Below are 109,501 nucleotides of genomic sequence, written 5' to 3' on the forward strand. Positions count from 1 at the left end.
GCTGGCCCGGGTACCGGCCGCCCGGGAGCGGATCGAGTCGCTGACCGAGCGGGAGCGGGAGGTGCTGGCGCTGGTCGGCGCCGGGCTCTCCAACGCCGAGATCGGGCAGCGGCTCTTCCTGGTCGAGGGGACGGTGAAAAGCTATCTGAGCAGCATTTTCATCCGGCTGGGCGTACGCAACCGGGTGCAGGCGGCGATCATCGCGTACGAGGCGGGCCTGACGGCCTGAGCGCTGGTGCGATCGGATTCCGGACCGGCGGGCTGCACGACGTAGGCTGGGGTCCGTCCGGGCAGCCGTCGGTGCTGGAGGTCCCCTGTCATGCAGCAGGTCGAGGCGGATCCGTCGAGGCCGGAGGCGGTCCGGCCGCCCGGCACCGCCCGGTGGTATCCCCAGGTGCTCACCCTGGCCGTGGTGATCGTGCTGGTCGACCAGCTCACGAAGTTCTGGGCCGTCTCCGCGCTCACCGGCCGGGAGCCCTTCCCGCTCCTCGGCGACCTGCTCAGCCTGCGGCTGCTCTACAACCCGGGCGCGGCCTTCTCGATCGGCACCGGAGTCACCTGGATCTTCACCATCGTCGCCGCGGTCGCCGTCGCCGCGATCACCCGGGCCGCCTGGAAGGTGCGTAACCGGGCCTGGGCGGTCGCGCTCGGCCTGCTCCTGGGCGGCGCCGCGACCCATCTGCTGGACCGGCTCTTCCGGGCGCCCGGCTTCGCCCGGGGACACGTCGTCGACTTCATCGACTACGCCGGCTTCTTTGTCGGGAACGTCGCCGACATCTGCCTGGTGGTGGGCGGTGCGCTGATCGTCCTGCTCTACCTGCGCGGCGTCGAGATCGACGGCCGGCGCGACCGGCCCTGACGCGACCGGCCCTGATCCGGCCGGCCCTGACGCGACCGGCCCTGATCCGGCCGGCCGGCGCGACCGGCCCTGATCCGACCGGCACCGACGAGTCAGCGGCGGGTCACGACCAGCGCGTCCGGCATCCGGAACGAGAGGTTGTCCGGGCACCAGGGCGCCCGCGTGACGGTCACGCCGGCCAGCAGCGGCGCCGTCTCCGCGACCACCACCGCCGCCTCCAGCCGGGAGAGCTGCGCACCGACGCAGCGGTGCGCCCCGGCCCCGAACGCCAGGTGCCGGCGGGAGCCGCGCTGACCCGGGACGAACGCCTCCGGCGCGGTGACCACCGCCGGGTCGCGCCCGGCGCGGGCAAGCCAGAGCACCAGGCTGGTCCCCTCCGGTACGGCGGTGCCGGCCAGCTCGGTGTCCCGGGCGGCCACCCGGCGCCAGGTGACGATCGGCGGCTCCAGCCGCAGACCCTCCTCGACCACGTCCTCGACCTCCAGCGTGCCGGTGTGCAGCCCGGCGAGCACCTCGGGGCTGCCGCTGAGCCGGTGCATCAGCAGGGTGAGGAACTGTGAGGTGGTCTCCTGGCCGGCGACCAGCAGGAAGAAGAGCGCCCCGACCACGACATCCGGGGAATGGCCGGCGGCACGCAGCTCACCGGCCAGCCCGGTCCCGGTGGCGGCGAATTCCCGCAGTACGGCGTGGAACCGCCCGACCACCTCGGCCAGTACGCGCTGCCGGTCGGCGTCGACGGGCGCCCAGAAGAGTTCCAGGGCGGCCCGGGTGAACTCCTTGACGACCTCGGCCGGCGCCTCCGGCAGGTCGACGAGCCGGGCCAGCACCACCAGCGGCAGATCGGCGGCGAGGTCGGCGTACAGGTCGACGGGGTGGCCGGCGCCGAGCGCGGCGTCGAGCCGGCCGACCCGCTCCCGCACGACGGCGGTCAGCCAGGGCCGGAGTGCGGCGACCCGGTGCGGGTGCAGCGCCTCGGCCACGATCCCCCGGATCGCCGGGTGGCTCGGTCCGCCGTTGTTGGCCAGCGTGGCCGGGAGCCGGAAGCCGTGCCGGGCCAGCACCCGCAGCGCGGCGACCGGGATCGGTGTCATCGCGTCCAGGGCGTTGTCCGGGCGGAACGTGTCGGGATCGGCGAGCACCTGGCGGACCAGCGCGTGCCTGGTCACCAGCAGGTGCTCGACGCCGACGTGGTCCGGCAGCCGGACCACGTCCGGCCAGGACCGTTCCACCGGCCCTTGCCAACTACGGAACAGCACCCGACCACGCTAACCAGTGCGGTCCCGCCCGGCGGTGCCGCCGGCACCGGGCGTGACCTTCAGCTCCCAGACCCGGCTGTGCTTCACCGGAACACTTTCCAGGGCGACCGTGACGGGTATGTCGTAGCCGGCCAGCGGTTCGAACCGGTCCCGGGGCAGGTACGCCCGCTCCGGATCGCCGACCAGTACCCGGGCGCCGGCCCGGGACGCCCGGATCAGGAACCGGAGCATCCGGTGCGCCATCGCCTGGCTGTAGAAGACGTCGCCGGCCAGCACGACCTCTGCGCCGCCCGCGTCGCCGTCCAGGACATCGCCGACCTCGGCGGTCACGGCGACCCCGTTGGCCGCGGCGTTCACCTCGACGGCGGCGGTGGCCACCAGGTCGACGTCGACGGCCCGGACCCGGGCGGCGCCGGCCCGGGCGGCGGCGATCGCCACCAGCCCGGAGCCGGCGGCGAGATCCAGCACCCGCCGGCCGGCGACCGTCTCCGGATGGTCGAGCAGGTAGCGGGCCAGCGCCTGGCCGCCGGCCCAGGCGAAGGCCCAGAACGGTGGCGGCTGCTCGCTGCGGAACTCGCCCTCGGTCAGCTCCCAGAGGCCGATGGGCTCGGCCGCCTGGTGCAGCCGGATCTCGGGCACCGCCGCGACCGGGGCCAGTTGGGCGTACGTGCGGACGAACTCCGCCGGGCTCTCGGGCACAGTCGCCGATTGTGCCGGTACCGGCCACGACCGCGCGTGCCGGCCCTGGCCGGATCGCCCAGTCCGCTTCGTCCACGGGTCCGACCCTCCGCCGTTCCACGGTCCCCGCGCCCGGGCGTGTCGCGGGGAGCGGGTAACCGGTTCAGTACTCGGCGTCAAAAGGACTCCTTTCATTGCTGAATGGTGCTGATACGCCAGTCTTTCGTCCGCCGGCGGCGGCCCATAGCGTCGACCGGGTAGGCAGTGACCGACGTGGACGACGACGGTGGTGATGACGGTGTGGCGGCTCGCGACCCGGCTGGGGGCCACGCTCGCGTGCGCGACGGCGGGCTGGGCGGCGCTGCCGGCCGCCCCGGCGGAGGCGGCGCCCGGCTTCGACACCGCGATAACCCAACTGCCCGGACGGTTCGTCGCCGGTCGGGGCGCCGAGACCGTCACCGCGGTCGTCTCGACCAGCCTGGACGGTGGATGCCGCAAGGTGCGCTGGTCACTGGTGCTGCGCACCGAGGGTCTGCGGCTCGACCAGATCGGGGTCGACCGGGTCGAGCGGACCGGCACGTTCCCGACGGAGGTGCGGGGCGAGGGCGGCGGTGCCCGGCTCACGGACCGGGAGCTGGACCCGGGGACGCTGTGCCGGAACCGTACGGTCACCGCCCAGTACCGGCTGGCCGTCGACGAGGCGGCAACGGGCGGGCGGGTCGTGCTCACGGTCGAGGCGTTCGACGCCGAGGGCCGGCTGCTGGACCGGCAGGGCGCCACCCGGGAGGTGGTCGGCGGGCGCGACGCGGCGGCACCGCAGGGGCGTGCGCCCGCACCGACCACACCGGAGCGGACCGGGTCCCCCTCCGGCGGGGCGACGGCGAGCCCGACCGAGCCGGTCGAGGCGGAGCCGACCGAGCCGGTGGACGAGGATTCTCCGGCCCTGGCGGAGGGACCGGACGGGGCTGCCGGCGGCCCGGGGGACGGTGGCTCAGGCGGGGGCGTGGCCACCGCCAACGCCGATGGGGGCGGCATCGGGTTGACCGAGCTCGGCTTCGCCGCCGGTGCACTGATGCTCTTCCTCGGCGCCGGCCTGCTGCTCCGGTTGCGGCTCCGGAGCCCGCTTCCCGAGTCGGAACTCGCGCCGGCACGGCGCCGGCGGCGAGCCGCACACTACGAGTGGTGATCCGGACGCCGAGGACAGAGATTCCGTTCGGATAACGGTTCCGCCGGGTGCCGGCCAGTTTTCCCGCGTTACCGCAGGTGGAGCCCGTCCCGCCGGGGTGTCGTCTCTTGACAAGCGGCCCGCGTCACACCTAGCGTCCCGTTCTGTTGGATCGTTTCATTGCAGTATCGCAGTACCGCACGACCTGCCACCGTCAATTACCGCCCCTGCGACCTGGCCTACGTCGACCAAGAACTTGCTCCTGCCTGCCCAGGCAGCTCTGTGCCGTTTCAGGCAAGCGTTTTCCTGGCCGACGTCCCGGCACCGCCGGCCGCCGGGCGCCCCTGGGAAGGAGATCTTCCATGGTGCACATCCGACGCGTACGCCGCGCCGCGAGGGCCGCCACCCTCGCCGTGGCGGCGCTGCTCGTCCTACCGCTGGCCGCCTGTGGCGACGGTGACGACGCCTCGGACGGCCCGGTCACGCTCGACTTCACCTGGTGGGGCAACGAGGACCGGGCCAAGGTGACCGAGCAGGCCATCGACCTGTTCGAGGCGAAGTACCCGGACATCACCGTGAACACGTCGTTCGGCGCCTTCGACGCGTACTTCCAGAAGCTCTCCACCCAGATCGCCGGTGGGGACGCGCCGGACGTGGTGCAGATGGACCGGGCCTACCTGCGGGAGTACGCCGACCGCAACGCGTTGCGCGACCTCACCGAGTACATCGAGGACGACACGCTGAAGGTCGGGGACATCACCCCGACGCTGCTGCCGGCCGGCAAGGTCGGCGAGGAGACGTACGCCATCCCGATCGCGCAGAACACCCAGGGCGTCTTCTACGACCCGGCGCTGTGGGAGAAGGCCGGCGTCGCCGCTCCGACCCCGGAATGGACCTGGGCGGACATGCAGGCCGCCGGGCAGAAGCTGAGCCAGGACAGCGGCGGCAAGGCGGCCGGCTTCGGCGACTTCGGCTTCGCCATCGACTGGTTCGACATCTGGCTGCGGCAGCGGGACAAGGCGATCTACACCGACGATGGCAAGCTCGGCTTCACCGAGGCGGAGTTGACCGAGTTCTGGACGATGACCGGTCAGATGCGGGCGGTCGGCGCCCTGGCCCCGGCGGCGCTGACCACCCAGCTCGACGGCTCGATCACGAACTCCTCACTGATCAAGAAGGGTGTGACCGGCGAGGTCAACTACGACTCCAGCTTCACCGGCATGGTCAGCGCATACGGTGCGCCGCTGGCGATCGCGCCGATGCCGAGCGACACCCCGAAGCGGGGGATGATCGCGGCGATGTCGATGGCCTACAGCGTCGCGCAGCGCAGCGAGCACCCGAAAGAGGCGGCGATGCTCGTCGACTTCCTCGTCAACGACGTGGAGGCGGGCAAGGTGCTGGCGGTCTCCCGGGGCATGCCGGCGAACGCCAAGGTGCGGGACGCGATCGCGCCGAGCCTCTCCCCGAACGACAAGCTGGTCTACGAGTTCGAGCAGTCGGTCGTCGACAAGCTGCTGCCGACCCCGCCGCCGCAGCCCAAGGGGGGTGGCGCGGTCAAGGCCGAGTTCCAGCGGATCTACGACGAGGTGATCTTCGGGCGGATCCCGGCCGCCGACGGCGCCAAGCGGGTGATCGACGAGGCCAAGAACCAACTGGGCTGAGCGACGCTTACCAGCGCACGCAGGTGCCCCCGTCGTGATCGGACGGGGGCACCTGCGTGTACTGGGCCCAAGCACACCTTCCGACGGCCCCTGGGCCGCGAACCGCGCGCTGCCCCACCACCCCCCGCCCGTCACCTGTACGTCAGAGGCGTTATCCGGACCGGATAACGCCTCTGACGTACAGGTGACCGAGCCGGCGGCGGAGCAAGCAGCGCGGCCGGGGTGGCGGGTGGCGGGGGCCCAGCAGCCGAGCGGCGCTGCCCGGACCGGCCTTCTGGCCCGGACAGCGCCGCCGTGGTTACAGGTGCGCCGTGGTGCGGGGATGCGCCTCAGAGCACGCCGTCGGTGAGCAGGTTGGTCGCGCCGCCCAGGTCGGCGCCGCCGACCAGGCCGGTCACGCTGCCCAGGGTCCCGTCGACGGTGCCGGTGACCCCGCCGACCGTGCCGCTCAGATCGCTGGTGTCGGCCAGGTCGGTCACACCGCTGACGGTGCCGGTGACGCCGTCCAGGCCGATGCTGCCGAGCGTCCCGTCGACGGTGCCGGTGACCCCGCCGACCGTGCCGGTCACGCCGGCCACGGTGCCGTCGAGGTCCGCCACCCCACCCAGGTCCGCGACGTTGCCCAGGTCGGTGATGCTGCCCAGGTCGGCGACGTTGCCGAGGTCGGTGATGTTGCCGAGGTCGGCGACGTTGCCGAGGTCGGTGATGTTGCCGAGGTCGGTGATGTTGCCGAGGCCGACCACGTTGCCGAGGTCGCCCGCACCGACCAGGCTGGTGGTGCCGGCGACCGTGGAGGTAACCGTGGTGGCGGCGAAGTCGGCGGTGCCGAGCACGCCATCGACGGTGTCGACGCCGCCGGCCGCACCGAGCACGGTCGAGTCGAGGCTGTCGGCGACGTCGTGCACGCCGGACAGGTCCACCTTCAGGCCGCTGTCCAGGCCCAGCACCGGCAGACCGGAGCTGACGCCCACCTCCAGACCGTTGGGGTCGACGCTGACCGCACCGAGGCCGGCCACGTTGACGTCGGCGCTGGTGCTGTAGACCCCGGCGGTGAACTGGTTGGCCACGGTCTGCACCTGGCCGACGACGCTGGTCGGGCTGAGGCTGAGGGAGCCGAGGCCGAGGCTCTCCACCGCGCTGAGGTCGGTGATGCCCTGCAGCGGTACGGAGTCGACGACCAGCGGGATAACCTCCGCGACGTCGCCCGGAACCACGTCGCAGAGTCCGACGCCGGCCAGGGTGCCGGTCGGGTCGAGCTCGTACGCGGCGCGCAGGTCAACGTCCGTGATCAGGTTGACCACGAAGTCGTGCAGGGTCGGGGTCGAATCCACATCGGGAGTCGCCTCGGGGGCCGGGGCCGGGGCCGGAGCCGGAGCGGGGGCCGGAGCAGCCGGGGCGGGGGTCTCCACGGTCGGTGCCGATTCCACGTGAACGATCTCCTCAAAGGGGGTTGGGCGGAATGATCTGGGCATGTCGCCCCAGACCTGGCAACGACCGTACGGCGTCGTCCACGTACCGGACATCGGGGACGGTCCCGGGTTCTCGCCCTAACCGGTCGGGTCGGCCGTCCCGCCTCGGGTTAGGGGAATAGGGGATGGGGCGCGGCCGGCGCCCGACCGGAGGCTGGCACCTGACCCCGACCACACACCCGGACGGCTCCGGCACGGACCCCGACTGCCTGGCCGGGCCCCTTGTGTCGGCCCAGGCCACCCCGGCCGTCCCGGCACAGCGCCGGAGGCGGTCGTCCCCGGACCCCGGCCGCTTCCGGTTGTCCCCCCGGGACCCTCGGGGATCTGCCGAGGGCCGCCGGGGCAGTGGCGCGGCCCCCCTCACCGGGGTCGGGCCGGCGTCGCGGAGCCCCTCCGCGGAAGGGCTCCGCCCGGTGCGGATCCGCCGCTATTCGTTGCCGTGCCAGGCCTTCCACAGGCCGCGCCCGAGGTAGCCGGCGATCATCCAGCCGCCGATCGCGCCCAGCGGGCTGGCGTCCACCTCGCCGATCACGATCCCGATCGACACGACCAGGGCCAGCGCACCCATGCCGAGAGTGATCAGACCCAGCACACCGATCCGCACATGCCGCCGGGTCGGCCGCCGTGACCGCCGGCTGGCCCCGGCCCGGCCCGGCGGTGCCGGCCGGGGAATCTCGTCCGGCTCCCGGGCCGGCAGCGACACCCGGGAGCCTGCCGGCACCCGAGAATCGACCCGGACGTCGTCGGCGCCGCGGTACAGCGTCGGTTCGACGCGTACCGAGATCCCGTCGTCGCCGATCAGCAGCCGGCCCCCGTCCGGCCAGTCCAGCATCACTGCACAGCGGTCGAACCGGACGGTGGCCGCGGGACCGCCGCCCGACACGAGGCTCACGCCCTCCGCCCCGATCACCAGCTGTTCGGTCGGGTCACCCAGCCCTCGATAGGCCGTGCCGGAAACCACCTCGTCGGAGGCGATCGGCGCGGCCACGAAGCCGGCCCAGTCGGCGGTGCGCCCGGCCGGAATCATCAGCAGCGCGGAGTCCAGGGCCGCACGGGCGACACCGTGCACCTGCTCCACGGTCACCGCCTTCAGCTTCCACACGAGGGCGTCGCTGGAGTCGACCGGATATCCGGTGAGGAGGTTGAACGCGGCGACCGGCAGCCGCGCGGCGTCGGCCTCGGCGGTGCCGAGCGCCTCGGTCGCCTTGCTCACCACCGCCGAGACCTCGGCGTCGTCGATCCGGCCCACCCGCAGCTCCGCCAGGACGTCGACGAAGCCGCCGAGCACCGCGTCCTGCTTCTCGGGCAGTGCGTCGGCGAGTGCGGTGAGCACGGCGAACCCGTCGCCGCGCGGCTCGTAGTCGGCCGCCGCCGTGTAGGAGAGGCCGCCCTCCTGCCGCAACGCCCGGAACAGCTTCCGCTCCAGCACCCCGGTGAGCACGGTGGCGGCGGTCTGCCGGGGCACCACGGCCTGGAAACCGGTGGCCTGCGAGCCGCCGCGGAAGAAGGCGGGCGTCCGGGGCAGGGCCGACGAGGCGGTCGGGGCCGGGTGCCGGCGCCCGGCCGGGAGGTCGAGGGCCAGGCCGGGCGGCAGATCCTCGCCAGCCAGCCAGAGTACGGCGTTCTCCCGGGTGAAGTACCGGGCAGACCACTCGTGCAGGTCCTCCAGCCGCACCGCCTCGATGCCCCATTCGGGATAGCTGACCAGGCCGTAGTCCCGGGCACCGTGCCGCCACAGCGGCATCGCGGCGACGGCCGGGTTGCTGCGGCCGCTCCACTCCGTACGCAGGATCGCCTTCTCCGTCTCCAGCCGCGTGCCGGCGGGCTGCCGCAGGGCGGCGCAGACGCCGCCGAGGAACGTGACGATGTCGGCGGCCGAGCCCTGCATGTGGAAGTGCGTGACACTGGTGCCCGTGGTGCCGTTGTAGTGGTAGTCGGCCACCCCGAGCGGGTGCAGCACCAGGTGTTCCAGCAGGTGTGTGACGCCCCGCCGGGCCAGCGTCTCGTCGGCCTGCCCCACCCGGAACATCAGGCCGGCGTGCATCGGGCCGGTGGTCGGCGCGACCAACGCCGGCACGCCGTCCACGTCGAGCTCTCGGATCACCGCACACCTGCCTTCTGGTACGCCTGACGGCGGGCCTTCTCGAACGCGGCGACCGGATCGCCAAGCATGTCCCACGGCTCCGCGCTGACCAGGTGCCCCAGGCCGCTGAGGAGCCGGGCCGCCGTCCGGTGATCGTCGATCATCCAGAACACCATCGCGAAGGTGTTCTGCACCAGCACCCAACCGGGCGTACGGCGGAACGCGGGATGCAGCACCGAACGCTGCGCGGCCTCCCGCAGCTCGGTGTGGACGCCCCCGTCGGTCCAGTACCGCCGCCGCTCCGCACCGTCCAGCTCGGCCATATGCTCCAGGTGGGCCTCGACGACCAGCACTCCGTTGTGCGCTCCCTCGGGGGCGGCGCGCATGGCGCCCCGGGCGAAGTCGTGGACCGCCTCGAAGGATCCACCCCACTTCGGGCAGAGCTGCTGGAGGAGCTGGCGCTGCCCGGGCACGTGATGCGGGTCGCTTGCGGCGAGCCGGTCGTAGCGGCGGCGGGCCTCGGAGTGGCCGAGCTCCAGGCCGCGTACGGTGATCAGGCGAAGTGTCCACAGTGTCGGGTTGTCCGGGTGGCGGGCCGTCGCGTCGATGAGCAGCCGTTCGGCGCGCCGGAGCATCTCGTGGAACTGGTCGAACTGGGCCCGGCTGACGTACTGGGCGCGTTTGCTGGTGCGGATCTCCCATGCCTGGCGGATGAGCAGGTCACCGAGGAGCGCCGCGGTCAGCGGCTCGTCCGGCTCGGCCTCGGCCAGGCCCTCCAGGAAGTGCCGGTCGGAGTAGCCGTCGACGGCCAGCCGGAGCAGGGTGGTCCGGGAGCCGGGCTCCACGGCCATGAGCCCGTCGCGTACGGTCGGCCAGTCGCGGGCCCCCAGTGCCGCGCGGAGCGTGCCCAGCTCCGGATAGGCGGCGGCGGGATCGACGGTGAGGGCGGGGGGCGACGCGGTTTGCATGGCGGGCATCGTAGCGAGGCGGTGCCCGGCTGGCTGACCCCTTTTCCGCCGGTCGTTGGCCTGTCGATCTCCTCGTCCGGCGACGTGCCCGCGACCTCCGCGCACCCACCCGGCGCCGGGACCGTGTGCCGGTGGCTGTCCCGAGCGGCAGGGCCGGAGGGGCGGCTATCCCGGACGCTCCGGCGCGGGAGCGGAGCGGCGGCGGGCCCGGTCCAGCCGCGCGGCCAGGACGCCGATCTCGTCGACGAGTGCGGCGGGCTCGAGCACGGTGAACTCCGGGCCGAGCAGGGCGAGGTGCAGCGCGAGAAAGCCGAGCGAGTCGGCTCCGGTGCGCAGCAGGCAGCTCCGCCCGTCCACCGCCTCCACCAGCCCGGCCGTCGGCGGCACCCGTTCGGTGACCACCTCGGCCGGCGCCTGCACCAGCACGCTGGCGCGGTACCGGTACTGGGCCGCGCCGACGGAGTCCGAGACAAAGGTCGCCGGGTTTGGTGGGTCACGGGGCGCGAACCGGAGGCCGGTCGAACGGGGCCCGCTGATCCGGTCCACCCGGAACGTACGCCAGTCGTCCCGGTCGGTGTCCCGGGCCACCAGATACCAGCGGCGCCCGGTCTGCACCAACCGGTACGGCTCCACCTGGCGCGGCCGTACCGTGCCGTCCCGGCTCCGGTGGTCGAAGGTGAGCCGGTGCAGGCTCTGGCACGCCTCGGCGATCACGGTCAGCACCTCGGCGTCGACGGTGGGGGCACCGCCGGCCAGCGGCACGGTGCTCAGCCGCAGCGCGGCGGCCCGGCGGCGTAGCCGGGCCGGCAGGATCCGCTCCACCGTGGCCAGCGCGCGCAGCGAGGTCTCCGCGATGCCGGCCACGCTCTGGCTGGCCGCGGTGCGCAGGCTCAGCACCACCGCCACGGCCTCGTCGTCGTCGAGCAGCAGCGGCGGCAGCGTCGACCCCGCACCGAGCCGGTAGCCGCCCGCGACGCCTGGGGTGGCGTGGACCGGGTAGCCGAGGTCGCGCAGCCGGGAGACGTCCCGACGCAGGGTACGCACGGTGACGCCCAGCCGCCCCGCCAGTTCCGGGCCGGTCCACTCCGGCCGGGTCTGCAGGATGGCCAGCAGCCGCAGCAGCCGCGCCGACGTGTCGAGCACTGCCCAAGTCTGCCAGCAAACCAGGAACGATCCTGTCCTCGATTGCGGATAGCCTGCCGGGTGTCGATATCGACTGCAGAGGAAGCGGAGGTGACCGGCGGTGGCGTACGACTTCCAGGTGACCCAGGACAGTGCCGACCCGCACACGCTGGCCGACTGGTGGGCCGAGACGCTCGGCTGGGAGGTCGAGCCCTCCGACGAGGCGTTCATCCGGCGCATGGTCGACGAGGGGTACGCCACCGAGGCGGAGACCACGACCCACCGCGGCGTGCTCGTCTGGCGGGCGGGGGCGGCGATCCGGCATCCCGAGGGCCCGCAGCGCGCGCCACGGGTGCTGTTCCAGCATGTGCCGGAGGGCAGACGTGGCGCACCAGGCACCGAAGAGTCCGTCTCCGAACGGCGGCACAACCGGATGCACCTCGACGTCCGTATCGGCGATGACGACCGCGCCGAGGTGGTCGCCAGATTGGTCAGCCGGGGAGCCAGCAGGCTGTGGGACGGTCAGCAGGGCCCGTACACCTGGGTCACGATGGCCGACCCGGAAGGCAACGAGTTCTGCGTCACCTGAGGGTCGCCGACAATTCCTCGCCCCCGATGGCGGTCGGTCGGGTCCGCGCCTGCCGGGCGCCCAGAAGGGGCGTGACCGGGCCGGACCATCGGAAGGATGGTTAGGGGGACCTAAGTCCCTGTCCACGCGCGAGCAGCGCAACAAGTATGGGGCCATGACTCCACTCGCAGCACGGCTCGGGGGCCGCTGTGTCGTCTCCGCCGAGCCGTCGAGGGGCGCCGCGGCGGCGCCCCTCGTGAGCCTGTCCGACCTTCGTACGGGCGAGACCGCGCGTATCGCCGGGTACGGGGCCGACCTGCCCGCCAGCCACAGCCGGCGGCTGTACGACCTCGGATTCGCTCCGGGCGCCGAGGTGTGCGTGGTGCGCCGCGCTCCGGCCCTGGATCCGCGGATCTACCGGGTGGCCGGAGGCGAGATCTCACTGCGCGACACGCTGGCCCGGCACATCCGGGTGGAAAGGTCATGAGCCGGCATGGCAGTGGCTCGATCGCCACCTCTCGGGACACGCGCCGGTTCGCGATCGTGGGCGGCCCCAACTCCGGCAAGACCACGCTGTTCAACGCGCTCACCGGTCTGCGGGCCAAGACCGGCAACTACCCCGGCGTCACCGTCGCCCGGTACGTGGGTCATGCCACGGCAGGTGACGCGCGGGTTCTCATCGAGGATCTTCCGGGGACCTACAGCCTCGACGCGCTCAGCCCCGACGAGGTCATCGTCACCGAGGTCGTCGACACCCATGAGGAGTACGCGGGCACGCCGACCCCGGACGGGCTGGTCGTGCTCCTGGACGCGACGGCCCTCCAGCGCTCGCTCGGCCTGCTCGCACATGTGCTGCAGACCGGGCTGCCCACGCTCGTCGTCCTCACCTTCGGCGACGACCTGGCACGCCGCGGGGGCGGCGTCGACACAGCGGCGCTGAGCGCGGCGATCGGGGTCCGGGTCATCCCGATCGTGTCCGGTCACCGGGTGGGCGTGGCGGCTCTCTGCGAGGCGCTCGCGGAGGTCGAGGACTGGCCTGCGCCACCGGTGCTTCCGCCGGTCGAGCCGGCTGAGACGACCGGATGGATCCGGTCGGTGCTGACCCGTGCCGGCTACCGGGCCCCCCGGCTCGACGCGCGTACCCGGCGGATCGACGCGGTGCTCCTGCACCCCGTCATCGGCACGGCCGTCTTCTTCGCGACCATGTTCCTGTTCTTCCAGACCATCTTCACCGTCGCCGCACCACTTCAGGGCTACATCGAGACCTTCTTCGGCTGGTTGGGTGGCCTGGCCAGTGAGCGCATCGCCAACCCGTGGCTGGCGAGCCTCGTCTCCGACGCGCTGTTCGGCGGTGTGGGCGGCGTGCTGGTCTTCCTGCCGCAGATCGCGCTGCTGTTCATCCTGATCGCGCTGCTCGAGGGCGTGGGCTACATGTCGCGGGCCGCCTTCCTGATGGACCGGGTCATGGGCAGCGTGGGGCTGGAAGGACGCGCGTTCGTGGCGCTGCTGTCGTCGGTCGCGTGTGCCATCCCCGGCATCATGGCCACTCGTACGCTGCCGTCGGCGCGGGACCGGATAGCGACCATGATGGTGGCGCCGTTGATGACGTGTGCCGCGAGGCTGCCGGTCTATGTCCTGCTCGTCGGGATGCTTGTGCCTGCGGAGTCCAGGGTCGGTCCCTTCGGCGCGCAGGGATCACTGATGTTCGGCCTGTACCTGCTCGGCGCGGTCGCGGCGATGACCGCCGGCTGGGTGTTCGCCAAGCTCGGCGGTCGCGGGTCGGGCGTGATCCCCTTCTACATGGAGATGCCCTCGTACCGCCTGCCCCGGCTGAAGACGGTCGCTGCCGCGGTACGGGAGGCGTGCTTCGCCTTCGTGCGGAAGGTGGGCACGATCATCCTGGTCACCACCGTCGTGCTGTGGGCGCTGCTCAACCTGCCGATCCGTGGCGACGCCGATCTCGCCGCCGCGGGCGTCGACCCCACCAACGACACGGCGGTCAGCGCCCACGTCGTCGAGAACTCCTACGCCGCCGACCTGGGGCGTGCCCTCAACCCGGTCTTCGAACCGCTCGGCTTCGACTGGCGCATCAACGTCGGGGTGCTCTCCTCGCTGGCCGCCCGGGAGGTCTTCGTCGCGACCGTGGGCCAGGTCGCGGCGGCCGAGGATCCTGAGGATCCCGCAGCGGCGCTCGAGGCGATGACCGTTTCTGACGGTCCTCGCGAGGGTGAGCCGCTGTTCACCCCGGCGGCGATCCTGTCCCTGCTGGTGTTCTTCGTGTTCGCACTGCAGTGCATGTCGACGGTCGGGGCGCTGCGGCGTGAGACGGGCACATGGAGATGGCCGGCGGTCGCGTTCGGCTACATGTTCGTTCTGGCCTGGGTGGCGTCGTTCATCGCACACACCGTCGTCAGCGCCGTCATCTAGGGACCAACCATGATCGCTGAACTGGTCCTGCACCCCGAGCCGGTGGCCGGCTCGCCCATGACGATGCGGTGGTTGCTGCCCGAGGTACGCCTGCCCGTGGGTCGTCTCCTGCATGTCCCGGCGGCACTCGGCGAGCTCGTCGCCGGCGGCACGGTCCGCACCGCCTGGTGCGAACCGCACGCACTGCGCATCGAACTCGCTCGAGGGCTGTCCTGGCGCGAGCACGGGGCTCAGGTGCGTACGGCGATCCGCGAATCTCTCACCCGACTCGACCAATGGCGGACTGACGATGACCGCGCCCCACTGCTACGGACCATCGTCGACGAGGTACTGGCGGGCACGGTCGGAGCGTACATCCGTTCGCACGGCGGCCTCGTCGACGTCGTCGGTGTCACGGCCGACACCGTGACGGTCGCCCTCGGGGGAGCCTGCGGTCACTGTCCGGCCTCGGTACAGACCCTCCACCAGCGTTTCGAGACCGCCGTACGGCAGCGGTACCCGGACCTGCGCCGGGTCATCGTGACGACGGCCGCCGACGGGCGCCGTCCGGCGGCTCTGCTCCGGCCGCGTCGCCGCGCCGGCTGACCGGCGCGGCGGGACTGCGCAGAACCAGGTCAGCGCTGGCTGCCGAGGTGAGCCGTCGACAGGAGTGCCAGTTCGCGTGCCAACTCGGCCTCGGTGGTGACGCGGGAGGCGAACGGTAGACGGACATCGTCGTGCCCGTCGTGGGCTTCGGCACGCAACGTCAGCCCGTCGGCGTCGATCGCGACCGGTACGACCCGGGCCGGCGCCGTCGTCAGGCGCCACCGTGCCGGCAGCAACCGCCGGTCGGCGGATGCGCCGTCCGCCACGAGCCGGTGCAGATGGGATGCCTCCGTGGCGGCGACCGGGTCAGGCTGGGCGGCCCGGTACGTCGTCACGGCCACATCGCCGCGGCGGGAATGCCGTCGGATGTGCACACCGAGCGGCTCGACGGCCCACATCGCGACCGGAGGAAGGTCGAGCAGTCGCAGGTTGGTGCCGGCGTCGTAGCCGTCGAGGCGCGCCGGGTCGAACGGACGCGCCGTTCCCGTGATGGTCGCCCGTGCCCGCACGCGGCACCGCACCGGGACGGGCACCACCGATGTCAGCTCGAGCCGTACCCCGCCCGGCGCCCCTCGCGCGGCGACGAGCCGGCCGCCGAGCGGCGTCATGGCGTCAACGGCCAGCACCACCGTGCCGTCGGGCAGGACGGCGTGCGCGTCCAGGAGGTCAACGGCCAGATCGCTGGTACACAGCCGCAACGAACACGACGAAGCCAGGATCGAACGCACCGCAACCGCGTCGCAGGTGGGCAACCCGTCGGACAGTCGGCCGAGGTCCGCCGGCATCGCGGTCTCCTTCTGTCGCATCCGGTAATGCATACCAGGGTAGCCTTACCTTAGCCTGCGGAGAAGGGGCCCGGACGGGCCGGTCGGGCGGGGTCGGGACCCGGTCAGGCGGGCCGGTAGGTCAGGCAGTCGCTTGCCGTGGCGCCGGCACCGACCTGCACGGACTCCGCCGTGCAGGCAAGGTTGGTGTTGTACACGCACTCCGTGCGGGCGCACGCGCCGACGGTGCCGGTGACATCCGCGATGCCGCCGCGCACCGATGACTCGACGAAGGTCGCGCAGGAAGCGGCGTCCCCGGCCGATGCCACGGTCACGGCCGGTGCGTGGCACCCACCGTCGTTGAAGCTGCACGCCGTAGCCGCACATTCACGGACCGCTGGCATCTGCAGAAGAGTCCTCATGACGTCCTCCGTTTCTCTTTGCGCCCGGAGCGAATTTGATCCGAGCGCCAACAACAGTAGCAGAATGCCAGGTCGAAATGGCACTTCGCAGGATCCCAATCGCGATCCCTGTGGCCTGTCGACGTGACCATAAGTGCAGCTAGAGGGGCATGTCCCTCCCGACCGATCCGGATCTGAACCAGCGCGCAACCAATTCTTAGGCGAGGGTAAGCTAAGTGGCGATAATCGGCTATTCGGTGGGTTGTAAAGCTGAGCAGAAAGGTAGGCTAACCTATTTCCAAGGCACCTGTTTCGGCGTGAGACCGGTGGTTACGGGCAGGCGCGGACGCTGATGGTTGGACCTCGGCCCGTTCGGACAGGTTGCCGGTTCCTGTCCCGCAGGCGCTGCGCCGGTAGGCCCGCTCGGCGTCGGTCAGGTGCTGGTGGGCGGCGCAGCCGTCACGCACGAGGGTGGTCGGCCCGGCGACGGTCAGGAGGTGGACGGCGTGACAACGCGGTCGAGCGCGCTGCGCAGCCGTGGGGCGAGGGTACGGGCGTAGGTGGCGGTGAGGTGCCGGTCGTCCCGGTAGACGAGCACCCCGCCGATGACCGGCGCGCAGCGCCGGGCGGGGCAGACGGCGGCGGTCAGGTCGACCGCCCCGACCCTGGGCAGGTCGTCCAGGGCCTCGATCTGGGTCGCCCGGGCGCTGGCGACGAGCGCGTCCTCGCGGTCGGTGGCGCACCGGGTGAGCCGCTTCGGGTTCGCCGCCACACATCTGGCCGCGGCGGACTCGAGGACCGGGGTGTCCAGCAGCACCACCGTCGGGACGGTGGCGGAAAGCGCCGACCAGGTCCGGCGCATGCCGTCGACCAGGGCCCGGTGTGCCGCCTCCCCGCTCAAAGCCCGGCCATCGGCCGTCGGTCGGTACAGCGAACCGGTGGTCAGCAGCAGCCCGGGCCGCTCGGCTCCGGTCAGCTCGGCGCGGACGTTGCGGTACCACTCGGCGCAGGCGTCCTGCTGCGCCTCGTCTCCGACCAGCACCGGCACGTCCAGGAAGGGGCACTTCGGCCGCAGGTACGTGATCAGCCGCCAGCCTTTCGCCTCCGCGACCGCCTGGAGCGCGGGCACCCAGCTCGCGGCGTGGGTGTCGCCGGCCAGCGCGACCGTGAACGGGGCGGACCGGTCGCCGTACACACAGGCCCGGGCCTCGCTGCCGGTGGCGGCGGAGAAACACCTGTGCCGGTAGACGTCGGGCAGGTCGGTGTCGGCGTCGGCCGGCTCCGGGGTGATCGAATCGACCCGGTCGACCGGCACGCCGGCCCGGCTGCTCCGGGGGGAGTCGCCGAGCGCGGCGGCGCCCGGCGCCGTTGCCGACGGTGTCGCGGTGGCCGCGACCGGTGCCAGCGCGGTGGGCGGCGGGGCCGGCCGGTCGGGTGGCCAGGCGGTGAGCTGGAACAGCAGCCCGCCGAGTACTCCTGCGGCGGGCAGCAGGGTGCCGACCCGGAGCACCTGCCAGGGTGACCAGCCGTCGAGTACGCCGCCGCGCAGCGGCCGCTCGACGTACCGGTGGGTGAGGACGGCGAGGAGTACCGCGCCGCCGAGCACGCCGATCTCGGCCGCGGTGTGCAGGTCGCCGAAGCGTGCCCGGGCGGCGACCAGCAACGGCCAGTGCCACAGGTAGAGCGGATAGCTGACCGCGCCCGCCGCCCGGAGCGGCCGCGCCCCGAGCATCCGGTGGACCAGGCCCGGCCCCGCCGTGCCCGCCGTGCCGGCCAGGTGCGCCGCGCTCGCCGTGCCTGCTGTGCCCGCTGTCCTCGCCGTGCCTGCTGTGCCCGCTGTCCTCGCCGTGCCCGCCGTGTTTCTGGAGTGGGCGGGCCGGCCGGCGGCGCCACCGGCGATGATCGCGGCGGTGCCGAGCACGGGCAGCAGGGCGAGGTATCCGGGATACGCCGGCCCGGGACGCAGGGTCAGGACGGCCGTCACCAGGGCGGCGAGGCCGGCCCAGCCGAGCGGGAGGCCGAGGCGCCGGGGGAGGCCGGCCAGTCGCGCCCCGATCACGGCGAGCGCGGCACCGAGGGCCGGCTCCCAGACCCGGGTGGTGGTGGCCAGAAAGGCCCGCGCGGGGTCGGCGCCGGTATGTGCCACGCACCAGGCGAACGAGCCCACCACGAGCACTCCGGCGGCGATCAGCAGCGGGCTGGCGAGCAGCCGGCCACGGCGGAGCACCCAGGTCGCGACGCCGGTCAGCAGCACCGCCCAGACCAGGACGAACTGCGCGGCGACCCCGACCACCCAGAGGTGGGCCACCAGACCGGCCGTGCCGTCCGCGGTGACCGCCTGCCCACCCTGCCCGGCGAGACGCCAGTTCAGTACGTGTGCGGCGCCGGCAAGCACGTCCCAGCCGGTCGCGGACCACCGGTCACGCGGCAGGCAGACCAGCGCGAGCAGCAGCGACGCGGCGAGCACCAGCGTGCCGGCCGGCAGCGCACGGCGGGCCCGGCGGGCGAGGAACCCGGCCAGGCCGAGCTGTCCGGTGCGGCGCCACTGGCCGAGCAGGGCAGCGGTGACCAGGAAACCGGAGAGTACGAGGAAGATGTCGACGCCGACGAAGCCGCCCGGGACGACGCCGGGACCGGCGGTGCCGAGCAGTAGTGACCCGATCGCCAGGCCCCGGAGCCCGGTGAGGTCCGCCCGATGGCCGGGCGGAGCGGCGAGTTTCCCTCGGGATCGTGGCCGCGTCTCCGTCGCCATCTGTCAACCTCCGGGCGCGATCGTGTCCTGGTGTCCAGTAAGTCCCTTCCTAACAGATGAATGATGCAATGGGCGGATTTTGCCGGTCCCGAGGATGGCTCACCCGCCCGCCCGGTCAGCCGTCGGCCAGGCCGGCCCGCTCCGCCGCCGCCCGCCACCCGGCCTGACCGCCGGCGGCCGGCCGGTAGGTCCGGGTCGATCCGGTACGCCGCAGCAGCGCCCGGAGCTCGGCCAGCCCGCCGGAGACCACGCCGAGCGCCCGGGCCTGCACCAGGGCGTTGCCCAGCGCGGTCGCCTCGACCGGCCCGGCCACCACCGGCAGTCCACAGGCATCAGCGGTGAGCTGGCAGAGCAGCTCGTTGCGGGCGCCGCCACCGACCACGTGCACCACGTCCACCTCCCGGCCGCTGAGCCGCTGCGCCTGGCGTACCGCGACCCGGTGCGCCAGGGCGAGGCTGTCCAGGATGCACCGGGTCATCGCCGCCGGGCCCTCCGGGACCGGCTGTCCCCGCTCGGCGCAGGCCCGGGCGAGCCGGGCCGGCATGTCGCCGGGTGGCAGGAAGTCCGGGTCGTCCGGATCGACCACGGCGGCCAGCGCCGGCTGCCGGGCGGCGGCGGCGAGCAGCTCGGTCAGGTCGCCGGCCTCCCCCCGCGACCGCCAGACCCGGAGCGACTCCTGGAGCAGCCAGAGCCCCATCACGTTGCGCAGGTACCGGACCGTGCCGTCCACCCCGGCCTCGTTGGTGAAGTTGGCCGCCCGGCTCTGCTCGGAGAGGACCGGCGCCGGCAGCTCGACGCCGACCAGCGACCAGGTGCCGCAGGAGATGTAGGCGAACCGGTCGCCGTCGGCCGGCACCGCCGCGACCGCCGAGGCGGTGTCGTGCGAGCCGACGGCGGTCACCGGCACCGCCCGGTCGACGCCGACCGCCTCCCGGACCTCGGGGCGCAGCTCGCCGGCCGGGTCGCCGGGCCGGCGCAGCGGCCCGAAGAGCCGGTCCGGCAGGCCGGCGCGGGTGATCAGGTCGGTCGACCATTCCCGGGTACGCACGTCGAGCAGCTGGGTCGTCGAGGCGTTCGTCACCTCGCTGCCCGCGACCCCGGTCAGCCAGTAGCCGAGCAGGTCCGGGATGAGCAGCATCGTCCGCGCCCGGTCCAGCGCCGGGGTGTCGAGTTCGGCGGTGAGCTGGAAGAGCGTGTTGAACGGCAGCAGTTGCAGCCCGGTCGTCCGGTAGAGGTAGTCGGCGCCGAGCGCCGCGACGACCCGCTCCGACACCCCGTCGGTGCGCCGGTCCCGGTAGTGCACCGGGTTGCCGACCAGCGCCCCGGTCGAGTCGAGCAGCCCGTAGTCCACCGCCCACGAGTCGATGCCGACGCTGGCCAGGTCGGGCCGGCGGGCCGCCGCCGCCCGCAGCCCGGCCAGGGTCTCGGCGTGCAGCCGGAGCACGTCCCAGTGCAGCGTGTCGCGGAGCCGGACCGGCCCGTTGTCGAACCGGTGCACCTCGGTCAGGGTCACCCCGGCCCGGCCGACCTCGGCCAGCATCACCCGACCGCTGGCCGCGCCGAGATCCACCGCCGCGACGGCGGTCGAGCCGGTGGAGTGGTCCGGACCGGCCGCCCCGGTCATCGAACAGCCCCGGTCATCGAAGGAACGCGGCGGCCACGCCGGAGTCGACCGGCACGTGCAGCCCGGTGGTGTGCGACAGCTCGCCACCGGTCAGCGCGAAGACCGCGTTCGCGACGTGCTCCGGCAGCACCTCCCGCTTCAGCAGCGTACGGCGGGCGTAGTAGGCGCCCAGCTCCTCCTCGGGCACCCCGTAGACGGCGGCGCGCTGCGCGCCCCAGCCGCTGGCGAAGATCCCGGAGCCGCGCACCACGCCGTCCGGGTTGACGCCGTTGACCCGGATGCCGTGCTCGCCGAGTTCGGCGGCGAGCAGGCGTACCTGGTGTGCCTGGTCGGCCTTTGCCGCGCTGTACGCGATGTTGTTCGGACCGGCGAAGACCGAGTTCTTGCTGGAGATGTAGACGAGGTCCCCGCCGAGGCCCTGGTCGAGCATGAGCCGGGCGGCGGCCCGGGAGACCAGGAAGGAGCCCTTGGCCATCACGTCGTGCTGGAGGTCCCAGTCCGCCTCGGTCGTCTCCAGCAGCGACTTCGAGACGGAGAGCCCGGCGTTGTTCACCACCAGGTCGACCCCGCCGAAGGCGAGCGCCGCCTCGGCGAAGGCCGCCTCGATCCCGGCCGCCTCGGTGACGTCCACCGACACCGCGACCGCCCGGTCGGCGGTGCCGATCCCGTCGGCGACCGACGCGGCACCCTGGAGGTTGCGGTCGGCCACCACCACGCAGGCGCCCTCGGCGGCGAGCCGCCGGGCGATCGCCGCGCCGATCCCGGAGCCGCCGCCGGTGACCAGGGCGACCCGGCCGGCCAGCGCCTTCGGCTTCGGCATCCGGCGCAGCTTCGCCTCCTCGAGCTGCCAGTACTCGATCCGGAACTTCTCCGCCTCGTCGATCGGGGCGTACGTCGAGACCGCCTCGGCGCCGCGCATCACGTTTATCGCGTTGAGGTAGTACTCGGCGGCCACCCGGGCGGTCTGCCTGTCCCGGCCGAAGCTGAACATGCCGATCCCCGGCACCAGCACGATCGCCGGGTCGGCGCCCCGGATCGGCGGCGACTCCGGCCCGGCGTAGCGCTCGTAGTAGGCCCGGTAGTCCTTCCGGTACGCCTCGTGCAGCTCCCGCAGCCGGGCCAGCACGTCGGGCAGCGGTGCGTCCGGCGGCAGGTCGAGCACGAGCGGCCGGACCTTGGTCCGCAGGAAGTGGTCGGGGCAGGAGGTGCCGAGCGCGGCCAGCCTCGGGTGCTCGGTGCGGGAGAGGAAGTCCAGCACCGCCGGGTCGTCGGTGAAGTGTCCGACCTGGAGCTGTCCGGCCTGCCGGCTGTCGGTGCTGGCCAGCCCGCGCAGCGTCGGGGCGAGCGCGGCGGCCCGGGCCCGCCGCTGTTCCGCCGGCAGCGGCGCGTACCCCTCGATCGGCGCGCCGAACGGCTCCGGCCGGCCGTGCTCGGCCAGGAACCGGGTGGCGGTTTCGATGATCTCCAGTGACCGGGCCTCGCACTCCTCACTGGTGGCGCCCCAGGCGGTGATGCCGTGCCCGCCGAGGATCACGCCGATCGCCCGCGGGTTGTCCCGGGCCAGCGCGGCGATGTCCAGGCCGAGCTGGAAGCCGGGGCGGCGCCACGGCACCCAGAGCACCCGGTCGCCGAAGCAGCGCCGGGTCAGCTCCGGGCCGTCGGCGGCGGTGGCCAGCGCGATCCCGGCGTCCGGGTGCAGGTGGTCGACGTGCGCGGCGTCGACCAGCCCGTGCATGGCGGTGTCGATCGACGGCGCCGCCCCGCCCCGGCCGTGCAGGCAGTAGTCGAAGGCGGCGACCATCTCGTCCTCGCGTTCGACCCCGGGGTAGACGCCGACCAGGGCACGCAGCCGGTCCAGCCGGAGCACGGCCAGCCCCGCCTCGGTGAGGGTGCCGATGTCCCCGCCGGAACCCTTGACCCAGAGCAGGTCGACCGGGCCGCCGGTGACCGGGTCGGTGCCGGTCGCCTTCGCCGAGGTGTTGCCGCCGCCGTAGTTGGTGTTGCGCCGGTCCGCCCCGAGCCGGTGTCCCCGGCCGAGCAGCGCGGCGACCTCCGGGTTGGTGGGCTGGTCGCTCATCCTCATGCTCCCCATCCGGCCTGCTGCCCGCCGACCCGCTCGGCGACGATCCGCTCGGCGTAACCGGAGCGGGCGTACGCGGCCATCGGGTCGGGGTCGAGGCCCATTTCCGTACGGACCTGCGCCAGCAGTGGCCGTACGTCGGTGTTGTAGGCGTCCATCAGCACCCCGTTGGCGCCGAGCACGTCCCCGGCGGCCTGCGCGGCGGCCAGCGCCCCGGCGTCGACAAGCAGCGCCTTCGCGGTCGCCTCCTGCACGTTCATCACCGAGCGGATCTGGGCCGGGATCTTCGGCTCGATGTTGTGGCACTGGTCGAGCATGAAGTTGACCCCGGACTCCTCCCGCAGCGCGTCGGCCCGGACGATCTCGTGCATGATCCGGAAGAGCTGGAACGGGTCGGCGGCGCCGACCATCAGGTCGTCGTCGGCGTAGAAGCGGGAGTTGAAGTCGAAGGCGCCGAGCTTGCCCTCGCGGAGCAGGAAGGCGACGATGAACTCGATGTTGGTGCCCGGGGCGTGGTGGCCGGTGTCGATCACCACCCGGGCCCGCTCGCCCAGCTTGAGGCAGTGCGCGTAGGCGGTGCCCCAGTCCGGCACGTCGGTCAGATAGAAGGCCGGCTCGAAGAGCTTGTATTCCAGCAGCATCCGCTGCTCCGGCCCGAGCCGGTCGTAGGTGGCGGCGAGCGCCTCGGCGAGCCGGTCCTGCCGGGCCCGGATGTCGTCCTGACCGGGATAGTTGGTGCCGTCGGAGAACCAGAGTTTCAGGTCGCGCGAGCCGGTGGCGTCCATGATGTCGACGCACTCCAGCAGGTGCCCCAGGGCTTTGCGCCGGATCCGTGGGTCGGGGTTGGTGACGCTGCCCAGCCGGTAGTCGTCGTCCTGGAAGACGTTGGTGTTGATGGTCCCGATCCGCACCCCGCGCTCGGCCGCGTACGACGCCAGCTTGCCGAAGTCGTCGACCCGGTCCCAGGGGATGTGCAGCGAGACCACCGGCGCCACCCCGGTGTACGCGTGCACCTGCGCCGCGTCGGCGATCTTCTCCTCCGGGGTACGCGGCACCCCCGGCTGGGCGAACACCTTGAACCGGGTGCCCGAGTTCCCGTACGCCCAGGAGGGCACCTCGATCCGTTGTGCGCGCAGCGCGGCCCGGACGTCGGTCTCGGTCATGTCAGGCCTCCGTGGTGTCGAGCGAGCTGGTGTCGAGCGCGGCAAGCTGCGCGTCCAGGTTGAAGATCTCGTCGAGGACGACGAAGCCCTCGTCGGGGCGGCGGCCGGAAAGGCCCACGAAGAAGGGGGCCATCTCCGCCTGCCACCGGGCGTTGACCTCGGTGGCCTCCATCGCGGCGAGCGACGCGGCCAGGTCGGCGGTGCGGAAGTGCCCGACCAGCAGCCCGTCGTCGTGCAGGAAGAGGGAGTAGTCGTGCCAGCCGGCCGCCTCCAGCGCCCGGAGCATCTCCGGCCAGACGGCCGCGTGTCGTTCGCGGTATTCGGCCAGCCGGTCGGGCCGGACCCGGAGGACGAAGCAGACGCGCCGCATCGGCGGCCTCCCAATCAATGAACCGTTTCAACAAACCGCACTCAACATACGAGCGACGTCACTGCACTGTCAAGAAACCGGACCGGCCGGCGGTCCGGCAGCGTTCCGCCGGGCGGACGGACCGCCGACGGTCAGGCCGGCGTGCGGGCGTACCGGCTGGACTCCCGGACGACCAGCTCCGGTTCGAAGATCACCTGCTGGTGCCGGTGGTTCTCCGGGTCGTTCGCCTCGTCCAGCATCAGCCGCGCCGCCGTCTGGCCGAGCCGCTGGCGCGGCTGGCGTACCGAGGAGAGCGGCACGGCCGCCGCGGCGGCGAAGTCGATGTCGTCGTAGCCGACCAGCGCGATGTCCGCCGGCACCCGGACCTGCTGGCGGGTGAGTTCCTGGAGGACGCCGAGCGCCAGCAGGTCGTTGGCGCAGAAGACCGCGGTGGCCCGGGTGGACCGGGGCTGGCCGAGGATCCGGGACGCCGCGTCCCGGCCGGCCGCCACGGTCGGGCTCGGCGTCTCGAACCGGCGCAGGTGCTCCTCGGCGAGCCCCGCCTCGCGCAGCGCGTGCCGCGCGCCGTCGTACCGGTCCCGCACCTGCTCCAACTGCCACGGGCCGCCGACGAAGGCGATCCGGCGGTGCCCCGCCTCCACCAGGTGTCGCATCGCCAGCTCGCCGCCGAGCCGGTCGTCGACCGCGACCGAGCAGACGTCGGGCCGGGTGGAGCGCCGGTCCAGCAGCACGACCAGCACGCCGCGTTCCCGGAGCCGGACCAGCCGCTCGTTGGCGTCGTCGACCGGCGTGATCAGCACCCCCTGCACCCGCTGTTCCTCCAGCAGGTCCAGATATCGGCTCTCCTTGGCGGAGTCGCCGTCGCTGTTGCAGAAGATCACCGCCATCCCGGCCGCGCCGGTGGCGTCCTCGACCCCCTTGGCGACGTCGGTGAAGAAGGGGTTGGCCACGTCCAGCACCACCAGGCCGAGGGTGCGGCCCCGGCCCCGGCGCAACTGCCGGGCGGCGTCGTTGGGCACGAAACCGAGCTCGTTGATCGCGGCCAGCACCCGGTTGCGGGTCGACGCCGCCACGATGTCGGGCCGGTTGAGCACGTTGGAGACCGTGCCGACCGACACACCCGCCTGGCTGGCCACGTCACGGATGCTCACCGCTGGTCCGGGCACCACCGCCTCCTTCCCGCGGCCCTGACGTCGGGCCTGAAACGTGTCAAGATTAGCCGGCGGTCCGGCGTGGGGTGCGGGTGACAGCGCTCCGGCCGCGGGACCGGTCGACTGCCTGCGACGTGACAGTAACGCTCCCGCGCGCCCGTCCGGCGGACGGCACGCGAGGCGGGCGCGGAAGCGGGGCAGCGCGACAGGCCCCGGACGGAGGGTGGCGGAGCATGGCGGAGGAGCCGACCGGGGTACGGCTGCGGGTGCGCGGCAGGACCGTCGCGGAGTACGTCCTGGACGATCCCGAGGTCGACCCGCGCTGGGGGCGCCGGCCGTACCTGCATCCGGTGCGTACCCTGGCCGGGCTCGTGGTGACCGACACGCTGCCCGAGGACCACCGCTGGCACCTGGGCGTCTCGGTCGCCATGCAGGACGTCTCCGGCACCAACCTCTGGGGCGGCCGCACCTACGTCCGGGGCACCGGCTACACCTGGCGCGACGACCACGGGCAGATCGTCCACGACGGCTGGCTGCCGGAGCCGACAGCCGCTCCCGGCGGCGGGTTCGCCGAGCGGCTCCGCTGGCGGGATCCGGCCGGCCGGACGCTGTTGACCGAGGAGCGCCGGGTCGTCGCCGCCGAGCTGCCCGGCCGCACCGACGCGTGGCTGCTCGACGTCGGCTACGCCCTCACCGCCCCGGCCGACCGGGACATCCGGCTCGGCAGCCCGGCCACCAACGGCCGGCCGGACGGCGCCGGCTACGGCGGCTTCTTCTGGCGGGTCGCACCCGGACGGCACCGGGCCTGCACCGCCACCGCCGAGGGGGAGGAGCGGGCCAACGGCAGCACCGAGCCGTGGCTGGCGCTGGTCGGCGAGACCGGCGACCGGTCGTACACCCTGGTCTTCGCCGGCCTGGCCGACGGTGACCACTGGTTCGTGCGGACCGGGATCTACCCCGGGGTCTGCGTCGCGCTCGCCTTCGCGCGGACGCTGCCGATCCCGGCCGGTACGGCGGTGCGCCGCCGGCACCGGATCGTGGTCGCCGACGGCGAGCTGACCCGCGCCGAGATCGCACGGCTGGGGGCGGTCCCGGCGACCTGAACGGCACCCAGCACCGCCGATCACGACCGGTCAGCCCTTCAGGCCGGAGGTGGCGATCCCCTCCACCAGATAGCGCTGGAAGGCGAGGAAGAAGAGCATCACCGGAACGATGCTCAGCACCGACATCGCGAACATCGGCCCGTACGCCGACTCGCTGGTCTGGTCGATGAAGAGCCGCAGCGCCAGCGGCAGCGTGTAGGACTCGGGGTCGTTGAGGTAGACGAGCTGGCTGAAGAAGTCGTTCCAGGTCCAGATGAAGGTGAAGATCGCGGTGGTGACCAGGGCCGGCTTCAGCAGCGGCAGGATCACGTACCGGAAGGTGAGCACCGGGCCGCAGCCGTCGATCTCCGCCGCGTCGTCCAGCTCGCGCGGCAGCCCCCGGATGAACTGCACCATCAGGAAGACGAAGAACGCGTCGGTGGCGAGCAGCTTGGGCAGGATCAGCGGCACGAAGCCGCCGACCAGGTCCAGCTTCTGGAAGATCGTGTACTGCGGGATCAGCACCACGTGGTACGGCAACATGATCGTCAGCAGGGTGAACGCGAAGAGCGGCCCCCGCAGCCGGAAGCGCAACCGGGCGAAGGCGTACGCGGCCAGCGCGCAGGAGACCAGGTTGCCGATCACCGCGCCGACCGCCACGATCACCGAGTTGGCGAAGAAGCGCCAGACGCCGATCCCGGCGATCCCGTCCACCGCGGCCGCGTAGTTCTCCGGTGCCAGTCGGCTCGGCAGCAGGCTCAGGCTCGACAGGATCTCGTCGGTCGGCTTGACCGAGGTGGCGAGGAGCCACACCACCGGATACAGCAGCAGGGCCAGCACGCCGATGATCAGTGCGTGCCAGCCGGCCGTACGCAGCCGGGCCGCGACCGTACCCGGCCGCCGGGCCGCCGGTGTGCGGGTCGACAGGCCGTCGGAGAGCGTGCTCACCGGTCCTCCCCGGAGTAGAACACCCAGCGGCGCGAGGTGCCGAAGAACAGTGCCGTGATGATCGCGATGACGAGCAGCAGCAGCCAGGCCATTGCCGAGGCGTAGCCCATCCGGAACTGCGAGAAGCCGCGTTCGTAGAGGTAGAGCGTGTAGAAGAGGGTCGAATTGCTCGGCCCGCCCCGGCCACCGCTGACGATGAAGGCCGGGGTGAACGCCTGGAACGCGTGGATCGTCTCCAGCACCAGGTTGAAGAGGATGATCGGGGAGAGCATCGGCAGCGTCACCGAGCGGAAGGTCCGCCAGGTGCCGGAACCGTCGACCGCGGCGGCGTCGTAGAGCTCGGTCGGGATCTGCTTGAGGCCGGCCAGGAAGATGACCATCGGCGCGCCGAACTGCCAGACGGCCAGGATGATCAGCACGTAGAGCGCGTAGTCCGGCTCGTTGATCCAGCCGCCGGTGTCCCAGCCGAAGCTGCCGGTGACCGAGTCGACCACGCCGGCGTCGGTGAACATCGCCCGCCACACCAGCGCGATCGCCACACCCGTGCCGAGCAGCGAGGGGGCGTAGAAGGCCGACCGGTAGAAGCCCTGCCCGCGCCGCTTGCGGTTGAGCAGCAGTGCCACCGCCAGGGCGGCGGCCAGCTTGAGTGGTACGGAGATCAGCACGTACATCGCGGTGACCTTGGCCGAGGCGAGGAACCGCGCGTCGTCGGCGAAGAGCCGCTGGTAGTTCTCCAGGCCCACCCACCCGGGGGTGGTGAAGAGGTCGTAGTCGGTGAACGACAGGTAGAGCGAGGCGAGCATCGGACCGACGGTGAGCAGCAGCGCACCGAGCACCCACGGGGAGAGGAAGAGGTACGCGATCCCGGGGTGATGGCGCCGGTGTCGGGCCCGGGCTCCGGCGGCGGTGCCGTCGGGTGCGGCGGGCCGGGGCGGCGGCCTGCGCAGGGTCCCAGTTGTCATGGTCGACTATCCCATCGGCTCCTGGCGACACACCCTGGCAGGGTGCGTACGCGCCCCGGCGGTGAGGCGGTGATGAAACCATTCAACAAGCCGCCCGAAGGTACCGCCGGCTCGCCGGGCCTGTCAATGGAGGCGACAGCGCCCCGCATCGGGTCGCGACCCTGGTCGGGGTTCCGCAATATTCATGAATCGATTCACTTCTCCGGATGCCGTTCTCGCTTCTCCGAATGTCGGTCTCACCTCTCCGGATGCCAGTCCGGATCCCGGCCGAAGGCGGCGACCAGCCGGTCCTGGTCGCTCGCGTCGGGCGGCACCGGCACGCCGGGGTCGGTCAGTCCGCTGTCCCGGTACATCGGCACCCGCTCGCCGAACCACCGGGCGCACTCCCGGACGCCCTCCGGGTCGAGCCGGGGCTCGACGCCGATGGCGACCGCCAGATCCCAGCCGTGCACCAGGTGCTCGGCCAGCAACTGGTGCAGGTACTCCCGGCCCGGCGTCGGCCCGGCCGACAGCGCCACGTCGCGGTCGAGGGCGGCCGGTTCGGCCGGCGCCCGACCGGCCCGCTCGGCCGCGTCCCGGGCGGCGGCGGCAGGATCGACGCCGAGCAGGTCACCGGCGAAGCGGTCGCCGACCTCGTCCAGGGACGCCCCGGCGAAGAGCGGTTCCGACCAGCGCTCCTCCCCGACGACGTGGTTGACCAGGGTCCGGACATCCCAGTCGGCGCAGGGCGTCGGCGCGGTCCACTGGTCGGAGTCGACCCGGCCGACCTGGTCGGCGAAGTCGGCCACCGTACGCCGGTAGATCGTCAACAGGTCCATGGCCCGATTCTGCCCGGAACCGGCGCCGCCCGCCGGAAAGTGCGGTCAGTCCAACTGGTCGGGAAGCAGCCCGAGCTCGCGGGCGACCGAGAGCCGCACCCACTCGGTGAGCTGGCGGCGCGGGATCACCCGGTCGTGCACCGCGAGCTGCACGGCCAGCCCGTCGATCAGCGCGTTGATCCGCCAGGCGGCCCCGGCCGGGTCGTCGCAGGTGAAGACGGCGTCCGCCACCCCGGCCGCGATCACCTCGCCGAGCCCCTCCCGCCGACGCAGGTCCAGCCGTCGCGACACCTTCTCCAACTCCGGGGTGCGCAGCGACTCCGACCATCCGTCGATCCACATCGCCCAGGACCGGGAGCGGCCCGGCGGGGTGTAGAGGCGGAGCAGCTTCTTGAGCTTGGCCAGCGGGGTGGCGGCAGAGCGGAGCACCGCGTCGAGCCGGGCCAGATCCTGCTCGGCGGCGTACGCGAACGCCTGGGCGACCAGCCGCTCCTTGGTGGCGAAGTGGTAGAAGACCAGCGCCTGGCTCACCCCGGCGGCCTGGGCCACGTCGGCCGTGCGCGTGTTGGCCAGTCCCCGCGCCGCGATCACGTCGCAGGCGGTGCGCAACAGCGCATCCAGGCGCACCTCTGCCGCACGTCTCGTCACGCGGCTACGTTAGCCCATTCCGGCGGGGACAATAAGCCATCAACACGTCGGATAAGTTACTAGCGGGTCAGACTGTCCACTAGCGCATCAGAAGCCGCGCGTCAGCGGGCTGGTCATCGCCGAGCTCGGCGGCGGGATCGGACCGTCCGGCGCAACCGGCCGCCCGGCCCGCCGCACCGACCACCCGCCCGCCGGGGCAACCGCCAGACAGACAAAGATCCGCGCCGATCGGTGACCCGAGTAATGTCCGCTCATGCCAGACGGTGTGGCGGACACCCCGCCGCGCGGCGCCGGGACCGGCCGACGGTGCCCGACTGGCTGCTGGCCGGGCTCGCCCTCCTGGTCTGCGCCCATCCGGTGCTGCCGCTGGCGATCGGCGAAGCCGGCGGCGGATACGACGCCTTCCTCGACCGGCAGGGGCTGCCCGCCCCGGTCGACGTGTCGATGGGCGCGCTGCTGCTGGTGCTGCCGATCGAGACCTGCTGCTGCCGGTGGTCTGCCTGCTCTTCCTCGGCTACGGCTACTACGGCGGGCTGCTGCCGCAGAGCTGGGCCGTGGCGCACGCCGGGCTCGACTTCGGACAGATCGTCGACGCGCTCTACAACTCCGGCAGCGGCTTCTACGGCACCCCGTTGGACGTCGCCGCCACCTACATCGTGCTCTTCACGATCTACGGGGCGGTACTCGACCTCTCCGGCGCCGGACGCCTCTTCGTCGACCTCTCGGTGGCGGCCTTCCGGCAGTCCCGCAGCGCCGCCGGCCGCACCGCCGTCGCCTCCGGGATCCTGCTCGGCACCGTCTCCGGCACCGCCACCGCCACCACGGTCAGCATCGGCGCGGTCACCTGGCCCATCCTGCGCCGGGCCGGCTACCCGGCCGAACACGCGGGCGGCTCGCCGCCGCCGGCGTCGGGGCGATCTTCCCCCGCCCACCCTGGGGGCGGCCGCCTTCATCATCGCCGAATACCTCGAGGTCTCCTACCTCACCGTGCTCGGCTGGGCGGTGATCCCGACCCTGCTCTACTACCTCGGCATCCTGCTCGCCGTCGAGATCGACGCCCGCCGGTTCGGGGTACGCCCGGTCGAGGTGGCCAGCAGCTCAGTCTGGCGGCTGCTCGACCACTTCTCCTCGCTGGTCGTCATCGTCGTGCTGCTCGCGCTCGGGATGAGCGCCACCCGGGCGGTCGTCTACGCCACCGGGCTGGCGGTGCTGCTCAGCTTCCTTGACCGGCGGGCCTGGCTCACCCCGCGGCGGCTCTTCACCGCCCTCTCCGCCGGGGTGCGCGGGGTGCTCCCGGTCGCCGCCGTCTGCGGTGCGGCCGGCATCATCACCGCCGCCACCACCACCAAGACCGGCCTCGGCGCGCAGTTCGCCTCGCTGCTGGTCCGGGGGCGCCGGGGCGATCACCGACAACCCGACCGTGGTGCTGGCGCTGACCGTGCTCCTCGCCGCGGTGGCGCTCGCGCTGCTCGGACTCGCCGTACCGGTCACCGCGTCGTTCATCATCGGCTGGGTGATCATCGGTCCGGCGCTGCTGGCGCTCGGCGTACCGGCCCCGGCGGCGGCGATGTTCGTCCTCTACTACTCGGTGCTCTCCGAGGTCACCCCGCCGACGGCACTGGCGGCGGTCGGCGCGGCGGCGATAACCGGCGGGCGGACCGTGCCGACCATGTGGCAGGCGCTCAAGTACGCCCTGCCGGCCTTCCTCGTCCCGGTCGCCTTCGTGCTCACCGGGCCGGGGGAGTACCTGCTCGGCCAGGGCTCCCCGGTGGAGGTGCTCTGGCGGGCCTGGTCGGCTGCCTCGGCGTCGCGGCGCTCGCCGTGGCGACCGGTGGCTGGGTGCTGGGCGTCGGACCGGCCGGGGGAGTCGAGCGGGTGCTCAGCGCCCTCGCCGGCCTGTTGCTGCTCTACCTGCACCCGGTGTCGATCGGGATCGGCGGCGGGCTGCTCACGATCGCCGTGCAGACGGCGCTGGTCCGCCGCCGCCGTACGCCCGGGGCAAGGCTCGGCCGCCGCCACCTTGGCCGACGGTGGCCCGGCCGACGGTGGCCCGGCGCCGGACCGGGGACGTCGAGTGGACGCCGCACTAGGAGAGGATGCGAGATGAAAGCCAAGACCGTGGACGGGATCAAGGAAGGCTCGATCGACGCGCTCTTCTGGTCGGGCGGACTGCCCACCCCGGGCATCACCGACCTGCTCACCACCACCCGGGACAAGCAGCTTCCTGGACGTCACACCGTTGCTCGCCGAGATGAAGAAAATCAACCAGGTGTACGAGGACGGCGTGATCCCGGCGGCGACGTACGGCACCCCGGCCGACGTCAGGACCATCGTGGTGCCGAATGTCCTCTGGGATCTGGACGCCAACCTGGTCTGTGTGCTGACCGGGGTACTCTCCGACCGGAAGGCGCAGTTGGAGCAGGTCAACGCGGCGGCCAGGGAGATCAGCCTGGACACCGCCCGGAAGACCGCACCGGTGCCGCTGCACCGCGGTGCCGCACAGGGCCCTCGACGACCTGGGCGCTGCCAAGTAACTTACCGACCTCCACCGCAGCGGCCGTCCCATCTGACAACAAAGATCCCAGGTTCCTAGGATGATTTACCCGTGGTGGTGTAGCTGGCGCATAGGGTGAAAGGTGGTCTCTTCTGGCCTGGCCGGCGGGAGCCGGAAGGCCACCCGGTCTGGCGTGGCGGCGCCGATCGGCCCCCCGAGTTGGCATCTGTTCGCGGCCTCGGCTAAAGTTCTCATCCGTCACCAGGGAACACCGGATGACAAGCGGACGTAGCGCAGTTGGTAGCGCATCACCTTGCCAAGGTGAGGGTCGCGGGTTCGAGTCCCGTCGTCCGCTCGGAGATGCCGCCACATGTCGGGGGCAACCTCGGTGGAGTGGCCGAGAGGCGAGGCAACGGCCTGCAAAGCCGTGTACACGGGTTCAAATCCCGTCTCCACCTCGGCGACAAGCGAGGGCGATTGGCGCAGTGGGAGCGCGCTTCCTTGACACGGAAGAGGTCACTGGTTCAAACCCAGTATCGCCCACCATCAATAAGTGCAGATGAAAGGCCCGCTATCGGATCTTGATAGCGGGCCTTTGTTGATCTCATGAGTTGCTGGTGAGTCATGACCTTGAAGATGACCCCCGATCGGGGGGCATCTGACCGGCCCGGCCGCAGTGGACGATCAGTTACAGAGGGGACGCTAAGCGTGGAACTTCCACGCGGACCCGGGGTCGGCCGGCCGCCCAGATCATCGACCGAAGATCCGAAGCGTGCCCCTAGCTGGCCTCCTACCGTGGCGTTACGGCGTGGTTACGCAGGAGTAGCCGCGCATTGCCAGACAAGGAGCAATGGTGCTGCACACCCCCTTTGCCGAACATCACGAGGCAGCGAGGCGCATCGACCAGCCACAGCATGTCGATCGGCACACGTACACGGCCACCGTCCCAACCATCGCCGCGTGCGGCGCGGCCGCGTTGGCGTTGATCTTCTTCGACCTCTTCGTCTCCGTGCAGTTCCCGCCCGAATTGCGAGGGCTGGCCCTGGTCGTCATCCTGACGTCAGCGGTCGTCAATGCCACCATGTGGATCGATCACCGCAACGAAGCGCGACACCAGGAGCTGCTGGCGACCCGCCGCCCCGGGGACTGCTGCGCGATCGCGTGGGTCGACGGCCGCGCCGGCAGACCGTTCCCCAGCATCGTCGCGCCATATCAGAGCCTGACCTGCGACTGATCCACCCGGAGGAGGTGGGGCGGGGAGGGACTCTCGTCTCGTCGCAGGGGGGTCAAAATCATCATCGAAGCCCCCCCCCCCGATCCATAGTTAGTTTTGCTACACGCTCTGTGACATCACCAGGGCGGAACGGCGGACCCCCGGGGGAGCGGGGAGCCGCCGTTTCTCGTTGGTCCGGTGTACCGTCCGAAGTGGCGGCCCGGGGTAGGGCCTGGGCCGCCGTCAGCCCAGCCCTACCTGGGAGCGTGCGCTATGCCCGACACGACCATTGGCCGACGCCTCGCCAACCTCCGCGATCGCCGCCGTATGAGTCAACGCCGCCTCGCCGAAACCGCTGGGGTCTCGGTCGATGTCATCCGCAAGTTGGAACAGGGCCAGCGACAGGCCGGCCGCCTGGATACCCTAGTCCGGCTCGCCAAGGCGCTCGACGTGCCCGCAGCCGAGCTGATCGGCAAGCCGCGTGGCCTTATCGTCGACGCGGAGAACGGCGAAGTGCTGGAGCTGCGCCGGGCACTGCTCGGCATCGGACTCAAGCCCTACACCGACGACCCGCCCACGACCGACGAGCTCCGAGTTCGGGTCGCCGACCTGTGGCGGCTCTACTGGACCGGCCGATACGGCCTCCTGGCCCGACACCTCCCCCCCGCACTGGCCGATGCCCGAGCCTCGCTGCGACAGACTCCCGGCCCCGCCGGTCACGCGGTGCTCGCCGAACTGCTCCAGATCTCGGCCGCGCTGCTGGCACACGTCGCGTACGAAGACCTTGCCCACGTCGCGCTGCTCCACGCGCTGGCCGAAGCTGAGCGGGCCGAATACCCGCTACTGCGGGCCGCGCAGCAGGCGACGCTAACGTGGTTGCTGTCCCGTCAAGGGCTCTGGGATGAAGCCGAGCACCTGGCGGTCACTGCGGCTGCCGAGGTGGAGCCGGCCATCTCCCGGGCAACACCGGACCAACTCGCGGTGTGGGGCGAGCTGATGCGTTACGGCGTCACGGCGGTAGCCCGGACAGGCCGGCGTAGCGAGGCTGAGGAGATGCTCGGCATGGTGACCGCCGCGGCGTCGGCGATGGCCGGCCGTCGGGCGACCCTGGCCGGGGTTCTGCCGTTCGGTGCGACCATCGCCGGCATGGCTGCGGTCGGTATCGCGGTCGCCACCGATGAACCACGCCGCGCGCTGGACTTGGCGGACCGGGTGGACGGGCTCCCGTCGGCACCGTTGGCGATTCAAGCTCGCTATCTGCTCAACGTGGCGTTCGCGCAGACGATGGACTGGCGGTCTCGCGAGGCGGTGGAGACGCTGCGCCGGGTGGACGGACTGGCGCCGGAGCTACTGCCACACCAGACCATCGCGCGAGCGATCGTCGATGAGTTGCTGCCCCGTCGCCGGCAGCAACGGCTACCGGGGTTGGTGGCCATCGCCAAGCGGGTTGGCGCCGAAGTGTAGGACGTCGCGTCCGACTAATGGTCGGGCCGTAGGGGCGGGGTGGGGCACGATGCCCTACCCCGCCTTCTACTCGTCTGCTTACGGTCCGTAACAGGGACGTCGGTCAAACGGGCGTCCCCGCCGGTCCCCCGCAGTAACCCGGGCCGGCTCCGCCCCAACAGTGAGCGGCGCCCCGCGACTGGTCTCCGGGGCGTCGTGGCGCACACAGGGAGGCGACCGCGCGAATGGGCGTACTGACGAGGTGGCTGGACCGCCGGCGAGCGGCCCAGCGGGAGCAGATCTGGTCGGCAGCGGCCGCCGACGAGGCGGAGCAGGCCGCGCGGGCGCAGCAGCTGGCGTCGATCGCGGGCCGGCTGCACCGGATCACGGCGGGGACGATCCTGTACCTGCGGGCCGGGGAGTGGCGCCGCTGTAGCCAGCCGTTGCCGGCGGACGCCTACCTGGACGTGCGGGTGACGTCGCTGGGCGACCAGGTGATGGTTGACCCGGCCCGACCGGCGGTGTGGTGGGTCGGGGTGGTCGGTCACCCGCCGGAGTGCGCGTGGGGCGGCGACGAGCATCCGCCGTGTCTGCGGTTGGAGGCGCACGTGGCCGGGATCGTCCGGTCGACCGCGCACGGGCGGTCGCTGTGGTGACGGCGCTGCGGGCCCTCACCGGATGGTGCCGGCGGCGGCCGCGGGTGCGGGAGTACTGGCGATGGTGCAGGGCGGATCCGTGGCGGCCGGGCCGGGGACCGGAGTGGTGACCGGCAGCTGGGTGGAGTGGCCGGCGCCGGCCGAGCGCAGCAGCGCCCGGCTGATCCTCGGCGCCCACACGACGCGTGCGTGCCCGAGCTGCGGGCCGGTTGACTGCCCGGCGCAGGCCTGGGCGCGTGGGGTCCACCTGCGGGAGCGTGCGATCGCCGTGCTGCTCGGGTCGGCCCTGCCCGCGGTGACGGCCGGGGATGTGCGGACGGCGTTGGGTCGGGTCCGGTGACGGCGCCGAAGTCCCGGCCGGGCCCGGCGGTGGTGATGGCGCACCGGCTCGTCACCGACCACGCCGACGGGCACGGCTGCCGGCAGTGCCAGATGCACCCGCGGTGGTGGTGCCCGACGGCGGAGTGGGCGTTGTGGGTGTGCGCCACCGGCGGCGGCCCGCCGGCGGGCGCGGACGGGCGGCGGCTGCTGACCGTGGTCGCCCGGCAGGTCCTGACCGCGCACTGGCCGTACGGCGTCGACGGCTGCCGGCCGTGCGGGCTGCCGGACTGCGCCCCGATGCAGGTGGCGGCGACGTGGCTCGAGGTGATCCGGGACGACTACGTGCCGCCGTCGGTCCTGGCCCAGCTACCGACCCGGCCGCCGACCGACGATGAGCTGCGCCGGATCACCGGCATGGACTGAGCAGGAGGAGATAGAGCATGGTGGTGCACCGCCTCCAGGTCGACAACCCCAAGCGGACCGTATGCGGCGACCGGGTCAGCCAGCTGTCGCCGATCACCGAGGACACCACGACGAACCCGGACCGGGTCACCTGCACCAGGTGCCGCCGCTAGGCGCCGTGCCAGATATGCGACACATTCTCGGCCTGCGATCCGGTGACCTGCCCGATGTCGGTTGATCGTCGTCGCCCGGCTGCGAGGCGACGGTGTCGGCTCAGCCGGGCAGTCGGTGACCCGGTTGACGGTAGGTGGCTACTGTCGGCGGCCGGTCCAATACCCCTGAGCTGAGATGGAGGAGTCCCCGTGCGACTCACCCGTGCTACCACTGCCCTGCTCACCGTCGTCGCCGTGACGCTGCTCGCGTGCGGATCGGGAGGTGGGGACACCCTCGGGCCGGGCGCCCAGGGCGGTGACAGCGCCCCGGCGAAGGGGGAGAAGAAGATCCTCCTGGAGGTGACCGGCGCGAAGAGCGCCGACATCACCTACGGCCTGGGCACCGATCAGTCGCAGGAGCAGGGCGCAAAGGTGCCGTGGAAGAAGGAACTCACGTCCAGCGAGGCTCTGCTGATCGTCACCTTGCTGGCCCAGAACAAGGGATCAGGCACGATCGGGTGCAAGATCACCATCGACGGCGAGGTGGTCAAGGAGAACACGTCGAAGGGTGAGTTCGCCGTCGTCACCTGCAACAACTGATCGGAATGCATCGACGCCGGGGCCGGTCTCTACATCGGAGACCGGGCCCCGGCGATTCGTCAGCTCTTCGCGGCGCGGAGCACCTCGTAGACGGTCGCGGTCGAGATGCCGAGCTCTGCCGCGATGTCCTCGACCGATCGCGTCTCTCGTTCGGCCGCCATGCGGTGGGCCCGTGCGCGTCGCCAGACGGCCATCTGCTCGCGGTGGTACTCGATCTGTTCGCGGGCGTGGCGGTCGGCGTCGGCGATGGGCAGGGTGGCCAGTTTTTCCGTCACGTTTTCAGGGTACCCCCTAGACGTAGTTATGGGGTACCCCCTAGAATGGGTTTATGAGCGACGGACAGAAGCGAACCGCAACGACCTACACCTGGACCAACGGTGCCCGGTTCTGCGCCGCCGACGTCCACCGCACCGAGCCTGTCTGCCCGGACTGCGAGCACAACGGGATCTGCGCCGACTGCGGCGAGCCGATCGCCCCGGGCCCGGCCTACCGGTACTGCGTCGAGAACGGCGAGTGCGTCCACGTCGGATGCTCCACCACCCGGGCGTCGGCCGGATGGGTCGACTACTACTGACAGCCCCCCACACGGAACGGGCCCGGCGCGACGACTCCACCGCCGGCCGGGCCCTTGATCGGGAGGAACCCCCGACCATGACCATCATCCACCTCCGCCGCCTCCGCTGGGCGGTCCGGACCACCCTGACTCTCGGCGTCGCCGCCTCGGTGGTGGCCAACGTCCTACACGCGCTGGACAACCCGGTCAGCCAGGCCATCGCCGCCTGGCCACCCCTCGCACTGCTGCTGACCGTCGAGCTCATCTCCCGGGTACCGGTGCACCGCCGGTCGCTGGCCGCGGTCCGGATCGCGGCCACGGCGGTCATCGCCGGCATCGCCGCCTGGGTGTCGTACTGGCACATGGTCGGCGTCGCCGCCCGCTACGGCGAGACCGGCGCCGCCCCGTACCTGATCCCGCTGTCCGTCGACGGGCTGATCGTGGTGGCCAGCATCTGCCTGGTCGAGCTCGGCGGCCGGATCGCCGTGTCCGCCGCGCCGGCCGCGGCCACCACCGTGGACACGGCCACCACGGTGGACACGCCGGCGGACAGCGGACCGGCGCCGGACAACGGACCGGACAGGCCGCGTGTCCGGGCCCGGCCACCGGTCGCGCCCGCCACCGCCGCCCGGATCGCCGCCGCGATGGCCACCACGCCCGACGCCGGCCGGGACGCGATCGCCGCCGCCGCCGGCGTGTCCGCCCGGACCGTCCGCCGCTACCTCGCCGGCCAGCAGATGGCCGCAGCCTGACCGGACACACGAACCGGGGCCCCGCCACCCCTCGTGAGGGTGACGGGGCCCGGGGAAGCTGCGGCACACCGGTCAGCAACCGGCCGACCCTACAGGCCGGCTGCGACGGTCAGCGGTAGTGCTGTCCGCTGTCCGGGGTCGGCTCGGTGGCCAGCCACGGCGCGAACCGGCGCAGCCACTCGTCGACGCCGGGCAGCGCCATCACGCGGGTGATCGCGCCGGCGACGACGACGGCCTGGGCGACCGCGGGCACCGCGTCGACGCCGGCGGTGACGGCGACGGTCGGCAGCAGCGACACCGCGCCGAGCACGGCCGCCACGCCGGTGCGTACGGTCGCCCGCCACGGGTGTCGGGTCTGGGTAGGAGCAGGGGTAGGGGTCTGCATCGGATCCTCCAGATGGGGGTCAGACCCGGGCCGATGGTGGCACCGGGTCGGCCGGGACCGGGTCGATCCCGGACTCACGCAGCTGGTAGCGGTAGCCGCCGGAGACGTCGCGCCAGTAGTCGCGGTCGAGCTCGGCCCGCTCGGCACGGGCGTCGGCCTTGTCCCGAGCCCGGGCCAGGTCGGCGACCGACTCCCGCTCCCGCGCCCGCGCACCGGTACGCAGGCTCCCGATCCCGGAGAAGAGCGCCTGCAGGAACGCGAGGCCGCCGCCGCCGAGGAGCGCGCCGACCACCGCGGTGACGACATCGGCGTTGGTCACCGCTACCTCCTCGTGCCCCGGCGGGCCTGCCGGGTCGCCTCCCGCCGGATCACACCGACGTCGCGCCACCGGGCGTAGACGAGCAGCCCGACAGCGCTGAGGACCAACGCGGCGACCACGCCGGCCGGGCGGGCGGTCGCGCCGAGCACGACGGCGTAGACACCGAACGCGGCCCAGATCAGCGGCAGACCGGCGTACTCACCCAGCCACCGGTCGGACACCGCCCCGCACGCGGCCAGGAGCCCACCCACACCGAGGAAACCCGCCCACAGGTAGACCAGGGCACCGGTCGCGGCCCGGACGCTCGGGGTGGGCCAGGCCACCGCGGCGATCCCGGCCGCGCACATCAGGGTGTAGCCGGTGACCCGGGACCAGCGCCGGGGCAGGCTCGCCACCGCCGGTCAGCCCTGCCCCGCCGGCGCCGTGCTCACTCCGGCACCGACCGGGCGATCCGGCGCAGCACCCGCTCCAACTGCTCGTCGGTGATGACGATCGAGCCGGGCGGGGTCGCGGCGAGCTCGGCCAGGCGCTGCTCGAGTTCCGCGAGCCGGTCCGGCACGCCGAGCAGCCTCATGATCGGGCTGTTCGGGCCGGGTTTCCCGTACGCCTTGCTCGGGTCGACCAGCAGGTCCCGCAGGTTCGACACGTCGCCGAGGACGTCCCCGATGTCCCGCCCGGCGTAGCCGGTGGTGGCCCGTAGCTTGTCGCTCTGCTCCATGTCGTCGTCCTCTCCGGCCAGCACGCCGGCAACGTTGCGCCGGAACTGGTCCATGTTGAAGGTCGGATCCGTCTTCCTGCCCGGCGTGTGCTCCTTGTGGCCAACCAGCCGGGACGCCGGCCAGCCGAGCCGGCGGCACCACGCCGCCCAGCCACGCACGTACGACCGGTACTGCGCTGCTGGCCACGGCTCGGACCGGTTGTCGTTGCAGGCCTCGGTGGAGAGCGCCTGCGAGTTCCCCCGGCCCTTGTACGGGCCGGCGGTGCCGGTCAGCGTCGAGTTGCAGCGGCCGGCGGAGACCACGTGCCATCGGCCCTGTCGGTCGACGACCGCGTTCGCGATTGGCCCCGGCAGGTCGGACCGGCCATCGCGGACCACTCGCACCTGCACGCTGTCGGCCTGCGATCGAGGTGCGGCGGTGGCGTGCACGACGCCGTACGTCGGCGACCAGGATCCGGGCCGGTCGTGGGTCTTCCAGCCGGAGTGCTCGACCACGGTGAGACCGGCCTTGCGGAGCTCGTCGGCGAGCCAGGTCAGCGCCATGTCACGCCACCCGATCCAGCCGCAGCCAACTACCGGCCCGGATCGTCGCCGCGCTCGCCTGGGACGAGTTCTGTGCCGCCATGAACTGAAGGTCACCGGCGGCCGTACTGACGACCAGCAGCCCTGTCGGGCGGATCGTCAGGGGGGCACTGCCGCCGGACGCTCCGATCGAGTTCGTCTGCGCGGCCGTCCGGCCCTCGATCTTGATCGGCCCCGTGTGGGTGGACGCGATATCCGTATGGAACCCCCACGACGCCCAGGTCAGGGTCGCTCCGGAGGGCACGTCGAAGCCGATGGACAGGTCCGCGTTGGACTCGGCGCTGTAGAAGATCACCGCGTCCATGATCCACACGGAGGAGGCGGGGACTGTGATCCGTAGATCCGGGTCGTCCTGGAGCGTGGTGGAGCTGACCGCCAGCGCGGTGTCGGCGGCTTTGTGCCGGCCGATGGTCGCCAAGCCGTTGAGCCGGGACGGGTACGCGACCGCGCCCGCCTGGATGGGTAGACCCATAACGCCTCCTCACATGGGTACGATCGCCGGGCGGGCGACCTGGACGGGGGTGCCGGACGGCCAGGCCCGCACGACGCCGTTGAGCCCGCGCTGGTCGATCGTGACGGTCTGCGGGCTGGTCGCCCCGGTGATGGCGGACACCCGCATCTCCTCGCCGCCGACGTGGATGTCCAGAGGCATGTCGGCCGGGTCGGTGGACCACGGCCCGTTGCGGTCGGTGGAGGCCAGCTGCAGCTGCATGCCGTCGTCGGCCAGGTCGGCGGCGAGGGTGGATCCGTCGGCGGGCGGCCGCTGCGGGCCGCCGGCGACCGCGACGTCCCACGGCCGGGCCGGTGACACGGTCGCGGTGACGGTGAAGTCCTTGTGCCCCAGCACCGTCTTCGCGCCCTCGATCAGGACGTCGATGGGCTGGCCTGCGACGTCGGCCGGCGGGTCGGTGGCGAGGATCCGGGACCCGACCCGGCAGCACAGCCACGCGTCGATCAGCTGCGGCCGGGCGGCCAGGTCGATCACGAGCGCCGGCCAGCGCAGCTGCCGGCGGCCGGTCAGGTGCAGCCGCCACCACGCGTGATCGGGCAGGGTGGTGGCGTCGTAGACGCTGACCTCGGCCCGGTCGTCGTAGACGAGGGCACCGGCGGCGACCTCGTCGGCCTCGGCGACGGCGTCGCCGCCGTCGGTGCGCGTGACGTGCCACCGGTTGCGGTAGCCCTGGTTGTGCGGGTCCGGCTCGGGCGGCTCGGACAGGTCACCGGCCATGCTCAGGGTCAGCGCCGGCGGCTGGTTGTAGCGTGCGGTGCGGGACTGGTAGGCGAGCCGGTGCGGCCGCTCGTAGAGGACACCGCCGTCGCTGGCCTCGACCTCGGCGAGCAGCGGCCGGGACGCCATCGGGGTCTGCGCACCCATCCGGACCTCGCCGGCCGGGTCACCGGCGAGCACGTGGATCCGGACACCGTCCTCGGCGGCGAGGCGGCGGGCCCGGTTCGTCGCCGCCTCCCGCACCCAGGAATGCACGGCGGCACCCTGCGGCTCACCCCACTGGTCGGCGTGGACACTGATCCGCATCGGCACGTCGGCGGTCGGGAACACGCTCAGGTGACCGACGACGATCGGGGACGTGCCGTCGGTGGTGCCGGTCGGGTTGGCGATCATGCGGGTCGGGCCGGCGAGGGTGCCGGCGATCGTCCCGGTGTCCGGGGTCCCGCTGTCGCCGTTGTCGTAGAACGCGGCCTCGATGTCGCCGCCGACCTGCCGCAGCGTGACCCGGTGGATGTCGTACGAGGTGGTGACACCGCCCGGCTTGTCGATCACGACGGTGCTGCCGCCGGCGGCCGGGAAGCCGACCAGCTGGTAGCCGGTCGGGAACTGGGTGACGACGAGCCGCCACGCGGCGATCGTGCTGCCCGGCGTCTGCCACTCCATCAGCACCAGGTCCCCGGACAGCGACGCCAGCTCGTGCTGGGAGGCGAACTGGACCGCGTACTCGCCGGCTGTGGTGCACGCGGCGGTCGCGGCGGCCGGCAGCTCCGCGACGAGGCGGGCGCCGGCGCTGAGGTCCGTCAGCCGGGTCACGCCGGCGACCGGCTGCTGCACCTGCGCCCACTGCACACCACCGGCGATCCCGATCGGTGGATGCCCCGGCAGCGCGGACGCGGTCAGCCCGGCGGCGACCGTCAGACCGCTGGCCGGGGCCTGGTCGAGCTCGCCGAGCAGCTCACACGGCCAGTACGCGACCGGGCCGGCGCCGAGGGTCGTGCGCCGGAACGGGCCGTGGACGGGCGGGGTGCCGGAGCCGGGCTTGTACCGGTAGAGGACACCACGGGCGGTGACCGTGACGGTCCGGTCCAGGCCCGACTTGTCCCAGGTGGGCGGCCACGCCGGCACGGTGCCGCCGAACATGTCGACGTCGACGACGACCCGCTCGTAGGAGAGGGTGAGCGGCGCGTTGCTGTTGCCTGGGTCGAGCAGGGACCGGACCCCGATCTGGCCGGGCCCCGTGAGGGTGGTGTCGGTGCCGGCGGCGAGCCAGCCGGTCGGCTCGTCGCCGGCGTCGGCGTCCCACGCCCGGCCGGCGATCAGGTCGCCGTCGATGACGAGCCGGATCCCGTACCGGGCGCCCGGGGTGTGCGTCACGTCCGGCACGTCGGCGAAGTCGACCACCGTGTAGCCGCCGACGCCGTCGACGACGGCCAGGTACAGGGTGACGGTGCCGATGTCGTCGATGACGAGCTCGGCCAGGTAGCCGGCGCCGGCGAGGTAGCGGGCGACCAGGCCGGGCACGATCGCCGCGTCCGTGGCGGCCGCCGGCACGGTCACGACCGTCGACACGTCGACGTCGAGCAGGGACACGGCCAGCAGCGACAGCCGTGGCGCGGCGTCCTCGGTCAACCGGTGCCGGCCGGCGCCGGGCTGGACCGAGTAGTCGTCTTCGGCGCCGCCGACGCGCGTCCACACCTGCCCCGACGGTGCGGTGCCCCAGCCGTCGACGACGGTGCGGGCGAACAGGTCCTCGCCGCGGCGCAGCCGCACCCGCAGCGGCGTGTCCGGGCCCAGCACCCCGTACCACTCGCCGTAGGGGTTGAACTCGCTGTAGCGGCCGCCGTTGGTGCGGTTGTCGAGGGTGAGGGTGCAGGTGGCGGGGTCGACCGCCTTGCCCCAGTCGCCGCGGCCCTCCTCGATCGTCACCGGGCTGTGCGTGACCCGCCAGTCGTCGGTTATCTCCACCCACCGGTAGGTGCCCGGGTCGGCGGCCGGCGCCGCCCCGGGCGCGATCTGGATCACGACCGGGAGCCGCCCGGCCGGGTACGCCGGCATCAGAACCCGTACTGCTCTTGCAGCCGGCGGAAGTAAGCCACCGCGTCACGGTCACCGCCGACGACGATCACCCGCAGCGTGCCGCCCGACCCGGCGCCCCGGCCCGCCGCCGGCGCGGCCGGTACCCGCGACAGCGGCGTCACCTGCGCGCCGGTCGGCATCGTCACCACCTCCGGCTCCCCACCGTCACCCACGATCACGGCGCCGCCGCGGGTCAGGGTGCCGCCTTGGGCGAGCATCGGCAGGGTCGGCATCGCGAAGCCACGGCCGCCGAACCCGGGAATCCACGCCGGTGCGGTGAACCGCAGCCGGCCCGGGCCCCGGTTCCAGAAGCGGGCGATCGCGTTGAACCCGACCCGGAACGGTGCGGAGAGGATCGTCGCGACGTTGACGAACGCCCGCTGGATCCGGCCGGGAATGGACGTGAACCAGGTCACGGCCCGGCTGCCGGCGCTGGTGATGCCGTTCCAGCCGCCGACGATCCACCGCCGCCACAGGGTGTCGACGAACCAGGTCCCGACCGCCGCCGCCGCCGCCTTGATCGCCCCCCAGCTGACCCGCCACGCCGTTTGGAACCACGTCGTCTTCACCGCGACCAGCACGATGACCGCGATGACGGCGAGGATCGCCGCGACGATCCACGTCAGCGGGAAGCCGTACCACGACGTGTTGTGCGCCCACTGGGCGGCCGTGGCGATCCCGGACGCGACCGCGCCGCGCAGCTTCGCCGTCCGCATCGCCGCCATGCTCGCCAGGGACCGTTTCGTCGCCACGTCGCCGGCGGTCGTCGCCGCCGTGGTCGCCACGGTCGCGGCCGCCGTGCCCCGCGACGCCGCCGTGTTCGCCGCCAGCGCCACCGTGTGCGCCCGCATCGCCGACGTCAGCGCCCACGTGCGGGCGATCTCCAACGCCTTGAGCGGTACGGAGACAACCGCGGCGACGTTGGCGCCGGTCTGCGCGGTCCGGGACAGCACGTAGCCGGCGGCGATCAGCGGCAACAGCTTCGCGATCGTGTCCAGGTGGCCGGCGGCGAACCGCACGACGGTGCCGGTCACCTCCAGGCCGGCGTTGAAACTGTCGGCCTGGCCGGCGACTACGGGCAGGATCTGCCCCACCCCGGTCAGGATGCTCCGCAGCGTCGTCAGCACCGTGGCGATCTGCTGCTGCCCCTGCGCGGACTCGGCCCACGCCCGCATCGCCGCCGCACCCCGGGTCAGCCCGTCGAGGGTGGCGTCGCCGTTGTCGCCGGCGCGGAAGATCGCGACCACCGTCATCACGGTGTCGCCGGCGACCTGGCCCAGCTGCCGCAGCACCGCCAGCGCCCGGCTGATCCACTCCGCCGCCCGCCCGGAGGACCGCATCGCGATCGACCAGCGTTCGAACCGTTGCGCGATGGTGGTGGAGCTCGACGCCAGACCGGGCAGGAAGGTCACGCTGACCGCCGCCCACTGCAGGAACCCGTTGACCAGCGGCCGGACCCCGGCGGCGAGCCGGTACGCCGCCCGGGCGGTGCTGTCGAGAATGGTGTCGACGTCGGCGACCGTCCGCCGGGTGCTCCCCAGCCCGGTCGCATCCCGTATCGCGAGGTTGAACGCCGCACCCATCCGACGCAGCCACACCGTCACACCCGGCAGATACAGGCCGGAGAGCAGCCGCAGATCCCCGGCCACCCCCTGAAACGTCCGCTGCTGCCCGGCCCGGGCCGCGCCCTCCCACGCCGGCTGCAACGCCCGCAGCGTCAGGATCACCGCCCGCGCGTTCGGGGCCAGCCTCGCCAGCGCCTGCGCGGCCGGGTCGACACCGCCGGACGCCGCCCCGGCGCTGGCCTGCCGGACGGCGTCCTGGGCGTCGGCGAGCCGCCGCGCCGCCTGCTCCACCTGCCGCTGCGCGTCGGCCTGCCGCTCCAGCGCCGCCCGCACCGCGTCGGAGCCGTCTACACCGTCACGGGCCGCCTGCTCCTGCTCCTGGCCGAGGTCCTCGACCCGGTCGCGCACATCGGCCAGCGTCTGCTCAGCCTGCCGGTAGGCCAGGTCCGCGTCCCGGATCTCCCGCTGGTTGCCGCCACGGCGGGCGGCGGCCAGGTCCCGCTCGGCGTCGGCGACCGCGTTGACCGCCCGCTCCTCGTCCAGCGCCGCGCCGGCCGCCGCCCGGGCCAGGTCGTCGAGCCGCTCCGCCTCCTCCGCCCGGGCCCGCGACACCGCCTCCTGCGCCGCGAGCGCCGCCCGCTGCGCGTCCGCCAGCGCCTGCGACGCGTCATGGACCTGCCGCTGCGCCGCGGCGACCCGCCGGGCGGTGTCGACCACCCGCCCGCCGCCACCGACCGCGGCCTGCCCGGTCGCCTTCCACGCCTCACCGAGGCCCATCGTCACCGCACCGGCGGCCGCCACCGTCGCCGCGGTCGCGGCGACCGCCCCGGGCAGCAGACCGACCGCGCCGACCGCGCCGAGGACCGACGAGCCGAGCGCGACCGCGTGCGCGGCCGCCGACGCCATCGCCCCACCCAACGCCGCCGTCGACGCCGCCGCCGCCACGTTGCTCGCCCGCACCTGGGCCGACGTGCGGGCGAGCAGGGCCGACACACCCCGGTCACGGCCGACGGTGTTGAAAACCAGCGACGTGTCCGACACCCCGTCACCCCCTCCCGGTCATCGGGCCCGCTGCGCCTCGGCCTGCAGCCGGTCGACCTCGGCGACTGCCTGCTCGAACTGCTCCACCGTCAACTCGTCCAGCTGCCACGGCATGATGTGCAGCAGATGCGCGATGCTCAGCCAGTAGCGGCGCTTGAGCTGGTCGTAGGTGCTTTTCCCGGCGCGTCGGGCGCGTCGACGAGCGCCGCCCGCAACTGCTGCTCCGCCAGCTGCCGTTCCAGATCGGAGAGCCCCTCGAACTTCGCCAGCTCGTCGAGCTCCCGCTCGATCTCATCGCGGGTCCGCAGCAGCTGCAGCTCGTCGTCGCAGTAGTCGACATCCTCGAACTTCAGCGTGTGGTGCTGCCGGCGCAGGAACGTCCACAGCAGAACCCGACGGGCGACCGCCGACCCCTGCACCACCTTGACCTTGAACTCCTCCCAGGTCATGCCGGTGCGCCGTTCGCACGCCTCCCGCTCCGCCGACTTCATCCGGCCCGGCACGTACTCCCACCGCTGCTCGTCGTCCTGCCCATCCGGCCGATACACCAAAAACATGTCAGCTCCTCCTGCCGATCCGCTCTGCTCGCCTGGCCAGGGCCCGTTCCGCGGCCGCCCGCAGCCGCGGCCGCAGCCGGCGCAGCGGGTCGTCGAACCATCCCGGTTCGCCGAGCTGATGCGTCCACACCGACGCCCGGAACACCGGATGCCGCCACCCGCGCCGGCTGTTGAGCCGCTTCGGCGCGTTCGCGAAGTTGCGGGGCATGCCGATACGGCGGACCCGGATCCGGGCACCCGACCACGACCCGGCCATCCGCACATCGGTGTGGACCTGAGCGGCGACGGCCTGCCGCAGCGGCTCACCGTCACGCTCCATACCGCCACCCGACGGCATCCCGAGCAGCTGCCCACGCACCGCCGCCACCCCCGGCCGCAGCGCCTCGTGCAGCTCCTCGGCGACCTCCCGCCGCCACTGCGCCCCGGTCGCCTCCGCATCCAACGCCCGGGCCACCCGGGCGAACGAACCGTGATCCGGCTCGACGACGACGACGTCCACGACCAGCCCCCGGTCAGGAGGTGGCGCGGGACACCACGCCGCTGGTCGGCCACGTGTACGACGCCTCGTTGACGTCGCCGACGGAGCCGGCGATCGGCGTCCAGTTCTTCACCAGCACGCTGCCGGAAAACGCCGGGTTGGAGGTGGACACGGAGCCGTTGGAGACGCGGGCCTCCCACGTCACGACCTGGCCGAGCAGCGCCCACATGTCCTCGTCGAGCTCACCCGAGCCGGTGTCGTTCTTCGCCGTCCAGGCCAGCTGCCCGGACGCGATCCCGCCGAGGACCTCCTTCCAGCCGTTGCTGGCGAAGGTCGTCACGTCCTTCTCCTCCACCTCCGCCGTGATCTCGATCTTGGATGCGTTGCCGGAGACGTCGACGGAGTTCAGCTCCAGGTAGGCGGCCTTGAGCACCATCAGAGTCATGGGGCCCTCCTTCGGGCACGGTGGACTGCCCCGGCACCGGACGGCCCCAGGGGAAAGCGAGCAGCAGGGGTGCGGGTCAGGCGACGCCGAACGCGACCAGGAACAGGAACGACGGGCTGGAGCCGGTGATCGTCCAGGTGGCCCGGTAGAAGGTGTCGGTGATCGGCCCGCCGACCCGGACCGCCAGCCCACCCACGGCCGTCGCCGCCGGGAACGTGATCCGGGTCGTCTCCGACCCGTCGAAGTCGTCGGTGTCGTCGGACTCGATCGCCACCGTCAGCGACGGCGTGCCGGTGCCGGCGACCGACAACACGTGCACCACCGCGATCAGCTCACCACCGGTCGGCACCGCCGGCAGCGGCACCGCGGTGCCGTCACCGGTCGCGGTCCGGGCCGTCCCCGGCGGATGCGCCACCACACCACGCGCCAGCGGCCACGTGTTCGACCACGACGCCGACCACGGCGCGACCTCACCCTGCTGGCCGAGCAGCTGATACTGGGTCTCCAGAGCCTTCGTCACCCAGGCCGGGGCACCGACGCCGGCACCACGCGGATACGCCGTCAGCTCCCCGGTCGCGGCGAGCATCTCCCACGCCACATCGTCGACCAGCTGCTCGTCACCGGCCTCCCAGAACCCGGCGCCGGAGATCTTCGCCGACTTGGTGCCGCCGAGGACCTCCTTCCAGACCAGGCCCGACGCCTCGTCGTAGGAACTCCACCGGGTGACGTTCTTCTCCTCGGCCTCACCGGCGACCTCCAACTTGTTCCCGACACCGGTCAGGTCGGCACCCCCGACGAACAGCCGAACGTTGCTCAGGATCTCCGCCACCGCTCACGCCTCCTCGCTGTCGGTGCCGACCACCCGGACCAGCCACTCGGCGCCGTAGAAGTAGTCCTCGCCGACCTTGTACAGCCGGTGGCCCTGCAGCCGGCGCACGTGCAGGTCGTGGCACGCCCCGTCGAGGGTCTGCGGCACGCCCGGGTCACCCTCCAACGCGTACTTGAGCGACTTGTCGCCCCGCCGGGCCATGTACGGCTTCAACGCGGCCTGACCGGACCTGTCGTTGCCGCGGCTGGTCAGCAGCCGGCAGACGACCTGGACGTCCATCAACCCGCCGTACGTCTGGTCGTAGTCGATCTCGAACTCGGCGACGTAGAAGTGGATCGGCGTCGCGGCGTCCGGCACGTACGGATCCGACCGCTTCACCTCCGGCAGCGCCGCAGCCAGGGCCGCCAGACGTTCGCTGACCAGCTGCAGATCCACTACCTGCCACCCTTGGGCTTCCCAGCGGGGCGGGCCGGCGCCGGGCCGGGCTCGTCGACGGCCGCTCGCGCAGTCACCTGCGCGCCGGCCGGCAGCGTCGCCACCTCCGGCTCCGCCACCTGGTCGGGCTCGTCGACGTCGACGGTGACCCGCCGCCGCCACTGGTCGACCTGCACCACCAGCCGGGCCACCGCCGCCGCGTCCCCGGCCCGCCGGTACCCGGCCAGCCGGGCCCGCAGCCGGGCCAGCGTCAGATGCGCGATCATCTCCTGCTCGACACGCCGCACCTCGGCGAGCCGGCCGGCCCCGGCATGCCCATCCCGCTGCCGGGCCAGGTCGGCGAGGATGCTCTCCGTCGTCCCCATGTCGGTACCCCTCTGCTCAGCTCACTGGAGGATGAAGTCGGTGATCATCGCCTCGACGTCCGGATCGGCGCGGGAGACCCGGGACACTCCCCAGTCGGCCGAGCCGATCACCCCCTGCGGGGAGTCCTTCCGCCGGTAGAGGCGGGTCGTCTGCAGCAGCGCCGCCCCGGTGATGTCGGCCGGCACGGCCGGCCAGCCGTGCGGCCCGGTGGTCCGCACCGCGAGGCGGCGGGACGGCCAGCAGCCGCGCAGCGCCGTGGTCGGCCAGCCCGGCCGCTCCGGCGGCTCCACGTCGAAGTCGGTGTGCGGCACCCAGTCGCCGCCACGCCGAAGTCGGAACTCGACCACCAGGCCGTCGGCGTCGGCGACGTCGTCGATGAGGAGCAGGTCGTCCTCACCCGGGTTGCGCAGGATCCGCACCCGCTGCTGCCGCACCGTCGGCTCCGGATCCCGCCAGAACACCCGGCCGCACGACGTCTCGATCCGCGCGCACCCGGTATCCAGGGACTGGACCAGCAGCGTGTCCGCCGCGGCCTCCTCGGCGGTCATGCCGAGCGCCGTCCCCGCCAGCGCCAAGGGCACGTACAGGGTGTGTTCCGGCCGCGCCACCGCTCACCCCCTCCCACCGCCGGGGGTGGCGGGCGCCGGCCCTGCTTCCCGACCAGGGCCGGCGCCGGTCCCCACCCCCGCGCTACTTGCCGTCGCCGGCGGGCGGCTTCCCGCCACCGTCGCCGCCGTCCCCGTCGGGCTTCCCCCCGCCGTCGCCACCGTCGCCGCCGCCGGGCGGCTTTCCACCGCCGTCGCCGCCGTCGCCGTCGGGCTTGTCCTTCGCCGATCGGCGGGCGGCCGGGGTGCTCTTCGCGCCCCGCGCCCCGCGCCGGCCCGACGCGGTCGCCTTGCCCGGCGTGACCCGCCGCGGCGGCTCGTCGGCGCCCTTGTCGTCGACGTAGACGGCATAGCCGCCGTCGACCAGCTGCTCCGCCTCGGCGTCGTCGACCCGGGCCTTCTCGCCCGGGCCGATCGACCGCTCAGCGGTCGCGTACTGGGTCCGCATCCGGATGATCCGCTGTCCCATGACCCGCTCCCGTCCCCGCTCAGGCCTGCGGGCCGACGCGGGCGCCGGACCGCAGGATGACCGCGGCGAACACGCCGCCGGTGGACGGGCTACCGGTCGCCGTGGCCAGGGACAGCCGCAGGTACCGCGCACGGCCCCGGTAGCCGACCCGCTTGACCACGTTGTCGTCCGCCGCGGCGAACGCCGGCTCGGTGCCGATCAGGTCGGCGTCCGCGACCGCCGTCCAGTCCGACGCGTTGTCGGACTCCTGCAGCTCGAACGTGTAGGTGGTGCCGTCGGTGATCGTGCCGGAGGTGACCACCGCGGTCGCCCCCGTGTAGCCGGCGAGGTCGACCGTGGTGCCGTTCGCGGCCGCGGTACGCGCCGCCGGCGACAGGGTGATCGCCGGGCTGATGTTGCTGGACAGATCCATCGTGGTTCCTTCCTGGCGAGAGCTCGCCGGGTGGGCGGGTTAGGCGACGACCTTGCCGCGGACGAACGCCTCCTCCAGGACGGGCATGCCGTCGGTTTCGAGGCGGCCGATGAACCCGACCTGGTTGGTCTCGGCGTACAGCTCGACGAGCCGCTGCACCTCCATGTCCAGCGCGTCGACGATCCAGTACTTTTTCCAGTCGCCCAGCGCGGCGACGTACTGCCCGTCGGTGTAGGTGTTCGGCGCGAACTCGCTCATCCCGAACGGGAGGTCCAGGATCGTGTCGGGCCGGTCGGTCTCCAGCCCCGGACGCCAGATGTACTGCCCCTCCAGGTCCTTGAGCTTGCGGATCCGCTTGACCGTGTCCCGGTGGAAGATCCACCGCGCCCGGGCCAGGTAGCCGGCCTTGAGGGTGTACTTCATGTCGATCAGCCCGTCGGCGTTGATGTCCTGCTCGTCGGAGCTGATGTCGCCGACCGTGACGTCCCGCCCGGTGGAGACCCCCATGCTGGACGCGGTGAACACACCCAGGGGCTTCTTGACCCCGTCACCGATCAGGAACGCCTTCTCCTGGGTGACGGCGAACTTGTAGGCGAGCCGGTCCCGGACGATGTCCTCGGCCCGGCCGGAGGTCAGCCGCAGCAGCTTCCGGGAGATCTTGACCCGCTTCGCCAGGGGCTGCGGGGTCAGCTCCCGCTTGCCGAACCGCAGGCTGTCGTCCTGGCTGCCGGTGCCGAGCTCGGTGGTCCAGTCGGCGTCGTTCAGGTCGGTGTCCAGGGTCGGCACACCCAGGGACGCCGCCTCGGTCAGCGTCTCCACGGTCGCCCACCGGCGGATGAACACCTCGTCGTCGAGCCGCTGGATCAGCTCGGTGACCCACTTCTGCGGCGCGACCAGGTAGCCGCCCTCCGGGTCAGAGCCGGCCTGCAGCGCCCGGGCCTGCTCCGGGTTCAGCGACCCCCGCCCGCCGATCAGGTACTGCCGGAACGCCGCCATCCGGGCGCCGTCCTCGCCCTTGCCCTTGTCCGGCCCGTTGTCGTCGCGCACCGGCTCGTCGGGGTCGGCGTCGATGCTGCGCTCCCGGGCACGCATCCGCTCCTCCCGGGCGATCGTGCCGTCGAAGCGGTCGACCTGCTCCATCAGCCGATCGAACTCGGCCGACTCCTCGCCGGTCAGCGCCCGGCCGCCGTCGGCCTGCGCGGTGTCCAGGATGCCGCGGGCCTTGGCAGCCAGGCCCGCGCGCTCCTGCTTTGCGGCGTTGATGTCCACGCCGGTCCTCCTCGTGTTGTGGTGGGGTGCCGCGGCCTGGCGGGCGCGGACGATCAGATGGTGATGCCGGCCAGCTGCAGCCGGCGGCGAACCAGGTCCAGGTCATGCCCGGCCGCCGCCGGCGGCGGCGCCGTACGGGCCGGCTCCGGGTCGGCCGGCGGGCCCGGCGGCGGGGTGGTGGCGGTGCGGTCGAGCAGCTGCCGCAGCGCGGCGATCGCGTCGGCGTCGAGCCGGCCGAGCAGATCCCGCACCGAGTCGAGCAGCTGCGCGTCCACCTCGAGGCCGCCGCCGGCACGGCCGGACTCGACGACCGCGCTGGCGTCCATCGGCAGCGGCACGGAGCTCAGCTCGTACAGCTCCCAGTCGACGGCGACACCACCACGCCAGTAGTCCTGCTTCTCCGGGTCCTCCCACTCGATCACCGAGAAACCGATCGACACGGCGTTGAGGAACCCGTCGCGGTACTTGCGCTCCACCGTGGCGGCGAACGCGTCGTCCCGGTCAAACCGGATGTCGAACATCAGCCGCTTCTTGCCGTCGACCTCGGTCCGCTCCGACCGGCCGATCGGCAGGCTGTCCCGACCCCAGTACCGGTGCCCGTAGCCGAAGATCGGATTCGCCTGGTAGCGCTCGAGTCGGGCGCCGTCCATCTTCAGCGCGATCCCGTCGCCCTTCTCACCCTCGGTCGCGCCGACGAACCGGAGCAGGTCGTCGCCGACGTCGGCGGCCCGGTCGACGAACGCGCGGGTAAAGGCGATCTGCCGGCTCACCGGTCCGCCTCCGGCCGCGCCTGCCGGTCCGCCGCCGGACCACCCTGCCGGCCCCTGCGGCGGCGCTCGTCGGCGGCCCGGCCACCACGCGGCACCGCCGGCCGCTCGTCGACGGGCCGCCGCTCCTCGCCTGCGGCCGGCTCGTCGCCGGCGTGGCGTTCCTCGGTCATCGGTGCTCCCCTCCGTTGCAGGTGCAGCCCGGATGCACCGGGCAGGCCCGCTCCGGATCCGGCGACTCGCCGGGCGCCAGCGCGGGACCCATGTTCAGCGGCATCCAGTACGTCTCGCCCACCCTGCCCGGCAGCGGGTTACGGTTCTCCAGCTCGGCCCAGTCGTCGCCGGAGAGCAGCCCCCACTGGCGGGCGACCGCGTACGCCTCATACCGGCTCTTGATGTCGCCCCGGGTCAGCGCGTCGACGATGTGCTCCACGAACAGCCGCGGCTTCTCCCGGCTGGTGAACAACCGCATGTTGATCATCTGCTCCCAGGTGACCAGCCACCCGCCGAGACAGTCGATCACGTACTCCAGGCCCTGGTGCTCGATGTTGTTGTTCGTCGACCGGTCCAGGTCACCGATCTTGTGTGGCGGGATCCGCAGCCACCGCGCCGCCTCCGACACCTGCAATTTCCTCGTCTCGAGGAACTGGGCGTCCTCCGGCGGGATCCCGATGTCCTGCCACTCCAGGCCCTCCTCGAGGATCGCGACCCGCTGCGCCCGGTCGAGGCCCCGGTGCATCTGCTCCCAGTCGGCCTGCAACCGCTTGTGCCCGTCCGGCGACAGTTTCTTGGGATGCTTGAGCACCCCGCCGGGCCGGGCGCCGTTGTTGAAAAACGCCGACCCGAACCGCTCCAGCGCCATCCCCAGCCCGAGGGACTGGCGGGCCATCGTGACCACGCTGTAGCCGCGCACCCCGTCGTAGCCGAGCCCACCGACCGGCAGCACCTCATCCGGGAACAGCCTGGTGTAGATGCCGTTGACGTCGTCGACGTACTGGTAGGTGACCTCGAGCCGGCCCGGCCGGGTCCGGCTCGGCCGGCTGATCTCCGGCCGGACCCGGTCCGGCCGCAGCGGCCACAACTCGACCACGTCGCCGCGGCCGTTGCGGACCACGTTCAGGTAGCCGGTGCCCCAGGTGATCGCATGCCCCTGCGCGGTACGGCGCACCGCGATCGGCGGCATGATCGGATTCGGCTCGTCATGCAACACCCGGTACACCGGATGCTCCCGAGCCCGCCGCTTGCCCCGCGGCTCCAGCCGCTCGTAGACCGGCAGCGGCAACTTCCCGATGTCCGTCGAGACAGCATTCACACCCGCGAAGAACGGGCCGTAGTGCAGCGCCGTCTCCTCCGACACCCACACCCCGGCCGCCGTCGACGCGCCGCCGGCGAACCACTCCTCCACCCACTTCTCCGGCGTCGCGATCCCCGAACTGGCCCCGCTCGAGGCACGCGCCGCCGGCGGCACCGTGCGGCCGATCAGCCCCACGACTACGCCACCTCGGCCAGCACCGGCCGGTCACCCGGGCCGGCGGGCGCCTGGTCGACCTCGACGGCGTTGCGGGCCGCCGCCGCCGCGCGGCCGCCGGCGATGCCCATCCACACCACCAGCGCCCCCACCACGGCGCACGCGACCCCGAACCCGACCGCCACCCAGAGCCCGACCAGCAGCATCACCACACCGACCGCGACGATCCACTCCCAGATGCCGAGCTCGGCGTCCAGCCGGCGCCACACCGCGGCGGCGGCCGCCGCCACCCGCTGCCGCCGCGTCGGCACCTGCTCGCCGTCGTCGGTCAGGTCGACCACCACGGTCGACCCCGGCGGTGCCGACACCGTGGTCACGTTCTGCTCGTCCGGGCCGGTCACGACCGCGTCAGGAGGCACCCTCAGCACCGCCACCGGATCACCTCCCGTTTCTCGTGTCAGCCGGCCTCGCCGCCGACGCTGGCCAGCCCGCGGTAGTCGTAGACGCTGCCGGAGTCGTCACCACGCATCCGCCCGTCGATCGCCAGGAACAGGGCCGGCAGGCCGTCGATCCGAACGCGCTCGGCACCCCGGTCCGGCTTCACCGGCCGGACCCGGTCCGGATCGTCGGTCGGCGACTTCGCCCGCAGGTGCTCGGCCATCCACCGGGCCACCGGGTTCCCGCCGTGCCGCAGCTCCCGGGCGTGCAACGCCCGGTTGAACTCCTGCATCGGCCCCGTCATCCGGTCGTACGTCGTCGACGACTCGAACATCTCCAGACCGGTCCGGTCCTCGATCTCCTGCCGCACCGGCTCGCCGCACCACTTGTCGTAGGTGACATCCACAATCGCGAACTGGTCGTGGTCGGCCTCGACGTCGTCGTAGATCGTCGAGTAGTCGATCGTGTTGCCGTCGGTGACCGTGATCCAGCCCTGGTCACACCACTGCCGGAACCGGCCGTCGGTGTGCTCGGCCAGGCCCGGCACGACCGATTCCGGCACCCAGAACCGCCACCGGATCGAACCGTCCTCGAAGAGCAGGCACCACGCCGTCAGGTCCAGCTTGGACGACAGGTCGAGTCCGCCCCAGCAGCGGGCGCCGGCGAGCCGGTCATCCCACCAGGTCAGGTTCAGCGCCAGCTCCGGGCCGGTGTTGGCGTCCCACAGGTCCATCGGGATGTACCGGTAGAGCGCCTGCACCCGCATGTTGAGCTGGTACTGCTTGAACGCCTTCTCCCGCGCCGCGTTGGTCTTGGCGGCCAGGGCGTGCCGCCGCAGCGCCTCCCGGGACTTGAACTGGTCCAGGGCAGGGTTGGACCAGCGCCAGTTCCGCTCGTCGTAGATGTCGGTCGACACCGGCAGGTGCGGATGCCCCGGGAAGAGCCGATGCAACCGGTCCAGCTCCCGCTGATCCTTCGGCATCTTCCGGATGAACGCGAACACGTGCGGCGCGCTGGCCGGGTCCTCCTGGACCTTCTCCGCCTCGTCGATCAGGCTCGCGCCGAAGCTGTTCGGCTCATCCGTCTCGGTCGACGTGGCGAAGAGCAGTTCCTGCTCCCGGGCGCCGTCGGCGGTGTCCATCGTCTCCCACAGCGACCCGTCCGGCTGCGACAGTACCTCGTCGAGGTTGAACCCGTGCGGGTTGTGGCCCAGCTCGCCCTTGGCATCCGAGGTGATGACCTCGTAGATCGAGCCGGACTTCTCGTCGACCAGCCGCCGTTCGTTCTTGAAGTACTTCAGCCGGCGGGACAGCACCGGGGACAGCTGCACCATCCGCAGCGCCGGCCCGAACACCTTCTCGGCCTGCTTGGTGTCCTTGGCCGCGTTGTAGACCTCGGCCGCCTCCTCGTCGTCGCCGACGAAGAGCAGCAGCTGAATCGCCGCCGCGATCTCGCTCTTGCCGTTCTTCCGGCCGACGATGATGTACGCCCGCCGGTACCGGCGCACGTACCGCTGCCACTCGACCGACCACACCACCTCGCCGAACAGCGGCCGCACGATCTCCCACTCCTGCCAGTCCCGCAGGATGAACGGCCGCCGCCGGTACGGGCCCTTGATGTGCCGCAGCAACTCCGCCGGAAACGCCACCGCCCGGTCCGCCCGCGGCTCGCAGTAGTGCGCCCCCCGCCGCCCGCACGTCTTGTCCCGGAAGCTGTAGCCGCAGGTGGGGCCCTTACGGTCGCGCGGCCGCCACCGCTTGTGCGGATCCGGGCGGTAGTCGACGGCCGCCGCCGGCCGGGTACGCGACCGCGGCCGCGCCGGCCTACCCGGTGAGGAGGTCCTCGTGCGGGTCACGACGCCCGTCCCCGCCGGACAGCTGCGCCCGGTCCGACGGCGTCAGCCCGAACCGCGCCGCCCAGCGGCCCAGCTGCGCGTCGGCCTGATTCAGCACCAGCAGCCACGGGTTGCGCGACTTGCGGTGCCCGGTCAGCTTCCCGTTCTTGTCGAAGACGGGCAGCTGCACGATCTCGCCCTCCTGAGCGAGCGTCACCGCGGCCGCCCGCCGCCGCGCCGCCGCGTCGCAGCACACCGCGAACGCCTCCACGTCCCACGCCGTCAGCACACCCTTGCGGATCAGGTCCGGCGCGTACACGTCCCAGATCGCCACCGCCGCGTCGGTCAGCCAATCCGGCGGGCCGACATCCACAGCGGACGGCACCGGCTCGGCGGTGTTGACCCGGTCGGACCTGGTACCCCGCACCAGCTTCAAGCTGGTCGGCGCCGGCGGCTTCCCACGCCTACCCACGGCCGGGCTCCACGCCGCTGGCGTCCAGGTCGCAGCCCTCGGTGCTCCAGCGCGTCGACGGCAGCCCGCAGACGCCGGCGAACGGGTGCTCCCCGAGGACCCGCCCGGTCGCCCGGGCGATCGCCACGTGGTCGCCGCACGAGGCCAGCCCGACCGGGCCGTACGTCGGGCTGTCGACCAGGACGTGCCGGGTCGCGTCGACGGCGCAGATGCTCTCGCCCGGGTTCGGCGCGTACAGGCACACGCCCCGGTGCTCAGTGCTCTCGGGGCCCACGTACGGCCGGACGTAACGCTCCGTCATGCCCACCACCCCCCGAGGTATCGTCGTCGGTCGATCAGTCCCGGATACGGCAAGTGCGAAAATGCGTCAGCGCGAAAAGCTGCCTGAGCGCGGGGTCAACCGGCCGTGACCTGTAGAGATTTGACCCGCCCTACCCTTAAGGCATTGACCATCATGACTCGGCGGTTACCTGACGCGTCACCCCGTGTCCGCACGGCCGGTAGACCCAGACGGCGCTGTCAATCACTCGCCAGCCAGCAGAGTCGGCATGTTCAGCCACGACCTCAATCTCCCCACCAGTCACCGGTTCATGACAGGCGGGACACCTCCGCACCTCAGACGTGGTCACGGTCGGCACCTTCCAACGGGGACGCGGCTCGTAGCAGGGTGACCGCGCGGGGCGCCCACAACCCTCCCGCGCACCCAGCGGTGTGGTCCACCAGGTGGTGCCCGTTGGGTACGAACACCAGTCACCCCGCCACGAACCTGATCACTTGTTGGGCGTCTTGTGCCAACCACCAGGCTGGCGTTCGGACTTGTCTGTCCGGTCGCACGGGTCGCACAGTCCGCGACCATGATCCGGATCGTTCGGGTCGAGCCCGGCAGCCACCAGCTGCCGTCGACCCATCGGCCAGTGATCCGCGACCACCGACGGCCGCACCTGACACAGCACGCACACCAGATCCCTGGCCAGCACCCCGGTGCGGAAGCGGTCGCGGTGCCCGGCGCCGTAGCCACGCTCGGCCGCAGACCCCCGCCGCTGGTCGGTACCCCGCTGCCGCCGGCCCGCACAGCCCTGGCACTTGCCCGACCCTGGCCGCGGCTCGCCCCGACAACCCGGGGTCGTGCATCGTCGTCGTGCCCTGCTCGGCATCAGACAGACTCCTACCGCTGCACATACGATGCGATGCCCAAGCCGATCTTGTCAAACACGCCACGGCGGCGGCCCTTCGCCGGCGACGTCGAGCCGGCCATCACTGCCCGCCGACGTCACCAGCACCACACCCTTGGCGCCGTCCGGCAGGGTGATCCCACGCCGCTCCGACGGGCCGAGCACCCGTGGCAGCTGATTCGGATCCGCTAGCCGTATGACGCCACCCCACGACCGGGCTCCGCCGTACACCTCGTCGCCCAGCCGGACCACCTCGGCCTCAACCGCGAAGTCGGCATCAGCATCGCAGCCGTTGATCCGCACTGACCCGTTGTAGCCCTTCATGCCTCTCTCCCCTCCAGACGGCTCGGGGACGTCGCGGGCCCGGCCGCCCAGCGTCGACATCCCGGTCTTTGCCTCGGCCTCCAGCAGCTGCTCGGCGCGATAACCGTACGTCGGCCCACGCCGCAGCGGCGGGTCCACGTGGGGGAACCGGGCGTCGCCGGCGGCGCACCGCTGGCACGACTCGGCCGGGCTGGTGTGCCCGGCCGCCTTCGACCGGCGGACCCAGTCGGCCAGCCGGTTGCGGTCCACCCGCAGCTGCGCCACGGCGTAGCCGGTCGTCCACCACTGCTCGCCGTCGACGACCACCACCCCGGTCATCACCGGCGCCGCCGATCGGACCAGCCGCCGTGCCCCGCCGCGCCCGAGCCGACCCGGCGGCGGCCGGCCAGCCGCGCCCGGTCGACCGCCGCCGCCAGACCGTACGCCCCGGACAGCTCCGACCGGGTCCACACGTGCGGCAGCCCCTCCCGCTTCAACCGCCGGAGGCAGCCGCAGCCGGCCCCGACGCACACGCATGACCGGCGGACGCACGTCACCGTCCACCCCCGGGTCGGGCCGTCGTGGTGCAACTGCAGCGACCGGTGGCCACACGCCGGACACCGGTGCTCGACCGGCCGCACCTGCTCGCCGACCACACCGGCCGCCGACCGGGCCACCACGTCCGCCCCGCGCAGCAGCCGGGCCACGTCGGCGAGGACCCATGCGTCGCGGTTGTCGTGCAGCTCGTCGACCACGCCGGCCCGCCACACGGTGCCGTCGGGCTCGACGACCCACGGGCGCCCCGGTCCGCCGACCGTCAGCCAGTCCAGCGCGTCGGCGACCGCGCCGGCCACGTCCGACCGGTCGCCGACGTAGCAGGAGCCACGGGCCCGGGCGACCCGGGCCACGGCCCGGCTGACGAGCCGGTGCACCACCTGCTGCGCGTCGACGACGTCGAGCCGGGCCGGCGCGGCCGCCGCCGTCAGAGCCCCGCGGCCCTCCCGCAGCGCCGCGTCCCGGTACGCCCTCGCCTGCCAGGCCCAGGCCTCCAGCAACTCGGCCCGGTCCTCGTCGACGGCCCGGCCCGGCCGCCGCTCCGGACCGGGCACCACCAGCAGCCACAGCCAGCCGATCGACTCCCGTAGTCGGTCGACCAGGTCCCGCACCGCGTGCACGGTCGCCGGCCCGCGCGTCGGTGCCTGGTCAGCCAAGGTCCCCCCTCTGCGGGCCGTCGGTGGCCGGGGGTGTGGTCTGGGTCATGGCTGCTCCTTGGATGGGTTGGATGGTTGCTGGGCTGGATCGGGTGCCGGGGGAGGTGGTCTGCCCCGGCGCCCTCTCCTGGATCTCTTGCGGTTCGTCTGGGCCGGGGTGGGGGTGGGCGCCCGACCCGCCCCGTCCCGGCCCGTCCCGACCCGACCCGGGGCCCTGGCTTTCGGAGGCTTGGGTCCTGCCGGGCCGGCCGGTTCCCGGCCGGCTCCGGCCGGGACAGGTTGTTGATCTTGTTTGGTGGTGTGGTCGGCGCGGGGTCCCGCCGCCGGCGGGGTCGCAGCCGTGGCGCGGTGTCCCGCCCGTGGCGGAGTCGCGCCCGTGGTGGCGCGGTGCCCCGGAGTCGGGGTCGCGCCTGGGTCCGGACGGCTGGCTGCCGCCCGGTGCGGAGGTGGCGTGGTCCGGCTGGCTGCCGGGTCGCTGGCGGCGGTGTCCGGCTGGCTGCCGGGTCGCCCGGGTACTGCGGTCGCGGTGTCCGGCTGGTCGTCGGATCGCGGGGGGTCAATGCGGGGCCCGCCCGGCAGCGGTGCCGGTCGCGGGCCGGACAGCGGCACCTCGTAGCCATGCTTGGCCAGGTGCGCCACGGTGATCTCGCCGTAGTAGGGCTGCGCCGGGGCGGGCAGCGTCCGCCACCGCTCGGGGTGCGGGTCCTTGCCCCGCCGGCCGTTGTCCTGCGCGCAGGCGACGACCAGGTCGTCAGGGCCCCGGGCCGGGCGGCCCGGGGTCAGGTGGTCGTAGGTGCCGGCCAGACCGCCCGTACGGGCGCCCCAGTTGACGATCCGGCCGCAGTAGCGGCACGCGTCACCGTCACGCAGCCGGACCGGTACGGTCAACACGGGGTTGCCGTTGTCGTTCTTCCGCTGCCGCTCCCACTCCCGCTCGGCCTTGAGGATGATGTGGAACAGGTACTCGCTGTCGTCGGCGAGCAGCCACCCGCCGTCGACCCGGGTCCAGATGCCGGCCCGGGCCACCCACTCGGCCAGCCGCTGCCACCGCGGCCCGCCGTAGAGCGCCACCGTGCCGTCCGGCACGACGTAGTCGGTCTCCTGCCCGGCCGAGTAGGTGGCGCACAGCCAGGCCAGGCCGGCGATCGCGGGCAGCCGCAGATCCCACCCGTCAAGATCGTCTTCCGGTTCCCGCTGCCACGCCAGCGGGGCCAGGATGCGAGGGTTCTGGTTGGCGTTGTCTGACGACTTGAGCCATGTCACTCAGCCACCGCCGAAATGATCAACATCGATGTACCCCCGGATGTGCATGGGCGCGGCCACCCCTGTCGAGGTGGCCGCGCCCCGGTTGTGCAGGTCGGTCACGGCGCCACGCCGCTACGGCGGCACCGGGTCCGGCGGAGGCTCCTCCCGCCGGCGCGGCCGGCGTAGCCAGTGGTGGACCATGAACTCCGTGCTGAACCGCGGCGGGTCGGCGTGCTCGACCGGATGGCGGACGTAGCCGGGCCGGCCCTCCTCGATGGCGCGCCGGGTCTCCTCCTCAGCCGTCACGACGACGCTCCCGACTGCCGGCGGCCGTGGCCGGGCGGCCGGACGGTGACGCCGGCGCCGTGGAGCCGACTCCGGATGGTCTGGGTAGAGACCCCGTACGCGGCGGCGAGGTCCACGATGCGCGCGCCAGCCTCGTACCGGGCGGCGAGCTCCTTCATCGGCAGGTCGATCCGCTTCCTCGGGCGCCATGGCGTCCCTGGCCCCGTAGCGGGATAGACCGCCGGGGTGAAACGGCGGTAACGGTACTTGCATGCGTAGCCCAGGTCCGGGTCCACCAGAGGACGGCCCGCGCCGGGGTGCAGGCTCGTCGGATTGACGAATGCGCTCGGGTCGCTGGGCCGGCTCACGGTCGGGTCTCCTCGGTGGCGTTCGGTCGCTCCGACCTCGCCAGGGCCAAGATCGCGGCCGTCATCTGCGGACAGCTCATGACGTACTTCGGGTCGCAGTGGCACGCCTGGTCGTGGCCGGGCCTGGCAAGGGCGATCAGCTCCTCACGAGACAAGCGGCTCCGGCTCTGTCCGCTCGCCGTGGTGACCTCGCCCCGATCGGGCTCGGCGACAGCGGCCAGACGGTCACGCAGGCCCAGAGGATCGACCTCGGCCGGACCGGCCGGCCGGGTGGTCGGCTTGCTCACGTCGACGCCGTCGGGCCCGACGATCCTCAGGTAGTCGGCCAGATGCCCACGCGCCCCGGCGCGCCAGTACTGGGCATCCGGTGGGTACTCCCGGGCGGTCCACCACCGCTCGTAGCGCTCGTCGTCCCGCAGCACGGCGACCGCGTCGGCGTACCCGCGGGCGTGCGCGTCGCGCAGTCCGGTGTCGGCCGGCGTGGCCTTGTCGACGGCCTGGACGATCTCCTCGGCGAGCCGATAGTGAGCCTCGGCAGGCATCACCGCCTGCTCGTCGCGGTAGTCGTTGCCGCGGTCGTCGGGCCAGCCCATCACGGCCAGCACGGCGAGGACCCGAGCCGGGTCGATCTTCGTCATGCGTCGGTACCTCCTCCTGTCACGAGGTCGTCCAAGGCCTGCGCCTGCGGCGCCGAGCAGGCCGGGCAGAGCGTGTTCGGCAGCCCTTCGTGGGGCGCGTAGCAGCGGGCGCAGGACACCCACTCCATTCGCGGCGGCGGCGCCGGCGGCGCGGCCGGGACGGCCGGCTCGTCGGGCAGCTGCTCGTCGGGCAGCTGCTCGCCGCGCAGGGCAGCCCGGCACAGGTCGGCGCCGCGGTGCGCCCGCCGCGTCGCGGCCTCGGGGTCGGCCAGTTGCCGGGCCCGCAGGTCGCCGCGCAGCCTGGCCAGGTCGCGGCCCTTCACAGCTGGTCGACGTCCCCGACCGGCAGGTCCGCGGGCACGTCGTCGCGCCAGATGCGCCGGATCGGGCCGGTGTCGCCGCGATGCACGGACTGCCAGTCCATGGCGGTCATGCCGGGGTGCTGGGTCTTCGCGTCCGCGCCGATCAGCAGCACGCGATCGGCGGTGCCCCGGGCGAACCACAGCTGTCCGGCCTGATCGCGCCACAGCTCGCCCGGCTGCGGGACGCCGTCGGCCGGCGTCATCCTGGTGATGCCGACCTGCCCGGAGCCGGTGTGGACGACGGCCCGCCAGTTGCCGCCGTATGTCAGCACCAGCCGGCCGCTGTCGTCGGCCTCCTCGACCCGCGCGTCCCGGATCAGCGCGGTGATCCGCTCGCCCACCTCGTACTTCTGTTCCATCACATCGTCCTTTGCTGGTAGCGGTCGGCCGCCCGGGCCGCCCGCGTTGTCGCGGCCTGCTCCGCGCACACCTTGTGGCAGGGCCGGCCGTGCTCGTCGCGCATGTGCGCGCCCTTGCCGCAGAGCCGGCACGGCCGCGCCTGCTGGTCCCACCGGTACGGCGGCCGGGACCAGTCCAGATGCACCCACGCCGGCGGGCCCGCCGCCGGCCGCCCGTCCGGGACCAGGCCCGGCTGCTCGTCGGCGCTCACTGGTCGCCGTCCGGACCGTGGCGGAGGGCGTCTTCCAGGTCTCGGCGTCGCTGGGCCCGGTCCCGGTCGGTGTCCGGCCGCACCGGCGGCGGCCGGGCCGGCACCTCCTGCTCCCGGGCGATGTCGTCGACAGGCCCGTACCGCTCGGCCAGCAGCTGGCCCGGGTCGTCGGGGCTCACTGGTCACGCTCGCCGAGGATCGCCGCGTCCCGCGCCCGGGCCGCGTCACGCCACACCGCGTCGACGGCCCGCCTCGCCGGCCGGGCCGCCCGGGCGGCGGCGCGGACCTCGGCGAGCGGCCGGCCGTCGACCGGATGCCGACCGTCGCCCGGCTGCCCCATCAGCCCGCACGCCGCGCAGGGTCGCCGGCCGGCGTGGTCGGCCGGCTCGTCCGGGCCTGGGTCGGCGTAGCCGTGCGGCGGCACGGGCTCACGGGCCATCGTGACCAGCACCCTGGCACCGGGTCGGAATCGGGCAGCGGGGCGGCGGCCCGCCGGGCGCGGGGGAGTCGACATCGACGGCGACGGTGATCGTGACGGTGACCGGCACCAGCGGCCCGCACTCGTGCTCTCCGTCGTCGACGTACCGGCTGCCGCAGCCGGGGCACCAATAGCGGCCGTAGCAGGCCACGACACCGCCCGGCGCCGCCGGATACCGGTCCGGGGCCGGGGGACGGTCGGCGAGCGTCTGGACGGCCTCCTGGACGGCCCGGACCGCCGCCAGGATCTCCCCGTCCCGGTCGGACGTGACCGGCGCAGGTGTGGCCGCGAGCTGGTCGACGGCGGCCGCCACCGCGCGGAGCGTCGGGAGGATCTCGCCGACGTCCGGGCCCGCCGCCGGCGGCTGCGGGACGGGCCGGTTCGTCGTCACCGCTGTCACCGCCTTGCGTAGGTCGGCGGAGAGCGGCTCCAGCTCGGCGCGGACGGCGGCCCGGACCGCGGCGACCTCCATCCGGCCGGCCCGCCGCGGCGGCCCGTGCACGGCGTCCCAGTCACGGCAGGCCTTGGACGCGCGGCCGCGGTCGTAGCCGACGATCTGGAGCAGGTCGGCGACCTGGTCTTGCCGCAGCCCGGTCTCCTCGACGATGTCCCTCACCTCGGCGCCGCCGGCGTAGAGGCCATACACCTGCCGGCGCAGGGTGCCGTCGGCCACGATGTTGACCGCCGACCGGCTGTTGCTCGCGCCCATCACACACCCGCCGATCCGCCGGCGGCGGCGGCCAGCCCGGCCAGGTACGCGCTGGACTGCGCGACCGGGAGCAGACCCAGCGCGCACAGCACGTCCAAGCCCTGGTCGACGTCGGCGACCCGGAGCGCGATGTCATACAGGAGCTCGTTCTCCTGCCCGCCTCGGTACCAGATCTCGATCTGCTGGCCCTCGGCGTCCCAGGTGACCGCCACCCGGGCGACCCGGTCACCGTCCGGGCCGCGGGCGGCACGCGCCGGGACGTAGTCCCGGGCCAGGTGCGACAGGTCGCCGTAGGCGGGATGCCGCCACCCGTGCGCCCGGGCGTGCGCGTACGCGGCCCGGAGCCGGCCGATCTGCTCCACCGTCAACGGCGGCCGCGGCGGCCGGGCCGGCGGCTCGTCGACGGGCGCCGGCCCGGCGGCCGCCGGCACCGGCGCGGCGGCGGGCTCGTCGACGGCCGGCGCCGGCGCGGGCGGGGTGATGTCGGCCGGCTCGGCGGTGCCGGGCACCGGCCGGCGGATCAGGATCGGCTCGTCCCACGGCCAGTCCCACGCGTAGGTGCCGCCGAGCCGGCTGGTCGTGCGGGCCACGACGGTCCAGCCGCCCGGGGTGTCCGGCTCCGGCAGGATCTCCACGCTGGTAGCCGGTTCCCAGCCGGCGGCCGGGCCGACCCACACCAGGTCACCGGGGCGGACCCGGGCTGCCGGCAGCTCCTGCTCCGGACCGGGCACCATCCCGTCCGCTGCGCCCGCAGGGTTCTCGCGCAGCGCCTGCAGGTGATCGGCCGGCGCGACGCAGGCCGGGCACCGGTCGTTGCAGGTGACCACGACCGGCACCAGGTTGCGGCAGCGCGCGCACGCCGCCACCCCGCCGGACGCCGTGGTACGACCCGGTGCCCGGAACACCTCCACCGGCCGATCGGCGTCCTCGGGCGGCGCGATCATCTCGACCGGGTCGGTACCCCACACCCGCACCCGGGACCGGTGGTCCGGCATCAGGTCGATGTGGTGCAGCAGCTCCCAGCGCGGCGCGTCAACGGTCTGGTCCGCGATGTAGTCGCCGGGCAGCAGGGTGCCGCACGTGACGTGCACGCTCACGTAGTCGTCAGGCGGGCGGACCCGGCACGGCGCGCACTGCCGCACGCCGTCGACGTCGACGAGCTCCGGCAGCTCCGCCTCGGTGCCGCACCGGCCGCACGTGCCGGTCCGCTCCTCGACGGCGGCCGGCGGCCAGCAGGTCTTGCACGGGCGCGCTTCGTACTTCTCCCGGGCCTTGCTGGCGAGCAGGGTCATTCCGTACGCCAGGCTCCGCCGGCACGCGGTCGACGTGGCGCCGGCGGACGGGATCCGGTGCGCGTCCAGACCCCGCCGGCCGGTGGACATCCACACCCGCTCACCCGGCGCCGGCCCGGCGGCCGCCGGCGGCGGTGTCAGGTCGGGGTGCGCGGTGTGCGGGACGGGCCCCGCCGGACCGGTCGTAGCGACCGCGGGTGAGTCCGATGGTGAACTCCGGTCCCGGTCCGGCGGGGAGACTGTGGTGGCGGCCGCGCGGTCGGCGCGGGCCTGCCGGATCTGCTCGGCGGTCGGCGCGGCGCCGCCGGCGAGACGCTTCGCCGCGGCCCACACCTCGCCACGCTCGGCGCTGACCCGGTCGGCCACGACGTCGCGGATCGCGGCCGCGGTCGGCAGCCCGCCGGTGCGCTCCAGCACCGTCCGCCACACGTCGACCCGGTCCGCCTCCGCCAGCCGGGCCAGCTCTCTGGCCTGGGCCTCGTTCGGCGGGGTGGGCAGTCCGGCGTCCGCAATTGCGGACACCGTCCCGGAGGCGAGCATCAGGCTGTAGGCGTAGGACCTGCTGATCCGCCAGCGCGACCGGACGTAGTCCTCAAAGGACTTGTGGGTGTCGCGGTACAGCATGCCGTCCCGGATCCGACCCAGCGCCATACCCACCGCGATGTACGTCTGGAGTCCGCCGGCGATCGTCTCCTCGGCGTCGGCCAGCGCAGCCAGGTCCGCCTCGGTCAGCGGCCCGGCCGGCTCGGCCGGCGCCAGCGCCGGCAGCTCCAGGATGGTGTCAGCCATCGGTCCGCACCTCCTCCTGGTGCTCGTGCGGGTGGTTGAACAGGGCCTCGCCGGATTGCGCCGCTCGACGAGGCATCGGCATGGTCGGCAGCGTCGGCGCCATCGCTGCCTCGCGCTTGCGGTCCTCCGCCCGGCGGCGGCGCCAGCACTTGGCGCCGATCCGCCGGGCCCGGGCCTGCGGGGTGTGCACCGGCCGGTCACAGTCGATGCAGAGCACCGGCTCCTGCTGGTCGGGCTGGCCGGTCACAGCGGCCAGCCCTTGCGGCCCAGCTGGTCGATCGCGGCGGCGAGCAGCGATCCGGCGCGGACCAGGTCACCGACCTGGCCCTGCCGGCGCGGCAGCGACGGGCCGACCAGGTCGCCGGGCCAGTCCATCGCGGACAGTTCGTCGTCGGCGTACCAGATCGCCATCCGGGTCAACTCGCCGTCGGGGTGCTGGCCGTCGTCGTGGACCGCGCCATACCCCTTGCGGAGGTGACGCAGCCGCTCGCCGGCGATCAGCGCCAGCGCCGGCGACCGGTCCAGATTGGGCAGCTCCTCGACCGCGCACCGGGCGACCAGCCGGCCGAGGACCCGCCGCGCGGCGAGCACCGCCGCCTGCCTCGTCACGACAGCCGGCGGCCGCGGCAGAAGCATCGCGCCCGCGATCACGTCCGCGAGCTCGTCGACCAGGACGTCACCGGCGAGGACGTCGCGGGTCTCACCGGGCACGCGCAGCAGCATCGGCTCGTCAGCCACGGTCGTACCCCGCCGCTGTCGCGGCCACGGCCCGCAGCGGCCCCTGGCAGGACCGGCACAGCCCGTCGACCAGCGGGCCGCCGGCGCCGCACACCTCCCGGCCGCCGGGCCGCAGCCCGGGACACGTCGGCGGGCCGGCCGGGTGGTCGTCGACGGCCATGCACCGCAGCAGCGTCAGCATGTGCGCGACGGCGCCGCCCGGCCCGTCCGGCTGGTCTGGGAGCGGCACGGCCTGCACGTCGCGGCCGTAGCGCCAGGACCCGGCGGGCCGGCGGACGCTGAGCCAGTCCGCGTACCAGTCGCCGAGCTCGTCACCGGTGACGCCGGGCACCCACCGGTGCGGCCGGTCGGCCGGCGTCAGCGCGGACTCCAGGTCCTCGCCCAGCTCCCACCGCATGTTCCAGATCAGGCTGCCGAGGCCGCGCCCGGTAAACGATCCGGTCCAGACGATCAGCCGGCGGCCGGCCAGGGATCGCACCTGGTCGGCGATGTCGACGATCCCGACAGTGCCCCGCGGGTCGTTCCAGCTCTCCGGCCGCATCGTGCTGGCCGCGTAGTCGCGGTCGTTGTACCGGATCCGGGGCGCGTCCAGGAGGACCTGCCCGGTCGCCGGCACGAGCGCGAACGCGCCGAACAGCAGGTGCCCGACGCCACGCTCGTGGACCAGCACCGCGTGCGGGTCGGCCAGCACGCCGGCGGCCCACGCGACGGCGGCCGCCCGGGCCTGGTGCCGCCACACCCACCACGACATCTCCGCCTCGGCCTCACCACACGGCGCGCAGACCCGCCGACCGGACAGATGGTCGCGGGGGACCGGCTGATCGCGCTGCTCGCCGCAGCGGGCGCACCGGCGGGCCGCGTCGTAGGCGGTCTGCTGCCCAGGCGACAGCGCCGGCAACTGCTCCGTCTCCGCGACCGTCCACAGCTCGGTGTAGGAGTTGCCGTAGTAGAGCAGCTCGGCGGCCGGACGCTGGCCCGGCGCGGGCCGGCGCCGCTGCAACCGCAGCTGCGTCACGGTCGCCAGCCCGTCGGGGATCTCGCCGGTCCGGAACAGCGGCAGACCCAGCGGCCCGGTCGTACGGCGGCCCATCTCAGCCCACCTCCGGACGGCAGGCCCAGGGGTCGCCGACGTGGTCGCCGCGGACCTCGTCGACGGGCTGCCCCGGCCGGCCGTGCAGCGTCCGGCCGCAGTCGGGACACCGGTCGGTGACCGGCGGGGTGAGCCGGCCGTCGTAGATCGCCTTGTCCGGCTGCCGGTGCGCGCCGACCGTGAACCAGCGCTGCTTGATCTCGGAACGCGGGCCGACGGTGAACCGGACCCGGACCCGGCGGGACCCGACAGCGATCACGGTCCCGCGCTTCCACCGCCCGTTCCACGGCACCCACACCGGCGGCCCGGCGGTACGCACCGGCTCCAGGTCGGCGACCGTCAGCGGCCGGCGCGGCGGCACCACGGCGTTGGCCGGCGGGCGGGGGATCACGACAGCCTCCAGCCGGCCACGTGCGCCGCCAGGTGCGCGGCGAACCACGGGTTGACACCGGCCGCCGTCGACCGCGGCTCCGGTCCTGCGGCCGGATCCGCTGGCGGATCCGGCGGCGGCTCGTCGACGTCGTCGGGCGCGCCGTGCCGGCCCCGGTAGACCGGCTCCGGGGTCTCCTCACACGGCTCCGTCGCCACCCGCCCCACCACCGGCCCGACCGGCCCGGGAGGTACCTCCTGCTCGGCGGCGGCCAGCTCGGCCGGATCGACCCAGCGCGCGGTGCCGTAGACGGTGCCGGCCGCGAGCGTGTGCGGCTCACCCGCGGCCGGCCGCAGCCCCGACACCTGCTCGTCCGCCGTACGACGCGCGTCGACCTGCCGCCGTTCGTGCCGGCCGACCGGCCGCATCGCCACGGCAGGCGTCACGAGCAGCCCGACACCGAACGCCACCATCAGCAGCCACAGCAGCAGCTCAGACAGCTCAGACATGGGATCCGCTCCCCTCGGCGCGGTAGTAGGGCGCCCACACGTCGTCGTAGGTGGGCCCGCCGGCCGGGGCGACGTCGTCCGGGCCCGGCGTCCACGCCGCCGGCGGCCGGATCCGGCCCAGGTAGACGGCGACACCCAGCACGGCCACCGCCGTGGACACCAGCACCGGCAGGGCCAGCAGCACGGCCTGCAACGCGGTCAGCTCCATCACGGCCTCCCGCCACGGTGCGCGGGCCGCTCGGCGTCAAGCGCGAGCTCGGTGTTGCAGTCGACGCAGCAGTCGGGGACCGGCCGGTGCGGCTCGCCGGCGGAGTCGTCGGGCAGCGAGGCGATCGGGGTGTCCGGATCCAGCCGGCGGGCTGACAGGGTGACGGTCCGGGCCTGCCCGGTCAGCCAGCGGGTCGGCCAGCACCAGATCAGGGCCAGGGTCACGCCGGAGATCGCGAACGCGGCCGGCCAGGCCGGCAGACCCGCCGCCGCCGCGCCGGCCGCCAGCACGGCGTAGACGGCGACGCACACGGCGATGGAGACGCTGTGGCCGATCAGCCGGCGCCGGTGCGCCAGGTGCCACAGCCGGCGCTGCACCACGCGGTCACGGCCCGCCCGCAGACAGCGGCGGCACGCGGCCAGGGTGCACCGGTCCGCGGCGGTGTAGGACAGCAGCCAGCCGAGCAGGACCCGGAAACGATGGATCATGCCGGGACTCCGTCCGCGAGCAGGTCCTCGACCTCGACCGCGCCCGGGCCGGGGACCGGCGCCGGCCACACCGGGCCCGACCGGTCGACGTCGTCGACCAGGCCGCCGAGCTCGGCCGGGAACTCGGCCACCAGGGCCGCCGGCGGCACGATCGCCGATCCGGTACGCTGCGGGCTTGTCACCTTGATCAGCTCCTTCCGATGGATGGGGTTGGTGTCGGGCCCCTCGCCGGTTGCCGCCAGCAAGGGGCCCGGATCATGTGGTGGGGATGGGGCGGAGAGCGACCTCGACACCGGCCGACCGGGTGCCCCAGCCGGACCGGAGCACCGTCGCGACGGCCCACCAGCGGCAGGCCCGCAGGACGGTCATCGACCACACCACCGCGACCGGGGCGAGCGCCCAGGTCGCCCACTGGTAGCCGGTGGACTGGTCGGACCGGCGGACCACCATGTAGCGCAGGCACTGCGCGTAGCCGACGATCACCGGCACCGCCGCCAGCCACGCGGCCGTCTCCCACGACGGCGACACGATCGGCCGGATGACCGCGACGTCGACGACCACGACCAGCGCGGTCACGGTGGTGATCCACCGCAGCAGGTGCAGCCACCACACCGGCCGGCCCACCGCCAGGTACCGCACCCGCCACCACGAGCGGATGAAGCTGCCGCGCATCCACCGCTCGAACTGCCGCCAGTGGTGCGACATCGACTCCGGCATCAGCGAGTACGCGTACGCGGTCGGCTGCTGCACCGTCCGGCCGCGCAGCATCGCGTACAGGGTCAGCAGCGAGTCGTCGGAGAACGGCACCGACCGGCCGAAAAACGTCTCCGACAGGTAGCCGTCGAGGTTGTCCCGCACCACCGCCGCCCGGTACACGGCGATCGGCCCGGAGTTGACCCACACACTGCCCAGCGCCGACAGCGAGGACCGGTCGGTCAACTGCCCGACGACGAACCACAGATCGGTGAACCGGGTCAGGAACGACGACCGGACGTTGGCGGCCAGGACCACACCGGCGACCGACTGCACCCGCTGGTCACCGAACGGCAGCAGCAGCTGGTGCAGCGCCTCCGGATCCGACACGCTGTCGGAGTCGCACGTCCAGTAGACGTCCGCCTCCGGCGTCGCCCGGACCGCGACCGCCTGCGCGTGCCGCTTCCCACCGTTGCGCACCCGAGTCCACATCGGAGCGATACCGGCGGCGAGGCACGCCGCGGTGAACCAGCGCCGCACATCCGGGTAGTCCGTCGTCGTCGACCCGTCGTCGACGACGTGGATCTCCTGCGGCCGCCTCGACTGGCCGATCATGCTGGCCAGACACGCCCGCAGCGCCGCGGTGTCCTCGTTGTACGCCGGGACGATCGCCACGACCCGCAGCGCGTCGAGCCGACGCTGCTTGCGCCTGGTCGCCGTCGCCGGCGTCTCCAGATACGCCAGCCCCAGCTGCCAGCACAGCAGCCCGAACATGACCGCGTACACCACCGTGTAGCGGTGGCCACCCGCGCCGGTCAGCAGACCAGCCGTCGCGATGGCGTGATGCGCGGCCCAGACCGCGGCGGCGGCGAGCACCACCGCCGCCGCGGCCAGGACCCGGCGCGGAGCCAGCCGCGCCGTCATGGCGCGCCGACCGGCCGCCGACGTCGGAACGTCAGCTTGATCAGCACCGCGCCGGCGACGATCAGCCCGGCCGCCACGATCGCCAACACCAGCGGCAGCGGCAGGCTGTACGCCACCCCGGCACCCGGCACCGCCAACACCACGGCGCCGCCACCGGTACGCGGCAGAGAACCACCAGACACGAACACTCTCCAAACGGGAAGGGATGGATGGGATGAGGAAGGGCACGCCCGCCGCCCGCTCTGCGAGCGCGGGCAGCAGGCGTGCCCCGACCGGCCGGTCACGCAGCGGGGAAGCACCACGCGCCGGCCGGGGCATCAGGAACGAGACGAGCAGGTACAACGGCGCCAGGCCGGCGGCGAGCAGCGCGGGCAGCAGCTCGTGCGCCCAGATCGCGTCCCACGTCCAGGTCGTGTCCGCGACCAGGTCGACCATCAGCACCGGCACCCCGACCACCGCCGACCACAGCAGCAGCACCCCACCGACCACGACCAGCAGGTGCCACCGCAACGGCACCGGCCGGCGCCGTGTCACCGGCGTGCGGAACATTGCGGTCACCTCCGTGCTTTTCGGTCCGGACGGCGGGGGAGGAGTGATCGGGGCTGCCGGTCGGTCTGGCGGCGGAGCCGGCCGGCTCGGCGGTTGGGCAGGCTTCGGCGGCGGCTTGCTCACTTGGGGCCGCGGATGTACGCGTCGAGCGACGACTCAGGGATGCCGAGCCCCGGACGTTGCTTCCCGAGCCCGCGCGGACGGCCGCGGAGCTTGCGGGCGTAGACGAGCCGACGCACGGTCTTCGTCGAGACGGAGAGCCGCGCGGCGGCCTCGGCGAGCGTGAGGAGTCGGTCCGCCATCACGCCACGTCCGGCCAGAGATCATCGGTGCTGACGCCCAGCGCGCGGGCGAATCGGCGGGCAACCTCCAGCCGGGGACCGATCTCGCCCCTCCGGAACCGCCAGAGGGTGCTGGTGTCGACACCTCCGATGCGCGCCTTGTCGATCTCGCTGGTGATGTCCAGCTCCTTGCACCGGCGGTCGAACAGCTCGGTGTTCAGCCGGATCGCGGGCATTGCGTCCGTTGCGTGTTTCCGGGGGTGGGATCTTGCGGTCACGCAATGAGGGTGGCATGGCGGCGGTAGATTGCGCTACCGCAAGAGCATCAACCGAACGGCTGATTTTTATGGCGGACCGAACGGCCTACCGTTGCGTTTATGCAACGGACCATAGGCAGGCCAGCGCGCAGATTCACGCACCGGATCCGCGCATTGCGTTTCCGCAATGTCAAGTCGCCGCAACCCTCCCGACCTGCGGTAATGCTGCACCCGATCACCTACCGTTTGCCTGTGCGCAGCGACGACGACCCCCGGCAGGTCTGGGCGGCCTACATCAGAGGCCTGATGCGCGCCAGCGGCTTACGTGGGCCGGCACTCGCGCAGCGGCTTGGCGTCGACCCGTCCACGGTCTGGCGATGGGAAACCGGCAAGCAGAAGCCGGAGTCGCCGGTGATGCCCGAGGCGATCGCCAAGCTGTTCCAACTCGACGTCGACGAGGTCCTGATGGCGGCTGGCCTGGTGCCGGTCGCGCCAACGCCGGCAGTGGAAGAACGGCGAGAGCCGGACGAAGAGCGCGAATTGATCATGGCGTCTCGGGCCAGCCCGCGAATGAAGGCGATCATGCTGCATCGTCTCGAGGAGCTCCGCCGGCAGGACGAAGCGCGGATCGAGCAGCAGCGGCGCCTTGACAAGGAGCGGAGGATGGAGACTCTTCGGTTCATGCTCGAGCGGGCCGGCTGATGGCCTGGATCCGGCAACTCCCGTCGGGAGTCTGGGCGGCCACCGTCTACACGCCAGCCGGCCGGCGCACCGAGTCCGATCCGCTGCGCGGCGTCATCGAAGACTGGGCCGGCGACCTGGAGTCGTCGATCCGGCGCGGCGAGTTCCTTGACCCGCAGCTCGCGCGCAAGACGGTCGGGCAGGCATGGGAGCAGTTCGAGCCGTCCCGCCGGATCGAGATGGCCAGCCGCAAGCGCGACCGGTCGCACTGGCGGGTCTGGGTCGAGCCCAGGTGGGGCAAGGTGCAGTGCGGCGCCGTCCTGAAACCAGACGTCCAGACGTGGGTGAACGAGCTCGAAGAGGACAAGGTCGGCGGCTGGACCATCATCGCCGCGCTGAACGTGCTCAAGGCCGCGATGGAGCTCGCCGTCGACGCCGGCTGGATCCGCGCCAACCCAGCCCGCCGAGTGCGTCCGCCGATGCCGCCGAAGCACGACGACCGCGTGATCCTGCCGCACGAAGAGACCATGATCCTGGACCGGCTCGACGAGCTGTTCCCCGAACGGCGGGACGCCCGCCTGTTCGTCGAGGGGATGCTCGAGACCGGAGCGCGCTGGGAAGAGGTCGCCGCCGTGCGGCGCGAAGCGGTCAACCTACGGCACGGGCTGATCGACATCGGTCCGGTGATGGAGCGCGACGGCACGATCCGTGACTACCCGAAGGGCGCCAGGTCCCGGCACGACGTGGCGTTCCGCGCAGCGCCGATCGGCGACGCCTACCTCGCCCGGCTAAAGCCGGTGGTGCTAGCGACGAAACCCGGCGGGTTGATCTACACCGCGCCGAAGGGCGGGCCGATGCTCTACCCGACCTGGCTACGGCGGCTGTGGAACGTCGCGCTGCGGGTGCCGATCGTCGATGGGGACGGCAAGCCGACGGGGGAGTGGGAGCCGCTGATCGACCTGCCGTTGCCGACGCCGCACGACTGCCGGCACACGTACGGCACCCGGCTGGCCGACGCCGGCATGGCGCCGCACGACCGGATGGCGCTGATGGGGCACAAGGACCTGCGGTCCGCCCAGCGGTACACGCACTCGGGGGAGACCCGGTTCGACGCTGCGCGGCAGGCATTGAAACGGGCGCGGTCGAGTTGATCTCGTGTGTTCCTCGTGAGTTATGATCTTGACTTTTGTTGTCCCTTGCCGTCCTGAGCGGTCCGCTATTCGGGCAGGTCAGATCGGCGAGTCGCAGATCACGGGAGGTCAGCGCAAGTGCCGGAAGTTCCTTGACACGGAAGAGGTCACTGGTTCAAACCCAGTATCGCCCACTCGAAATGCGTACCCAAGCGCGACCTGCGCTGGCGGTGAATTCGCTGGTCAGGCCGCGTTTGTGGGTGGTTCGCACAGAGTGGTGAGTGCGCACCGCCGGGGCTTCGGGCGCTGTTGCGGGGCCGGCTGAGGCCTGGTCGCCACTGATGTCAGCGTACGATCCGGGAGCTTCAGGGACCCGACGCGCAGCGAGCTCGGCGTTCACCGGCCTGACGTGCGCTCCCTGGTTCGGCCAGGTGGTGTCTGGTCCGCCGCCCGCGTCCGTGTGAGCGCGCCCCGGAAGTGCTGCTCCGGATCCGTGTCCGGTCTGGGTGTGTGGCGGGTTGGGGTGAGTTCAGGAGAGTGAGTGGACTCGTCGCTCGGCCAAGTCTGGAAGGTGTCGCGCGGTGGCCACGAAATCGTTGTCGTCGTGCAGGATCACCAGCCCGCGGATGGCCGCGCAAGCGCAGATCAGCAAGTCTACGCAGGACAGTGCTCGATGTGCCCCGGCGCGTAACAGTCGGTACTGCGCAGACTCGACCCACTGCCACGCCGATTTTGGTACTGAAACGTCAGGATACAGATCGGCGAACATCGCGGTCATCTGCTCGTATTCGTCAAGATTGCGAGCCGAGCGGCGAAACTCGGTGCGCTGGGGCTGACATGATCCGATCGCGTGGTCAGAGATCATGTCGGACCAGCCGGCCCGCACATCGGGGTCGCGTAGCAGTCGCCACAGGGCCGACGAGTCGGCAAGATAGCGCATCACGCGGCGGGTGCCTTGTTGGCCGCGCGCATGTCCTGCCAGCCCTCGTAGTCCCAGGTCTGAGCCGTAGTGGCATAGTGATCTAGCGCGGCGATGCGGCGATGACGAGCCGCATACTCCCGCAGGGCAAGGTTCACCGTCTCCTTCTTGCTCCGCGCGCCAGACAGGCGCATCGCCTCGGCAAGCGCGTCGTCGTCAAGATCAATTTGGGTAACTGTCATCGCGAGCTCCTGTGGGTGATGTACAAAGCGCTTGTACATCACCACCATAGCAAGTGTCGTGCTGTCGGTCGGGTACGGTCGTCTGGCTGGCAAGGATCAGGTTTGCCTCGGGCTGGTTACTGTGCGTTACTGGCTCGGGTGGATGCTCGCGATCTGGTCGATCTGGTCGATCTGGCGCGGGGGCGGACTGCCGTGATCGTCACAGATGGTCCCTGAACTGGGAAAACGCGGTTCTTGTTCTGCCACGTATGGTCCACTCAAAACGCGTACCCAGACGCGGCCTGCGCAGGCGGTGGATCCGCTGGTCAGGCCGCGTTTTTGGCTGGGTTCGCATAGCCCTCGAAGGTGTGCTGCGCTGGCCACGCGGTGTTGCTCGCCACCACGCCACCAGCACCAGCCGGCTCGGATAGTGCGGAAGTGCCCGCCCGGCATGTCGGCTGGGCGCTCACCCTTCTTGGCCCGCGGTGCGAGGCCCGGTGAGCCCGTATAGCAGCAGGTCGGTGAGTGTGTCGATGACATCGTCGTCGGACGGTCCGCCGGTTGGTGGTATGGCGTAGTTCAGTGTGGCGAGCAGCGCGCCGATGGCCGCGGCGATCAGGTGCGGGTCGCCGGGCAGCGGGTGGCCCCGGTCCCGCAGGTACTCCAGGTGGTCGTGCAGCGTGGTGGTTCGGCTAGTGATGTCGTTCCATACCCGGCTGGAGGCTGGGTCGGCGGCCACCATCGCCTGGAACAGCGCGATGCTGACTGGGTGGTGGGCGCGCATCACCGTCCAGGCGATGCCAACGTGGTCGCGCAACTGTTCACGGTCGGTGAGATCGTGGTCTTTCGGGTGGTCCCGAGCGGCGAGGTGCTGGTCGGCGGCGTTTGCCAGGTCGGCGAGCAGTGCCAGGAGCAACTGCTCCTTGTCGGGGAAGTGCTCGTAGAAGGAACCAGTGGCGCGCCCGGCCGCGGCCGTGATGTCTGTGATCTTGGTGTTGAGGTAGCCGCGTTCGGCGAACAGTCGCCGGGCGGCGTCCAGGAGCGCGAGCCGGGTCTGGACCGCTTTGGCCTTGCGGGTGTTCGTCTCGGTGGGCGCCTTGTCGCCGGGCACGGGGTGTTCCTTCCGCCTAACGAGTTGCCTGCCGCGATCATATCGAACATAATTTCACTGAATATAAGTTCAGTGAACGCAAGTTCGGGGGTGGTGGGCATGAGAACGATCATCATCGGCGGCGGTGTCGCTGGGGCCGCGACGGCCCTCGCGCTGCGCCAGATCGGCGCCGAGGTCACTGTTTACGAGGCGTACGAGGACCCGGCTGGGGAGATCGGCTCGTTCGTTAGCCTCGCCACCAACGGGCTACGCGGCCTGGCTGTGCTCGGTTGTCTGGCGCACGTTCAGGCGGCCGGAGTCGACGTTCCCCGGCAGCGGATGTGGTCGGCCGGCGGATACCTGCTCGGCGACGTGCCGCGCGGCCGGCGCAGCAGCGACAGTCTGCACAGCGTTACCCTGATGCGCGCACGCCTCCTGGCGGCGCTACGGGACACGGCGACCGCGGCCGGCGTGCGGGTCGTCACCGGTGAGCGGGTCATCGGTGTGACCGAGACGGCCGAGGGCGTGACTGCCGAGTTCACCAGCGGCCGACGGGACATCTGTGATCTTCTTGTGGCGGCCGACGGGATCTGGTCCACGGTGCGCGGGCTGATCGACGCGAACGCGCCGCGCCCGGAGTACGCCGGGCTCTACGCGATCTCTGGCGTGTCCCAGTTGGACGATGTGGAGGCCGGGGTATTCAACATGACCTTCGCCCGCAATGGTGCGTTCATCCACGTTGCCGCCGGTGACGGCGAGGTGTGGTGGCAGGCGCAGGTCGCCGAGCGAACCAAGCCGGACCGCCACGGCGTCAGCGACGCCGAGTGGCTGTGCCACACCGCACAACTCTTTCAGCGGGAGACGGTGCCCTCGGCGGTCATCGCCGCGACCGGGCGCCTACACCCCGCCGTGATCTTTTACGCGCTCAATCCGGTGCCGACCTGGCACAGCGACCGTATCGCGCTGGTCGGCGACGCCGCTCACCCGGTTGGCGCGGGACAGGGTGCCTCGATGGCGATCGAAGACGCCATCGCCATCGCCGCCGCGCTGCGCACAGAGCCGACGATCACCGCCGGGCTGAAGGCGTACGACGCCAAACGGCGCCCCCGGATCGTCAAGCTCCTCGACGCGGCGGAGGACAACCGGGGCATCAAGAAGGCCGGTCCGGTCAAACGACGCGCACAGGCGGCCATGATGCGCCTGTTCGTGCCGCTGTTCTACGAAAAGGCCACCGTATGGCTGTACAACTACCAGCCCGAGGAGCTCAAAGTTGATCCACCGGTGGCCGGCTGACCGGTTCGCGCACACGCGCGGACACCTCACGCGGCATGCCGGAACGCGACGGCCCGATGTTCGGACACTCTCGGCTTCAACCACAGCGGCCGCGAGCGGCAGGCCGTGGGGGCGACGGCGTCGATGATCGCAGCCTGGCGGAACGAACACGCCCGGAACGATAGGCGGGTCAGAGTCGACCTGCCCCCGATTGGCTCATGACGGTGACCGTCGGCGTACCGCCACGACCGGCACATCTGGTCCCTGAACTGGGAGAACGCGGTTCTTATTCTGCCATGTATGGTCCACCACACAATATTTGAACGATCGCGGTCCTGGACGCCAACGTTCTGATCCCCAACGCACTGTGTGATTTCCTGCTGCCGCTGGCCGAGGAAGAGTTGTACCAGCCACGCTGGTCACCGGCCGTCCTGGACGAGGTTCGACGGCACGTGCCGGTGTCACCGGGGGCGATCGACCGGCGGATAGCGTTCATGAACGCCGCGTTCGAGGACGCTCTGGTCACCCGGGTACGAGGTGCTGATCGACCAGATGGGCAACGATCTCAAGGACCGGCATGTGCTGGCTGCGGCGGTGGCCGCCGGGGCGGACTCGATCATTACCTGCAACCTGCGGGACTTCCCGCTCGCCGCCTGCCAACCCCACGGGGTGGTCGCTGAACATCCCGACACGGTTCTGCTGGACCTGTGAGCCCGCGAGCCGCGGACGCTGCTGCGGGTCCTTGGCGAGCAGGCGGCCAGTACCGGCCGTCGGGGGTGCACGGCCACCCGAACTGACCACTGGAGAGCCGTGTGTCAGGGAAACCGACCAGCACGGTTCGGGAAGAGGCCGATGGAAAAGGACCCACACCATGGGCACCTCGCCGGCGGCCCCACTTCACTCGGCGAGCGGTCCGGGGAAACGGACCGGTGGCAACACCGGAACCGCGCCCCGGGCCGACTCAACAAGTGCAGGCATTGCCATAACCCGTTCGGTCACGGTGGCGGCGGGGGTCTTCGCGCCGGGTCATCTCGGCGAGTTGACCCGTCTCGTCCCCTTCGACATGGTCGATGAGGTCCTGACCGCTACGCGTCGGGTCCAACAGCGGGTACGGCTGCTCCCCGCTCGGGTGGTCGTCTACCCGCTGCTGGCAGGCTGCCTGTTCGCCGAACTCGGCTATCAGCAGGTGTGGCAGCAACTGACCGCCGGCCTGACCGGCCTGGACCTGACCGAGCCGACCTCCAGCGCGTTACGGCAGGCGGCGCGGCAACGCCTCGGCCCGGCCCCGCTACGAGCGTTGTTCGACCTGCTCCGTGGCCCGGCCGCGACGACCACCACCCGAGCGATCCGATGGCGGGGCCTACTGCTCACCGTGATCGACGGAACTGTGCTGACCATCGCCGACGCGCCCGCCGTCCTGGCCCGCTACCCGAAACAACACTGCCTGTCGCGGCGTCAGCCGAGACGGGAGCCGTCACGGCGCCGGGCTTCGAGGGGGTCGTGCACGCGGCCGTGGTCAGGCTGAGCCCACACATGGCAGCGGCCGTCAGGATGCTCTGCGACGCAGTGCTCATGCGATCACAGCATCTCGGTCCGGTAGGCCGGTGCCAGCTCGGTCGCGCGCTTACGGCGCTCGGCCACCTCGTCGGCCGTCAGGCTGGGCGGCGGCGCATCCTTGCTCGCCACTTCGTCACCCACGCGCCGGAAGAACTCCTCCTGCCCGGCAGGAGTGCACATGCACAGCATCCGGGCCGACGCACCGGAGACGTTACGGAAGAAGTGCGGAGCATTGGCCGGGATGTTCACCGTCGATCCAGCTCCCACGGTCCGCTTCTCACCCCGGAAGGTAAACTCGATCTCCCCCTCCAGGATGGTGAACATCTCCTCGAAGTCGTGCCGGTGCGGCGGCGGGCCTCCACCGTCGGGCACCCGCATGTCGATCAAGCAGTATTTCCCGTTCGTCTGCTCGCCACCGATCAGCATGGCGTAGTTGTCACCGGCCAGCGAGATGTAGGTGGTTGCGGGGTCGTCCGGGTGGGCGACAGTCAGCGACCGTGCCGGGTCATCGTCCGGAACGGCGGGAGCAGCGCGATCAGCGATCGTCATGATGCATCTCCTTTCTCAGCGAGTTCTTCGAAGTAGGCGCGCAAGGAACGGGGCTCGCGCCCGAGGATCGCACGCAGAGGCAACGGGTTGGCGACCAGGCCGACGTGGTCGTAGTGCTCGAACATCGCCCGCATCGGCGGCGGGACACGGTTGCCGGGGTCGGCGTGCTGTGCGCGAACCGGTCGGCCGGTCACCTCGGTGACCAGAGCGGCGATGTCGTGTCGAGACAGTTCACCCGGCGCCGCCAGGTCGAAGGTGCCGGACAGCAGCTCGTCGCCGGTCAGGGCACGGGCGGCGACGTCGGCCACGTCGCGGTAGTCGACCCGGGAGAACCGCGTCTCCGCCGACCATGGCTCCGCCAGCACACCGCTGTCCATCATGGATTTCCATCTGTAGGCGTACATCTGGAAGAAGAGCACCGGGTGCAGGAAGGTGAATTCGAGGCCGGCGTCCAGGATTACCTCTTCCACCGGGGCCTTCGCCGAGTGGTTCACCAGCCGGGACAGAACGGGATGGACCACGGAGGAGAAGACGATCCGGTGTACGCCCGCCGCCACCGCGTCGGCCACGAACGCCCGACCGAGCTCCGCCTCGTCCTCGACGAAGGCGGGCGCGACGTAGAAGACACGCTCGACACCCGCGAGGGCCGCTTTCATGCTGTCGCGGTCGGTGAGGTCGCCGACGACCACCTCGGCCGCACCCCTTCTCCGGACGTCGGCGGCCTGCTCGCCGTGGCGCACCAGGCCGCGGACGTTCGCGCCACGCTCGGCCAGGGCGGGAACGACCAGCCCGGCGAACTTCCCGGCGGCTCCGACGGCGAGCACTCTCTGGTCATAGCACCTCATAAAGCTCGGTTGATCTGCTGACACGCTCCTACTTCCCCACGTGGCAGCACTTCTAAACGGACGATATCCTCCGGTAACCGATGCACGGCAAGAGGAGTCCTGATGACCCTTGACCTGTTCACCCCAGCGGACACCGCCGTCCTGCTCATCGACCACCAGGAGGGCACAATGAGCTGGATTCGCTCGGCGCCCATCGCGCATGAGCGCGCCAACGCGGTGGCTCTGGCCCGCGCAGCCAAAGCGCTCGGCATGCCGTTGGTTCTCACTTCGTCGCTCGAGGACCACGAGCAGGGACCACTCGTCACCGAACTGCGAGACGTCGCACCGCAGGAGTACGAGTCGCGAATCCGGCGAGCCGGCATGGTCAATGCCATGGAGGACCCCGACTTCGCCGCCGCGGTCATCGCCACCGGACGGACGAACCTGGTCATCGCTGGTGTCACCAACGACGTCTGCACGGTGTACCCGACGTTGAGCGCATTACAGGACGGCTTTCGCGTGGAGGTGGTCGCGGACGCGGGCGGCTCCATGAGCAAGGCCGCCGACGACATCGCCGTCGAGGAGATGCGTCAGGCCGGCGCCCGCGTCGCCTCCACCAACATGGTGCTCACCGAGCTCGCCCGCGACTGGAGCTCGCCAGCGGGCAAGAGTTTGATCCCCGTCGTCGGCGCTCTGATACCGCGCGGCGACAAGTGATTCCCGGCTACAGGCCGACGACCCTCCGGGCCTGAGGCCGATGCTCGCCCGGGTGGTTCCGGCCGAAACCACCCGGGGGAGCATCAGCGGTAGGTCTTGTCCGAGGCGGGCAACCTACCTGCGGTGGGGTAGGTCCCCAGAGCGCCGATCGCGCACGCACTCGACTTCGGGGGATGAGCAGCCGAGCAGTATCCGCTGCCCCTGTCGCTGTCAGACATCACTCCGCCGACGTTGCCGCCGTGGGTGACGGCGGCCGTGTTCAGCGCGGCGACGACCAGCCTGGCGTCGTGCCGGTCGCCCATCGCGTAGCCGAGGATGCGACGGGAGTACAGGTCGATGACGGTGGCCATTCTGTGGAATCAGTGATCTTCAATGGTTGCTTCCCGGTGGGTGATGTTGACGATGGGAAGTTGAGCGGCGGTCGGTGGGATGCCGATGGTCCGTGGTGTGGGTCCGGCTGGGGTGGGTGAGTCGGCGAGGCGGTCCAGGAGGAGGCTGTTGAGGGCGTTCTGCCCGTCCTCGACGGCGGCGTCGATCGTGCGAGGCGCCCGACCCAGATCCACCCAGATCCGCAGCCACAAGCCGGCCATCTCGTGCCGACCGAGCACCGGCCACCGGTCCACGAACTCCACGACCGCTCAACGCCACTACTACGCCCAAAGTGAGGCAAGAGTCGCTCACCAGGCAGATTCCACGCTCAGCTCGGCCATGAGCTGCGCGATCGTGTTGTCCGAGACCTGCCAGCCAGACCGGAACCCGTCAAGTCAAGTGAGACGTTTTCGTGGTCAGATCCACCCGCCGGCCCGATCAGCCTCGCCAGGCCGAGGAAGCAGGCGTCAGGCGCGAATCACCGAGGATAGACTGAGGACATGATTGCGTCGGCGCCCATGGGCGGACGGTGAGCCGGGCTCCGCGCAGTGACGGCATCGCCAATCGCGAGAAGGTTCTGGCGGCGGCCTTGCGCACATTGCAGCGGGACGTGACGGCGCCCATGGCGCTTATCGCACAAGAGGCGGGGGTCGGCGTCGGCACGCTGTACCGTCACTTTCGCGACCGGGACGACCTGGTGGTCGCCCTGCAGGTGCGCTCCATCGGCATGGTGCTCGCGCTCGTCGAGGAGGTCCTCTCGGACGAGAGGCCCGGCATCGACGCCGTGCGGGAGTTCCTGAGTCGTACCGTGGAGCACGGTTCGGAGCTGTTCCTGCCCTATCACGGCGCTCCGGTGACGACCGACCCGGATTATCAAGAGCTCGACCAGCGCGTCTGGGAAGGCATCAGCGAGCTGGTGAAGCGAGGCATCGCCGACAAGACGTTACGCGCGGATCTGACGGTGCACGACGTCATAATCTTTGGCTCATTAGTCGCCGCTCCGCTACCCGGCGTAACCAATTGGCGCGACGTGGCCGGGCGCCAGATCGAATTCTTCCTCACCGCCGTCCACCGGGGCACAGCCCAGCCTCCTGGCCGAGCCCGACGGCAGCGGCACGCTCCCGGCTGACCAGACGGTCGGCCCGGAGACGCATTCATACGCTCGGCCAGTGAGCGGCACAGAAACTCCGCGCGACACTCGGCGTGGCGCACTGGGCTTGACCCGATTTCACGGACAGGGTCGGTAAGTTGATCTCACGCTACCTTGCTGGCTGGCCTGCGGGAATAGGCCGTAGCCTCATACTCGGCCGGACTCATGTAGTCCAAGGTGGAATGGCGGCGTCGGGTGTTGTACCACCCCTCGATCCACTCGAAGATCGCCGCACGGGCGGCGGCCCGGGTCGGCCACGCCCTTCGGTCGAGCAGCTCGGTCTTGATCGTGGCGAAGAAAGACTCCGCGACGGCATTGTCCCAGCACTGACCCCGCCCACCGACCGACAACCGCACCCCGCTGCGGTCAGCGAGCCGGGCGTACTGGGCACTGGTGTACTGCTTAGGTTCAAGGGGTCGTTGCAACACTGGCTACTTGGGCCGATTCTAGATGAGCAGCCAGGGCTTCTGCGGGAGTCTTCCACTCCAGTGTTTTGCGGGGCCGGTTGTTGAGGGTGGCGGCGATGGCGTCGAGGTCGCTGACGGTGTGTCGTGATAGGTCGGTGCCCTTCGGGAAGTACTGGCGTAGCAGTCCGTTGGTGTTCTCGTTGGTGCCGCGCTGCCAAGGGCTGTGCGGGTCGCAGAAGTAGATGTCGAGGCCGGTGTCCAGTCGCAGTTGGAGGTGTTGGGCCATCTCGGCGCCCTGGTCCCAGGTCAGCGAGCGTCGTAGCTGCTCGGGCAGGGTGGTGATCTGTTTCGCGATCGCGTCGCGGACCGCCGCGGCGCCGTGCCCGGCCAGCGGTGGACCGTTCTTCACCGTGGGCTGCTGGCCGTGTCCTTCCATGCGGGGCAGGTGCAGCAGCATGGTGAACCGGGTGGTGCGTTCGACCAGCGTGCCGATCGCGGACCGCTCGAGTCCGATGATCAGGTCACCTTCCCAGTGCCCGGGCACGGCCCGGTCGACGACCTCCGGGGGCCGCTGGCTGATCATCACCTCCGGACTGACGAAGTGCTTGCCGCGGCGGCGGGTGCGCGCCCGCGGCACAGGCCGAAGATCGCCTCGGCGGCGTCGTGACAGCCGCGTTCGGGCCGGAAGCCGTAGAGGTCCAGTTCGAACCTGGCCCGGCGCACCGAGACGAGCGCGTTCGCGCGCCCGCGGCATCAGGCGTTGCAGCCTGCGAACCCGCTGGTGGTTCGGCTTTCTTCGCCGCCGTGGAGATCCGTTGCCTCAGCTCATGTACGTCCGTCTCGCGACGATAGGTCCGGCAAAGACTCCGACCCGAGACCCTTGGCCATTTCAGCGGTAGCGAGGGGTCGGCCGTCGGGGTAGGACGGAACTTTTCGACCGTCCACGGCGACCAACAGTCGAGACCACGGTGTCCGGATTCGGCGCGTTGCCTGAGGGAGCCGCCCCTATTCTGCCCCCAGCCCCGAAGGAGCAAGTGCCATGCCGACTGTCCTCCCATCCCGCGCCACGCTCGCGCTGACCGTCGCGGTCACGCTTGCCGGCGCCGGTACGGCTCCGGCGGCCGCCGGGCCGTCCCACGATCACACGATGCGCCACGTCGCCCGGCAGGTGCTGGCCGTCGGCGTACCCGGATATGGCGCACGGATCGACGACGGTCGACGGGTGCAGGTCACCGCCGCCGGCGTGGCGGACCGCGCCACCGGGCGACCGATGACCGGCCGCGACCAGTTCGAGATCGGCAGCGTCACCAAGATCTTCACCGCGACACTCGTGCTGCAACAGGTCGACCGCGGCCGGGTCGACCTCGATGCCCCGATCGACCGCTACCTGCCCGGCGTCGTGCCGTCCGGCGGCGACATCACGGTCCGGATGCTTCTCAACCACACCAGCGGCCTGTTCCAATACATCGCAGACCCCGGCTACTTCGTCCGGATGGAACAGGACCCCTATCACGTCGCGACCGAGCAGGAACTGCTCGACATCGCATTCGCCCATGGGCCCGACTTCCCACCCGGCCAGGGGTGGAACTACTCGAACACCAATTACGTCCTGCTTGGCATGCTGCTACGGCAGGTGACCGGTCGGACCATGCCGGACCTGGTACGCCGGAACATCGCCGACCCCCTCGGCCTCAGGCACACCTACTATCCCGACCCGTACGCGAAGAACACCGGCACCGGATATGCCCACGGCTATTCCGTCGCGTTCGGCGATCCCGCACCGTCTTATGTCGACGTGTCCGACCGGCCGCTCGGCGGCTGGGCCGGAGCCGGTGGGGCGATCATCTCCACTCCGGAGGAGGTCTCCCGGTTCCTATCGGCGGTGCTGCGCGGGGTCCTGTTCTCCCGGGCCGCCCTGGCACAGATGAAGACCACGGTCCCCCTTCCGGCGGAGGTCGGGTTCCGGGGCGGCTACGGCCTCGGCGTGATCCGGCTCGACACGGAGTGCGGCACCGTCTGGGCCCACGGAGGTGACACCAGGGGCCACCACACCAGAGCCACCGCCACCGAGGACGGCCGGCGCACCGCGGTCGCCAATGTCACCGCCCAGCCGGGCATCACCGCGACGCCCGACGGCATAAGCCGCTACACCCAGGTCGTCTCGGCCGCGGACATGGCCCTCACCTGCCGGATGCTCAATCGGCCGGTCCCCGGCTGACGACACAGCATGGCGTGAAGCGCCGCGGCCGGCGCATCCGGCGCTTTCGTCCCGGAACAGCGAGCCAGCGCCAGTGTGACGCCGAACGTCGGCGCCGTGCGGAAAGCGATTTCCCAGTCCGGGACGTCGATATTGGTTGCCGCTGTTCTGCTGTCGACCCACGCCGGACACCCGGAACGTGGGCACCGGCGCCGTGTCGGCATCGGGACTCGGGCAGCCGGGGAGAAGATGGTCGGTGCGGCGGCGCCGATGGTTCCATTCCATACGCCGGGCGGCCGGTCTTTCTGCGATCGGACCCGGCTCGGCGGTTGAAATGAACGGCAAACAGGGTAAAACCCGATACCAGGGTGGGCCTGACCCGGTTTGACGGACATCCGAGATCAGGGGGCTGTGAGCCCTCGGGAGGATGTTCATCATGGAAGGCATGGGAAAGAAGCCACGCCGGCCGCGCAGGGCGTTCACGCCGGAGTTCAAGGCGGAGATCGTGGAGGTGTGCCGGCGGGGTGACCGTACGGTCGGTCAGGTCGCGAAGGACTTCGACCTGACCGAGACGGCGGTGCGGGACTGGGTCAAACAGGCCGACCTCGACGCCGGGACCCGTACCGACGGGCTGGCCAGCGCGGAGCGCGAGGAGTTGGCGCGGTTGCGGCAGGAGAACCGTCGGCTGCGTGAGGACGTGGACATCCTCAAACGGGCCACGGCTTTCTTCGCGAAGGAGACCCGGTGAACGTGTACCCGTTCATCGAGGCGGAGAAGGCGCAGCAGGGCAACGTGAAGCGTGCCTGTGAGCTGTTGAAGGTCTCCCGGTCCGCCTACTACCAGCACCGCGCCGCCGGCCCGTCGCCCCGCCAGCGGGTCGACACCGAGCTGGCCGAACGGATCGCTGAGGTGCATGACGCTTCGGCCGGCACCTACGGCTCCCCACGGGTACACGCCGAACTCCGCGCGCAGGGCCGGCGGCACTCCCGCAAACGGATCGCCCGGCTGATGCGCACGGCGGGTCTGTGCGGTCGGACACCGAAGCGGTGGCGCACCACCACCGTGCCCGACCCAGCGGCAACCCCGCGCCCGGACCTGGTCGGCCGGGACTTCACCACCAGCCCCGCCGACGTCGACACCCGATGGTGCGGCGACATCACGTACATCAACACCTGGGAGGGCTGGCTGTACCTGGCCACCGTCATCGACCTGGCTACCCGCCGGGTCGTCGGGTGGGCCGTCGCCGACCACCTCCGCACCGACCTGCCCGCCCAAGCCCTGTCCAACGCCATCACGTCACGACGACCGACCGGGCCGGTGATCTTCCACAGCGACCGCGGCTGTCAATATACGAGCGGCCAGTACGCCCACCTCGCGAAGCGGCACAACGTCCAACTCTCAGCCGGACGCAAGGGGCAGTGCTGGGACAACGCCGTCGCCGAATCGTTCTTCGCCACCATCAAAACCGAGCTACTCGACCGGCGGGCCTGGCCCACCCGAGCCGCCGCCCGCACGGCGATCTTCGACTGGATCGAGGGCTGGTACAACACCCGCCGCCGGCACTCCACCCTCGGCTACCTCAGCCCCGCCGCCTACGAGGCCACCGCCTATACCAGCAGACCGCTCGGCAAGGTAGCGTGAGATCAACTTATCGACCCTGTCCGTCGAATCGGGTCAAGCCCAAGGGCCTGTGCCGGCAGGCAAACCTGACCAGCCGCTGAGCAACTCGGTGGGAGGCCCGTAGACCGGGCCGCTCAGGTCAGTACGCGGCGCGGCATGAGGCCAGCAGGCCGGCGAACAGCCCGGCGACACCGAGGAGGCCAAGGCAGTTCGTCCCCTCGTTGGCGTTGTTCCTCGCTGGAGGCTACGGGCGGCTCCACGTCGTAGAGCTGTTGGGCGACCGCGGCCTGGTGGGAGCTGAGCCGAGGGCGGCGGCCGCGGGGTGTTGGTGACGATCAACTCGCGTTGGAGTTCGGCGAGGACGGACAACATCCCGAACATCGCCCGCCCCTCGGCGGTGGCGGTGTCGATGCCCTGCTCGATCACTCTCAAGCCGACGCCACGCTCGCGCAGCTCAGCGCGGCTGTCATGCCGATCACTGTCCCCGACCGACCTGAGGCCAGGATCAAAGCGCATCAATGGGTACCGCGCTCTCACGGACGCCTAAGAAATGGAACCTACCGTCGGCTCATGAGCAGGGCGAGGACCAGATGACCAGCATCGCACCCAGCAGCCAGCCAGTAGATCCTCCGCGCCGGTCACGAGCGCTCGGCATCCACCAGCACGCCCCTACCCCGGGACGGGAGCTCCTCATCCGCCATCGGCGGTTTCGGACCATCGTCGGCACCTGCCTGATCCGGACGACCGACCCCAGCGACACGTAGGAGAAGAACGACGATGCTCGACCACCTGACGCCGCTGCTCTCCTCGCCCTGGCTCTACGTCATAGTCTTCGCGGCCGTGGCCATTGACGGATTCATCCCGGTCGTGCCGACCGAGGTCGCCGTTATCGGCCTGGGCGCGCTGTCGGCGACCGGCTCGCCGAACCTTGTCGCCCTTGCCGCCGTGGTGGTGGCCGGCGGGATCGCTGGCGACCGGGTCTCGTACCTGCTCGGCCGGAAGGCCGGCGGCCGGGTCACCGACGGCAAGCTCGCGGTGGTCAAGAAGAAGGCGGAGCGTTCGTTGATGCGGTACGGCGGAGTCGTGATCCTGGTCGGCCGGTTCCTGCCGTACGGGCGTACCACCACCGCTCTGGCGGCGGGCGCGATGTCCGTTCCGCTGGGTCGGTTCCGGCTCTTCAGCGCGCTGGCGAGCGCGGCCTGGGCGGTGTATGCGATCGGCCTGGGCCTACTGGGCGGGGCGACCTTCGCCGGCTCGCCGCTGCTGGGAGCCCTGTGCGCGATGGCGTTCGGAGCGGTCCTGGCCGGTGTGTTTTCCCTGGGAGGGAAATGGCGCGGCACTGCGCCCAACCAGCGAGCCGTGACCGGGACGGCGTCCCCCGATCCCGCCCTGGTGGGGGCTTGCTGCGGCGTTGGTCAGCAGCAGGGCGGCGAGGTCGTTGCCGTCGGCTAGGACGTCGAGCGTGCCAGTGGCGCGCAGCACCCGGCGAATTCGGCCGTGAGCCCCCGATAAGCCGGAACGACACGCCGTAGTCAATCGCGGTGCAGTAGCTGTCCAACAAGGCCCGCCCGACTTGCTGGCAGGGTCTGGTGATGCCGCTGGCCCCTCGGTGCCAAGAGACCCCGCACCGCGACGGAAATTGAGCGGCTCACGCCCGGGGACATCCGACCGTCCTCAACATACCGCGCCCGTACGAGGCGTTGCCGGTGGTCGGATGTTCTGCTGCGTAGATCGCTTGCTGGATCAGATCAGGCCGCATCTTCACCCGTTCCGACGGCTCGGACCGACATCACGCGGAAGTCACGCGCTACGTCAACCAACTCGTCAGGAGTCTTGGACTACCCCCCGATCCGGCTCCACGAGCTGCGGCACGGCGTCGCCACCCTGCGCACGGGATCCCAACTCAATCTGGGCTGTGAGAGCCAGCATCACCCTGGATGACCAGGCTCGGCGGACGCTCAGACTCCTCCTGATGCGACTCGCGCGTCTCCGAGGGTGAAGATCCGATCCATGACCTCAGCTCCGGTGAGCAGCAGCAGCCAGGACAGCGCCCCGGCTGTTTGCGGCGCGGCGCCTGCTCGAACAGCAGGCCGACGGCGAACACGATGAGCACCAGGCTGAGCGGCCAGCGGACGATGTCTCACGCGGTGCGCATGCCGCCGTCCCAGCCGAGCCGGTCGCCGCGCCCGGGGTCGGTCCCGCCGGTCCTGATGTTGCAGGTGACGAGGCGCAGTGTCACGTCTGTACCTCGGCCGGCGCCGCGCGCGCGTTGGGTCGTAGCACCCACCACAGCAGGCCGACCCAGAGCGCGGTCAGGATCGCGGCGCCGAGCAGGTCGGTCGGGTGGTGCATGCCGCGGTACATCCGGGACAGCGCGACACCGGCCGGCATGATGACCGCGAACACCACGGCGAGCCAGCGCCACCGGCTGTTCACCCGGCCCATGATCAGGACCGCGATCGCCACCCAGATGCACATCGTCGCGGCGATGTGCCCGGACGGGAACGACGACGTGGGCATCGGGCTGTCGAGCTGCGGCACCGGCGGGCGGTCCCGCTGGACGGCGGCCGCGGCGCACAGGAACAGGGTGAGCTCGCCGATCATGGTGAGCACCACGAACACCACCGGTCGCCACTGCCGCCACACGGCCAGCGCGATCGGGCAGAACACCAGCGAGATGGCCAGGATGGCATGGGTGTCGCCGGCTTTGCTCCACACCCAGCTCACGTCGTCCAGGGTGGGGGTGCGCAACGTCTGCAGCCACCGGACCACGCCGTCGTCGAAACGTCCCAGCCCGGTGCCCTCGGTGTGGTTCTTCAACAGGTAGCCGACGACGTACAGGATGCCGAACGTGAACACCCAGCCGGTGAGGATCTCGGTGGCCCTGACCCACGGGTGCGGGATCGGGCGGCTGGAGTCCGGCGCCGGTGTGATCGCCTCGGCGGCCTCCGGTTCCAGGCCCTGGTCGAGCGGCGCCACCGGGTGCCCCGCCTCGCGCCGCCACAGCCGGAACGCGTACGCGGTGACGCTCAGCCACAGCGCGCCGAGCAGCCAGCCGGCCAGCACGTCGGTCAGGTAGTGCACGCCGAGCGCGATCCGGGTCACCCCGATGGCGACCACGATCAGCGCGACGGCGGTGGTGAACAGCTTGCGATAGCGTACCGCGGGCAGGAACACAAGCAGCAGCGCGCCGTAGACGACCATCGACCCGAGCGCGTGCCCGCTCGGGAAGCTGTTGCCGGTCGCGGTCGCCACCGGTGCCTCGACCACCGGGCGCACCCGGCCGACCAGCGACTTCACCGACGGGTCGAGCAACAGCGCGCCGGCGGTGGTGGCCAGCAGGTAGAGCGCGAGGCGGACCCGCGGGACCACCAGCAGCAGCAGCGCGGCGACGCCGACCAGCCAGAGCATGACCGGCCGCCCACCCAGCCGGGTTATCCCGTTGAGCGCGGTCACCAGATACGACCGGGGCGACACGACCTCGTTGAGCTGCCGGGCGACACCGCGGTCGACGTTCATCACCGGCTCCAGGTGCAGCCGGACGAGGAGCACCAGCAGCCCGAACCCGAGTCCGATGGCGACGATCACCAGCAGCGGCACCCACCGGCCGGCCAACCGACCGGGCGGCGCTTCCCCGGGCGGCGCTTTCCCGGACGGCGCTTCCCCGGACGGCGCTTCCCCGGACGGCGCTGCGTTGGCTGCCATCAATTGCCTCCGGTACGAGCTACATCGCCTATCTGATGCCGAGTTCGTACCGAGCGAATCTGAGACGACGATTAATGGACGTGCGGCGACGGTGAAGTGGTACCGCGGTACGTCACCGTGAGTGGGATTCGTGTCGTAACCTGGATCGACTGTCTGGAGTAGACGCAGCGACCGTGATTCGATGAATCATCTTTTGTGTGGAGGTTGATCGGGGGCCGGCCGCTGCGCTGTGGAAATATGGCAGGACTACCGACCGGCCGGCCCGCCGACCTGATCGACCGGGTCCACGAGATCGTGGGTCACGAGTGGGAGAATCCGCCGGTCGGCCGGGCACACGTGTCGCCGCTGCCCACCCGCTATCACCAGATCCTGCAGCCGATCCTGCGGTGGGTGACCCGCCCTGAAGTCGACCAGCGCCTCGAGCAGACCCGCCGCGATGGTGTGCTGGTCGACGAATTCGTCGCTCCGGTCGGTGAACACGAGCACTACGACGGCCCGTTCTCCGGCAAGAAACACACCTGCGGGCTGAACGTGCAGGTCATCGCCGACCTCGACGGCCGGGTCACGGAGGTGGGGCGAGCCCGTCAACGGCGCCTCGCGAGCTGGCATTTTGTGCCCGGTCGAGATATTGACCGGTGCTCTTTGCTGTTGATTTCGATCTTGTCGAGCGTGAGGTCGCAGAGGGCTGCGCGTGCACGACAGCGGCCCGCCGACGAACCCGCGCCCTCGGCCAACCGGCCTGAACGCCGTTTTAACAGTCGTCTCAGGATCGCTCAGTATGAAGTAGGCATCGCCGGCCGAAACGGGTCTCGGCTTCGCCGGCATGGCCGAACGCGCCGCGCTTCACGGCGGCGTGGTCAGCGCCGTGCCCCGTACCGGACGGCCGCGACCCCTGAAAGGCAGCCATTCATGATCTCCGTGCTCGTGGCGGACGCCCAGCCGCTGCAGCGCTTCGGGTTTCGCATGCTGCTGGAAAGCACCCCCGACACCGAGATCGTCGGCGAGGCCGAGAATGGCGCCGAGGCCGTTCGTCGGATCACCGAGCTGCGTCCCGACGTGGTGCTGATGGACATCCGCATGCCGGGCGTCGACGGGATCGAGGCCACCCGGCGCGTCGTCGCTGCCGGTGGGCGTTCGCGGGTCCTGGTGCTGACGACGTTCGACTCGGACCGGTACGCGTTCGCCGCGCTTCGCGCCGGGGCGAGCGGTTTCCTGCTCAAGGACATCCGCCCGGAGGAGCTGCTCGCCGGCATCCGCACCGTCGCCGCCGGAGACCCGGTGATCGCGCCGACGCTGACTCGGCGGCTGCTCGACGCGTTCGCCGACCGGCTCGACGATGACCTCTGCGGGCCCGTGCGGCAGGATCCCCGGCTGGACTCCCTGACCGACCGCGAGCGCGAGATCCTCATCGCCATCGGCCGCGGCCTCACCAACGGCGAGATCGCGCATCGGTTCACGCTGTCGGAGTCGACGGTGAAGACCCACGTCGGGCGGGTCCTTGCCAAGATCGGCGCACGGGACCGGATCCAGGCCGTCATCCTCGCCTACGACCTGAGACTCACCCGTCCGATCTAGCACTTCATCTCGCGCGTCCGTCGGGGGCGCGACCGTAGTTTTCAGCCGCACCGCTCCGGGCCGATCCGCTCCGCGTGATCGACCGCTCCGCTGCCGGGCCCGCGTGCAGCCGCCCACTTCACCGCCCGTCCGACCGCCACGACGCCGCACGGGTGTGAGTTCAGTGCGGACGTGTGTGAGCTCGGAGGTGTTCTTCGGCTCGTTGACCTCAGTGAGCTCACACACGTCCGACGCCTTCGTCAGGACTTGCGGGGGGAGACCGTCATGATGCCAATGCACATCTCGTCGCTGGTGCCGTCGCCCCACACCACGTAGCGGGGCGGGAGCTTCTTCAGCTGCGGCACTCGTTTGCGCAGCCCCGCGTCGTGCGTACACGTCACCCGCAGCGTGTCCCCCGGACCGATCTCCACCGGCGACGGCAGCTTCATCAGCCGCTGGTTGTCGAAGTCGAACTGCGGCACGTCCAGCACGACCTTGGCGTTCGGCGTGCCCGGGTTGAGTTCGACCTTCATGGCGCGCCCGAGCATGTGCATGTGGCCGAAACCGGCGAACAGCGTCATCGGCGCTTCCACCTTGTGATCGCAGGTTTGGGTGTTACCGGGCTTCGGCACGCCGCCCCGGTTGCATTCCTCCACCTGACGGTCCGCCATTTCGCCGACGTCCGCCCCGAACCGCTTCGTCACGTCCGCGATCGAGGCCGCCCGGTCACACAGCGGCCCCGACTCGTCGGCGGCGCAGGGCAGGTCGCTCGGTGCGTCAAGCGACCACGTCTCGAGCTCCCTTGTCTGCGGCGTGCCGTCGGTCAGCCGCAGCCGCACCGCCGAGCGGTCCGACCCGGTCGGCTTGCCGTCGGTCGCGAGCAGGTTGTAGTGGATCTGCAGGACGACCAGGCTGCCCGGCTCCAGCCTGTAGCCGGCGTCCTGGTCGAGCAGCGTCTCCGTGGCGCCCGGCGCCCAGGTGTCCACCCACGCCGCGTCCCCCTCTTCGACCTCGGCGCCGGCCACGCCGGTCCCGCCGAAACACTGCCAGCCGAGACCAGGGGTCTTCGCGTCGTGCTCGCGCACACCGGCAGCACCGCCCGGCGGCACCGCGTACACGATGGCGTGGTGCGCGATGGCGACGTTCTCCGGTACGAACTGGGTCCCGGTCAGGAACGCCGTCTTGGTCAGGCCCGGATCGATCATCTGGCACCGGTACTCGTCCGAGCCGCCGCCCTCCGGCGGCGTGGGCGTGTAGGCCTCGGCCATCTTCAGGTCGACGAACCGCTCGCCGGCGCGCAGCGGCTGCGGGGGAGCCGACGACCCGCCGGCGTGCGCGCTGTGCGAGCCGGCCGCTGGGGGCGCCGCGCTGTTGTCGGCGTCCGACCCGCAGGCGACGACAGCGAACGCCGTCACCAGCGCCATGGTGGCCGCCCCGAACCTCCACCGTGGACTTACAGAATTTCTCATGGCCTGAAAGCTAGGACCGATTCCGCCCTGTTTCGTCGTACTGCGGTCGTCAATCTCGGAGAGAGGCGGCACCACGGTACTACCTCTCCGGACCGAACGGCACCCGGTCGCGGCGTGTCTGCTGCAGAACACCCGGGCGCCAGATCGCCCTGCGACCCGACCCGCGGACGAGGGCGCTGTGGGAGATGTTCTCCGACCTGATGGACCTCGACACCCACCGGTACGTCGCCGACATGCTCGCCGGCATGGACGTCCGGAACGACCTGGGCGACGACCACCGGCTCGTCGGCACCCTGTGCCCGGACATGACGTTGACGCTGGAGCGGCCCGACCCGGACGTCGTCACCCGCGGTGACCCGGTCGGCGGACCTGCTGCGCGAGGGTCGTGGGCTCCTGCTCGACCTCGTCGACCGCGCGGAGGTCCGCGACGCCGCGGCCGCGTGGACCGCGCGGGTCAACACCGTCACCCGCCCGTACGGACCGGCAGGACCTCGATGCCACCACGCTGGTGCGTGCGCTGGGCACCTGGTTCGGCCAACCGGCCTGAGCGCCGCATTAACGGTCGCCTCAGGTTCGCTCGGTATGAGTAGACCTCGGACAAGCGACGTAACCCGCATGTAGGGGGCTAGTGATGGCAGTCAACGCAGCGCCGCCCGGGGAAGCGCCGGCCGGTCGGTTGGCAGGCCGGTGGGTGCCGTGGTCGGTGATCGGACCCCCTACCACGGAACTCCGTCGGTCGGCCCCGAAAAGGGACGACCGGTGCGAAACCTTCGGCCGGAGCTTCTCGACATGGATCTGACACAGGCCGTGCTCGAGCACCCCTACCTGGTGCTCGGTCTCTTCGTGCTCATCGAGGGCCCGGCCGCGACGATCACCGCGGGCACCCTGGTCGGCGCCGGCGCCGCGGCGTTCTGGCCGATCTGGTTGATCGTCGCGCTGGCCGAGGTGGTGGGCGACAGCCTGCTCTACCTCGTCGGCCGGTCGGCCCGGCGGCCCTGGGTGGCGTCCCTGCTGAGCAGGCTCAAGGCGACGGCGCTGCTCGACCGGCTGGCCGGGATGTCACTGCCTCGGCTGGTGATCACCGCCAAGATCGTCGACGTCTTCGCCCTCCCGGCGTTCGTGTCGGCGGGGCTCGCCGGGCTCCCGTACCGGAGATTCGCCGCCTGGGTGGGTGCCGCCGCCGCCGTACGCGGCCTGGTGCTGATCGGTCTCGGCGCTCTGTTCGGTAGCCAGATGTCCGGCCTGCTCGCACTGCCCGGCGGCATCTTCCTGCTCACCGCGGCCGTCGCCGTGCCGGTCGCTGTCTTCCACCTCGTCATGAAGCGCTACCACCTACGAAAGGTGGCGCTACCACCTACGAAAGGTAGTTGTCCCGTGCGCATCCTCATCGGTGCCGACACCTACGCCCCGCACGTCAACGGGGCGGCGTACTTCGCCCAGCGTCTGGCCGTGGCACTGACCGCCCGGCATGAGGTGCACGTGGTCGCGCCGTCGACGGACACCCGCAACCGTGCCGGCATGTCCAGCGACGGCGTCGTCGAGCACCGCGTGCGTTCCTTGCCGGTGCCGGGCCACCCACGTTTCCGGTTCTGCCCGCCACCCGGGCTGCGCGCGGCAGCCCGCCGGATCCTCGACGAGGTCCAGCCCGACGTGGTGCACGTGCAGAGCCACTTCCCGCTGTGCCGGGCGCTGGTCGACGCGGCGCACGAGCGCGGCCTGTTCGTCATCGCCACCAACCACTTCATGCCCGAGAACCTGATCCACTACCTGCCCATCGGCAACGCTGGCCGGACGAGGGCGCACGAGTGGGCATGGCGCGACGCCGCCCGGGTGTTCGCCAAGGCAGACATCGTCACGGCCCCGACCCCGTATGCCGCCACGCTCGCCGTCGTCTCCGGTGTGTCCGGGCCGGTCCTGCCCATCTCGTGCGGCATCGACCTCACCCGCTTCCGCGAGCAGACGCCGACGGCCGAGTTCCGATGGGCCTACAACCTCGCGCACAAGCCCACCATCACGTACGTGGGCCGGCTCGACGCCGAGAAGAACCTCGACGTCGTGATGCGGGCGTTCGCGCTGGTGCGGGGCTCCCTCGACGTCCAGTTGCTCCTGGTCGGCACCGGGTCCGAGGACCGGACGCTGCGGTCGCTCGCCGGGGAACTGGGCGTCGCCGAGCATGTCACGTTCACCGGCTTCGTCCCTGACGAGGACCTTCCCTCCGCATACGCGGCGTCGGCGGTCTTCGTCAACGCGGGCACCGCCGAGCTGCAGAGCCTGGTCACACTCGAGGCGATGGCCAGCGGAAGGCCCGTGATCGGCGCCGATGCCGCAGCCCTGCCCCACCTCGTACGGGACGACGAGACCGGCTACCTGTTCCCGCCCGGCGACGTTGTCGTGCTCGCCGAGCGACTGCTCACCGTGCTCTGCGACCCCGAGCGCGCGGCGGAGCTGGGGCAGCGGGCTCGTGCCGTGGCCGAGCAGCACGACCAGGCCCGCACAGTGTCCGCGTTCGAGCAGCTCTACCGGATCCGTCCGGCCCGTGAGGCGCCCGTGCCCGCCGAGGTCGCGGCATGACAGCGACGATCGTCCGGGCGGGCACCTCCCGCTGGTATCGCAACGTCCAGCTGAGCCTGGGCCTGGGCACGGCGGCCGGGGCGGGCCTGCTGCTGGTCGGTGACGTCGACCCGGTGGACCAGATGGTCAGCGAATCGGTCCGGACCGTGCCGGGCGCCGTCCTGCTGGCCCTGGCGGCATGTGGGCTCGCGGCAGCCGGTGCATGGCTCCTGGCCGGCGCCCGGCGCGTGCTGCCACCGGCCTGGCCCCTCACCGTGCTGCTGTCGGTGTGGTGCGTGTCCCTGGTCGCGGTGGTGGCGTTCCCCACGAACCTGCCGGGGACCGAACCGGGCGTCGCCGCCGGGGTGCATCGCATCGGCGCGGCGCTGATGGCGGCACTGCCACCGCTCTTCGCCCTGCTCATCGCCAAGCGTGCCGGACGCGGGGCCGACCCGGCCCGGGTCCGCTGGCTGCGCGCGGCCGGGTGGTCCGCGTTCGCCGCGTGCGTCGCGTTCGCGGCGGCGAACGGGCCGGCGGTGCTGCTCGGCCAAGGCTATCTCCCGTTCGCGGGCCTGGCCGAACGGGTTCTGCTGGCGCTCGTGCTCGTCGTAGTCGGGCTCTGTGCCTGGGTGCTCGAAGGGGAGGAGCGGTCCCGATGGACCTGATGGCCATGATCGAGAACACGATGACCTCTCCGTTCATCTATCTGGCGATCCTCGCACTGGCGATGCTCGACGCGTTCCTGCCGTTCCTGCCGTCGGAGTCGGTCGTCATCGCGGCGGCGGTCTTCGCCGTGTCGGGCATCCCGTCGCTTCCGCTGATCATCGTGCTCGCCGCGCTGGGCGCCTTCGTCGGTGATCACATCGGCTACCTCATCGGGCGCTTGTTGCGCAAGCGCGGTGCGGGCGGCCGTCTGATCCGCGCCGCCGACCGGATCGCCCCGCACCTGCACCGCCGGGGCGGAGCCCTGATCATCGCGGCCCGGTTCGTCCCCGGCGGCCGCACCGCGATCGTGACCGCCAGCGGTGCCACCGGCTACCCGCTTGCCCGCTTCACCCTGTTCACCGCCATCGCCGCCGTCACCTGGGCCTGCTATTCCGGCCTGATCGGCTACCTCGGCGGCGCCGCCTTCGAATCCAACCCGACGCTGGGCCTGGCGGTCGGACTCGGTCTCGCCCTGTCCATCACCGCGCTCGGTGAACTGGTCCGCTACGTGTTGGGCCGCCGCGGCCGATCGGCGACCGCGGCCGGATGACGTCGTCGGCCATCGAGTACGGCAGGCAACGTTCGTACCCTTTCCGGTGCCGCGGCTGGCATTCCTGTTCCTGGTGGCGCTCGGCGTCGACCACAACATCTTCCTGGCCGGCCGGGCCCGGGAGGAGACCGTGCGTCTCGGCACCAGAGAGGGCATGCTCAAAGCCCTCTCGGCCACCGGTGGCGTCGTCACCTCGGCCGGCCTGGTCCTGGCGGCCACCTTCGCGGTCTTCGCCCCGTTTCCGCTGATGATGCTGATCGAGGTCGGGTTCCTGGTCGCCTTCGGCGTGCTGCTCGGCGCCCTGCTGGTGCGGTCGGTCCTGGTGCCCGCCCTCACCCTGCTAATCGGCCGGCGGATCCGGTGGCCGAGCCGGCTGTCCCGTCCGACGGAGGCGCCGCCGAAGGGGCGACACTCGCTCGCCGACGACGAGGAACTCGCGCTGCAACGGTGAAGCACTGCGGCACGGACGAGATCCGGGACGGGAACCCAGGCCCGTCCCGGATCTCTTCATGGGCCCGGCGGTCGCCGCCCTTCGGTCCTGCGCCACACGCCGGGCTGGAGTCGGCGCTGTCCTGTCCGGTGGCGGGCCCTTGTCCAGCGCCGCGCCGCCGGGTGGGTCAGCACGCCGAGGTGTCCTCCCCGGCGGTGCGCCGCGTGATCCGGGCGGTCGGGGCCGCGGTCGGAAGGTCGACCCGAAGCAGCGCGCCACCGCGTGCGGACCGGGCGATGGTGACCCGGCCGCCGTGGGCGTCGACGACCCGCTGCACGATCGACAGTCCAAGACCGGATCCCGGCAACGCCCGGGCACTGTCGGCACGGTAGAACCGGTCGAACACCCGCGGTGCGTCGGCGGCGTCGATGCCTGGACCGGCGTCGTCGACCTCGAGCACCGCCGACGCGCCCTCGGCACGGAGCCGGACCTGGACCGGCTGCTCCGCGGGGGACCACTTGCCGGCGTTGTCGATGAGGTTGAGCACCGCCCGCTGGAGCGCGGCGGGACGCCCGCTCACCCACACGGACGTCAGGTCGAGCGCGACCTTGATGTCGGGCACGCGGGAACGCGCCTGGGCCGCGGCGGCTACCACCACGTCGGCGAGGTCGAGCAGCTCGGTGCTCTCGTCGCTGACGTCACCGCGTGCCACCTCGGTCAGCTCGGCGGCAAGGGTGCTCAACTCGGCCACCTGGGCACCGAGATCATTGAGCAGCCGGGTCCGGCTCTCCGCCGGCAGTGCGTGGTCCAGGGTGCCGCGCCGGTCGAGCCGGACCAGCAGCTCGATGTTGAGGCGCAGGCTGGTGAGCGGGGTCTTGAGCTCGTGGGCGGCGTCCTCGGCGAGCAGCCGCTGGGCCCGCCGGGAGTCCCGGAGCGCGGCGAGCATGTCGTTGATCGACTGGATCAGCCGCCGGATCTCCCCACCGCCCTCATCCGGGATGTCAGCGTCGAGATCCCGGGTGCGCGCGACACGTTCCGCGGCGGCGGTCAGCCGGTCGATCGGTGCCAGCCCGGTCCGTGCCACGGTCCGCCCGACAAGGGCGCCGCCGACCACGCAGAGCAGCCCGATCATCAACATACCGAACCCGAACTGGTTGATCGGGCTGTCGTCGACGACGCGGGCCACCTGCACCGCGCCGTCGCCCGCCCGCAGCGTGTAGATGAGGTGGCCGTCCTCGTCACTGTCGTCCGACTCCATCAGGTCGGCCACGCCGCCCTGCGCCACGCGCCCGGCGCGCTCGCTGACCGGGGGCAGCGCGGGTTGGCCGGCCGGCGTCCGGGTCGAGCCGTCGGGCAGGATGACCCGCACCAGCCGACTGGATCCGGAATACGGCGGTAGCGGGATCTGCGCCAGACCGGCGCGCTCCGCGTCCGTCGCCAGGACGCGGGAGTCGGCGCGCAGCTGATTCTCGGCGGTGTTCTGCAGCTCCAATTCCAGTAGCTCGCTGGCCACCTGGAAGGACACGAACACGCTGACCGCGATGGCCGTCGCCGCGATCACCGTCAGCCTGGTCCGCAGGGACCGCCGACGCCACCATCGGGACAGCCGGCCCGGTTCCCGTCCGGCGTGCCTGCTCACGGAGGAGTCTCCCGCAACGTGTATCCCAGGCCGCGCAGCGTGTAGATCAATCGCGGCTCACCCTCGGCCTCCATCTTGCGACGCAGGTAGCTCACGTACACCTGAAGGTTGTTGGCGGTGGCGCTCATGTCGAAGCCCCAGATCGCCTCGAACAGCGCGTCGCGGGTCAGGACCCGGGTCGCGTTGCGCAGGAGGACCTCCAGGAGGGAGAACTCGGTCCGGGTCAGGCGCAGCGGCCGCCCGCCACGCCACGCCTCGAACCTGTCGGGATCGAGCCGGACATCGGCGAACGACAGGATCTGCGACTCCCCGTCGGCCGGTGTGCGGCGGCGCAGCAGGGCCCGCACCCGGGCCAGCAACTCCTCGGTGGCGAACGGCTTGGGCAGGTAGTCGTCGGCGCCCGCGTCCAGCCCCGCGACCCGGTCGGAGACCTGGTCACGGGCGGTCAGCATCAGCACCGGCAAATCCCGACCCGCGGCCCGCAACCGCCGGCAGGTCTCCAACCCACCGAGGCGGGGCATCATCACGTCGAGGATCAGCAGATCCAGCGCGTCACCGCCGGTCCCACCGACCCCGTCGAGCACAGCGAGACCGTTGGCAACGCTGGTGGTGTCATAACCCTCGACCTGGAGCACCCGCTCCAGCGACTCACGGATGGCCGCGTCATCATCCGCGATCATGATCCGCACGCCGGCCCACACCCTCCAGTCGATACTTCTGCCGCTTACTCTTCCGGATCAACCTGAGGCCAGGATTAGAACCGTCGCCGCCGTGGTGCCCGCGGGCCGTGCTCGGCGAGCGTGACCGCGCTGATCGACATCGTGTCGGGAAGGCGGGAGTGGTCGATCTGCCGGCGCAGGATGAGTATGAGGCGTCACGTCAGGTGGTCATGACGTGCCCGTCGGAGCGTGGGGTCCGCGACGAACATCGGCCCCCGTCAGGGCCGGTCGCAACGCCCGCCGAAGCGCGAGACACCACCTCCACCGGTCGCCGACCTGACCAAGATCCGGTTACGCCGCCGGAAGATCCTCCACGATCTCGACCAGCCAATGGTCGCAGGCAGCGGAGCGAGAACGGGTTTACGGACGGCGCACGCGGGAAACGGAGCCCCGCTCGCATCGGGGCGGTATCACCATCCGGCCCCGAAACAGACCAGCGGCGCCGGGTCCGCGTCGCTGTCCAGGTCTGCGGTCGCGGCGGCCAGCGCGGCCGCTGGCGACAGGCCGCGACTCAGCGCGGCGTGGTGGGCCGGTGCCACCCGGTGGGCGGCGGCGTCGGCGATCCGGGCGACTCCGGCCACGACGCTGCCCGCCCCGCCGTGCAGGAACGACGCGGTCATGCCGAGGGTTTCGTCGCCCGGCCGGGTGCTGGCCAGGCCCAGCTCGCAGGCGGAGAGCACGACGTGGGTCGGCAGCCGCCCGAGCGGCTGTAGCTCATGGCCGAAGAGGGGTCCGTCGGCAAGGTCCAGGTGGGAGAAGAGCGGACTGTCAGGCTCGTGTACGCCGTGCGCGGCGATATGCAGTACCTCGGCCGTGGCGGCCGCGTCCCGGACATCGGAGGTGCTCGCCGTGCCGTCGGGCGGGGTGAGCGACCAGGCCCTGGCCACCAGCCGGATCTCGTCGGTGGCGCGGGCCACGCCCGGCCCGGCGGCGAGGGCCACCCGCGGCACCGTCGCCAGCGTGCCCCGGTCACGGCGTTCGAGCCACGCGGTGACCGAGGCGGTCACCGTCACCGGTCGTCCCCGCAGTGTGCGGAGCATCGTCCACGGCACGGTCGCGAGTTCGGCCGAGGGGGCCAGGAGCAACGGGCCGTCCGTGAGGAGATCGTGCACCGGCTGCCAGAGCAGCGTGTCGAGCCGGCGCAGCGCCGAGTGGCTGGCGATGCGGACGCTCGCCCTGATCTGCTCCGTCAGGCCGCTCACCGCGAGCGCGTCGAGGTCGTGGCGTAGCCGCCGGTGTGTCTCGATGACCGGACCGGCCGGACCCATGTCCCGGACCGCCTGCCGCCGGGCGGTGGCCACCAACACGTGCAGGCGTCCCCCGGAGAGCAGGTGTGCCACGAAGGTGGCACCGGCCGCCTCGAGCAACTCCCGCAGCCGGTGCAGCGGCGCCGGTGCCGCGGCCTGCCCGGCGCCGGGCGCATACCACGAACGCTGCCGGATGCGCTGCTCCAGCCGCGCGCAGCGGGCCCTGAGGGCGGGATCGACCTGGCCGGCGAGGACCTGGCCGCGCAGCTCGACCCGGGCATGGCGGAGCTGTTCGAGCAGGGCGGCAGCCTCCTCGTCCGCCGGCGGCAGCACCGGGGCCAGGCGCGCGGAGAGCGCGCGGGCCCGCTCCGCCCACTGGAAGACCGCCGCCGGTCGACCGGTGGCCAGCGAGCGGGCGAGGCCGGCCGCCGCGAGTTGGCGGCCGTGACCGCTCGCGGCGGTCCGCAGGTCATGGCTGCCGAAGGATGCCTGGTAGCGGTGCAGGTCGGCGAGGGCCGCCCGGCGCTCCCGGTTGGCGGCGACGCTCGCGCCGCCGGCGTCGGCGAGCGAGGCCCGCACCAGGCGGGCCTGTAGGCGCGTCGCGATGGGGTCGTCGCGGCGCAGTCGTAGGGCGGTACCGGCCAGCGCGGCTGCCCGGTCGACGCGGTCCCGTCCCCGCCCGGCGAGCGCCGCCAGCGCCGCGGTGAGCTGCGCACGCCGCGCCTCCTCGTCGAGACCCGCCGTCCGGAGCTGGCCGGCGAGGGCGTCCGCCTCGGTGGCCGCGGCCGTCAGCCGGAGGCCCTGCTCGACGCCGGCCGCGACCGACACGTGCGCGGCGAGCAGCGCCCAGCTCGCCGCCCCGCGATCGGCGAACCGCCGTCGGGCCCGGGCCGCGAGCCGCCGGGCGTCGGCCCACCGCTGTTCGAGCATCGCCACCTGCGCCCGGGCCAGTTCGGCCTCGGCCTGGTCCTGCCGCACCCGGGCGGCCCGGAACAGGTCGACCGCGCGGGCCAGGTCCTCGTCGGCCTCCCGGGACAGGCCCGCGGCGAGCAGCGCCTGTGCCCGGTCGACGTGGTAGACGGCGGCGTAGACCGGCGACTGGCCCGTCAGGGACGGCGCCACCGCGTCCATCTCGCGCAGGGCCCGCGGCAGGTCGCCGGAGAGCATCGCCAGGTAGCCGAGGTTGTGCGATGCCTTGGCACCCAGCAGTTCCAGCCCGTGCCGGCGGGCCAGCTCGGCGCAACGCGCGAAGTCGACCTTCGCGGCGGCGTACCGGCCGTGCCACATGGCCAGGATGCCGCGGTTGAGCAGCGCCCGGCACACGTCCTGCGGCGCCGAGTGGTCGAGCAGGCGCAGGGCGACGTCGAACGCCTCCACGGCCTCGTCCGCCCGGCCCGCTCGCATGTGGAGCAGGCCACGCTGACTGGCGACCAGTCCACGCAGGCGCCGGGTGAGCTGCGGCACGGTCTCGGCCTGGCGGAGCAGGTCGAGACCGGCGGCGAGGCTGTGCCGCTCGGCCTCGTGGTAGGCGAGGCTGATCAGGATGTGCGCCCGCCGGGCCGGATCCGGGCCGTGCCGCAGCGCACGACGCAGCAGCCGCCGGGCGACGGCGTGTCTGCCCCGCTCGGCCTCCGCGATGGCCTGCTCGTGCAGTCGCACGGCCGGCCCGGGGTCCCGCGGCACCATCGTGCGGCTAGGCGGTCGGGTCGGCGGCCAGGAACGGCCAGGGTTCCTCGCCGACGACCTCGGCCGCGGCCGCCGACCGCCGGGCGACCGCCGCCGGGCTCGTGTCGTCGAGGGAGAGTTCGTTGCGGTCGGTCAGCGCCAGCAGCCGGGTCGCGAGGCAGCCGGCGAAGACCGGAGCCGCGTACGACGTGCCGGTGCCGACCGCGAAACCGCACCGGAAGCTGTCGGGGTCGAGGGTGGCCCGCTGCCTCCCGCTCGGATCGTCGGTGAGGGCCAGCGGGTTGAGCCCGTTCTGGAAGGTCACCGGCGCGGTGCTGATGACCGCGGCCCCCCGCTGCCACGCGGTCACCCACGGCCCGCTGTTGCTGAACAACGCGACGGTCCGCCCGTCGGGGTTGAGCGCCCCGACGCTGACCAGCGGCGCCCGGACCGGGTCGGACCGGGTGCTGAACGCCGCCGGGAACATCGGCCGGGTGGTGGCGTCGTTTCCGGCCGAGGCCACGACGACGATGCCGAGACCGCCGAGCCGGTCGAGCACCCCGAGCAGCACCGAGTCGAACTCCAGGTCCTCCGGGAGCTCGTGGTAGTAGCCGAGCGACAGGGAGACGACGTCGACGGGCCGGCCGTGCGGCTCTCCGGCGGCGTGCCGGCGGGCCAGCTCGTACACGTGGTCGAGCGCCCGGACCAGGTCGGACTCCTCGATCCGGCCGTCGGCACGGATGATCCGGATGGCCAGGATCTGCGCGTCCGGGCAGGTCTGGTGCACCAGCCCGCAGATGAAGGTGCCGTGACCGGCGAGCGGGTCGCGTACGCCGTCCATCGGGCCGCTGATGTCCCCCCGGTCGTCGGCGTCGGGACCGGCGTGCCCGACCGGTTCGGGCGCGCCGTCGTTGACGACGGTCACGTCGCGGACCACCGCCTCGGCCAACCAGGGATGTTCGCCGCACCCCGTGTCCAGGACCGCGACGACCGGGGGGCGCTTGAGCCTGCGCCGCGACGGCCGGGCCAGCACCACCGCCACCGGATGGGTGCCGCCGAAGGCGGGGTCCGCGTACTGGGTCGCGGGCGTGCCGGCGTACGGGTTGGCCGAGTGGTAGGGATTCGCCGAGTGGTAGGGGTTGGCCGAGTGGTACGGGTTGCCGGACGTCGTGGTGGTCGCGAACATGAGGTGGTCCAGGCCGACCCCGCGCAGCCTGCCGCCCCGCTCCCGCGCGATCGCGCGCGCCTCCTGGAGCACCCGCCAGGCGTCGGGCGCGGCGGGGCGGTCAGCCGGCGCGAAGCGGGCGAGTACGCCGCTGACCTGGCGCCGCGCCCCGTTGCCGTGCTCCTCGATCTCCATCGTCAGGTTCAGGCGTTTCGCCGCCTCGCCGAGCAGATCCCGGACGTCCTCGACCACCTCGGCCCGCACCAGCAGGCGGTCGGCGAGGTACGCGGTCGGGCGCAGAGGCTGGCCCGGAAGCTGGACGGCGGTCGCGGGGTCGAGCTCGCGCGCACCGTGCCGCGACAACACGGCGGGCGGTGGTAGGAGCGGATCGGCGTCCCCGAGCGGGCGGACGTCTTCGGAGGGCTTCTGCGGAGAAGACACGGCGCCTGCGCTTTCGCTGTCGATACCCGGGCAATCAGATCTCGGTGACGGGCGCTACCAGCGGGCGGGTCAGCCGCACGGCGGGATCGTCCGTCGGATGGATGACAAGCTGGAAGAAGCCGGACGGGACGTCGGTGAAGACGAACCGGCCATCGGCGTCGCTGGAACCCTCGCGTACCTCGTCACTTTCCCGGAGGTCGATCCGCAGGGCGACGCCGGGGGCGATCCAGCCGTCGAGCCGGTGCCGGTGCGCTCCGGAGCGCGAGACCGTGACCATCACGGTGAGCTGCCCGGAGGCGAAGGTGATCGTCGACGTGCTCTCGGCGCTGCGCGCTCCGGCGGCGGAGAGCTGCCGGCTCGCGGTCATCACCTCGACGTCGCCCAGGTCCAGCAGGAACAGGATGTGGTCGGCCAGGTCCGCCGGGGGCGGATCGACTGTTTCCCACATGGACCGCAGCTCCGCCAGCAGGGCCCGTTCGTCGGGGTTCACCGCTCGCTCCGGCGCGGGTCTTCGCCGAGCGCCCGGCGCAGCTTCTCCAGACAGCGGCTCCGGGTGGGGCCGATGCTGCCGACGGGGATGGCCAGTTCGGTCGAGAGCGTCGCGTAGTCCGGCCGGTTGTCGAAGGCGATCGCCCGGAGCAGGCGGCGGCACCGCTCGGGCAGCCGGGCGACCTGCTGCCAGAGGCTGCGGACGGCGTCGTCGGCGAGGACCTGGGCCTCCGGACCGGGCACCGACGCCACGAGTTCGTCGAGGGTGGACGGCTCGGCCATGTCCTCCTGGCGGTGCGTCCTGGCGAGGCGCCACGCCTCCCGGCGTACCGTCGTGGTCGTCCACCGCCAGATCGCCTGCGGGTCGCGGACGGACTCCGCGTTGCGGACCAGCGCGAGCCAGGTGGCCTGCACCGCGTCCTCCGCCGCCCGGCGGTCCAGGCTGTGGGCGCGGGCGAGGTGCCAGAGCGTGGGCGTCATCAGCCGCACGAGACGGTCGAGACCGGTACGATCGCCGCCCCGCCACGCGGCAAAGTGCCGGGCGGCGGCGTCCCAGGCGGCGGTCCCCGCCTCCACGGTGGTGCCCTGGAGCGTCACTCGAGTCACCGTCCCCGTCCTCGTGCCACCGGCGACGCGCCGATCCTTCGGCCAGCCGGCCGATCACCGCCGCAGCGTATCCGTTCCCCGCACCCGGGGCCACGATCCGTCGGCTGGCCGACCGAACTCGGATCTGTTCCGGCGCCGGGGTATCAGACGGGCCCGTCCGACCTCCTTCAGGTCAGGGACGGCGCGCCATCCGGCCGTTCACCGTCCGAGGAGGGGGAGATGACACTTCACACCACCGACATTGCCCGCAGGCTCGCCTGCGGGCTCGCTGCCTGTGCGATGGTCGGAACCGCGGGCGCGGTTGCGGCGGGGGGATCGGCCCTGGCGGCCGAGACCGAGTTGCCCGTGTACGCGGTGCGCGCCTCGGGACTCGACGAGGAGCAGGCCGCCAAGCTGGGGCAGGTCTTCGGCGTCGAGGTCGCCCGCGAGAAGGACGGCAGCGTGCGGTTCGCCGACGAGAAGGGCTTCCTGGCGGTGCCGACCATCGACGCCGGCCAGGGCGGGAAGGACGAGGACGGCAACGCCACCACCGTCAGCCTGTTGGACGTGGCGGCGCTGGGGCGGATCAAGCCGATCGATCCCAAGGAGGCGCTGAAGCGGGTTACCGGGACGCTCTCCGAAGCGGGCCTGTATCCCGAGGGTGGCGCGGCGAGCGCCGGCAACACCACGTTCGAGGCCGTCGACGGGCGCGGCCGGCAGACCGTCTCCGCCGCGCTGGACACGACGGTCTCCTTCTCGTTCACCCTGGCCGGCCTGCCGTACGAGGGACCGGGCAGCAAGGTCCGGGTGGCCTTCGACGGCGCGGGCGCGGTCAGCCAGCTCTCCTACAGCACCCGGGCGCTGGAGCCGAAGGGCAGCGTGCCGGTGCTCGACCTCGCCGCCGGCAGGCAGCGGTGCGAGAAGGCGATGGCCGGCGCCGTCACGGTCAAGCAGCCGGAGTACGCCTACTACGCGCCGGCCCTGTCGACGGCACTCGATCGGGTCGAGCCCAGTTTCCGGTGCGCCGGGGTGAGCCGGGACGGTACGCCGGCACAGGTCGTCTTCGTGCCCGCCGCGGTCGACGCGAGCCTGCCCGAACTGCCGGCGCCACCGCCGCCGCGTGGGGGCGGACCGCAGATGTCCACCTTCGCCTACGGCGTCGCCGACGTCGGCAGCGAGGGCACCGGTCCCTGCTCCGGCCTGCCGCACACCGGCACCAACCTGGCGTCCTTCAACAACCGCTTCACCAGCTCGGGTTACCCGGTCGAGTTCAGCTGGCTCGACCAGAACGCCTGGGAGGACGACTTCAAGGACCCGGCATACAGCGGCCACGACGGCGACTGGACCGACCACGTCGACATGACCTACTGGCAGGGGCACGGCTCGCCGACGGGCTTCAGCTTCTCCGGGTGCAGCAGCGTCGACGACACCTTCCTGTCCAACACCGAGGCCCGCTGGGGCAACGGCGACGTGGAGTGGATGAGCCTCTTCACCTGCCTGGTGCTGGACGACGGCGCTGCCGGGCAGCGGTGGTGGCAGCGCTGGGGCAACGCGTTCCACGGGCTGCACCAGATCAACAGCTTCGACACCGTCTCCTACCACAGCTCCAGCCACGGCGGCACCTACGCCAACTACATGCTCCGCACGCCGTTCCTCTGGTGGAACAACCCGATGTCGGTGCGCGCGGCGTGGGCGCAGGCCTCGATCGACGACCAGCCCAGCTCCGTGGTGTGGGCGACCATGGGACCGATCGGGCCGGGTGGCCTGGTCAACCTGAACGACTACTTCTGGGGTAAGGGGTCGGTCGGTCCGGACGTCTCCGCGGCACAGCGGACCGGATGGTGGTACATCTCCGGCACGTCCTGATCCACCGCTGTCACCGCGGGGGTGACCTGCCCCGGTGCCGTCCCGGTACGCCGCCCGGCGTACCGGGACGGCCCGTCCCGCAGGTGCCCCGGCCGGTGGTCGACGCCTCGGCGTCGGGACCCCGACGGCTCGTGGAATCAGGGCCGGGCCGCCGCATCAGCACCTCGTGCTTTCGTCCAGCGTGGACGGTATTGAGGCGGTGACAGAGCGCCAGAGCCGGTGCGGCGTGGTCCGCGGTGCGGCGCCGGTGGCGCTCCGCTACGGACCCCTGGCTCGGTCCAGCGTTCCGAGGAGCAGAATCGGGGTCGAGCCGGGGGACATGGCCACTCCTTCGCGGATGATGGGTCGCGGTGGTGTCGGAACGGCTCGTGGCGAGCGCGTCGCCGTACACGGGACCAGGCGACGACCGTCGGCGTACGGCGTCGCCCTTATGCAGTGGGCGTGGCAGGCGGGGCAGCACCGAGGTGGGCGAGCACAGCGTCGACCCCGGCGACGCTCGCGACCTGCCAGAGGGATCGGTGCGCGGGGCGGCGTCGCCGCGTCTCACCGAGGCGTCGTCGTCACCGTAGTCGGAAGACGGGGCCTCGGGGTGTGAAGGGCAGCCGGGCTGCCTCCGGAATGAGGAAGGCATGTTCGCGACGGAGACGTACGGCGTCGCAGTGTCCGTCGGTGATGACCAGGATCGGTGCGGCGGTGGGGAAGTCGCGGGCGGTCTCCAGCAGGTGGATGCCGGGCTGAAGCACGGTGCCGCCCCGGCCGCGGACCCGTACCCGGCCGGCGATCTGTTCGACCGGCAGGTAACCGGCGTCGTACGGGTGGGCGTCGCAGAAGACCACCCGTGCGGCGGGCACGTCACGGGCGGTGGCGTACGAGGCGATGGCCCCGAGTGCCCTGCCGAGCAGGTCGTGGTTCATGGATCCGGAGGTGTCCAGCACGACGCCGAAGGTGCACCGGGGTACCGCTTCCTCGGGCCACCGCCAGCCCGGTCGCGGGATGTCCGGGGTGCCGGCCTGCCGCCGTGACGGGCGGGCGTAGGAACGGACACGCTGCGGAGACGGTACGTACTCGTCGAACCAGCGCGCCAGCCTGGCGTCCCACGGCAGCGGCGGCTGTTCCAGGACCTGGATCTCGGCGACGAGTCCGGCCGGCAGGTGACCCCGCCCCTCCCGCTGGTGGTAGGCGTAGCCGTCCAACAACGCCCGCCGGCAGAAGTCGTCCAGGTCGACTCCGCGCCCGGACCCGCCGGCACGCGGCAGGGGTTCGCCGAGCACGTCACCGAGCCCGGTGCCACGCAGGGTGGCCAGTCTGCGAAGGCGGCGCAGGTCCTTGGCGATGTGGTCGTAGACCGCCTCGGCGGACATTCCGGCCAGCTGCGGATCGTGGAGCAGGCTGTCGGGTGGTTCGCCGACGCCCATCTCGATCAGCCAGCCGTTGATGACGTAGTCCGCCGCGACGTTCCACAGGTACGGATCGCGTCCACCGACCCGGTCGCCGTGGCGCAG

At 72.1% G+C, this 109,501-nt stretch carries 123 protein-coding genes, 3 tRNA genes and 3 pseudogenes (2 of these 129 cut by a window edge); 42 read left to right on the forward strand and 87 right to left on the reverse strand.

The genetic code is table 11. The annotated features are described in order from the left end of the window. On the forward strand, positions 1-229 hold the 3' portion of the coding sequence (locus tag ACN27G_RS05730) for a response regulator (RefSeq protein ID WP_421491718.1). 419 nt of this gene lie to the left of the window's left edge; 229 of the gene's 648 nt are visible here — the last part of the coding sequence; the start codon falls outside the window, past its left edge; it ends in the stop codon at positions 227-229. A 90-nt stretch (positions 230-319) separates the two neighbouring features. Further along, positions 320-859, forward strand: a complete 540-nt coding sequence (locus ACN27G_RS05735) for a signal peptidase II (protein WP_421491719.1) — start codon at positions 320-322, stop codon at positions 857-859. 92 nt (positions 860-951) lie between these two features. On the opposite strand, the gene ACN27G_RS05740 is transcribed toward ACN27G_RS05735, so the two are convergent. Next, entirely contained in the window at positions 952-2,115 is a 1,164-nt protein-coding gene (locus ACN27G_RS05740; protein WP_421491720.1) for a cytochrome P450, read from the reverse strand. 9 nt (positions 2,116-2,124) lie between these two features. After that, positions 2,125-2,814 (reverse strand): class I SAM-dependent methyltransferase, encoded by a 690-nt coding sequence (locus tag ACN27G_RS05745; protein WP_421491721.1) that lies wholly within the window; start codon positions 2,812-2,814, stop codon positions 2,125-2,127. Between the two features lie 271 nt (positions 2,815-3,085). Here ACN27G_RS05745 and ACN27G_RS05750 point away from each other — a divergent pair, with 271 nt between their 5' ends. Beyond that, positions 3,086-3,979, forward strand: a complete 894-nt coding sequence (locus tag ACN27G_RS05750; RefSeq protein ID WP_421497255.1) for a hypothetical protein — start codon at positions 3,086-3,088, stop codon at positions 3,977-3,979. Positions 3,980-4,320: 341 nt separating this feature from the next. Further along, entirely contained in the window at positions 4,321-5,619 is a 1,299-nt protein-coding gene (locus ACN27G_RS05755) for an ABC transporter substrate-binding protein (RefSeq protein WP_421491722.1), read from the forward strand. A 329-nt stretch (positions 5,620-5,948) separates the two neighbouring features. Here ACN27G_RS05755 and ACN27G_RS05760 read toward each other — a convergent pair whose 3' ends face one another. The 4 genes from ACN27G_RS05760 to ACN27G_RS05775 form a co-directional block, all read right to left on the reverse strand. Continuing rightward, entirely contained in the window at positions 5,949-7,046 is a 1,098-nt protein-coding gene (locus ACN27G_RS05760) for an IniB N-terminal domain-containing protein (RefSeq protein WP_421491723.1), read from the reverse strand. A 469-nt stretch (positions 7,047-7,515) separates the two neighbouring features. Beyond that, on the reverse strand, positions 7,516-9,192 hold the full coding sequence (locus tag ACN27G_RS05765) for a M16 family metallopeptidase (protein ID WP_421491724.1): 1,677 nt from the start codon (positions 9,190-9,192) through the stop codon (positions 7,516-7,518). Further along, positions 9,189-10,139, reverse strand: a complete 951-nt coding sequence (locus ACN27G_RS05770) for a hypothetical protein (RefSeq protein ID WP_421491725.1) — start codon at positions 10,137-10,139, stop codon at positions 9,189-9,191. The genes ACN27G_RS05765 and ACN27G_RS05770 overlap by 4 nt, the downstream gene beginning before the upstream one ends. 165 nt (positions 10,140-10,304) lie before the next feature. Next, entirely contained in the window at positions 10,305-11,282 is a 978-nt protein-coding gene (locus ACN27G_RS05775; protein WP_421491726.1) for a helix-turn-helix transcriptional regulator, read from the reverse strand. A gap of 100 nt (positions 11,283-11,382) precedes the next feature. On the opposite strand from ACN27G_RS05775, the gene ACN27G_RS05780 reads away from it, so the two are divergent. The 4 genes from ACN27G_RS05780 (at position 11,383) to ACN27G_RS05795 (ending at position 14,841) form a co-directional block, all read left to right on the forward strand. Next, positions 11,383-11,850 (forward strand): VOC family protein, encoded by a 468-nt coding sequence (locus ACN27G_RS05780; protein ID WP_421491727.1) that lies wholly within the window; start codon positions 11,383-11,385, stop codon positions 11,848-11,850. Positions 11,851-12,004: 154 nt separating this feature from the next. Then, entirely contained in the window at positions 12,005-12,316 is a 312-nt protein-coding gene (locus tag ACN27G_RS05785; RefSeq protein ID WP_421491728.1) for a FeoA family protein, read from the forward strand. After that, positions 12,313-14,256 (forward strand): ferrous iron transporter B, encoded by a 1,944-nt coding sequence (gene feoB, locus ACN27G_RS05790; protein ID WP_421491729.1) that lies wholly within the window; start codon positions 12,313-12,315, stop codon positions 14,254-14,256. Before ACN27G_RS05785 ends, feoB begins: the two co-directional genes overlap by 4 nt. A 9-nt stretch (positions 14,257-14,265) precedes the next feature. Further along, positions 14,266-14,841: a NifU family protein gene (locus tag ACN27G_RS05795; protein WP_421491730.1), complete on the forward strand. Its 576-nt coding sequence runs from the start codon at positions 14,266-14,268 to the stop codon at positions 14,839-14,841. 29 nt (positions 14,842-14,870) lie between these two features. Here ACN27G_RS05795 and ACN27G_RS05800 read toward each other — a convergent pair whose 3' ends face one another. The 8 genes from ACN27G_RS05800 to ACN27G_RS05835 form a co-directional block, all read right to left on the reverse strand. Beyond that, positions 14,871-15,647: a DUF2470 domain-containing protein gene (locus ACN27G_RS05800; protein WP_421491731.1), complete on the reverse strand. Its 777-nt coding sequence runs from the start codon at positions 15,645-15,647 to the stop codon at positions 14,871-14,873. An 83-nt stretch (positions 15,648-15,730) separates the two neighbouring features. Continuing rightward, entirely contained in the window at positions 15,731-16,027 is a 297-nt protein-coding gene (locus ACN27G_RS05805) for a DUF1540 domain-containing protein (RefSeq protein ID WP_421491732.1), read from the reverse strand. A 469-nt stretch (positions 16,028-16,496) separates the two neighbouring features. Continuing rightward, positions 16,497-18,758 (reverse strand): acyltransferase family protein, encoded by a 2,262-nt coding sequence (locus tag ACN27G_RS05810; RefSeq protein ID WP_421491733.1) that lies wholly within the window; start codon positions 18,756-18,758, stop codon positions 16,497-16,499. Positions 18,759-18,873: 115 nt separating this feature from the next. Continuing rightward, positions 18,874-20,382 (reverse strand): rhamnulokinase, encoded by a 1,509-nt coding sequence (locus ACN27G_RS05815; protein WP_421491734.1) that lies wholly within the window; start codon positions 20,380-20,382, stop codon positions 18,874-18,876. Between the two features lie 13 nt (positions 20,383-20,395). Further along, the gene (locus ACN27G_RS05820) at positions 20,396-22,459 is read right to left on the reverse strand and encodes a bifunctional aldolase/short-chain dehydrogenase (RefSeq protein ID WP_421491735.1); all 2,064 of its coding nucleotides are present in this window, start codon (positions 22,457-22,459) and stop codon (positions 20,396-20,398) included. Positions 22,460-22,461: 2 nt separating this feature from the next. Next, positions 22,462-23,625: an L-rhamnose isomerase gene (gene rhaI / locus ACN27G_RS05825; protein WP_421491736.1), complete on the reverse strand. Its 1,164-nt coding sequence runs from the start codon at positions 23,623-23,625 to the stop codon at positions 22,462-22,464. Between the two features lies 1 nt (position 23,626). Next, entirely contained in the window at positions 23,627-23,995 is a 369-nt protein-coding gene (locus ACN27G_RS05830; RefSeq protein ID WP_421491737.1) for an L-rhamnose mutarotase, read from the reverse strand. A gap of 131 nt (positions 23,996-24,126) precedes the next feature. Then, positions 24,127-25,161: a LacI family DNA-binding transcriptional regulator gene (locus ACN27G_RS05835; RefSeq protein ID WP_421491738.1), complete on the reverse strand. Its 1,035-nt coding sequence runs from the start codon at positions 25,159-25,161 to the stop codon at positions 24,127-24,129. Positions 25,162-25,379: 218 nt separating this feature from the next. On the opposite strand from ACN27G_RS05835, the gene ACN27G_RS05840 reads away from it, so the two are divergent. Next, the gene (locus ACN27G_RS05840; RefSeq protein WP_421491739.1) at positions 25,380-26,249 is read left to right on the forward strand and encodes a PmoA family protein; all 870 of its coding nucleotides are present in this window, start codon (positions 25,380-25,382) and stop codon (positions 26,247-26,249) included. A 30-nt stretch (positions 26,250-26,279) separates the two neighbouring features. On the opposite strand, the gene ACN27G_RS05845 is transcribed toward ACN27G_RS05840, so the two are convergent. The 4 genes from ACN27G_RS05845 to ACN27G_RS05860 all read right to left on the reverse strand — a co-directional run bounded on the left by ACN27G_RS05845 (position 26,280) and on the right by ACN27G_RS05860 (position 29,604). Further along, a complete protein-coding gene (locus tag ACN27G_RS05845) occupies positions 26,280-27,176 on the reverse strand; it encodes a carbohydrate ABC transporter permease (RefSeq protein WP_421491740.1) in 897 nt (298 codons plus the stop codon). Then, positions 27,173-28,138: a carbohydrate ABC transporter permease gene (locus ACN27G_RS05850; RefSeq protein WP_421491741.1), complete on the reverse strand. Its 966-nt coding sequence runs from the start codon at positions 28,136-28,138 to the stop codon at positions 27,173-27,175. The genes ACN27G_RS05845 and ACN27G_RS05850 overlap by 4 nt, the downstream gene beginning before the upstream one ends. A gap of 236 nt (positions 28,139-28,374) precedes the next feature. Beyond that, positions 28,375-28,956, reverse strand: a complete 582-nt coding sequence (locus ACN27G_RS05855) for a TIGR03086 family metal-binding protein (RefSeq protein WP_421491742.1) — start codon at positions 28,954-28,956, stop codon at positions 28,375-28,377. Between the two features lie 45 nt (positions 28,957-29,001). Further along, a complete protein-coding gene (locus tag ACN27G_RS05860; protein ID WP_421491743.1) occupies positions 29,002-29,604 on the reverse strand; it encodes a TetR/AcrR family transcriptional regulator in 603 nt (200 codons plus the stop codon). A gap of 656 nt (positions 29,605-30,260) precedes the next feature. On the opposite strand from ACN27G_RS05860, the pseudogene ACN27G_RS05865 reads away from it, so the two are divergent. From ACN27G_RS05865 to ACN27G_RS05910, 10 genes and pseudogenes are all read left to right on the forward strand, one after another. Continuing rightward, positions 30,261-30,437, forward strand: a pseudogene (locus ACN27G_RS05865) (TRAP transporter large permease subunit); the annotation flags it as partial. Between the two features lie 121 nt (positions 30,438-30,558). Further along, positions 30,559-30,930: pseudogene (locus ACN27G_RS05870) on the forward strand (TRAP transporter large permease subunit); the annotation flags it as partial. Positions 30,931-31,024: 94 nt separating this feature from the next. Beyond that, positions 31,025-31,711 (forward strand): TRAP transporter large permease subunit, encoded by a 687-nt coding sequence (locus tag ACN27G_RS05875; protein WP_421491744.1) that lies wholly within the window; start codon positions 31,025-31,027, stop codon positions 31,709-31,711. Positions 31,712-31,855: 144 nt separating this feature from the next. Beyond that, a complete protein-coding gene (locus ACN27G_RS05880) occupies positions 31,856-32,197 on the forward strand; it encodes a TAXI family TRAP transporter solute-binding subunit (protein ID WP_421491745.1) in 342 nt (113 codons plus the stop codon). Positions 32,198-32,380: 183 nt separating this feature from the next. Next, positions 32,381-32,453: transfer RNA gene (locus ACN27G_RS05885), tRNA-Gly, on the forward strand. A 32-nt stretch (positions 32,454-32,485) separates the two neighbouring features. Beyond that, positions 32,486-32,556 (forward strand) — tRNA-Cys (locus ACN27G_RS05890). Positions 32,557-32,569: 13 nt separating this feature from the next. Continuing rightward, positions 32,570-32,644 (forward strand) — tRNA-Val (locus ACN27G_RS05895). A gap of 304 nt (positions 32,645-32,948) precedes the next feature. Continuing rightward, a complete protein-coding gene (locus tag ACN27G_RS05900; protein WP_421491746.1) occupies positions 32,949-33,332 on the forward strand; it encodes a hypothetical protein in 384 nt (127 codons plus the stop codon). A gap of 252 nt (positions 33,333-33,584) precedes the next feature. Then, on the forward strand, positions 33,585-34,775 hold the full coding sequence (locus ACN27G_RS05905) for a helix-turn-helix domain-containing protein (RefSeq protein WP_421491747.1): 1,191 nt from the start codon (positions 33,585-33,587) through the stop codon (positions 34,773-34,775). 224 nt (positions 34,776-34,999) lie between these two features. Beyond that, positions 35,000-35,410, forward strand: coding sequence for a hypothetical protein (locus tag ACN27G_RS05910; RefSeq protein ID WP_421491748.1), 411 nt, complete (start codon positions 35,000-35,002; stop codon positions 35,408-35,410). A gap of 15 nt (positions 35,411-35,425) precedes the next feature. Here ACN27G_RS05910 and ACN27G_RS05915 read toward each other — a convergent pair whose 3' ends face one another. Next, on the reverse strand, positions 35,426-35,590 hold the full coding sequence (locus tag ACN27G_RS05915) for a hypothetical protein (RefSeq protein ID WP_421491749.1): 165 nt from the start codon (positions 35,588-35,590) through the stop codon (positions 35,426-35,428). A gap of 156 nt (positions 35,591-35,746) precedes the next feature. Here ACN27G_RS05915 and ACN27G_RS05920 point away from each other — a divergent pair, with 156 nt between their 5' ends. The 3 genes from ACN27G_RS05920 to ACN27G_RS05930 all read left to right on the forward strand — a co-directional run bounded on the left by ACN27G_RS05920 (position 35,747) and on the right by ACN27G_RS05930 (position 36,885). Then, positions 35,747-36,154, forward strand: a complete 408-nt coding sequence (locus ACN27G_RS05920; protein ID WP_421491750.1) for a hypothetical protein — start codon at positions 35,747-35,749, stop codon at positions 36,152-36,154. Between the two features lie 17 nt (positions 36,155-36,171). After that, a complete protein-coding gene (locus ACN27G_RS05925; protein WP_421491751.1) occupies positions 36,172-36,306 on the forward strand; it encodes a hypothetical protein in 135 nt (44 codons plus the stop codon). Between the two features lie 189 nt (positions 36,307-36,495). Then, positions 36,496-36,885 carry an MmpS family transport accessory protein gene (locus tag ACN27G_RS05930; RefSeq protein ID WP_421491752.1) on the forward strand — a complete coding sequence of 130 codons (390 nt, stop codon included), beginning with the start codon at positions 36,496-36,498 and terminating at the stop codon, positions 36,883-36,885. Positions 36,886-36,944: 59 nt separating this feature from the next. Here ACN27G_RS05930 and ACN27G_RS05935 read toward each other — a convergent pair whose 3' ends face one another. Continuing rightward, positions 36,945-37,160, reverse strand: a complete 216-nt coding sequence (locus ACN27G_RS05935; RefSeq protein WP_421491753.1) for a helix-turn-helix domain-containing protein — start codon at positions 37,158-37,160, stop codon at positions 36,945-36,947. Positions 37,161-37,213: 53 nt separating this feature from the next. Here ACN27G_RS05935 and ACN27G_RS05940 point away from each other — a divergent pair, with 53 nt between their 5' ends. Further along, the gene (locus ACN27G_RS05940) at positions 37,214-37,459 is read left to right on the forward strand and encodes a hypothetical protein (protein ID WP_421491754.1); all 246 of its coding nucleotides are present in this window, start codon (positions 37,214-37,216) and stop codon (positions 37,457-37,459) included. 77 nt (positions 37,460-37,536) lie between these two features. Next, a complete protein-coding gene (locus tag ACN27G_RS05945; RefSeq protein WP_421491755.1) occupies positions 37,537-38,190 on the forward strand; it encodes a DUF2637 domain-containing protein in 654 nt (217 codons plus the stop codon). A gap of 109 nt (positions 38,191-38,299) precedes the next feature. On the opposite strand, the gene ACN27G_RS05950 is transcribed toward ACN27G_RS05945, so the two are convergent. The 48 genes from ACN27G_RS05950 to ACN27G_RS06185 form a co-directional block, all read right to left on the reverse strand. Further along, the gene (locus ACN27G_RS05950; protein WP_421491756.1) at positions 38,300-38,575 is read right to left on the reverse strand and encodes a hypothetical protein; all 276 of its coding nucleotides are present in this window, start codon (positions 38,573-38,575) and stop codon (positions 38,300-38,302) included. 19 nt (positions 38,576-38,594) lie between these two features. Then, positions 38,595-38,894 (reverse strand): hypothetical protein, encoded by a 300-nt coding sequence (locus ACN27G_RS05955; protein WP_421491757.1) that lies wholly within the window; start codon positions 38,892-38,894, stop codon positions 38,595-38,597. A gap of 2 nt (positions 38,895-38,896) precedes the next feature. Further along, the gene (locus ACN27G_RS05960; protein WP_421491758.1) at positions 38,897-39,289 is read right to left on the reverse strand and encodes a hypothetical protein; all 393 of its coding nucleotides are present in this window, start codon (positions 39,287-39,289) and stop codon (positions 38,897-38,899) included. 32 nt (positions 39,290-39,321) lie between these two features. Continuing rightward, complete coding sequence (locus ACN27G_RS05965; protein ID WP_421491759.1) at positions 39,322-40,155, reverse strand: N-acetylmuramoyl-L-alanine amidase; 834 nt, start codon at positions 40,153-40,155, stop codon at positions 39,322-39,324. A 1-nt stretch (position 40,156) separates the two neighbouring features. Beyond that, positions 40,157-40,666, reverse strand: a complete 510-nt coding sequence (locus tag ACN27G_RS05970) for a hypothetical protein (RefSeq protein WP_421491760.1) — start codon at positions 40,664-40,666, stop codon at positions 40,157-40,159. Between the two features lie 9 nt (positions 40,667-40,675). After that, positions 40,676-43,477 carry a hypothetical protein gene (locus ACN27G_RS05975; RefSeq protein ID WP_421491761.1) on the reverse strand — a complete coding sequence of 934 codons (2,802 nt, stop codon included), beginning with the start codon at positions 43,475-43,477 and terminating at the stop codon, positions 40,676-40,678. Beyond that, entirely contained in the window at positions 43,477-46,104 is a 2,628-nt protein-coding gene (locus ACN27G_RS05980) for a hypothetical protein (protein WP_421491762.1), read from the reverse strand. Before ACN27G_RS05980 ends, ACN27G_RS05975 begins: the two co-directional genes overlap by 1 nt. A gap of 137 nt (positions 46,105-46,241) precedes the next feature. Then, complete coding sequence (locus ACN27G_RS05985; protein ID WP_421491763.1) at positions 46,242-46,661, reverse strand: hypothetical protein; 420 nt, start codon at positions 46,659-46,661, stop codon at positions 46,242-46,244. A gap of 1 nt (position 46,662) precedes the next feature. Next, positions 46,663-47,160 (reverse strand): hypothetical protein, encoded by a 498-nt coding sequence (locus ACN27G_RS05990; protein ID WP_421491764.1) that lies wholly within the window; start codon positions 47,158-47,160, stop codon positions 46,663-46,665. A gap of 13 nt (positions 47,161-47,173) precedes the next feature. Then, on the reverse strand, positions 47,174-47,584 hold the full coding sequence (locus tag ACN27G_RS05995; protein WP_421491765.1) for a hypothetical protein: 411 nt from the start codon (positions 47,582-47,584) through the stop codon (positions 47,174-47,176). Between the two features lie 76 nt (positions 47,585-47,660). Beyond that, positions 47,661-48,413: a hypothetical protein gene (locus tag ACN27G_RS06000; protein WP_421491766.1), complete on the reverse strand. Its 753-nt coding sequence runs from the start codon at positions 48,411-48,413 to the stop codon at positions 47,661-47,663. 3 nt (positions 48,414-48,416) lie between these two features. After that, positions 48,417-48,848 carry a hypothetical protein gene (locus ACN27G_RS06005; protein ID WP_421491767.1) on the reverse strand — a complete coding sequence of 144 codons (432 nt, stop codon included), beginning with the start codon at positions 48,846-48,848 and terminating at the stop codon, positions 48,417-48,419. Continuing rightward, entirely contained in the window at positions 48,848-49,213 is a 366-nt protein-coding gene (locus tag ACN27G_RS06010) for a hypothetical protein (RefSeq protein ID WP_421491768.1), read from the reverse strand. The genes ACN27G_RS06005 and ACN27G_RS06010 overlap by 1 nt, the downstream gene beginning before the upstream one ends. Positions 49,214-49,234: 21 nt before the next feature. Continuing rightward, complete coding sequence (locus ACN27G_RS06015; protein WP_421491769.1) at positions 49,235-49,822, reverse strand: phage gp6-like head-tail connector protein; 588 nt, start codon at positions 49,820-49,822, stop codon at positions 49,235-49,237. Between the two features lie 82 nt (positions 49,823-49,904). Then, complete coding sequence (locus ACN27G_RS06020) at positions 49,905-50,288, reverse strand: hypothetical protein (protein ID WP_421491770.1); 384 nt, start codon at positions 50,286-50,288, stop codon at positions 49,905-49,907. Positions 50,289-50,307: 19 nt separating this feature from the next. Further along, complete coding sequence (locus ACN27G_RS06025) at positions 50,308-50,700, reverse strand: hypothetical protein (protein WP_421491771.1); 393 nt, start codon at positions 50,698-50,700, stop codon at positions 50,308-50,310. Between the two features lie 39 nt (positions 50,701-50,739). Then, positions 50,740-51,969, reverse strand: a complete 1,230-nt coding sequence (locus tag ACN27G_RS06030) for a phage major capsid protein (protein WP_421491772.1) — start codon at positions 51,967-51,969, stop codon at positions 50,740-50,742. Positions 51,970-52,022: 53 nt separating this feature from the next. Next, on the reverse strand, positions 52,023-52,739 hold the full coding sequence (locus tag ACN27G_RS06035; protein ID WP_421491773.1) for an HK97 family phage prohead protease: 717 nt from the start codon (positions 52,737-52,739) through the stop codon (positions 52,023-52,025). After that, on the reverse strand, positions 52,736-52,909 hold the full coding sequence (locus ACN27G_RS06040) for a hypothetical protein (RefSeq protein ID WP_421491774.1): 174 nt from the start codon (positions 52,907-52,909) through the stop codon (positions 52,736-52,738). The genes ACN27G_RS06035 and ACN27G_RS06040 overlap by 4 nt, the downstream gene beginning before the upstream one ends. Continuing rightward, positions 52,906-54,225: a phage portal protein gene (locus tag ACN27G_RS06045; RefSeq protein ID WP_421491775.1), complete on the reverse strand. Its 1,320-nt coding sequence runs from the start codon at positions 54,223-54,225 to the stop codon at positions 52,906-52,908. The genes ACN27G_RS06040 and ACN27G_RS06045 overlap by 4 nt, the downstream gene beginning before the upstream one ends. Positions 54,226-54,227: 2 nt before the next feature. Next, the gene (locus tag ACN27G_RS06050) at positions 54,228-54,638 is read right to left on the reverse strand and encodes a hypothetical protein (protein WP_421491776.1); all 411 of its coding nucleotides are present in this window, start codon (positions 54,636-54,638) and stop codon (positions 54,228-54,230) included. Between the two features lie 23 nt (positions 54,639-54,661). Next, positions 54,662-56,497, reverse strand: a complete 1,836-nt coding sequence (locus tag ACN27G_RS06055) for a terminase large subunit (protein ID WP_421491777.1) — start codon at positions 56,495-56,497, stop codon at positions 54,662-54,664. After that, complete coding sequence (locus tag ACN27G_RS06060) at positions 56,466-56,903, reverse strand: phage terminase small subunit P27 family (RefSeq protein WP_421491778.1); 438 nt, start codon at positions 56,901-56,903, stop codon at positions 56,466-56,468. Before ACN27G_RS06060 ends, ACN27G_RS06055 begins: the two co-directional genes overlap by 32 nt. A 37-nt stretch (positions 56,904-56,940) precedes the next feature. Continuing rightward, positions 56,941-57,249, reverse strand: coding sequence for a hypothetical protein (locus ACN27G_RS06065; protein WP_421491779.1), 309 nt, complete (start codon positions 57,247-57,249; stop codon positions 56,941-56,943). 904 nt (positions 57,250-58,153) lie between these two features. Next, the gene (locus ACN27G_RS06070) at positions 58,154-58,762 is read right to left on the reverse strand and encodes a hypothetical protein (protein WP_421491780.1); all 609 of its coding nucleotides are present in this window, start codon (positions 58,760-58,762) and stop codon (positions 58,154-58,156) included. Continuing rightward, the gene (locus tag ACN27G_RS06075; protein WP_421491781.1) at positions 58,762-59,634 is read right to left on the reverse strand and encodes a hypothetical protein; all 873 of its coding nucleotides are present in this window, start codon (positions 59,632-59,634) and stop codon (positions 58,762-58,764) included. The genes ACN27G_RS06070 and ACN27G_RS06075 overlap by 1 nt, the downstream gene beginning before the upstream one ends. Positions 59,635-59,679: 45 nt before the next feature. Next, a complete protein-coding gene (locus tag ACN27G_RS06080; protein ID WP_421491782.1) occupies positions 59,680-60,897 on the reverse strand; it encodes a hypothetical protein in 1,218 nt (405 codons plus the stop codon). A 114-nt stretch (positions 60,898-61,011) separates the two neighbouring features. After that, positions 61,012-61,185, reverse strand: coding sequence for a hypothetical protein (locus ACN27G_RS06085; RefSeq protein ID WP_421491783.1), 174 nt, complete (start codon positions 61,183-61,185; stop codon positions 61,012-61,014). Continuing rightward, positions 61,182-61,532 carry a hypothetical protein gene (locus ACN27G_RS06090; RefSeq protein ID WP_421491784.1) on the reverse strand — a complete coding sequence of 117 codons (351 nt, stop codon included), beginning with the start codon at positions 61,530-61,532 and terminating at the stop codon, positions 61,182-61,184. Before ACN27G_RS06090 ends, ACN27G_RS06085 begins: the two co-directional genes overlap by 4 nt. Beyond that, positions 61,529-62,170 carry a hypothetical protein gene (locus ACN27G_RS06095; RefSeq protein ID WP_421491785.1) on the reverse strand — a complete coding sequence of 214 codons (642 nt, stop codon included), beginning with the start codon at positions 62,168-62,170 and terminating at the stop codon, positions 61,529-61,531. The genes ACN27G_RS06090 and ACN27G_RS06095 overlap by 4 nt, the downstream gene beginning before the upstream one ends. Beyond that, on the reverse strand, positions 62,167-62,493 hold the full coding sequence (locus ACN27G_RS06100) for a hypothetical protein (protein ID WP_421491786.1): 327 nt from the start codon (positions 62,491-62,493) through the stop codon (positions 62,167-62,169). Before ACN27G_RS06100 ends, ACN27G_RS06095 begins: the two co-directional genes overlap by 4 nt. After that, positions 62,490-62,891, reverse strand: a complete 402-nt coding sequence (locus ACN27G_RS06105) for a hypothetical protein (protein WP_421491787.1) — start codon at positions 62,889-62,891, stop codon at positions 62,490-62,492. The genes ACN27G_RS06100 and ACN27G_RS06105 overlap by 4 nt, the downstream gene beginning before the upstream one ends. After that, positions 62,891-63,142, reverse strand: coding sequence for a hypothetical protein (locus ACN27G_RS06110; protein WP_421491788.1), 252 nt, complete (start codon positions 63,140-63,142; stop codon positions 62,891-62,893). The genes ACN27G_RS06105 and ACN27G_RS06110 overlap by 1 nt, the downstream gene beginning before the upstream one ends. Beyond that, on the reverse strand, positions 63,139-63,321 hold the full coding sequence (locus ACN27G_RS06115) for a hypothetical protein (RefSeq protein ID WP_421491789.1): 183 nt from the start codon (positions 63,319-63,321) through the stop codon (positions 63,139-63,141). Before ACN27G_RS06115 ends, ACN27G_RS06110 begins: the two co-directional genes overlap by 4 nt. Further along, a complete protein-coding gene (locus tag ACN27G_RS06120) occupies positions 63,318-63,581 on the reverse strand; it encodes a hypothetical protein (protein ID WP_421491790.1) in 264 nt (87 codons plus the stop codon). Before ACN27G_RS06120 ends, ACN27G_RS06115 begins: the two co-directional genes overlap by 4 nt. Next, positions 63,571-64,329, reverse strand: coding sequence for a hypothetical protein (locus ACN27G_RS06125; RefSeq protein ID WP_421491791.1), 759 nt, complete (start codon positions 64,327-64,329; stop codon positions 63,571-63,573). The genes ACN27G_RS06120 and ACN27G_RS06125 overlap by 11 nt, the downstream gene beginning before the upstream one ends. Further along, positions 64,329-66,410, reverse strand: coding sequence for a hypothetical protein (locus tag ACN27G_RS06130; RefSeq protein WP_421491792.1), 2,082 nt, complete (start codon positions 66,408-66,410; stop codon positions 64,329-64,331). Before ACN27G_RS06130 ends, ACN27G_RS06125 begins: the two co-directional genes overlap by 1 nt. After that, positions 66,403-66,657 carry a hypothetical protein gene (locus ACN27G_RS06135; RefSeq protein ID WP_421491793.1) on the reverse strand — a complete coding sequence of 85 codons (255 nt, stop codon included), beginning with the start codon at positions 66,655-66,657 and terminating at the stop codon, positions 66,403-66,405. The genes ACN27G_RS06130 and ACN27G_RS06135 overlap by 8 nt, the downstream gene beginning before the upstream one ends. Beyond that, positions 66,654-67,148: a hypothetical protein gene (locus ACN27G_RS06140; RefSeq protein ID WP_421491794.1), complete on the reverse strand. Its 495-nt coding sequence runs from the start codon at positions 67,146-67,148 to the stop codon at positions 66,654-66,656. Before ACN27G_RS06140 ends, ACN27G_RS06135 begins: the two co-directional genes overlap by 4 nt. Continuing rightward, positions 67,141-68,238 carry a hypothetical protein gene (locus ACN27G_RS06145; protein ID WP_421491795.1) on the reverse strand — a complete coding sequence of 366 codons (1,098 nt, stop codon included), beginning with the start codon at positions 68,236-68,238 and terminating at the stop codon, positions 67,141-67,143. Before ACN27G_RS06145 ends, ACN27G_RS06140 begins: the two co-directional genes overlap by 8 nt. 1 nt (position 68,239) lies before the next feature. Beyond that, entirely contained in the window at positions 68,240-68,629 is a 390-nt protein-coding gene (locus ACN27G_RS06150) for a hypothetical protein (protein WP_421491796.1), read from the reverse strand. After that, complete coding sequence (locus ACN27G_RS06155; protein WP_421491797.1) at positions 68,626-69,117, reverse strand: hypothetical protein; 492 nt, start codon at positions 69,115-69,117, stop codon at positions 68,626-68,628. The genes ACN27G_RS06150 and ACN27G_RS06155 overlap by 4 nt, the downstream gene beginning before the upstream one ends. Then, positions 69,110-69,325, reverse strand: a complete 216-nt coding sequence (locus tag ACN27G_RS06160; protein ID WP_421491798.1) for a hypothetical protein — start codon at positions 69,323-69,325, stop codon at positions 69,110-69,112. Before ACN27G_RS06160 ends, ACN27G_RS06155 begins: the two co-directional genes overlap by 8 nt. Further along, positions 69,325-69,813 (reverse strand): hypothetical protein, encoded by a 489-nt coding sequence (locus ACN27G_RS06165; RefSeq protein WP_421491799.1) that lies wholly within the window; start codon positions 69,811-69,813, stop codon positions 69,325-69,327. The genes ACN27G_RS06160 and ACN27G_RS06165 overlap by 1 nt, the downstream gene beginning before the upstream one ends. Then, positions 69,810-69,995 (reverse strand): hypothetical protein, encoded by a 186-nt coding sequence (locus tag ACN27G_RS06170; RefSeq protein ID WP_421491800.1) that lies wholly within the window; start codon positions 69,993-69,995, stop codon positions 69,810-69,812. The genes ACN27G_RS06165 and ACN27G_RS06170 overlap by 4 nt, the downstream gene beginning before the upstream one ends. 73 nt (positions 69,996-70,068) lie before the next feature. After that, entirely contained in the window at positions 70,069-71,979 is a 1,911-nt protein-coding gene (locus ACN27G_RS06175) for a glycosyltransferase (RefSeq protein WP_421491801.1), read from the reverse strand. Between the two features lie 119 nt (positions 71,980-72,098). Then, positions 72,099-72,281: a helix-turn-helix domain-containing protein gene (locus ACN27G_RS06180; protein ID WP_421491802.1), complete on the reverse strand. Its 183-nt coding sequence runs from the start codon at positions 72,279-72,281 to the stop codon at positions 72,099-72,101. Continuing rightward, positions 72,281-72,538: a helix-turn-helix domain-containing protein gene (locus tag ACN27G_RS06185; protein WP_421491803.1), complete on the reverse strand. Its 258-nt coding sequence runs from the start codon at positions 72,536-72,538 to the stop codon at positions 72,281-72,283. Before ACN27G_RS06185 ends, ACN27G_RS06180 begins: the two co-directional genes overlap by 1 nt. A 231-nt stretch (positions 72,539-72,769) precedes the next feature. Here ACN27G_RS06185 and ACN27G_RS06190 point away from each other — a divergent pair, with 231 nt between their 5' ends. Both ACN27G_RS06190 and ACN27G_RS06195 read left to right on the forward strand, forming a co-directional pair. Continuing rightward, positions 72,770-73,219 (forward strand): helix-turn-helix domain-containing protein, encoded by a 450-nt coding sequence (locus ACN27G_RS06190; RefSeq protein WP_421491804.1) that lies wholly within the window; start codon positions 72,770-72,772, stop codon positions 73,217-73,219. After that, entirely contained in the window at positions 73,219-74,349 is a 1,131-nt protein-coding gene (locus ACN27G_RS06195; RefSeq protein WP_421491805.1) for a tyrosine-type recombinase/integrase, read from the forward strand. The genes ACN27G_RS06190 and ACN27G_RS06195 overlap by 1 nt, the downstream gene beginning before the upstream one ends. A 508-nt stretch (positions 74,350-74,857) precedes the next feature. Here ACN27G_RS06195 and ACN27G_RS06200 read toward each other — a convergent pair. From ACN27G_RS06200 to ACN27G_RS06210, 3 genes are all read right to left on the reverse strand, one after another. Further along, positions 74,858-75,268 carry a hypothetical protein gene (locus tag ACN27G_RS06200; RefSeq protein ID WP_421491806.1) on the reverse strand — a complete coding sequence of 137 codons (411 nt, stop codon included), beginning with the start codon at positions 75,266-75,268 and terminating at the stop codon, positions 74,858-74,860. Beyond that, positions 75,268-75,528, reverse strand: a complete 261-nt coding sequence (locus ACN27G_RS06205; protein WP_421497256.1) for a type II toxin-antitoxin system VapB family antitoxin — start codon at positions 75,526-75,528, stop codon at positions 75,268-75,270. Before ACN27G_RS06205 ends, ACN27G_RS06200 begins: the two co-directional genes overlap by 1 nt. 406 nt (positions 75,529-75,934) lie before the next feature. Next, entirely contained in the window at positions 75,935-76,579 is a 645-nt protein-coding gene (locus tag ACN27G_RS06210; RefSeq protein ID WP_421491807.1) for a TetR/AcrR family transcriptional regulator, read from the reverse strand. Positions 76,580-76,678: 99 nt separating this feature from the next. Between ACN27G_RS06210 and ACN27G_RS06215 the strand changes: the two genes are divergently transcribed. The 3 genes from ACN27G_RS06215 (at position 76,679) to ACN27G_RS06225 (ending at position 79,355) form a co-directional block, all read left to right on the forward strand. Further along, positions 76,679-77,851 (forward strand): FAD-dependent oxidoreductase, encoded by a 1,173-nt coding sequence (locus ACN27G_RS06215; protein ID WP_421491808.1) that lies wholly within the window; start codon positions 76,679-76,681, stop codon positions 77,849-77,851. Positions 77,852-78,367: 516 nt separating this feature from the next. After that, positions 78,368-78,541, forward strand: a complete 174-nt coding sequence (locus ACN27G_RS06220) for a hypothetical protein (protein WP_421491809.1) — start codon at positions 78,368-78,370, stop codon at positions 78,539-78,541. A 160-nt stretch (positions 78,542-78,701) separates the two neighbouring features. Then, positions 78,702-79,355: a transposase domain-containing protein gene (locus ACN27G_RS06225; RefSeq protein WP_421491810.1), complete on the forward strand. Its 654-nt coding sequence runs from the start codon at positions 78,702-78,704 to the stop codon at positions 79,353-79,355. 53 nt (positions 79,356-79,408) lie between these two features. On the opposite strand, the gene ACN27G_RS06230 is transcribed toward ACN27G_RS06225, so the two are convergent. Next, the gene (locus ACN27G_RS06230; protein ID WP_421491811.1) at positions 79,409-79,936 is read right to left on the reverse strand and encodes a cupin domain-containing protein; all 528 of its coding nucleotides are present in this window, start codon (positions 79,934-79,936) and stop codon (positions 79,409-79,411) included. Further along, positions 79,933-80,760, reverse strand: coding sequence for an NmrA family NAD(P)-binding protein (locus ACN27G_RS06235; protein ID WP_421491812.1), 828 nt, complete (start codon positions 80,758-80,760; stop codon positions 79,933-79,935). Before ACN27G_RS06235 ends, ACN27G_RS06230 begins: the two co-directional genes overlap by 4 nt. A 123-nt stretch (positions 80,761-80,883) precedes the next feature. Here ACN27G_RS06235 and ACN27G_RS06240 point away from each other — a divergent pair, with 123 nt between their 5' ends. After that, the gene (locus ACN27G_RS06240; RefSeq protein WP_421491813.1) at positions 80,884-81,477 is read left to right on the forward strand and encodes an isochorismatase family protein; all 594 of its coding nucleotides are present in this window, start codon (positions 80,884-80,886) and stop codon (positions 81,475-81,477) included. A gap of 83 nt (positions 81,478-81,560) precedes the next feature. Here ACN27G_RS06240 and ACN27G_RS06245 read toward each other — a convergent pair whose 3' ends face one another. Together ACN27G_RS06245 and ACN27G_RS06250 are read right to left on the reverse strand one after the other, a co-directional pair. Beyond that, the gene (locus ACN27G_RS06245) at positions 81,561-81,827 is read right to left on the reverse strand and encodes a DDE-type integrase/transposase/recombinase (protein WP_421491814.1); all 267 of its coding nucleotides are present in this window, start codon (positions 81,825-81,827) and stop codon (positions 81,561-81,563) included. 9 nt (positions 81,828-81,836) lie between these two features. Next, the gene (locus tag ACN27G_RS06250) at positions 81,837-82,109 is read right to left on the reverse strand and encodes a hypothetical protein (protein WP_421491815.1); all 273 of its coding nucleotides are present in this window, start codon (positions 82,107-82,109) and stop codon (positions 81,837-81,839) included. 266 nt (positions 82,110-82,375) lie between these two features. Between ACN27G_RS06250 and ACN27G_RS06255 the strand changes: the two genes are divergently transcribed. Next, on the forward strand, positions 82,376-82,975 hold the full coding sequence (locus ACN27G_RS06255) for a TetR/AcrR family transcriptional regulator (RefSeq protein ID WP_421491816.1): 600 nt from the start codon (positions 82,376-82,378) through the stop codon (positions 82,973-82,975). 125 nt (positions 82,976-83,100) lie between these two features. Here ACN27G_RS06255 and ACN27G_RS06260 read toward each other — a convergent pair whose 3' ends face one another. Together ACN27G_RS06260 and ACN27G_RS06265 are read right to left on the reverse strand one after the other, a co-directional pair. Then, positions 83,101-83,424, reverse strand: coding sequence for an integrase core domain-containing protein (locus ACN27G_RS06260; protein ID WP_421491817.1), 324 nt, complete (start codon positions 83,422-83,424; stop codon positions 83,101-83,103). Beyond that, positions 83,405-84,061: pseudogene (locus tag ACN27G_RS06265) on the reverse strand (IS30 family transposase); the annotation flags it as partial. The gene ACN27G_RS06260 and the pseudogene ACN27G_RS06265, both read right to left, overlap by 20 nt. A 381-nt stretch (positions 84,062-84,442) precedes the next feature. Between ACN27G_RS06265 and ACN27G_RS06270 the strand changes: the two are divergent. From ACN27G_RS06270 to ACN27G_RS06280, 3 genes are all read left to right on the forward strand, one after another. After that, positions 84,443-85,621 carry a serine hydrolase domain-containing protein gene (locus ACN27G_RS06270; protein WP_421491818.1) on the forward strand — a complete coding sequence of 393 codons (1,179 nt, stop codon included), beginning with the start codon at positions 84,443-84,445 and terminating at the stop codon, positions 85,619-85,621. 424 nt (positions 85,622-86,045) lie between these two features. After that, positions 86,046-86,348, forward strand: coding sequence for a transposase (locus ACN27G_RS06275; protein ID WP_018735371.1), 303 nt, complete (start codon positions 86,046-86,048; stop codon positions 86,346-86,348). Then, positions 86,345-87,241, forward strand: coding sequence for an IS3 family transposase (locus tag ACN27G_RS06280; protein WP_421491819.1), 897 nt, complete (start codon positions 86,345-86,347; stop codon positions 87,239-87,241). The genes ACN27G_RS06275 and ACN27G_RS06280 overlap by 4 nt, the downstream gene beginning before the upstream one ends. Positions 87,242-87,274: 33 nt before the next feature. Here the strand turns inward: ACN27G_RS06280 and ACN27G_RS06285 are convergent, their stop codons facing one another. Continuing rightward, on the reverse strand, positions 87,275-87,736 hold the full coding sequence (locus tag ACN27G_RS06285; RefSeq protein ID WP_421491820.1) for a recombinase family protein: 462 nt from the start codon (positions 87,734-87,736) through the stop codon (positions 87,275-87,277). 261 nt (positions 87,737-87,997) lie between these two features. Between ACN27G_RS06285 and ACN27G_RS06290 the strand changes: the two genes are divergently transcribed. Next, positions 87,998-88,672 carry a DedA family protein gene (locus ACN27G_RS06290; protein WP_421491821.1) on the forward strand — a complete coding sequence of 225 codons (675 nt, stop codon included), beginning with the start codon at positions 87,998-88,000 and terminating at the stop codon, positions 88,670-88,672. A gap of 783 nt (positions 88,673-89,455) precedes the next feature. Here the strand turns inward: ACN27G_RS06290 and ACN27G_RS06295 are convergent. After that, positions 89,456-90,925, reverse strand: a complete 1,470-nt coding sequence (locus tag ACN27G_RS06295) for a phosphatase PAP2 family protein (protein WP_421491822.1) — start codon at positions 90,923-90,925, stop codon at positions 89,456-89,458. 909 nt (positions 90,926-91,834) lie between these two features. Between ACN27G_RS06295 and ACN27G_RS06300 the strand changes: the two genes are divergently transcribed. Next, positions 91,835-92,500 carry a response regulator gene (locus tag ACN27G_RS06300; protein WP_421497257.1) on the forward strand — a complete coding sequence of 222 codons (666 nt, stop codon included), beginning with the start codon at positions 91,835-91,837 and terminating at the stop codon, positions 92,498-92,500. Between the two features lie 239 nt (positions 92,501-92,739). Here the strand turns inward: ACN27G_RS06300 and ACN27G_RS06305 are convergent, their stop codons facing one another. Next, positions 92,740-93,948 (reverse strand): monooxygenase, encoded by a 1,209-nt coding sequence (locus tag ACN27G_RS06305; protein WP_421491823.1) that lies wholly within the window; start codon positions 93,946-93,948, stop codon positions 92,740-92,742. Between the two features lie 351 nt (positions 93,949-94,299). On the opposite strand from ACN27G_RS06305, the gene ACN27G_RS06310 reads away from it, so the two are divergent. From ACN27G_RS06310 to ACN27G_RS06330, 5 genes are all read left to right on the forward strand, one after another. Continuing rightward, positions 94,300-94,569 carry a hypothetical protein gene (locus ACN27G_RS06310; protein WP_421491824.1) on the forward strand — a complete coding sequence of 90 codons (270 nt, stop codon included), beginning with the start codon at positions 94,300-94,302 and terminating at the stop codon, positions 94,567-94,569. 168 nt (positions 94,570-94,737) lie between these two features. Next, on the forward strand, positions 94,738-96,519 hold the full coding sequence (locus tag ACN27G_RS06315) for a glycosyltransferase (protein WP_421491825.1): 1,782 nt from the start codon (positions 94,738-94,740) through the stop codon (positions 96,517-96,519). Next, complete coding sequence (locus ACN27G_RS06320) at positions 96,516-97,163, forward strand: DUF998 domain-containing protein (protein WP_421491826.1); 648 nt, start codon at positions 96,516-96,518, stop codon at positions 97,161-97,163. The genes ACN27G_RS06315 and ACN27G_RS06320 overlap by 4 nt, the downstream gene beginning before the upstream one ends. Beyond that, a complete protein-coding gene (locus ACN27G_RS06325) occupies positions 97,154-97,753 on the forward strand; it encodes a DedA family protein (RefSeq protein ID WP_421491827.1) in 600 nt (199 codons plus the stop codon). Before ACN27G_RS06320 ends, ACN27G_RS06325 begins: the two co-directional genes overlap by 10 nt. A gap of 46 nt (positions 97,754-97,799) precedes the next feature. Further along, the gene (locus tag ACN27G_RS06330; protein ID WP_421491828.1) at positions 97,800-98,204 is read left to right on the forward strand and encodes an MMPL family transporter; all 405 of its coding nucleotides are present in this window, start codon (positions 97,800-97,802) and stop codon (positions 98,202-98,204) included. Between the two features lie 166 nt (positions 98,205-98,370). Here the strand turns inward: ACN27G_RS06330 and ACN27G_RS06335 are convergent, their stop codons facing one another. The 6 genes from ACN27G_RS06335 to ACN27G_RS06360 all read right to left on the reverse strand — a co-directional run bounded on the left by ACN27G_RS06335 (position 98,371) and on the right by ACN27G_RS06360 (position 106,154). Beyond that, the gene (locus tag ACN27G_RS06335) at positions 98,371-99,822 is read right to left on the reverse strand and encodes a HAMP domain-containing sensor histidine kinase (RefSeq protein ID WP_421491829.1); all 1,452 of its coding nucleotides are present in this window, start codon (positions 99,820-99,822) and stop codon (positions 98,371-98,373) included. Further along, the gene (locus ACN27G_RS06340; RefSeq protein WP_421491830.1) at positions 99,819-100,511 is read right to left on the reverse strand and encodes a response regulator transcription factor; all 693 of its coding nucleotides are present in this window, start codon (positions 100,509-100,511) and stop codon (positions 99,819-99,821) included. The genes ACN27G_RS06335 and ACN27G_RS06340 overlap by 4 nt, the downstream gene beginning before the upstream one ends. Before the next feature lie 440 nt (positions 100,512-100,951). After that, a complete protein-coding gene (locus ACN27G_RS06345; protein ID WP_421491831.1) occupies positions 100,952-103,447 on the reverse strand; it encodes a CHAT domain-containing protein in 2,496 nt (831 codons plus the stop codon). Positions 103,448-103,481: 34 nt separating this feature from the next. After that, positions 103,482-104,984: a S8 family peptidase gene (locus ACN27G_RS06350; protein ID WP_421491832.1), complete on the reverse strand. Its 1,503-nt coding sequence runs from the start codon at positions 104,982-104,984 to the stop codon at positions 103,482-103,484. A gap of 109 nt (positions 104,985-105,093) precedes the next feature. Then, a complete protein-coding gene (locus tag ACN27G_RS06355) occupies positions 105,094-105,549 on the reverse strand; it encodes a hypothetical protein (RefSeq protein WP_421491833.1) in 456 nt (151 codons plus the stop codon). After that, entirely contained in the window at positions 105,546-106,154 is a 609-nt protein-coding gene (locus tag ACN27G_RS06360) for an RNA polymerase sigma factor (RefSeq protein ID WP_421491834.1), read from the reverse strand. The genes ACN27G_RS06355 and ACN27G_RS06360 overlap by 4 nt, the downstream gene beginning before the upstream one ends. A gap of 219 nt (positions 106,155-106,373) precedes the next feature. Between ACN27G_RS06360 and ACN27G_RS06365 the strand changes: the two genes are divergently transcribed. Then, positions 106,374-107,999, forward strand: a complete 1,626-nt coding sequence (locus tag ACN27G_RS06365) for a DUF6345 domain-containing protein (protein WP_421491835.1) — start codon at positions 106,374-106,376, stop codon at positions 107,997-107,999. Positions 108,000-108,559: 560 nt separating this feature from the next. Here ACN27G_RS06365 and ACN27G_RS06370 read toward each other — a convergent pair. Beyond that, positions 108,560-109,501 carry the 3' portion of a DUF2201 family putative metallopeptidase gene (locus tag ACN27G_RS06370; protein WP_421491836.1) on the reverse strand. 888 nt of this gene lie beyond the right edge of the window, so the window shows 942 of its 1,830 coding nt (coding positions 889-1,830); the start codon falls outside the window, past its right edge; it ends in the stop codon at positions 108,560-108,562.

The sequence above is a fragment of the Plantactinospora sp. WMMB334 genome (assembly GCF_049179095.1).
GTDB lineage: Bacteria > Actinomycetota > Actinomycetes > Mycobacteriales > Micromonosporaceae > Plantactinospora.

What these genes read in the sequence shown, in the direction of transcription:
- ACN27G_RS05735 (WP_421491719.1), top strand. Translation starts at nt 320, where the DNA reads ATGCAGCAGGTCGAGGCGGATCCGTCGAGGCCGGAGGCGGTCCGGCCG.
- ACN27G_RS05750 (WP_421497255.1), top strand. Translation starts at nt 3,086, where the DNA reads ATGACGGTGTGGCGGCTCGCGACCCGGCTGGGGGCCACGCTCGCGTGC.
- ACN27G_RS05755 (WP_421491722.1), top strand. Translation starts at nt 4,321, where the DNA reads ATGGTGCACATCCGACGCGTACGCCGCGCCGCGAGGGCCGCCACCCTC.
- ACN27G_RS05770 (WP_421491725.1), bottom strand. Translation starts at nt 10,139, where the DNA reads ATGCAAACCGCGTCGCCCCCCGCCCTCACCGTCGATCCCGCCGCCGCC.
- ACN27G_RS05785 (WP_421491728.1), top strand. Translation starts at nt 12,005, where the DNA reads ATGACTCCACTCGCAGCACGGCTCGGGGGCCGCTGTGTCGTCTCCGCC.
- feoB (WP_421491729.1), top strand. Translation starts at nt 12,313, where the DNA reads ATGAGCCGGCATGGCAGTGGCTCGATCGCCACCTCTCGGGACACGCGC.
- ACN27G_RS05795 (WP_421491730.1), top strand. Translation starts at nt 14,266, where the DNA reads ATGATCGCTGAACTGGTCCTGCACCCCGAGCCGGTGGCCGGCTCGCCC.
- ACN27G_RS05800 (WP_421491731.1), bottom strand. Translation starts at nt 15,647, where the DNA reads ATGCGACAGAAGGAGACCGCGATGCCGGCGGACCTCGGCCGACTGTCC.
- ACN27G_RS05805 (WP_421491732.1), bottom strand. Translation starts at nt 16,027, where the DNA reads ATGAGGACTCTTCTGCAGATGCCAGCGGTCCGTGAATGTGCGGCTACG.
- ACN27G_RS05810 (WP_421491733.1), bottom strand. Translation starts at nt 18,758, where the DNA reads ATGGCGACGGAGACGCGGCCACGATCCCGAGGGAAACTCGCCGCTCCG.
- ACN27G_RS05815 (WP_421491734.1), bottom strand. Translation starts at nt 20,382, where the DNA reads ATGACCGGGGCGGCCGGTCCGGACCACTCCACCGGCTCGACCGCCGTC.
- ACN27G_RS05820 (WP_421491735.1), bottom strand. Translation starts at nt 22,459, where the DNA reads ATGAGCGACCAGCCCACCAACCCGGAGGTCGCCGCGCTGCTCGGCCGG.
- rhaI (WP_421491736.1), bottom strand. Translation starts at nt 23,625, where the DNA reads ATGACCGAGACCGACGTCCGGGCCGCGCTGCGCGCACAACGGATCGAG.
- ACN27G_RS05830 (WP_421491737.1), bottom strand. Translation starts at nt 23,995, where the DNA reads ATGCGGCGCGTCTGCTTCGTCCTCCGGGTCCGGCCCGACCGGCTGGCC.
- ACN27G_RS05840 (WP_421491739.1), top strand. Translation starts at nt 25,380, where the DNA reads ATGGCGGAGGAGCCGACCGGGGTACGGCTGCGGGTGCGCGGCAGGACC.
- ACN27G_RS05850 (WP_421491741.1), bottom strand. Translation starts at nt 28,138, where the DNA reads ATGACAACTGGGACCCTGCGCAGGCCGCCGCCCCGGCCCGCCGCACCC.
- ACN27G_RS05855 (WP_421491742.1), bottom strand. Translation starts at nt 28,956, where the DNA reads ATGGACCTGTTGACGATCTACCGGCGTACGGTGGCCGACTTCGCCGAC.
- ACN27G_RS05880 (WP_421491745.1), top strand. Translation starts at nt 31,856, where the DNA reads ATGAAGAAAATCAACCAGGTGTACGAGGACGGCGTGATCCCGGCGGCG.
- ACN27G_RS05900 (WP_421491746.1), top strand. Translation starts at nt 32,949, where the DNA reads ATGGTGCTGCACACCCCCTTTGCCGAACATCACGAGGCAGCGAGGCGC.
- ACN27G_RS05905 (WP_421491747.1), top strand. Translation starts at nt 33,585, where the DNA reads ATGCCCGACACGACCATTGGCCGACGCCTCGCCAACCTCCGCGATCGC.
- ACN27G_RS05910 (WP_421491748.1), top strand. Translation starts at nt 35,000, where the DNA reads ATGGGCGTACTGACGAGGTGGCTGGACCGCCGGCGAGCGGCCCAGCGG.
- ACN27G_RS05925 (WP_421491751.1), top strand. Translation starts at nt 36,172, where the DNA reads ATGGTGGTGCACCGCCTCCAGGTCGACAACCCCAAGCGGACCGTATGC.
- ACN27G_RS05940 (WP_421491754.1), top strand. Translation starts at nt 37,214, where the DNA reads ATGAGCGACGGACAGAAGCGAACCGCAACGACCTACACCTGGACCAAC.
- ACN27G_RS05945 (WP_421491755.1), top strand. Translation starts at nt 37,537, where the DNA reads ATGACCATCATCCACCTCCGCCGCCTCCGCTGGGCGGTCCGGACCACC.
- ACN27G_RS05950 (WP_421491756.1), bottom strand. Translation starts at nt 38,575, where the DNA reads ATGCAGACCCCTACCCCTGCTCCTACCCAGACCCGACACCCGTGGCGG.
- ACN27G_RS05965 (WP_421491759.1), bottom strand. Translation starts at nt 40,155, where the DNA reads ATGGCGCTGACCTGGCTCGCCGACGAGCTCCGCAAGGCCGGTCTCACC.
- ACN27G_RS05970 (WP_421491760.1), bottom strand. Translation starts at nt 40,666, where the DNA reads ATGGGTCTACCCATCCAGGCGGGCGCGGTCGCGTACCCGTCCCGGCTC.
- ACN27G_RS05975 (WP_421491761.1), bottom strand. Translation starts at nt 43,477, where the DNA reads ATGCCGGCGTACCCGGCCGGGCGGCTCCCGGTCGTGATCCAGATCGCG.
- ACN27G_RS05985 (WP_421491763.1), bottom strand. Translation starts at nt 46,661, where the DNA reads ATGTTTTTGGTGTATCGGCCGGATGGGCAGGACGACGAGCAGCGGTGG.
- ACN27G_RS05995 (WP_421491765.1), bottom strand. Translation starts at nt 47,584, where the DNA reads ATGACTCTGATGGTGCTCAAGGCCGCCTACCTGGAGCTGAACTCCGTC.
- ACN27G_RS06010 (WP_421491768.1), bottom strand. Translation starts at nt 49,213, where the DNA reads ATGGGGACGACGGAGAGCATCCTCGCCGACCTGGCCCGGCAGCGGGAT.
- ACN27G_RS06020 (WP_421491770.1), bottom strand. Translation starts at nt 50,288, where the DNA reads ATGGGACAGCGGATCATCCGGATGCGGACCCAGTACGCGACCGCTGAG.
- ACN27G_RS06025 (WP_421491771.1), bottom strand. Translation starts at nt 50,700, where the DNA reads ATGGATCTGTCCAGCAACATCAGCCCGGCGATCACCCTGTCGCCGGCG.
- ACN27G_RS06040 (WP_421491774.1), bottom strand. Translation starts at nt 52,909, where the DNA reads ATGACCGAGGAACGCCACGCCGGCGACGAGCCGGCCGCAGGCGAGGAG.
- ACN27G_RS06065 (WP_421491779.1), bottom strand. Translation starts at nt 57,249, where the DNA reads ATGACGGAGCGTTACGTCCGGCCGTACGTGGGCCCCGAGAGCACTGAG.
- ACN27G_RS06070 (WP_421491780.1), bottom strand. Translation starts at nt 58,762, where the DNA reads ATGACCGGGGTGGTGGTCGTCGACGGCGAGCAGTGGTGGACGACCGGC.
- ACN27G_RS06095 (WP_421491785.1), bottom strand. Translation starts at nt 62,170, where the DNA reads ATGACGAAGATCGACCCGGCTCGGGTCCTCGCCGTGCTGGCCGTGATG.
- ACN27G_RS06105 (WP_421491787.1), bottom strand. Translation starts at nt 62,891, where the DNA reads ATGGAACAGAAGTACGAGGTGGGCGAGCGGATCACCGCGCTGATCCGG.
- ACN27G_RS06120 (WP_421491790.1), bottom strand. Translation starts at nt 63,581, where the DNA reads ATGGCCCGTGAGCCCGTGCCGCCGCACGGCTACGCCGACCCAGGCCCG.
- ACN27G_RS06125 (WP_421491791.1), bottom strand. Translation starts at nt 64,329, where the DNA reads ATGGGCGCGAGCAACAGCCGGTCGGCGGTCAACATCGTGGCCGACGGC.
- ACN27G_RS06130 (WP_421491792.1), bottom strand. Translation starts at nt 66,410, where the DNA reads ATGGCTGACACCATCCTGGAGCTGCCGGCGCTGGCGCCGGCCGAGCCG.
- ACN27G_RS06145 (WP_421491795.1), bottom strand. Translation starts at nt 68,238, where the DNA reads ATGGGCCGCCGTACGACCGGGCCGCTGGGTCTGCCGCTGTTCCGGACC.
- ACN27G_RS06155 (WP_421491797.1), bottom strand. Translation starts at nt 69,117, where the DNA reads ATGTCTGAGCTGTCTGAGCTGCTGCTGTGGCTGCTGATGGTGGCGTTC.
- ACN27G_RS06160 (WP_421491798.1), bottom strand. Translation starts at nt 69,325, where the DNA reads ATGGAGCTGACCGCGTTGCAGGCCGTGCTGCTGGCCCTGCCGGTGCTG.
- ACN27G_RS06165 (WP_421491799.1), bottom strand. Translation starts at nt 69,813, where the DNA reads ATGATCCATCGTTTCCGGGTCCTGCTCGGCTGGCTGCTGTCCTACACC.
- ACN27G_RS06175 (WP_421491801.1), bottom strand. Translation starts at nt 71,979, where the DNA reads ATGTTCCGCACGCCGGTGACACGGCGCCGGCCGGTGCCGTTGCGGTGG.
- ACN27G_RS06180 (WP_421491802.1), bottom strand. Translation starts at nt 72,281, where the DNA reads ATGGCGGACCGACTCCTCACGCTCGCCGAGGCCGCCGCGCGGCTCTCC.
- ACN27G_RS06195 (WP_421491805.1), top strand. Translation starts at nt 73,219, where the DNA reads ATGGCCTGGATCCGGCAACTCCCGTCGGGAGTCTGGGCGGCCACCGTC.
- ACN27G_RS06200 (WP_421491806.1), bottom strand. Translation starts at nt 75,268, where the DNA reads ATGCGCTATCTTGCCGACTCGTCGGCCCTGTGGCGACTGCTACGCGAC.
- ACN27G_RS06205 (WP_421497256.1), bottom strand. Translation starts at nt 75,528, where the DNA reads ATGTACAAGCGCTTTGTACATCACCCACAGGAGCTCGCGATGACAGTT.
- ACN27G_RS06215 (WP_421491808.1), top strand. Translation starts at nt 76,679, where the DNA reads ATGAGAACGATCATCATCGGCGGCGGTGTCGCTGGGGCCGCGACGGCC.
- ACN27G_RS06225 (WP_421491810.1), top strand. Translation starts at nt 78,702, where the DNA reads ATGGGCACCTCGCCGGCGGCCCCACTTCACTCGGCGAGCGGTCCGGGG.
- ACN27G_RS06230 (WP_421491811.1), bottom strand. Translation starts at nt 79,936, where the DNA reads ATGACGATCGCTGATCGCGCTGCTCCCGCCGTTCCGGACGATGACCCG.
- ACN27G_RS06240 (WP_421491813.1), top strand. Translation starts at nt 80,884, where the DNA reads ATGACCCTTGACCTGTTCACCCCAGCGGACACCGCCGTCCTGCTCATC.
- ACN27G_RS06245 (WP_421491814.1), bottom strand. Translation starts at nt 81,827, where the DNA reads ATGGCCACCGTCATCGACCTGTACTCCCGTCGCATCCTCGGCTACGCG.
- ACN27G_RS06270 (WP_421491818.1), top strand. Translation starts at nt 84,443, where the DNA reads ATGCCGACTGTCCTCCCATCCCGCGCCACGCTCGCGCTGACCGTCGCG.
- ACN27G_RS06275 (WP_018735371.1), top strand. Translation starts at nt 86,046, where the DNA reads ATGGGAAAGAAGCCACGCCGGCCGCGCAGGGCGTTCACGCCGGAGTTC.
- ACN27G_RS06285 (WP_421491820.1), bottom strand. Translation starts at nt 87,736, where the DNA reads ATGCGCTTTGATCCTGGCCTCAGGTCGGTCGGGGACAGTGATCGGCAT.
- ACN27G_RS06290 (WP_421491821.1), top strand. Translation starts at nt 87,998, where the DNA reads ATGCTCGACCACCTGACGCCGCTGCTCTCCTCGCCCTGGCTCTACGTC.
- ACN27G_RS06295 (WP_421491822.1), bottom strand. Translation starts at nt 90,925, where the DNA reads ATGGCAGCCAACGCAGCGCCGTCCGGGGAAGCGCCGTCCGGGGAAGCG.
- ACN27G_RS06300 (WP_421497257.1), top strand. Translation starts at nt 91,835, where the DNA reads ATGATCTCCGTGCTCGTGGCGGACGCCCAGCCGCTGCAGCGCTTCGGG.
- ACN27G_RS06305 (WP_421491823.1), bottom strand. Translation starts at nt 93,948, where the DNA reads ATGAGAAATTCTGTAAGTCCACGGTGGAGGTTCGGGGCGGCCACCATG.
- ACN27G_RS06315 (WP_421491825.1), top strand. Translation starts at nt 94,738, where the DNA reads ATGGATCTGACACAGGCCGTGCTCGAGCACCCCTACCTGGTGCTCGGT.
- ACN27G_RS06320 (WP_421491826.1), top strand. Translation starts at nt 96,516, where the DNA reads ATGACAGCGACGATCGTCCGGGCGGGCACCTCCCGCTGGTATCGCAAC.
- ACN27G_RS06325 (WP_421491827.1), top strand. Translation starts at nt 97,154, where the DNA reads ATGGACCTGATGGCCATGATCGAGAACACGATGACCTCTCCGTTCATC.
- ACN27G_RS06365 (WP_421491835.1), top strand. Translation starts at nt 106,374, where the DNA reads ATGACACTTCACACCACCGACATTGCCCGCAGGCTCGCCTGCGGGCTC.